Origin of the sequence: Amphiplicatus metriothermophilus, from assembly GCF_900199215.1 — a bacterium.
GTDB lineage: Bacteria > Pseudomonadota > Alphaproteobacteria > Caulobacterales > Parvularculaceae > Amphiplicatus > Amphiplicatus metriothermophilus.
The window spans coordinates 115,343-225,249 of record NZ_FZQA01000004.1 but is presented as its reverse complement, the minus strand read 5'-3'; the positions used below and the strand labels follow the sequence as shown (position 1 = coordinate 225,249).

At 68.0% G+C, this 109,907-nt stretch carries 106 protein-coding genes, 1 tRNA gene and 2 pseudogenes (2 of these 109 running past the window's edge); 78 read left to right on the top strand and 31 right to left on the bottom strand.

Going from position 1 to position 109,907, the window contains the following annotated elements:
• A protein-coding gene (locus tag CHB64_RS10700; RefSeq protein WP_200815325.1) for an NAD(P)/FAD-dependent oxidoreductase crosses the window boundary here: on the top strand, window positions 1–870 show its 3' portion. Its footprint begins 435 nt before the window's first position; the window shows 870 of its 1,305 coding nt (coding positions 436–1,305); its start codon lies off the left edge, out of view; it ends in the stop codon at window positions 868–870.
• Window positions 867–1,661: a DUF1365 domain-containing protein gene (locus CHB64_RS10695; RefSeq protein WP_089412662.1), complete on the top strand. Its 795-nt coding sequence runs from the start codon at window positions 867–869 to the stop codon at window positions 1,659–1,661. The genes CHB64_RS10700 and CHB64_RS10695 overlap by 4 nt, the downstream gene beginning before the upstream one ends.
• A 12-nt stretch (window positions 1,662–1,673) precedes the next feature.
• On the opposite strand, the gene CHB64_RS10690 is transcribed toward CHB64_RS10695, so the two are convergent.
• Entirely contained in the window at window positions 1,674–2,717 is a 1,044-nt protein-coding gene (locus tag CHB64_RS10690; RefSeq protein ID WP_089412614.1) for a hypothetical protein, read from the bottom strand.
• A 132-nt stretch (window positions 2,718–2,849) separates the two neighbouring features.
• Here CHB64_RS10690 and CHB64_RS10685 point away from each other — a divergent pair, with 132 nt between their 5' ends.
• From CHB64_RS10685 to CHB64_RS10670, 4 genes are all read left to right on the top strand, one after another.
• Window positions 2,850–3,554, top strand: coding sequence for a CoA transferase subunit A (locus CHB64_RS10685; RefSeq protein ID WP_089412613.1), 705 nt, complete (start codon window positions 2,850–2,852; stop codon window positions 3,552–3,554).
• Window positions 3,554–4,192, top strand: a complete 639-nt coding sequence (locus CHB64_RS10680; RefSeq protein WP_089412612.1) for a CoA transferase subunit B — start codon at window positions 3,554–3,556, stop codon at window positions 4,190–4,192. Before CHB64_RS10685 ends, CHB64_RS10680 begins: the two co-directional genes overlap by 1 nt.
• Entirely contained in the window at window positions 4,192–5,331 is a 1,140-nt protein-coding gene (locus tag CHB64_RS10675; protein ID WP_089412611.1) for an alanine racemase, read from the top strand. The genes CHB64_RS10680 and CHB64_RS10675 overlap by 1 nt, the downstream gene beginning before the upstream one ends.
• Before the next feature lie 142 nt (window positions 5,332–5,473).
• On the top strand, window positions 5,474–5,878 hold the full coding sequence (locus tag CHB64_RS10670; protein WP_089412610.1) for a hypothetical protein: 405 nt from the start codon (window positions 5,474–5,476) through the stop codon (window positions 5,876–5,878).
• 10 nt (window positions 5,879–5,888) lie between these two features.
• Here CHB64_RS10670 and CHB64_RS10665 read toward each other — a convergent pair whose 3' ends face one another.
• The 5 genes from CHB64_RS10665 to paaG form a co-directional block, all read right to left on the bottom strand.
• Entirely contained in the window at window positions 5,889–8,039 is a 2,151-nt protein-coding gene (locus CHB64_RS10665) for an anthranilate synthase component I (RefSeq protein WP_089412609.1), read from the bottom strand.
• A gap of 197 nt (window positions 8,040–8,236) precedes the next feature.
• The gene (locus tag CHB64_RS10660; RefSeq protein ID WP_089412608.1) at window positions 8,237–8,824 is read right to left on the bottom strand and encodes a TetR/AcrR family transcriptional regulator; all 588 of its coding nucleotides are present in this window, start codon (window positions 8,822–8,824) and stop codon (window positions 8,237–8,239) included.
• A gap of 22 nt (window positions 8,825–8,846) precedes the next feature.
• Entirely contained in the window at window positions 8,847–10,148 is a 1,302-nt protein-coding gene (gene paaK / locus CHB64_RS10655) for a phenylacetate--CoA ligase PaaK (protein ID WP_089412607.1), read from the bottom strand.
• Between the two features lie 4 nt (window positions 10,149–10,152).
• Window positions 10,153–12,183, bottom strand: coding sequence for a phenylacetic acid degradation bifunctional protein PaaZ (gene paaZ, locus CHB64_RS10650; protein ID WP_089412606.1), 2,031 nt, complete (start codon window positions 12,181–12,183; stop codon window positions 10,153–10,155).
• Between the two features lie 16 nt (window positions 12,184–12,199).
• On the bottom strand, window positions 12,200–13,000 hold the full coding sequence (paaG, locus tag CHB64_RS10645) for a 2-(1,2-epoxy-1,2-dihydrophenyl)acetyl-CoA isomerase PaaG (RefSeq protein ID WP_089412605.1): 801 nt from the start codon (window positions 12,998–13,000) through the stop codon (window positions 12,200–12,202).
• Between the two features lie 123 nt (window positions 13,001–13,123).
• Here paaG and paaI point away from each other — a divergent pair, with 123 nt between their 5' ends.
• Together paaI and pcaF are read left to right on the top strand one after the other, a co-directional pair.
• Window positions 13,124–13,600: a hydroxyphenylacetyl-CoA thioesterase PaaI gene (paaI, locus tag CHB64_RS10640; protein ID WP_089412604.1), complete on the top strand. Its 477-nt coding sequence runs from the start codon at window positions 13,124–13,126 to the stop codon at window positions 13,598–13,600.
• Window positions 13,593–14,795 carry a 3-oxoadipyl-CoA thiolase gene (pcaF, locus tag CHB64_RS10635; protein WP_089412603.1) on the top strand — a complete coding sequence of 401 codons (1,203 nt, stop codon included), beginning with the start codon at window positions 13,593–13,595 and terminating at the stop codon, window positions 14,793–14,795. The genes paaI and pcaF overlap by 8 nt, the downstream gene beginning before the upstream one ends.
• Window positions 14,796–14,879: 84 nt before the next feature.
• Here the strand turns inward: pcaF and CHB64_RS15785 are convergent.
• Window positions 14,880–15,461: pseudogene (locus CHB64_RS15785) on the bottom strand (DUF2459 domain-containing protein); the annotation flags it as partial.
• 38 nt (window positions 15,462–15,499) lie between these two features.
• Window positions 15,500–15,970: an aminoacyl-tRNA deacylase gene (locus tag CHB64_RS10625; RefSeq protein ID WP_089412602.1), complete on the bottom strand. Its 471-nt coding sequence runs from the start codon at window positions 15,968–15,970 to the stop codon at window positions 15,500–15,502.
• Between the two features lie 125 nt (window positions 15,971–16,095).
• On the opposite strand from CHB64_RS10625, the gene CHB64_RS10620 reads away from it, so the two are divergent.
• The 8 genes from CHB64_RS10620 (at window position 16,096) to CHB64_RS10585 (ending at window position 21,649) form a co-directional block, all read left to right on the top strand.
• A complete protein-coding gene (locus tag CHB64_RS10620; protein ID WP_159462480.1) occupies window positions 16,096–16,509 on the top strand; it encodes a VOC family protein in 414 nt (137 codons plus the stop codon).
• Window positions 16,510–16,596: 87 nt separating this feature from the next.
• Window positions 16,597–17,589: a 1,2-phenylacetyl-CoA epoxidase subunit PaaA gene (gene paaA, locus CHB64_RS10615; RefSeq protein ID WP_089412600.1), complete on the top strand. Its 993-nt coding sequence runs from the start codon at window positions 16,597–16,599 to the stop codon at window positions 17,587–17,589.
• A gap of 9 nt (window positions 17,590–17,598) precedes the next feature.
• Complete coding sequence (paaB, locus tag CHB64_RS10610) at window positions 17,599–17,883, top strand: 1,2-phenylacetyl-CoA epoxidase subunit PaaB (RefSeq protein WP_089412599.1); 285 nt, start codon at window positions 17,599–17,601, stop codon at window positions 17,881–17,883.
• Complete coding sequence (gene paaC / locus CHB64_RS10605; protein WP_089412598.1) at window positions 17,883–18,638, top strand: 1,2-phenylacetyl-CoA epoxidase subunit PaaC; 756 nt, start codon at window positions 17,883–17,885, stop codon at window positions 18,636–18,638. Before paaB ends, paaC begins: the two co-directional genes overlap by 1 nt.
• Before the next feature lie 6 nt (window positions 18,639–18,644).
• Window positions 18,645–19,145, top strand: coding sequence for a 1,2-phenylacetyl-CoA epoxidase subunit PaaD (gene paaD, locus CHB64_RS10600; RefSeq protein WP_089412597.1), 501 nt, complete (start codon window positions 18,645–18,647; stop codon window positions 19,143–19,145).
• A 45-nt stretch (window positions 19,146–19,190) separates the two neighbouring features.
• The gene (gene paaE, locus CHB64_RS10595) at window positions 19,191–20,264 is read left to right on the top strand and encodes a 1,2-phenylacetyl-CoA epoxidase subunit PaaE (RefSeq protein WP_089412596.1); all 1,074 of its coding nucleotides are present in this window, start codon (window positions 19,191–19,193) and stop codon (window positions 20,262–20,264) included.
• Window positions 20,265–20,277: 13 nt separating this feature from the next.
• Entirely contained in the window at window positions 20,278–21,039 is a 762-nt protein-coding gene (locus CHB64_RS10590) for a Phenylacetic acid catabolic protein (RefSeq protein WP_089412595.1), read from the top strand.
• Window positions 21,040–21,229: 190 nt separating this feature from the next.
• Window positions 21,230–21,649, top strand: a complete 420-nt coding sequence (locus tag CHB64_RS10585; RefSeq protein WP_143266002.1) for a DUF6491 family protein — start codon at window positions 21,230–21,232, stop codon at window positions 21,647–21,649.
• Between the two features lie 204 nt (window positions 21,650–21,853).
• Here the strand turns inward: CHB64_RS10585 and CHB64_RS10580 are convergent, their stop codons facing one another.
• On the bottom strand, window positions 21,854–23,419 hold the full coding sequence (locus tag CHB64_RS10580; RefSeq protein WP_089412593.1) for a sodium:solute symporter family transporter: 1,566 nt from the start codon (window positions 23,417–23,419) through the stop codon (window positions 21,854–21,856).
• A 616-nt stretch (window positions 23,420–24,035) separates the two neighbouring features.
• Here CHB64_RS10580 and CHB64_RS10565 point away from each other — a divergent pair.
• From CHB64_RS10565 to CHB64_RS10480, 18 genes are all read left to right on the top strand, one after another.
• The gene (locus CHB64_RS10565) at window positions 24,036–26,999 is read left to right on the top strand and encodes a TonB-dependent receptor (protein WP_089412590.1); all 2,964 of its coding nucleotides are present in this window, start codon (window positions 24,036–24,038) and stop codon (window positions 26,997–26,999) included.
• Between the two features lie 138 nt (window positions 27,000–27,137).
• Window positions 27,138–28,652, top strand: coding sequence for a tryptophan halogenase family protein (locus tag CHB64_RS10560; RefSeq protein ID WP_089412589.1), 1,515 nt, complete (start codon window positions 27,138–27,140; stop codon window positions 28,650–28,652).
• 10 nt (window positions 28,653–28,662) lie between these two features.
• The gene (locus tag CHB64_RS10555) at window positions 28,663–30,177 is read left to right on the top strand and encodes a tryptophan halogenase family protein (RefSeq protein WP_089412588.1); all 1,515 of its coding nucleotides are present in this window, start codon (window positions 28,663–28,665) and stop codon (window positions 30,175–30,177) included.
• Window positions 30,178–30,450: 273 nt separating this feature from the next.
• The gene (locus CHB64_RS10550) at window positions 30,451–32,115 is read left to right on the top strand and encodes a DUF5597 domain-containing protein (protein WP_089412587.1); all 1,665 of its coding nucleotides are present in this window, start codon (window positions 30,451–30,453) and stop codon (window positions 32,113–32,115) included.
• Between the two features lie 61 nt (window positions 32,116–32,176).
• Window positions 32,177–35,032: a TIM-barrel domain-containing protein gene (locus tag CHB64_RS10545; protein WP_183234056.1), complete on the top strand. Its 2,856-nt coding sequence runs from the start codon at window positions 32,177–32,179 to the stop codon at window positions 35,030–35,032.
• A gap of 48 nt (window positions 35,033–35,080) precedes the next feature.
• Window positions 35,081–36,355: an L-fucose:H+ symporter permease gene (gene fucP, locus CHB64_RS10540; RefSeq protein WP_089412586.1), complete on the top strand. Its 1,275-nt coding sequence runs from the start codon at window positions 35,081–35,083 to the stop codon at window positions 36,353–36,355.
• On the top strand, window positions 36,352–37,200 hold the full coding sequence (locus CHB64_RS10535; protein ID WP_089412585.1) for an amidohydrolase family protein: 849 nt from the start codon (window positions 36,352–36,354) through the stop codon (window positions 37,198–37,200). Before fucP ends, CHB64_RS10535 begins: the two co-directional genes overlap by 4 nt.
• Window positions 37,197–38,006: an IclR family transcriptional regulator gene (locus tag CHB64_RS10530; protein WP_089412584.1), complete on the top strand. Its 810-nt coding sequence runs from the start codon at window positions 37,197–37,199 to the stop codon at window positions 38,004–38,006. Before CHB64_RS10535 ends, CHB64_RS10530 begins: the two co-directional genes overlap by 4 nt.
• Window positions 38,003–39,082 carry an aldo/keto reductase gene (locus tag CHB64_RS10525; RefSeq protein WP_200815323.1) on the top strand — a complete coding sequence of 360 codons (1,080 nt, stop codon included), beginning with the start codon at window positions 38,003–38,005 and terminating at the stop codon, window positions 39,080–39,082. The genes CHB64_RS10530 and CHB64_RS10525 overlap by 4 nt, the downstream gene beginning before the upstream one ends.
• Complete coding sequence (locus CHB64_RS10520; protein WP_089412583.1) at window positions 39,082–39,420, top strand: UxaA family hydrolase; 339 nt, start codon at window positions 39,082–39,084, stop codon at window positions 39,418–39,420. The genes CHB64_RS10525 and CHB64_RS10520 overlap by 1 nt, the downstream gene beginning before the upstream one ends.
• Window positions 39,417–40,613, top strand: coding sequence for a UxaA family hydrolase (locus tag CHB64_RS10515; RefSeq protein WP_089412582.1), 1,197 nt, complete (start codon window positions 39,417–39,419; stop codon window positions 40,611–40,613). The genes CHB64_RS10520 and CHB64_RS10515 overlap by 4 nt, the downstream gene beginning before the upstream one ends.
• Before the next feature lie 12 nt (window positions 40,614–40,625).
• The gene (locus CHB64_RS10510) at window positions 40,626–41,351 is read left to right on the top strand and encodes an SDR family oxidoreductase (protein WP_089412581.1); all 726 of its coding nucleotides are present in this window, start codon (window positions 40,626–40,628) and stop codon (window positions 41,349–41,351) included.
• Window positions 41,352–41,364: 13 nt separating this feature from the next.
• Window positions 41,365–42,213: a fumarylacetoacetate hydrolase family protein gene (locus CHB64_RS10505; protein WP_089412580.1), complete on the top strand. Its 849-nt coding sequence runs from the start codon at window positions 41,365–41,367 to the stop codon at window positions 42,211–42,213.
• A gap of 9 nt (window positions 42,214–42,222) precedes the next feature.
• The gene (locus tag CHB64_RS10500; RefSeq protein WP_200815322.1) at window positions 42,223–44,607 is read left to right on the top strand and encodes a glycosyl hydrolase family 95 catalytic domain-containing protein; all 2,385 of its coding nucleotides are present in this window, start codon (window positions 42,223–42,225) and stop codon (window positions 44,605–44,607) included.
• Between the two features lie 103 nt (window positions 44,608–44,710).
• On the top strand, window positions 44,711–45,625 hold the full coding sequence (locus tag CHB64_RS10495; protein WP_089412579.1) for a 2-dehydro-3-deoxygalactonokinase: 915 nt from the start codon (window positions 44,711–44,713) through the stop codon (window positions 45,623–45,625).
• Between the two features lies 1 nt (window position 45,626).
• The gene (locus CHB64_RS10490) at window positions 45,627–46,262 is read left to right on the top strand and encodes a 2-dehydro-3-deoxy-6-phosphogalactonate aldolase (protein WP_089412578.1); all 636 of its coding nucleotides are present in this window, start codon (window positions 45,627–45,629) and stop codon (window positions 46,260–46,262) included.
• Window positions 46,263–46,272: 10 nt separating this feature from the next.
• Window positions 46,273–47,478, top strand: a complete 1,206-nt coding sequence (locus tag CHB64_RS10485) for an alpha-hydroxy acid oxidase (RefSeq protein ID WP_089412577.1) — start codon at window positions 46,273–46,275, stop codon at window positions 47,476–47,478.
• The gene (locus CHB64_RS10480) at window positions 47,465–48,475 is read left to right on the top strand and encodes an alpha/beta hydrolase (protein ID WP_089412576.1); all 1,011 of its coding nucleotides are present in this window, start codon (window positions 47,465–47,467) and stop codon (window positions 48,473–48,475) included. The genes CHB64_RS10485 and CHB64_RS10480 overlap by 14 nt, the downstream gene beginning before the upstream one ends.
• Before the next feature lie 21 nt (window positions 48,476–48,496).
• Here the strand turns inward: CHB64_RS10480 and bioD are convergent, their stop codons facing one another.
• Together bioD and CHB64_RS10470 are read right to left on the bottom strand one after the other, a co-directional pair.
• The gene (gene bioD, locus CHB64_RS10475; RefSeq protein ID WP_089412575.1) at window positions 48,497–49,174 is read right to left on the bottom strand and encodes a dethiobiotin synthase; all 678 of its coding nucleotides are present in this window, start codon (window positions 49,172–49,174) and stop codon (window positions 48,497–48,499) included.
• Window positions 49,171–50,316, bottom strand: a complete 1,146-nt coding sequence (locus CHB64_RS10470) for an aminotransferase class I/II-fold pyridoxal phosphate-dependent enzyme (protein ID WP_089412574.1) — start codon at window positions 50,314–50,316, stop codon at window positions 49,171–49,173. Before CHB64_RS10470 ends, bioD begins: the two co-directional genes overlap by 4 nt.
• A gap of 54 nt (window positions 50,317–50,370) precedes the next feature.
• Between CHB64_RS10470 and CHB64_RS10465 the strand changes: the two genes are divergently transcribed.
• The 15 genes and pseudogenes from CHB64_RS10465 to CHB64_RS10400 all read left to right on the top strand — a co-directional run bounded on the left by CHB64_RS10465 (window position 50,371) and on the right by CHB64_RS10400 (window position 60,090).
• Complete coding sequence (locus tag CHB64_RS10465) at window positions 50,371–51,648, top strand: adenosylmethionine--8-amino-7-oxononanoate transaminase (RefSeq protein ID WP_089412573.1); 1,278 nt, start codon at window positions 50,371–50,373, stop codon at window positions 51,646–51,648.
• Window positions 51,649–51,728: 80 nt separating this feature from the next.
• Window positions 51,729–52,295: a c-type cytochrome gene (locus tag CHB64_RS10460; RefSeq protein WP_143266001.1), complete on the top strand. Its 567-nt coding sequence runs from the start codon at window positions 51,729–51,731 to the stop codon at window positions 52,293–52,295.
• Window positions 52,296–52,458: 163 nt separating this feature from the next.
• Entirely contained in the window at window positions 52,459–52,854 is a 396-nt protein-coding gene (gene ndhC / locus CHB64_RS10455) for an NADH-quinone oxidoreductase subunit A (protein WP_089412571.1), read from the top strand.
• Window positions 52,824–53,396 carry a NuoB/complex I 20 kDa subunit family protein gene (locus CHB64_RS10450; protein WP_375790382.1) on the top strand — a complete coding sequence of 191 codons (573 nt, stop codon included), beginning with the start codon at window positions 52,824–52,826 and terminating at the stop codon, window positions 53,394–53,396. Before ndhC ends, CHB64_RS10450 begins: the two co-directional genes overlap by 31 nt.
• 168 nt (window positions 53,397–53,564) lie before the next feature.
• Window positions 53,565–54,170 carry an NADH-quinone oxidoreductase subunit C gene (locus CHB64_RS10445; protein WP_089412659.1) on the top strand — a complete coding sequence of 202 codons (606 nt, stop codon included), beginning with the start codon at window positions 53,565–53,567 and terminating at the stop codon, window positions 54,168–54,170.
• 33 nt (window positions 54,171–54,203) lie between these two features.
• Window positions 54,204–54,590: a four helix bundle protein gene (locus CHB64_RS10440; protein ID WP_089412569.1), complete on the top strand. Its 387-nt coding sequence runs from the start codon at window positions 54,204–54,206 to the stop codon at window positions 54,588–54,590.
• A 54-nt stretch (window positions 54,591–54,644) separates the two neighbouring features.
• A complete protein-coding gene (locus CHB64_RS10435; RefSeq protein ID WP_089412568.1) occupies window positions 54,645–55,868 on the top strand; it encodes an NADH-quinone oxidoreductase subunit D in 1,224 nt (407 codons plus the stop codon).
• A 78-nt stretch (window positions 55,869–55,946) separates the two neighbouring features.
• Window positions 55,947–56,264, top strand: a pseudogene (locus CHB64_RS15780) (four helix bundle protein); the annotation flags it as partial.
• A 49-nt stretch (window positions 56,265–56,313) separates the two neighbouring features.
• The gene (gene nuoE / locus CHB64_RS10425; RefSeq protein WP_089412566.1) at window positions 56,314–56,994 is read left to right on the top strand and encodes an NADH-quinone oxidoreductase subunit NuoE; all 681 of its coding nucleotides are present in this window, start codon (window positions 56,314–56,316) and stop codon (window positions 56,992–56,994) included.
• Between the two features lie 10 nt (window positions 56,995–57,004).
• The gene (locus tag CHB64_RS10420; RefSeq protein WP_089412565.1) at window positions 57,005–57,256 is read left to right on the top strand and encodes a hypothetical protein; all 252 of its coding nucleotides are present in this window, start codon (window positions 57,005–57,007) and stop codon (window positions 57,254–57,256) included.
• Window positions 57,257–57,297: 41 nt separating this feature from the next.
• On the top strand, window positions 57,298–58,620 hold the full coding sequence (gene nuoF, locus CHB64_RS10415) for an NADH-quinone oxidoreductase subunit NuoF (protein WP_200815321.1): 1,323 nt from the start codon (window positions 57,298–57,300) through the stop codon (window positions 58,618–58,620).
• Window positions 58,621–58,625: 5 nt separating this feature from the next.
• Complete coding sequence (locus tag CHB64_RS10410) at window positions 58,626–58,928, top strand: YciI-like protein (RefSeq protein WP_089412564.1); 303 nt, start codon at window positions 58,626–58,628, stop codon at window positions 58,926–58,928.
• Window positions 58,925–59,446, top strand: coding sequence for a GNAT family N-acetyltransferase (locus CHB64_RS10405; protein ID WP_089412563.1), 522 nt, complete (start codon window positions 58,925–58,927; stop codon window positions 59,444–59,446). The genes CHB64_RS10410 and CHB64_RS10405 overlap by 4 nt, the downstream gene beginning before the upstream one ends.
• Window positions 59,447–59,538: 92 nt before the next feature.
• The gene (locus CHB64_RS15270; protein ID WP_159462479.1) at window positions 59,539–59,688 is read left to right on the top strand and encodes a hypothetical protein; all 150 of its coding nucleotides are present in this window, start codon (window positions 59,539–59,541) and stop codon (window positions 59,686–59,688) included.
• Between the two features lie 171 nt (window positions 59,689–59,859).
• Complete coding sequence (locus CHB64_RS10400) at window positions 59,860–60,090, top strand: hypothetical protein (RefSeq protein ID WP_089412562.1); 231 nt, start codon at window positions 59,860–59,862, stop codon at window positions 60,088–60,090.
• 14 nt (window positions 60,091–60,104) lie between these two features.
• On the opposite strand, the gene CHB64_RS10395 is transcribed toward CHB64_RS10400, so the two are convergent.
• A complete protein-coding gene (locus tag CHB64_RS10395) occupies window positions 60,105–61,310 on the bottom strand; it encodes a cation:proton antiporter domain-containing protein (RefSeq protein WP_089412561.1) in 1,206 nt (401 codons plus the stop codon).
• Between the two features lie 370 nt (window positions 61,311–61,680).
• Here CHB64_RS10395 and CHB64_RS10385 point away from each other — a divergent pair, with 370 nt between their 5' ends.
• Genes CHB64_RS10385 through CHB64_RS10375 form a run of 3 tightly spaced genes read left to right on the top strand, consistent with a single transcriptional unit; the run spans window position 61,681 to window position 64,345 of the window.
• The gene (locus CHB64_RS10385) at window positions 61,681–62,232 is read left to right on the top strand and encodes a hypothetical protein (protein ID WP_089412559.1); all 552 of its coding nucleotides are present in this window, start codon (window positions 61,681–61,683) and stop codon (window positions 62,230–62,232) included.
• 48 nt (window positions 62,233–62,280) lie between these two features.
• Window positions 62,281–63,426 carry a glycine oxidase ThiO gene (gene thiO / locus CHB64_RS10380; protein WP_089412558.1) on the top strand — a complete coding sequence of 382 codons (1,146 nt, stop codon included), beginning with the start codon at window positions 62,281–62,283 and terminating at the stop codon, window positions 63,424–63,426.
• A gap of 52 nt (window positions 63,427–63,478) precedes the next feature.
• The gene (locus tag CHB64_RS10375) at window positions 63,479–64,345 is read left to right on the top strand and encodes a transglycosylase SLT domain-containing protein (protein ID WP_143266000.1); all 867 of its coding nucleotides are present in this window, start codon (window positions 63,479–63,481) and stop codon (window positions 64,343–64,345) included.
• Window positions 64,346–64,377: 32 nt separating this feature from the next.
• Here the strand turns inward: CHB64_RS10375 and CHB64_RS10370 are convergent, their stop codons facing one another.
• Both CHB64_RS10370 and CHB64_RS10365 read right to left on the bottom strand, forming a co-directional pair.
• Window positions 64,378–65,226 (bottom strand): pentapeptide repeat-containing protein, encoded by an 849-nt coding sequence (locus CHB64_RS10370; RefSeq protein WP_089412556.1) that lies wholly within the window; start codon window positions 65,224–65,226, stop codon window positions 64,378–64,380.
• A 159-nt stretch (window positions 65,227–65,385) separates the two neighbouring features.
• A complete protein-coding gene (locus tag CHB64_RS10365) occupies window positions 65,386–69,093 on the bottom strand; it encodes a vitamin B12-dependent ribonucleotide reductase (RefSeq protein ID WP_089412555.1) in 3,708 nt (1,235 codons plus the stop codon).
• 225 nt (window positions 69,094–69,318) lie between these two features.
• Here CHB64_RS10365 and CHB64_RS10360 point away from each other — a divergent pair, with 225 nt between their 5' ends.
• From CHB64_RS10360 to CHB64_RS10350, 3 genes are read left to right on the top strand one after another with little or no spacing between them, the layout of a single operon-like run.
• Window positions 69,319–69,714 carry an NADH:ubiquinone oxidoreductase subunit NDUFA12 gene (locus CHB64_RS10360; protein ID WP_183234055.1) on the top strand — a complete coding sequence of 132 codons (396 nt, stop codon included), beginning with the start codon at window positions 69,319–69,321 and terminating at the stop codon, window positions 69,712–69,714.
• Between the two features lie 12 nt (window positions 69,715–69,726).
• Entirely contained in the window at window positions 69,727–70,218 is a 492-nt protein-coding gene (locus tag CHB64_RS10355) for an MlaD family protein (protein WP_089412553.1), read from the top strand.
• A 26-nt stretch (window positions 70,219–70,244) separates the two neighbouring features.
• On the top strand, window positions 70,245–70,979 hold the full coding sequence (locus tag CHB64_RS10350) for a DUF2155 domain-containing protein (RefSeq protein WP_143265999.1): 735 nt from the start codon (window positions 70,245–70,247) through the stop codon (window positions 70,977–70,979).
• Here CHB64_RS10350 and aat read toward each other — a convergent pair.
• From aat to aroQ, 4 genes are read right to left on the bottom strand one after another with little or no spacing between them, the layout of a single operon-like run.
• The gene (aat, locus tag CHB64_RS10345) at window positions 70,913–71,581 is read right to left on the bottom strand and encodes a leucyl/phenylalanyl-tRNA--protein transferase (RefSeq protein WP_089412552.1); all 669 of its coding nucleotides are present in this window, start codon (window positions 71,579–71,581) and stop codon (window positions 70,913–70,915) included. The two genes, CHB64_RS10350 and aat, sit on opposite strands and share 67 nt — an antisense overlap.
• 57 nt (window positions 71,582–71,638) lie before the next feature.
• Window positions 71,639–72,988: an acetyl-CoA carboxylase biotin carboxylase subunit gene (gene accC / locus CHB64_RS10340; RefSeq protein WP_089412551.1), complete on the bottom strand. Its 1,350-nt coding sequence runs from the start codon at window positions 72,986–72,988 to the stop codon at window positions 71,639–71,641.
• Window positions 72,989–73,028: 40 nt separating this feature from the next.
• Window positions 73,029–73,508, bottom strand: coding sequence for an acetyl-CoA carboxylase biotin carboxyl carrier protein (gene accB, locus CHB64_RS10335; protein ID WP_089412550.1), 480 nt, complete (start codon window positions 73,506–73,508; stop codon window positions 73,029–73,031).
• Between the two features lie 39 nt (window positions 73,509–73,547).
• On the bottom strand, window positions 73,548–73,994 hold the full coding sequence (aroQ, locus tag CHB64_RS10330; protein WP_089412549.1) for a type II 3-dehydroquinate dehydratase: 447 nt from the start codon (window positions 73,992–73,994) through the stop codon (window positions 73,548–73,550).
• Window positions 73,995–74,099: 105 nt separating this feature from the next.
• Between aroQ and thiS the strand changes: the two genes are divergently transcribed.
• Together thiS and CHB64_RS10320 are read left to right on the top strand one after the other, a co-directional pair.
• Entirely contained in the window at window positions 74,100–74,300 is a 201-nt protein-coding gene (thiS, locus tag CHB64_RS10325) for a sulfur carrier protein ThiS (RefSeq protein WP_089412548.1), read from the top strand.
• Window positions 74,301–74,305: 5 nt separating this feature from the next.
• Window positions 74,306–75,076: a thiazole synthase gene (locus CHB64_RS10320; RefSeq protein WP_089412547.1), complete on the top strand. Its 771-nt coding sequence runs from the start codon at window positions 74,306–74,308 to the stop codon at window positions 75,074–75,076.
• 15 nt (window positions 75,077–75,091) lie between these two features.
• On the opposite strand, the gene CHB64_RS10315 is transcribed toward CHB64_RS10320, so the two are convergent.
• The 3 genes from CHB64_RS10315 to CHB64_RS10305 form a co-directional block, all read right to left on the bottom strand.
• Window positions 75,092–76,165 (bottom strand): NAD(P)/FAD-dependent oxidoreductase, encoded by a 1,074-nt coding sequence (locus CHB64_RS10315; RefSeq protein WP_089412546.1) that lies wholly within the window; start codon window positions 76,163–76,165, stop codon window positions 75,092–75,094.
• Window positions 76,166–76,252: 87 nt separating this feature from the next.
• The gene (locus CHB64_RS10310) at window positions 76,253–78,325 is read right to left on the bottom strand and encodes a S9 family peptidase (RefSeq protein ID WP_200815320.1); all 2,073 of its coding nucleotides are present in this window, start codon (window positions 78,323–78,325) and stop codon (window positions 76,253–76,255) included.
• A 23-nt stretch (window positions 78,326–78,348) separates the two neighbouring features.
• Window positions 78,349–79,347 (bottom strand): NADPH:quinone oxidoreductase family protein, encoded by a 999-nt coding sequence (locus tag CHB64_RS10305; protein WP_089412544.1) that lies wholly within the window; start codon window positions 79,345–79,347, stop codon window positions 78,349–78,351.
• A 200-nt stretch (window positions 79,348–79,547) separates the two neighbouring features.
• Here CHB64_RS10305 and CHB64_RS10300 point away from each other — a divergent pair, with 200 nt between their 5' ends.
• The 7 genes from CHB64_RS10300 (at window position 79,548) to CHB64_RS10270 (ending at window position 86,890) form a co-directional block, all read left to right on the top strand.
• Window positions 79,548–80,969 carry a spinster family MFS transporter gene (locus CHB64_RS10300; RefSeq protein ID WP_089412656.1) on the top strand — a complete coding sequence of 474 codons (1,422 nt, stop codon included), beginning with the start codon at window positions 79,548–79,550 and terminating at the stop codon, window positions 80,967–80,969.
• Window positions 80,969–81,457 carry a DUF1801 domain-containing protein gene (locus CHB64_RS10295; RefSeq protein ID WP_089412543.1) on the top strand — a complete coding sequence of 163 codons (489 nt, stop codon included), beginning with the start codon at window positions 80,969–80,971 and terminating at the stop codon, window positions 81,455–81,457. The genes CHB64_RS10300 and CHB64_RS10295 overlap by 1 nt, the downstream gene beginning before the upstream one ends.
• A 173-nt stretch (window positions 81,458–81,630) precedes the next feature.
• Window positions 81,631–82,128: a hypothetical protein gene (locus tag CHB64_RS10290; RefSeq protein WP_089412542.1), complete on the top strand. Its 498-nt coding sequence runs from the start codon at window positions 81,631–81,633 to the stop codon at window positions 82,126–82,128.
• A gap of 359 nt (window positions 82,129–82,487) precedes the next feature.
• Window positions 82,488–83,876, top strand: coding sequence for an MATE family efflux transporter (locus CHB64_RS10285; RefSeq protein ID WP_089412541.1), 1,389 nt, complete (start codon window positions 82,488–82,490; stop codon window positions 83,874–83,876).
• Window positions 83,877–83,953: 77 nt separating this feature from the next.
• A complete protein-coding gene (gene metG / locus CHB64_RS10280) occupies window positions 83,954–85,666 on the top strand; it encodes a methionine--tRNA ligase (RefSeq protein WP_089412540.1) in 1,713 nt (570 codons plus the stop codon).
• A 7-nt stretch (window positions 85,667–85,673) separates the two neighbouring features.
• Window positions 85,674–86,102 carry a gamma-glutamylcyclotransferase family protein gene (locus CHB64_RS10275; protein ID WP_089412539.1) on the top strand — a complete coding sequence of 143 codons (429 nt, stop codon included), beginning with the start codon at window positions 85,674–85,676 and terminating at the stop codon, window positions 86,100–86,102.
• Window positions 86,099–86,890 (top strand): SDR family oxidoreductase, encoded by a 792-nt coding sequence (locus CHB64_RS10270; protein WP_089412538.1) that lies wholly within the window; start codon window positions 86,099–86,101, stop codon window positions 86,888–86,890. Before CHB64_RS10275 ends, CHB64_RS10270 begins: the two co-directional genes overlap by 4 nt.
• Window positions 86,891–86,910: 20 nt before the next feature.
• Here CHB64_RS10270 and CHB64_RS10265 read toward each other — a convergent pair whose 3' ends face one another.
• Entirely contained in the window at window positions 86,911–87,228 is a 318-nt protein-coding gene (locus CHB64_RS10265; RefSeq protein WP_089412537.1) for a polyhydroxyalkanoic acid system family protein, read from the bottom strand.
• A gap of 139 nt (window positions 87,229–87,367) precedes the next feature.
• Here CHB64_RS10265 and CHB64_RS10260 point away from each other — a divergent pair, with 139 nt between their 5' ends.
• Window positions 87,368–88,129 carry a DUF1499 domain-containing protein gene (locus CHB64_RS10260; protein ID WP_143265997.1) on the top strand — a complete coding sequence of 254 codons (762 nt, stop codon included), beginning with the start codon at window positions 87,368–87,370 and terminating at the stop codon, window positions 88,127–88,129.
• A gap of 17 nt (window positions 88,130–88,146) precedes the next feature.
• On the opposite strand, the gene purN is transcribed toward CHB64_RS10260, so the two are convergent.
• Window positions 88,147–88,812: a phosphoribosylglycinamide formyltransferase gene (gene purN, locus CHB64_RS10255; protein ID WP_089412535.1), complete on the bottom strand. Its 666-nt coding sequence runs from the start codon at window positions 88,810–88,812 to the stop codon at window positions 88,147–88,149.
• Between the two features lie 5 nt (window positions 88,813–88,817).
• Complete coding sequence (gene purM, locus CHB64_RS10250; protein ID WP_089412534.1) at window positions 88,818–89,822, bottom strand: phosphoribosylformylglycinamidine cyclo-ligase; 1,005 nt, start codon at window positions 89,820–89,822, stop codon at window positions 88,818–88,820.
• 156 nt (window positions 89,823–89,978) lie between these two features.
• Between purM and CHB64_RS10245 the strand changes: the two genes are divergently transcribed.
• From CHB64_RS10245 to CHB64_RS10230, 4 genes are all read left to right on the top strand, one after another.
• Entirely contained in the window at window positions 89,979–91,382 is a 1,404-nt protein-coding gene (locus tag CHB64_RS10245) for a DUF2066 domain-containing protein (protein ID WP_089412533.1), read from the top strand.
• 48 nt (window positions 91,383–91,430) lie between these two features.
• Complete coding sequence (locus tag CHB64_RS10240) at window positions 91,431–92,087, top strand: P-loop NTPase family protein (RefSeq protein ID WP_089412532.1); 657 nt, start codon at window positions 91,431–91,433, stop codon at window positions 92,085–92,087.
• A gap of 108 nt (window positions 92,088–92,195) precedes the next feature.
• Entirely contained in the window at window positions 92,196–94,400 is a 2,205-nt protein-coding gene (locus CHB64_RS10235; protein WP_089412655.1) for an RNA degradosome polyphosphate kinase, read from the top strand.
• Window positions 94,401–94,499: 99 nt separating this feature from the next.
• The gene (locus CHB64_RS10230) at window positions 94,500–96,020 is read left to right on the top strand and encodes a Ppx/GppA family phosphatase (RefSeq protein ID WP_089412531.1); all 1,521 of its coding nucleotides are present in this window, start codon (window positions 94,500–94,502) and stop codon (window positions 96,018–96,020) included.
• Here CHB64_RS10230 and rnd read toward each other — a convergent pair.
• Window positions 96,014–97,162, bottom strand: a complete 1,149-nt coding sequence (gene rnd, locus CHB64_RS10225; protein WP_089412530.1) for a ribonuclease D — start codon at window positions 97,160–97,162, stop codon at window positions 96,014–96,016. The genes CHB64_RS10230 and rnd overlap by 7 nt on opposite strands.
• Window positions 97,163–97,325: 163 nt before the next feature.
• On the opposite strand from rnd, the gene aspS reads away from it, so the two are divergent.
• The 3 genes from aspS to CHB64_RS10210 all read left to right on the top strand — a co-directional run bounded on the left by aspS (window position 97,326) and on the right by CHB64_RS10210 (window position 100,829).
• Complete coding sequence (gene aspS / locus CHB64_RS10220) at window positions 97,326–99,125, top strand: aspartate--tRNA ligase (protein WP_089412529.1); 1,800 nt, start codon at window positions 97,326–97,328, stop codon at window positions 99,123–99,125.
• A gap of 710 nt (window positions 99,126–99,835) precedes the next feature.
• On the top strand, window positions 99,836–100,504 hold the full coding sequence (locus tag CHB64_RS10215) for a hypothetical protein (RefSeq protein WP_089412528.1): 669 nt from the start codon (window positions 99,836–99,838) through the stop codon (window positions 100,502–100,504).
• Window positions 100,505–100,508: 4 nt separating this feature from the next.
• Window positions 100,509–100,829 carry a winged helix-turn-helix domain-containing protein gene (locus CHB64_RS10210; RefSeq protein ID WP_089412527.1) on the top strand — a complete coding sequence of 107 codons (321 nt, stop codon included), beginning with the start codon at window positions 100,509–100,511 and terminating at the stop codon, window positions 100,827–100,829.
• Window positions 100,830–100,836: 7 nt separating this feature from the next.
• Here the strand turns inward: CHB64_RS10210 and CHB64_RS10205 are convergent, their stop codons facing one another.
• From CHB64_RS10205 to ubiA, 5 genes are all read right to left on the bottom strand, one after another.
• Window positions 100,837–101,247: a GNAT family N-acetyltransferase gene (locus CHB64_RS10205; RefSeq protein WP_200815319.1), complete on the bottom strand. Its 411-nt coding sequence runs from the start codon at window positions 101,245–101,247 to the stop codon at window positions 100,837–100,839.
• 47 nt (window positions 101,248–101,294) lie between these two features.
• Window positions 101,295–101,597 (bottom strand): DUF6460 domain-containing protein, encoded by a 303-nt coding sequence (locus CHB64_RS10200; RefSeq protein WP_089412525.1) that lies wholly within the window; start codon window positions 101,595–101,597, stop codon window positions 101,295–101,297.
• A 72-nt stretch (window positions 101,598–101,669) separates the two neighbouring features.
• Window positions 101,670–102,530, bottom strand: coding sequence for a mechanosensitive ion channel family protein (locus CHB64_RS10195; RefSeq protein ID WP_089412524.1), 861 nt, complete (start codon window positions 102,528–102,530; stop codon window positions 101,670–101,672).
• A gap of 90 nt (window positions 102,531–102,620) precedes the next feature.
• Window positions 102,621–103,049 carry a peptide-methionine (R)-S-oxide reductase MsrB gene (msrB, locus tag CHB64_RS10190; RefSeq protein WP_375790383.1) on the bottom strand — a complete coding sequence of 143 codons (429 nt, stop codon included), beginning with the start codon at window positions 103,047–103,049 and terminating at the stop codon, window positions 102,621–102,623.
• 121 nt (window positions 103,050–103,170) lie between these two features.
• Entirely contained in the window at window positions 103,171–104,121 is a 951-nt protein-coding gene (ubiA, locus tag CHB64_RS10185) for a 4-hydroxybenzoate octaprenyltransferase (RefSeq protein WP_089412522.1), read from the bottom strand.
• A gap of 84 nt (window positions 104,122–104,205) precedes the next feature.
• Between ubiA and CHB64_RS10180 the strand changes: the two genes are divergently transcribed.
• The 6 genes from CHB64_RS10180 to CHB64_RS10155 all read left to right on the top strand — a co-directional run bounded on the left by CHB64_RS10180 (window position 104,206) and on the right by CHB64_RS10155 (window position 109,035).
• Window positions 104,206–104,976 (top strand): 16S rRNA (uracil(1498)-N(3))-methyltransferase, encoded by a 771-nt coding sequence (locus tag CHB64_RS10180; protein ID WP_089412521.1) that lies wholly within the window; start codon window positions 104,206–104,208, stop codon window positions 104,974–104,976.
• A gap of 113 nt (window positions 104,977–105,089) precedes the next feature.
• On the top strand, window positions 105,090–106,463 hold the full coding sequence (locus CHB64_RS10175; protein ID WP_089412520.1) for a glutamate--cysteine ligase: 1,374 nt from the start codon (window positions 105,090–105,092) through the stop codon (window positions 106,461–106,463).
• On the top strand, window positions 106,463–107,110 hold the full coding sequence (locus CHB64_RS10170; RefSeq protein ID WP_089412519.1) for a DNA-3-methyladenine glycosylase family protein: 648 nt from the start codon (window positions 106,463–106,465) through the stop codon (window positions 107,108–107,110). Before CHB64_RS10175 ends, CHB64_RS10170 begins: the two co-directional genes overlap by 1 nt.
• Window positions 107,111–107,290: 180 nt before the next feature.
• Window positions 107,291–107,860, top strand: a complete 570-nt coding sequence (locus CHB64_RS10165; protein WP_089412518.1) for an HNH endonuclease — start codon at window positions 107,291–107,293, stop codon at window positions 107,858–107,860.
• Window positions 107,861–108,027: 167 nt separating this feature from the next.
• Window positions 108,028–108,828, top strand: a complete 801-nt coding sequence (locus CHB64_RS10160; RefSeq protein ID WP_089412517.1) for a M48 family metallopeptidase — start codon at window positions 108,028–108,030, stop codon at window positions 108,826–108,828.
• A 130-nt stretch (window positions 108,829–108,958) separates the two neighbouring features.
• A tRNA-His gene (locus tag CHB64_RS10155) sits at window positions 108,959–109,035 on the top strand.
• A gap of 723 nt (window positions 109,036–109,758) precedes the next feature.
• Here the strand turns inward: CHB64_RS10155 and CHB64_RS10150 are convergent.
• Window positions 109,759–109,907, bottom strand: the 3' end of a protein-coding gene (locus CHB64_RS10150) for a polyamine aminopropyltransferase (protein WP_089412516.1). 580 nt of this gene lie beyond the right edge of the window; 149 of the gene's 729 nt are visible here — the last part of the coding sequence; its start codon lies off the right edge, out of view — the gene reads right to left on this strand; the stop codon is at window positions 109,759–109,761.

Below are 109,907 nucleotides of genomic sequence, written 5' to 3'. Positions count from 1 at the left end.
GCGTTCGTGGCGCGGCGCGGCTATGGCCAACCGTTCACGGATTATTTTCTGAAGCCGATGGCGTCCGCGATCTGGTCGACGCCCAGCGCGAGGATTCTGGACTTTTCGGCGGCGGCCTTCATCAGGTTTTACGACAATCACGGCCTGTTGCGCGTGCTCAATCTGCCGGAATGGCGCACGGTGAGCGGCGGCGCGCGCGTCTATGTCGAAAGGCTCGCCGCCTCGCTCCTGCCCAAGGCGCGGCTCGGCGCGCGCGTGGTTTCCGTTCGCAGAACGCAGTCTGGCGTCGAGGTCGCAGACGCAAGCGGCGCGGTCGACCGCTTCGACGCGGCCGTCATCGCCTCTCACGCCGACGAGGCGCTCGCCATGCTGACCGACGCCGACGCTTCGGAGCGGCGCGTGCTTGGCGCCTTCAAGTATCAGAAGAACAAAGCCTTCGTGCATTTCGACGCAGCGCATATGCCGCGCCGTCGCCGCGCCTGGTCGAGCTGGAACTATATCGGCGACGGGGAAGGGTTCGCGGCGACCTACTGGATGAACCGGCTGCAGAATCTCGCCGCGCCGCGCGACATCTTCGTCACGCTCAATCCGCGCGCGCCCATACGCGACGAAGATATCGTCGCGGAATTCGACTATGCTCATCCCATGTTCGATCTCGACGCCGCAAACGCGCAGAAGGAAGTCTGGTCGCTTCAGGGGCGCGGCGGGGTTTGGTTCTGCGGCGCCCATTTCGGCCAGGGTTTCCACGAGGACGGATTGCAGGCAGGCCTCGCGACGGCCGAAGCGCTTGGCGGCGTGCGCCGGCCATGGCGCGTCCCGAACGAATCCGGACGCATCCGCCTTGCGCCGGCGAAGGCGGCGGCGTCATGAAGGACGCAGACGGCGCGCTTTATGTCGGCCGAGTCGCGCACCGCCGGCTCAAGCCCGTGCGCCACCGTTTTTCCTACCGCGTGTTCTCGATGCTGGCCGATCTCGACCGTCTCGACGGCCTGGCGGCGCGGCTGACATGCTTCTCGCGCAACGGTTTCAATCTCTTCTCTTTTCACGACGCCGATTTCGGCCCTCCCGGCACGGGACCGGTCGCCGCGCGCGTGCGCGCCGCGCTCGCCGCGCGCGGGATCGACGCGCAGGGCCGCCTGCTGCTGCTGTTTTATCCGCGCATATTGGGATACGCCTTCAATCCGCTTGCGGTCTATTACTGTCATGACCGCGCGGGCGCGCTTTCGGCGGTTCTCTACGAGGTGCGCAACACTTTCGGCGGGAAACACGGCTACCTTATTCCGGTCGATGGCGATGCGCCCGTGATCCGCCAGGCGGCGGACAAGGTCTTTCACGTCTCGCCCTTCATGGCGATGGACATGCGTTATGCGTTTCGCCTGACGCGTCCCGGCGAGGAGCTTGCGGTCGTGATCCGCCAGAGCGACGCCGAGGGCGCCGTGCTCCATGCCGCCTTTTCAGCGCGCCGGCGGGCCTTGACGGACCGGACGCTGCTGCAGGCGTTCTTCGCCTATCCATTGATGACCGTGAAGGTCATCGCGGGCATTCACTGGGAAGCCTTGAGGCTCCTCGCCAAGGGCCTCCGCCTGCGCAAGGGCGCGCCCGATCCGGCCGAGCCCGTCACGCTCGTTCGCGAACAGGCGCCGACGGACAAGGCCGCATGAGCCGGCGCCGTCTCAGGCCGCCAGCGCCCGCGGCAGGGGAAAGCGCGCGTCCGCGCCAAGATGAAGCTGGCCAGCCCAACGCCCGATGATGTCCAGCTCGGCCCGCCAGCGTTCGCGCAGGGCTTTTTCTTCCGCCTCCCGTTTCGCGGCGTCATAGGTCTGATCGGCGAATTTGGCGTTGCGCGCGAATATCTCGCCGGCCGCGGCGGCCTCCAGCGCTTCGTCGGAAATCGGAAGGTCGAGCGCGCGCGAGACGGCCTTGAGGGTTCGCGCCGGTCCGGCGAGCAGGCGGCGGAAGTCGAGCGAGGCGATGCGCGCGCCGGCTGGCGCGGCGGCGAGCAGCTGCGCGAACTGCTCGATCTGATGGCGCCAGACCACGGCGGCGACCTGCAGGTCGGTGAAGCCCATGGCCTGGCGCGGCGGAATCGCGGCGAGCCCGACGCCGTCGAGCGCGAAGATGTTGTAAAGCTGACGCGCGAAAACGCGGCCCTCTTCGCCCTTCTTCAGGATGGAGATAAGAAACTCCTCGAGGTCGCCATAGAGGAACAGGCAAGGCGACCCGGCGGCGAGAGCGGCTTGCGCCAGCGTGCTCGCGGTGTTGGTCGGCTTGATGAGCACGCGCTCGCCCTGCGCATGCGGACGGGCGAGCAGGCGCGCGACGAGCTGAAACAGCCGCGCGAAGGCGGCCGGGTCGCGCCGCAGGCGCTCGTCGACGCGCCCGGCGTTGGCCAGATCGAGCAGAATGTTGGGCTCCTTGAGCGACAGACAGGCGCCCGGCGCGTCGAGGGCGCGCGCAAGCAGCGTCGAGCAGCAAAAGGCCGTATGAAAAATGAAGGCCGGAACGGGCGCCGGCGCGGTTCGCCCGAGGGCGCGGGCGACGGCGTCGAGGCTCGCCTCGGCGCGCGCCGTCACCGAGCCCTCCATGCGCCTGTCGAGAAACGGCTCGCGAGCGAGCCCCGCCCGGTCGATGCGGGCGAAGCGAAGCACGCCGCGCGCCGCGTCATAGGCTTCGGGCAGCCAGCAGGGGTCCGCGGCGAGCGCCTGAACGTCGGTCATGGACCGTTTATGCCCGGCTCGGGCCCGCGCCGCCAGCCTTCAGACGCATTTGAGCCCGCCGCCTAAGACCTTGGTCTTGTTTACCCTCGCGCCCGTTTGCGCTAGGTCCGTCGCCGACAAGGGAGGTCGCGGATGGAGAAGATTTATAAGGACGCGCGCGCCGCGCTCGAAGGCGTCGTCTTCGACGGCATGACCATCATGGCCGGCGGCTTCGGCCTGTGCGGCATTCCGGAGAATCTCATCGCCGCCCTGCGCGAGATCGGGGTGAAGGACCTCACGGTCATCTCCAACAATTGCGGCGTCGACGATTTCGGCCTCGGCATCCTTCTCAAGAACCGGCAGATCAAAAAGATGGTCTCGTCCTATGTGGGCGAGAACAAGGAGTTCGAGCGGCAGTATCTGTCCGGCGAGCTGGAGCTTGAGTTCAATCCGCAAGGCACGCTCGCCGAGCGCATCCGCGCCGGCGGGGCGGGCATACCCGGCTTCTACACCAAGACCGGCGTCGGCACGATGATCGCCGAAGGCAAGGAGCACAAGGAGTTCAGCGGCGAGACCTATATTCTCGAGACCGGCCTCGTCGCCGACCTCTCCATCGTCAAGGCGTGGAAGGGCGACCCGCAGGGCAATCTGGTCTATCGCAAAACCGCGCGCAATTTTAACCCGATGATGGCCACGGCCGGCAAGGTGACCATCGCCGAGGTCGAAGAGATCGTCCCGCTCGGTTCGCTCAATCCCGACTGCATCCACACGCCCGGCATCTATGTGCATCGTCTGATCAAGGGCGAGTTCGAGAAGCGCATCGAGCAGCGCACGGTTCGGCAAAGGGAGACCGCCTGATGGCCTGGGACCGCAACCAGATGGCGCAGCGCGCCGCCAAGGAGCTGAAAGACGGCTATTACGTCAATCTCGGCATCGGCATTCCGACGCTGGTGGCCAATTACATCGGCGAGGACATCGACGTCACCTTGCAGTCGGAGAACGGCATGCTCGGTATGGGGCCGTTTCCGTATGAGGACGAAGTCGATCCCGACCTCATCAACGCCGGCAAACAGACCATTACGGAGCTGAAGCGCACTTCTTATTTTTCCTCCGCCGATTCCTTCGCGATGATCCGCGGCGGGCATATCGACATCGCCATTCTCGGCGCGATGGAGGTCTCGGAAAAAGGCGACCTCGCCAACTGGATGATCCCCGGCAAGCTGGTCAAGGGCATGGGCGGGGCGATGGATCTCGTCGCCGGGGTCAAGAAGGTCGTGGTCGTCATGGACCATACGTCCAAGAACGGCGCGCCGAAGATCCTGAAAGAATGCACCCTGCCGCTCACCGGCAAGGAATGCGTCGACATGATCGTCACCAATCTCGGCGTGTTCAATGTCGCGCGCGGCCAAGGGCTCACGCTCGTCGAGCTCGCGCCGGACGTCACGGTCGACGAGGTGAAGGAGAAGACCGAGGCGCGGTTCGACGTCGCCGTGTGATGGCCGACGAACCGAAAGCTCTCGACCGTTTCGAGACGCCGCAGCTCGTGCTGGACGCCGTCCGGCTTGAGCGCAATCTGGCGCGAATGAAGACGCGGCTCGCGCGCTTCGGCGTTCCCCTGCGCCCGCATATCAAGACCGCCAAGTCGATAGAGGTCTATCGTCCCGCTCTTGAGGGCGCGGTCGGGGTCGCGGTCTCGACCCTCGCCGAGGCCGAATACGCTTTCGAACACGGCGCGCGCAATATTCTGTATGCGGTGGGCATGGCGCCCGGCAAGATCGGTCGCGCCCTGAAGCTGAAGGATGAGGGCGCCGACATCATCGTGACGGTCGATTCCATCGACGGCGCGCAGGCTCTGGCCGCGCGCGCCGGCGAGAGCGGGATCGGCGTCGTCGTCGAAATCGACAGCGACGGCGTGCGCGCGGGCGTGAAGCCTGAAAGCGAGGAAGCTCTGGCGATCGCGCGACGCATCGACGCAGCGCCGGGACTCGTCTTCCGTGGGCTGATGACGCACGCCGGCGGCTCTTACGCCAGCCGCAGCGTCGAGGACATCCGCGCGATGGCCGAGCGCGAGCGCCGCGCCGTCGCCGGAACGGCGACGATGCTGCGCGAGGCCGGGCTCGGCTGCGAGATCGTCAGCGTCGGTTCGACGCCGACGGCCCTGTTCGCGGAACGTTTCGACGGCGTGACGGAGGTCCGCGCCGGGGTCTACATGTTCATGGATCTCGTCATGGCGGGGCTCGGCGTATGCGCGTTCGAGGACATCGCGCTCAGCGTGCTCGCCAGCGTGATCGGCCGTCAGGCGGATCGCGGCCGGCTCATTATCGACGCGGGCTGGATGGCGCTGTCGCGCGATCGCGGCGCGGCGAAGCAGCCGGTCGGCCAGGGCTACGGCGTCGTCTGCGACGCGGCCGGCCGGCCGCTCGACGATCTGATCGTCGTCTCCTGCAGCCAGGAGCACGGGATCGTCGCGCGGCGGGACGGAAAGCCGCTCGACGTGCAGGATTATCCGGTCGGGACCTTGCTCCGCATCCTGCCCAACCACGCCTGTGCGACGGCGGCCCAGCACGGCTCCTATCTCGTAACGGGCGAGGACGGCCGCGCCTTCGCCCGCTGGCCGCGAATCAACGGCTGGTGAGCGCGCCACCCTCTTGAAATTCCTAGGACAATTTCTACCTGACAATGGGCTGCGACGCCCGGCCGCCCCATGGCGTCCGGGCGGCGGGCGCGCCGGCCCGCCTCATCTGTTCGTACGCGGAAATCATTCAGCGGAGGAGAAGATGAAAAGCGCTCGCCGGGATCGCAAATCGTTCATCGGGATTTCCGCCGCCGCGGCGGCGTTGGCGCTCGCTTCCACGGCGGCGGCCGCGCCGGTTTCCGACCGATTCGACGGCGCTTATAGCGGCGCGGCGGAAGTCGAGACGGCCCTTTCCGGGCCGGGCTGCGCGCCCTTGCCGCTCAGCCGCATCGAGATCAGGGAAGGAAGCCTCAAAGGTCTGTCCGCAGAGGGACGGTATGTGGCCAGAGGCGTCGTCACGTCCAGCGGATTCTTCACGGGCGAGTACCGGTTCGCGGACGGGAAATGGACCCGTTTCGAAGGCCGCATCGGCGATGACGGCGTGCTCACGGGCGGCGTGATGAGCGGAAACTGCGCCTGGCTCGCGAAACTCTCCCGGACGGCGTGAGCCGCCCCATTCAGCGCGTTCCGCACAACGCCGTCAGCGCGTTGGCGATGAGCGGCTGGCCGATCTCCGCCGGCGCGGTGAGGATCGACTCGGGGTGAAACTGCACCGCCGCCCACGGCTTCATCTCGTGCTCGATCGCCATGACGACGCCGTCGTCGGCGAGGGACGTGACCGCGAAGCCGGCCGGGACGTCCTCTTCGCGGGCGTGCAGCGAGTGATAACGCGCCACCGTGAAGCGCGCCGGCAGGCCGTTAAGCAGCCGCCCGCCGAGATTTCGGATCTCCGACGGCTTGCCGTGCATCGGGTACGGCAGCACGCGAAGCGTTCCGCCGCCATATTCCACCATGCCCTGAAGCCCCAGACAGACGCCGAAGACGGGCAGTCCCCGCGCGTCGATGAGGCGCAGGGTCTCGCAAAGATCGAAATCGGCCGGCCGGCCGGGGCCCGGCGAGAGCAGCACGAGATCGACCTCGCGGCCTTCGGCGAGCGCGGCGCGCGCCGCCTCGGGGCGCAGGGTTTCGACCGCGCAGCCTAACCAGCGGAAATAGCTGTTGAGCGTGTGCACGAAGGAATCCTGATGATCCACCATCAGCACCCGCTTTCCGGCGCCGGGCTGGGGGCGCGGGGCGTTCTGCGCGGCGCGCGGCTCCTGCTTTTCGCGAATCGCGGAGAACAGGGCAGAGGCCTTGAGGCGGCATTCCTCATCCTCCGCCTGCGGATCGCTGTCGAACAGAAGGGTCGCGCCGGCGCGCACCTCCGCGGCGCCGTCCTTGAGGCGGATCGTGCGCAGGGTCAGGCCCGTGTTCATGCCGCCGTCGAAGGTCGCGCGCCCGATAGCGCCGCCATACCAGCGCCGGGCCGATTTCTCGTTGTCTTCGACGAACTGCATCGCCCACAGCTTCGGCGCGCCGGTCACCGTCACCGCCCACATGTGGGTGAGGAAGGCGTCGAGCGCGTCGTAGCCGGGCAGAAGCTGGCCCTCCACATGATCGACCGTGTGGATGAGGCGCGAATACATTTCGAGCTGGCGTCGGCCGATGACGCGCACGCTGCCGGGAACGCAGATGCGCGACTTGTCGTTGCGGTCGACGTCCGTGCACATGGTGAGCTCGGCCGCGTCTTTCTCCGAATTGAGAAGCGTTCTGATGCGCTCGGCGTCCTGCAGCGGATCGTCGCCGCGCGCGATGGTGCCGGAGATGGGGCAGGTCTCGACCCGGCTTTCCTCGACGCGCACATACATCTCCGGCGAGGCGGCGATCAGAAACTCGCCTTCGCCGAGATTCATGAGCGCGCCGTAAGGAGACGGATTGGCCTTGCGCAGCCGCTCGAACAGAACGCTCGGCGCCGCTTCGCAGGGCTCGACGAAAGTCTGACTGAGCACCGCTTCGAACAGATCCCCGCGCGCGAAGGCCGCGCGCGCCTTCTCCACCGCGGCGGCGTACTCGCCCGGCCCGTGATCGCCGGCGCGTTCGACCGGACGCGCGGCCGCGCGCGCCGGCGCGTCGGGCGTGTCGCGGGGCAGACTCCGCGTGCTCTTTCCGGCGAAGGCGAATTCATAGTCGTGCAGCACCGCCTCGCGCCGGGCGTGATCGACGCTGACGATCCGGTCGGGCAGAAACAGCACGAGGTCGCGCTGATCGTCCGGCCGCGTCAGGGCGAGCCGGATCGCCTCGAACTGGAAGGCGAGGTCATAGGCGAACGCGCCGTAAAGGCCGAGATGCTGGTCGTCGCGTGTCGAAAAGGCGGCGAGGATCGCGCGCAGCACGGAGAAGACGGAGGGCTGCCGGCTGCGCTGCTCTTCGGGCAGATAGCCCGCCGGCGCGCGCACGCGGCCGCGGATTTCGCGCGCGCCGGCGTCGAGGTTTTCGAGCGCGTCGAGGCCGTCGAGCGCGGCGACGAGCGCCGGCAGAATAATCTCGCCGCGCGCGTTCAGCGCCGTAATGCGGAACGCGCGCTCGCGGCTTGCGATCTCGATCGGCGGATCGCTGAAGCCGATGTCGAGGCGCGTATAACGGCCCGGATATTCGAAGCCCGAGGCGAGCACGACGCCGCGGCGCGCGTCGAGCCGGCGCACGATCCCGCCGACGCCCTCCTCATAGGAGGCGGGACGGCTCTCGCGCTCGATCAGGGCGCCGCCGGCTGTTTCGATGGTCGAATGCATATCCTGCTCCGCGTGGGCGTCGCCGTCGCGCGCTGCAGGGGAGGAGCTCGGAACATGCGACCGCCACGCCCGCGCGACGGCCGGAAGGGCCGCCTATCGAAGGGCGCCCCGCCAAGGGTTGATGGTGCGAGAAGTCGAGCTCATGAGCGAAGCACTAGCAGGTCCTCGCCCGCCGTCAATCCCGGCGTGCGGAAGGCTCACGCGACCGAGCGGAGAATCGCGTCGGCGGCCGTCTCCGCAAGCTCGTCGCGCGAAACCGGGCCGGCGGCGTTGAACCAGGTGTGGGTCCAGTTGAGCATTCCGAAGAACAGCATCGCCCTGACGCGCAGCCGCGCCCGGTCGCGGGCGAGGGCGGGCGCGGCGCGAACGAGAATCCGCTCGACGGCCGCGATGATCTCGCGCTGCTTGGCGACGATCTCATCGCGCTGGGCCTTCGGCAGGCTCGCGCGCTCATAGAGCAGCACCTTCTGCCGGTCGGCCGCGCCCACATAGCGGCGCAGCAGGGCGCGGGCGAGCGCGCGAAGCGAGTCCTGCGGCGTTCCTTCCTCGATGCGGTGCGCGCGCACGATGTCGAGCAGCGCGTCGACATGCTCGCTCATCACGTCGAAGAGGATCGCCTCCTTGGACGGATAATAATGATAGATGAGCGACTTCGAGACGTCGCACAGGGCGGCGAGTTCGGAAACCGAGGCGCCGGCGAAGCCGCGCGCGGCGAACAGCCGGGCGGCCTGTTCGGTGATCGCCTCGCGTTTCTTGTCGTAATCGGCGGCTTGGGTGCGGGCCATGGCGTTCCGTTGATAACGGCGTTCACGCGCCGCGCAAGTCGCGCACGCGCCGCGCCTTGCCGGCCGAGCGCTCGATCGCGCCGGGATCGACGATCCTGACGGCGACGCTCACGCCGATAAGGGATTTGACGCGATGGGCGAGGAGACGGGCGGCGGCCTCGCGCGCGGGCCCCTCGACGCCCGGCCGCGCTTCGACGATCGCGGCGAGTTCGTCAAGGCGGCCGGGACGCGCGATCTCCAGAAGATAATGCGGCGCAAGGTCGGGGACGGCGAGAATCTGCTCCTCGATCTGGGAGGGAAAGACGTTCACGCCGCGCACGATCAGCATATCGTCCGTACGCCCTGTAATGCGCTCCATGCGGCGCATGACTCGCGCCGTTCCGGGCAGCAGCCGCGTCAGGTCGCGCGTTCGGTAGCGGATGACCGGCGTCGCCTCTTTCGTGAGCGAGGTGAGCACGAGCTCGCCGCGCGCGCCCTCCGGCAAGGGCTCGCCTGTCTCCGGATCGACGATCTCCGGCCAGAAATGATCCTCCCAGACCGTCAGACCGTCCTTGGTCTCGACGCATTCATTGGCGACGCCGGGTCCGATGACTTCCGACAAGCCGTAGATGTCGACGGCGTCGAGGTCGAAAGCCGTCTCGATCTCGCCGCGCATCGCCTCGCTCCAGGGCTCGGCGCCGAAAATTCCGATCCTGAGGGAGGACTTTCGCGGGTCGAGGCCTTCGCGGCGGAAGGCGTCGAGAATGGCGAGCATGTAGCTCGGCGTGACCATGATGACGTCGGGCTCGAAATCGCAGATGAGCCGCACCTGTTTTTCGGTCTGTCCGCCCGACATCGGAATCACGGCGCAGCCCAGCGCCTCCGCGCCGTAATGGGCGCCGAGCCCGCCGGTGAAGAGCCCGTAGCCATAGGCGACATGGACCTTCATGCCGGGCCTGCCGCCCGCCGCGCGGATCGAACGGGCCATCAGCGCCGACCAGGTCTCGATGTCGCGCCGGGTGTAGCCGACGACGGTAGGCCGGCCGGTGGTGCCGGACGAGGCGTGCAGGCGGACGATCCGGTCCATCGGAACGGCGAAGAAGCCGAAAGGATAGGCCGCGCGCAGATCGTCCTTGGCGGTGAAAGGAAATTTCGAGAGGTCGGAAAGATCCTTAAGGTCGTCCGGCGTCGCGCCCGCCGCCTCCATCTTGGCGCGATAGGGACGGCAGTTTTCATAAGCGTGCCGCAGCGACCATTTCAGCCGCTCAAGCTGCAGCGCGCGAAGCGCATCCTCGGACAGCTTTTCGCCGTCGTCGAGAAGAGGGACGTAATCCGCCGGCGGCATGGCGCTAGACGGCGTTCATGGTCAGCAGCTCGTAGGTCGCGACGGTCTCGCCTTTCTGGTTCGCGACCTCCACGTCCCAGCGCACTTCGCCATAGTCGTCGTTGCGCTTCTTTTTCGACTTGGCGGTCAGGCGAACCTTTATGGAATCGCCGGGCGAGACGGGCGCGAGGAAGCGCAGATTGTCGAGCCCGTAATTGGCGAGCACCGGTCCCGGCGCGGGATCGACGAACAGTCCCGCCGCGAAGGAAAGAATAAGATAGCCGTGCGCGACGCGGCCGGGGAAGAACGGATTCGCCCGGGCCGCCTCTTCGTCCATATGGGCGTAGAACGTATCGCCCGTAAAATGCGCGAAATGCTCGATGTCATCGAGCGTGATCTCGCGCGGCTTCGTCTCGATGGTCTTGCCGATTTCGAGCGCGCCGAACTTGAGGCGGAAGGGATGGGGCGGAGCCGCGTCGACGGGCGCGCCCTTTATCCAGCTGTTGGCGACGCCGGTCAGAATCGCCGGCGAGCCCTGCAGGGCCGTGCGCTGCATGTAATGCTTCACGCCGCGCGCGCCGCCCATCTCCTCGCCGCCGCCGGCCCGGCCCGGCCCGCCGTGAACGAGCACGGGAAGGGGCGATCCGTGTCCGGTCGATTCTTTCGCGCTGTCGCGGTCGATGATCGCGAGACGGCCATGATAGGCGCCGGCGGCGAGCACGAACTCGCGCGCGATTTTCGGATCGTGGGTGAAAAGGGACGCGACGAGCGAGCCTTCGCCGCGATTGGCGAGCGCGGCCGCGTCTTCAAGGTCGCGGTAGGGCATGAGGGTGGAGACGGGGCCGAACGCCTCGACGACATGCACGGCTTTCGCCGTCCACGGATCGTCGCAGCGCAGAAGGATCGGCGAGATGAAGGCGCCTTTCTGCGCGCGCTCGCCGATTATCTCGACCTTTTCGAGATCGCCGAAGACGATGTCGGCCTCCCGCGCCAGCGCGCGCACCTTGTCGCGCACGTCCTCCCGCTGGGCGTGGCTGACGAGCGCGCCCATGCGCGCCTCCTCCAGCGCCGGATCGCCCACCTTGATTCTGGCGAGGCTTTCGGCGAGGGCTTTCTCGGCTTCCTTCAGATATTTTTCCGGAACGAAGGCGCGGCGGATGGCGGTGCATTTCTGGCCGGCCTTGACCGTCATTTCCCGGACGACCTCCTTGATGAAAAGGTCGAATTCCGGCGAGCCCGGTTCGGCGTCGGGGCCGAGCACGGAGGCGTTGAGCGAGTCCTGCTCGGCGATGAAGCGCGCGCTTTCGGCGATGACGCGAGGATGGGCGCGCAGCTTCTGCGCCGTCGAGGCCGAGCCGGTGAAGGAAACGACGTCCTGCCCGGTCAGCCGGTCGAAGAGATCGCCCGTCGGCCCGATGACGAGCTGCACGGCGCCTTTCGGCAGGAGGCCTGTTTCGATCAGGATACGGAACGCCGCTTCGGCGAGATAGGCGGTCGCCGTCGCCGGCTTGACGATGGCCGGAACGCCGGCGAGCAATGTCGGCCCCAGCTTTTCAAGCATTCCCCAGACAGGGAAGTTGAAGGCGTTGACGTGCAGCGCGAAGCCCTGAAGCGGCGTGAAGACGTGAAGGCCCATGAAGGTTCCTTCGCGCGAAATCCGCTCGGGCTCGCCGTCGATCAGCACGCGGTCGTCGGGAAGCTCCCGCTTGCCCTTGGACGCGTAGCTGAACAACGTGCCGGCGCCGCCTTCGATGTCGATCCAGCCGTCCTTGCGAGTCGCGCCGGTCTCGGGGTTGAGGGCGTAAAGCGCTTCCTTGCGGTCCATGATCGCCTTGGCGAGGCCTTTGAGCATCGCCGCGCGTTCGTGAAAGGTCATGGCGCGCAGGGCCGGTCCGCCGACCTCGCGCGCGTGACGGACCATCGCTGCGAAATCGAGCGCGCCGGTTCCCGCGCGCGCCGCCGTCTCGCCGGTGACGGCCGAGGCGATGGCGATTTCGTTCGGCCCGCCATCGACCCATTCGTCAGCGACATAGCTCTTCAGGGTAAGGACGGACATGGGTTCGCTCCGTAGTCTAGCGGCCTTTGAATTCCGGCTTGCGCTTGTTGAGAAAGGCGTCGACGCCTTCGCGGTAATCTTCCGTGCGTCCGAGCGCGCGCTGCAGGTCGCGCTCGACGTCGAGCTGGGCGTCGAGCGCGCGCGTCCAGCTTTCGCGGATGGCGCGCTTGATCGCCGCAAGCCCGCGCGTCGGCGCGGCGGCGAATTTCCGGACGAGCGCGTCGGCTTCCTCGGCGAGCGCGTCGTCCTCGACGCATTTCCAGATCAGGCCCCACGCCTCGGCCTGTTCGGCCGTTATCGGCTCGCCCGTCAGCGCCAGGCCCAGCGCGCGCGCCTGGCCGACGAGCCGCGGGAGAATCCATGTGCCGCCCGAGTCGGGGACGAGGCCGATATTGGCGAAGGACTGGATGAACTTCGCGCTCTTGGCCGCGATGACGATGTCGCAGGCGAGCGCGATATTGACGCCGGCGCCCGCCGCGACGCCGTTCACCGCGCACACGACCGGCGCCGGCAGGGACGTCAGCCTACGGATGAGCGGATTGTACCGCTTCTCCAGCGACTCGCCGAGATCGACGCCGTCCGCTCCCGGCGCCACCGCCCGGTCGGAGAGGTCCTGGCCGGCGCAGAAGCCGCGCCCGGCGCCTGTAATGAGCAGGGCGCGGACCGAATCGTCGCGCTCGATCCGGTCGAGGGCGACGGCGGCCTCTTCATGCATTTTGACCGTGAAGCTGTTGAGCCGGTCCGGCCTATTGAAGATAAGCCGCGCGACGCCGGCCTCGATCTGGAAGAGGATCGTTTCGAAAGCCGCGTCGGACATGCCTCGCTTCTCCGTGATGCGGGAGGAGGGGCGCGGCGCCGAACCCGCGCGGATCGGCGCTGGCCTTTCGGCGGCAAGGGGTATAATCAAACGGCCGGTCGGTCAATTATGGGAGCGCCTACGATGAGCGGCCCGCAGGCGAACAGAACCCGCGCCGACGCGCTGGCGCGCCGCATTGCGGCGCATCTTCATGCGCAGGAGGGCACGTCCCGCGCGTGGGATCTCGTCCTGGAGGACGCCGGCGAGGGCTGGGCCCGCGCGTCCTTGCGGCTTCGCGCGGACATGCTAAACGGCCACGGCCTCGCCCATGGCGGCGTCATCTTCGCGCTCGCCGACACCGCCTTCGCCTGGGCGTGCAATTCGCGCAATGTGAAGACGGTTGCGCAGGCCGCCTCGATTTCTTTTCTTAGTCCCGGCCGGGCCGGAGAGAAGCTGACGGCCGAAGCGCGCGAGGAAGCGGGCGAGGGGCGTGCGGGCGTCTATGTCGTGCGCGTGACCGGCGAGGACGGGCGACGCGTCGCCGTTTTTCAGGGACTGTCGCGCGCCGTCGGCGGCCCGGTCATCGACAACGCCGAGACGAACGAGGACGAACATGAGTGAAGCCTTCATCTGCGACGCGGTGCGAACCCCCATCGGACGTTACGGGGGAGCGCTCTCCTCGGTGCGCGCCGACGATCTCGCCGCCGCGCCCATCCGCGCGCTGAAGGAGCGCAACCCGTCGGTCGACTGGGAGGCGGTCGACGACGTCATCCTCGGCTGCGCCAATCAGGCCGGCGAGGACAACCGCAATGTCGCGCGCATGGCCGTCCTGCTCGCCGGGCTCGGCGAGTCCGTTCCGGGCGCGACCGTCAACCGGCTGTGCGGGTCGGGGCTCGACGCCGTCCTGATCGCCGCGCGCGCGATCCGGGCGGGCGAGGCCGACCTGATCGTCGCCGGCGGCGTCGAGTCCATGTCGCGCGCGCCTTTCGTGATGGGCAAGGCGGAAACCGCGTTTTCGCGCAACGCCGAGATTTTCGACACGACTATCGGCTGGCGCTTCGTCAATCCCGTCATCAAAGCTCAGTACGGGATCGATTCCATGCCGGAGACGGCGGAGAACGTCGCCGAAGAATTCAACGTCTCGCGCGCGGATCAGGACGCCTTCGCGCTCAGAAGCCAGCAGCGCGCCGCCGCCGCACAGAAAAACGGCCGGCTGGCGGCGGAGATCTCGCCCATCGTGATCCCCCGGCGCAAGGGCGATCCGGTCATCGTCGACCGCGACGAGCATCCGCGCGCGACCAGCATCGAGGCGCTCGCCGCGCTGAAGCCCTTCGTGAAAAAGGACGGCACGATCACCGCGGGCAACGCGAGCGGGGTCAATGACGGGGCGGCCGCGCTCGTCGTCGCCTCGGAAGCCGCGGCGAAGAAGTACGGCCTCTCGCCCCGCGCGCGGGTGGTCGCCGGCGCCGTCGCGGGCGTGGCCCCGCGCATCATGGGGATCGGTCCGGCGCCGGCCTCGAAGAAGGTTCTCGCCCGCGCCGGCCTGTCGCTGGACGAGATCGACATAATCGAGCTCAACGAGGCCTTCGCCTCGCAGGCGCTGGCGACCTTGCGCGAACTCGGCCTGCCCGACGACGCGGAGCATGTGAATCCGAACGGCGGCGCCATCGCGCTCGGCCACCCCTTGGGCATGTCCGGCGCGCGGCTCGTTCTGACGGCGACGGAGGAGCTGCGCCGGCGCGAGGCGCGATACGCGCTTTGCGCCATGTGCATCGGCGTCGGCCAGGGGATCGCGGGCGTCCTCGAACGGGTCTGAGCGGTCAGCGTCCGCAGGGCATGACGCCGGGGCTTTTCGTTTCGCTGCGCCCATGAGGCCGCCGGCGGTGAAAGAAATCCGTGCACGGACGGGGACGCCGGCCTCGCGCAGTCGGGCCGCCGTCCAGTGATTGCACATGTTGAAAAGGTGGAAGTTTCCCCGCGCGGCGAGGAAAACGCTTCTGTCCGCGACGCGCCCGCGCCCCAGTACGATCGGCGCCCCGGTCTCGTCGCGCGTTACATACGCGCCGATCGACTCCGCGAGCCGGCGCGCGCCGGTTTCGGAAAGGGCGAGCGTCGCGACCGCGCGGCCCGGCCAGATGGTCTCGTCCACGGGCGCATCGTTCGCGATGACCTGCATGACGGCGGGGCTCGGCGGAATGACGGCCTTCAGCCCCTTCCAGAAGCCCGCATTCTCGGCCATGTAGAAATCGCGCTCCCCCCAGCCGATGAGGAAATAGCGCGCCTCGGGGAACTGCGCGCGCACGGGATGATCCTCCGCGAACAGCTCGGCGCGCATCGCCAGATTGACGTGCCAGCCGTTCGACCACAGACGAACCGTCGTGCAGTCGCCCGGCGACGGCGGCGGGCCCGGCGGCGAGGCGCAGGCCGCGGCGAGACACAGCGCGGCGAGGCAGGCGAGGCGGAGGGTCGCGGTCTGGCGCATGGCTCGATGCTCCGCCCCGACGGCGCGCGGCCCGCCCGTCAGGCGTGATAGCTGAACGACTCCCGGCGCGCGTCCTTCATCAGCCGCTCGAAGTCCTCGCCCGAGACATGGACGAGCGTGCGGTGATCGCCGCCTTCGAACCAGACCTCGTCCTGGCCGGCGAGGCTCTCGTCCAGCAGGGTCGGCACTCCGTAGGCGGCGCCCACGGGCGGCACGGCGCCGGCGTCGCAATCGTCGAACAGGGCGTCGATGTCCTTTTCGCTGGCGAGGCCGAGTCGGCGGCGCAGCTTCTCCTGCAGCGCGGCGAGGTCGACGCGGCGGCTGGCGGGCACGACGGCCAGGGCGTAGCCCTCCTCATGATGCACGACGACGGTCTTCGCGACGCAGTCGCCGGGCACGTGGGCGGCCTCGGCGTTTTCGCTCGCCGTGGCGGTGCGCGGATGCGCGACGGCGTCGTAGCGCACGCCGGCGCGATCCAGATACTCCTGAAGTTTTCTGGCGATGGTCATGGCGTCCTCCCTGCCATGGAGCGGCGGAAGGGGCGCGCGAAGGCCTTGGCGGGGGCGCGGCGCGCCCGTTCATCGCCGCCGTGATAGAGACTATTGTGCTCCTGAAGATGCGCAGGGGCAAGAAAATGCGGCTCTATCGAATCATCCTGCCCGTTCCCGACATCGAGGCGGCGCAGTCCTTTTACGATGCGCTTCTCGGCCTGTCCGGCGAGCGGGTCTCGCCGGGGCGGCGTTATTACGATCTCGGCGGCGTCGTTCTCGCCCTTTACGATCCGGCCGCCGACGGCGATCCGCTCGGCGAGGGCTGGCGCCATCATGAAAACCAGTATGTCTATATCGCCGTCGACGATCTCGAGGCCGCCTTCGCGCGGGCGAAGAAGACCGGCGCGGCAATGCTCAGCGAGCGGATCGAATCCATGCCGTGGGGCGAGCGGCTTTTTTACGTTCGCGACCCCTTCGGCGCCCCCGTCTGCTTCGTGGACGCGGCGACCCTGTTCACGGGAAGCGGGGCGGGCGCGAGGCCGGCTCAAATTAGTTGACCGATCGGTCAGCTTTTCATATATCTGACGCGCGGGATAGGCCGCCGCGCGCGGCCTTTCGGCGCTCGTTTCGGCAGGAGGCCGGCCATGTACGCGCAGGAAGTGAAATCGACCGGCAAGCCGGTGAAATCCCTGGAGGAAATGGCGCCGGAGGAGCGCGCCTTCCAGCAAAAGATCGACGCCGACGTGAAGATCGAGCCCAAGGACTGGATGCCCGAGGGCTATCGCAAGACGCTGATCCGCCAGATCTCCCAGCACGCCCATTCGGAGATCGTCGGCCAGCTTCCCGAAGGCAACTGGATCACCCGCGCGCCCACCCTCGAGCGCAAGGCGATCCTGCTCGCCAAGGTGCAGGACGAGGCGGGCCACGGGCTTTATCTCTACTGCGCGGCCGAGACGCTCGGGATCAGCCGCGATCAGATGACGGAGCAGCTGCTGTCGGGCAAGGCGAAATATTCCTCGATCTTCAATTATCCGACTCTCACCTGGGCGGATATCGGCGCCATCGGCTGGCTGGTCGACGGCGCGGCGATCATGAACCAGGTGCCTTTGCAGCGCTGCTCCTACGGGCCTTACGCGCGCGCCATGATCCGCATCTGCAAGGAGGAAAGCTTCCACCAGCGCCAGGGTTACGACATCATGATGAAACTCTGCCGGGGAACGCCCGAGCAGAAGGAAATGGCGCAGGACGCGCTCGATCGCTGGTGGCGGCCCGCCCTGATGATGTTCGGCCCGCCGGACGATCAGTCCGTGCATTCCGCCCAGTCCATGGCGTGGAAGATCAAGCTCAATTCCAACGACGAGCTGCGCCAGAAATTCGTCGACCAGACCGTGCCGCAGGCGGAGTATCTCGGCCTCAAGATCCCCGACCCCGATCTCAAATGGAACGAGGCGCGCGGCCATTACGATTTCGGCGAGCTCGACTGGAGCGAGTTCTACGAGGTCATCAAGGGAAACGGCCCCTGCAACCGCGAGCGCATGGAGGCCCGCCGCAAGGCCTGGGAAGACGGCGCCTGGTTCCGCGAGGGCCTGATGGCGCACGCGCGCAAGAAAGAAGCGCGTCGCATGGCGGCGGAATAGGAGCGCCTCATGTCGAAAGAATGGCCTCTGTGGGAAGTCTTCATCCGCGGCCAGCACGGGCTCGCCCACCGGCATGTGGGCTCGTTGCACGCGCCCGACGCGGAAATGGCGATCAAGAACGCCCGCGACGTCTATACTAGGCGCAACGAAGGCGTCTCGATCTGGGTGGCGAAGGCCGTCGACATCACAGCCAGCGCGCCGGAGGAGAAAGGCCCGCTGTTCGATCCGGCCAACGACAAGGTTTATCGGCATCCGACCTTTTACGACATTCCCGATGAAGTCGGGCACATGTGATGAGCGACGCCGCGCTTGAAGAATTCGCCCTGCGCATGGGCGACAACTGCCTCATCCTCGGCCAGCGCGTGTCGGCCTGGTGCGGCTATGCGCCTGCGCTTGAAGAAGACATCGCGATGGCGAACGTCGCGCTCGACCTCATCGGCCAGGCGAAGCTGTGGCTCGCCCTTGCAGGCGCGCTCGAAGGAAAGGGCCGCGACGCCGACGCGCTCGCCTTCCTGCGCGACGCGCGCGCCTTCCGCAACTGCCTGCTCGTCGAGCAGCCGAACGGTGATTACGGCCAGACCCTGATGCGGCAGTTCCTGTTCGACGCCTGGCACGTTCCCATGCTCGAAGGGCTCGCGGCCTCGCGCGAAGAACGCGTCGCCGCGATCGCGGCCAAGACGGCAAAGGAAGCCGCGTATCATCGCGACCGGTCGGCGGATCTGGTGATCCGTCTGGGCGACGGCGGGGAGGAAAGCCGCCGGCGGATGCAGACCGCGCTCGATCTCTTATGGCCCTTCGCCGGCGAGCTCCTGGCGGCCGACGAGACGGAAGCGCGGCTCGCGGGGGAAGGCGTCATTCCCGATCTCGCCGACATCGCGAAGAAATGGACGGCTTTCGTCGAGCCCGCGCTCGAGGAGGCGACGCTGGTCCCGCCGAAGGACGCGCCCGTGCGCAAGGGCGGCAAACAGGGCCTGCATACCGAAGCGCTAGGCTATGTTCTCGCCGAGATGCAATGGCTCCAGCGGGCCTATCCCGGCGCGACATGGTGAGGGCTTATGGCTGAAGCGCCAACAAAACCATCCGTAGGCGACATATGGCGGTGGCTGGAGGACGCGCCGGACCCGGAAATTCCCGTCCTGTCCGTCGTCGATCTTGGAATCGTGCGCGCCGTCGAATGGCGCGGCGAGACGCTGATCGTGACCGTTACGCCGACCTATTCGGCCTGTCCGGCGACGTCTGTGATCGCGCTCGACGTCGAGGCCATGCTGCGCCGGCGCGGGATCGCGGACGTGAAGATCGAAACCCGGCTGGTCCCGCCCTGGACGACGGACTGGATCAGCGAGAAAGGTCGCGAGAAGCTGCGCGCCTATGGAATCGCCCCGCCCGAAGGCGCGGTCTGCGCCGGCGCCGCGAAAGCCGCTGGGGCGCGCATCGCCTGTCCGCGCTGCGGCTCGACGAATACGGAGGAAATCAGCCGCTTCGGCTCGACGCCCTGCAAGGCGAGCTGGCGCTGCAAGGATTGTCTTGAACCGTTCGATTATTTCAAGAGCTTCTGATTCCAAGATAGGGGCGCCGATCGGGCGCCGCGGTTCGGAGCGCCAATGGCCAGGTTCTTTCCCCTTCGCGTGACCGACATCCGCCGCGAGACGCGCGACTCCGTCGTCGTCACGCTCGCGCCGCCGCCGGAGCACGCCGAAGAGTTCCGGTTCATTCAGGGCCAGTACCTGACTTTCCGCCGCGCCTTCGACGGCGAGGAGCTGCGCCGCTCCTATTCAATCTGCGCCGCGCGCAACGAGGGCGTGCTGCGCGTCGGGATTAAAAAAGTCGAGGGCGGATGGTTCTCGACCTGGGCGAACGAAGAGCTGAAGGTCGGCGATACGCTCGAAGCGATGAAGCCGGCCGGCAACTTTCACGTTCCGCTCGCGCCGGAGGAGGCGCGCCATTATCTCGGCTTCGCCGGCGGCAGCGGGATCACGCCGGTCATCTCCATCATCAAGACCGCGCTCGCCGAGGAGCCGAAATCGAGCTTCACGCTCGTCTACGGCAACCGCTCGGCCAACGCGATCATGTTCCGCGAGGAGCTGGAGGAGCTCAAGAACCGCCATATGGGCCGGCTCAGCGTCATCCACATTCTCGAAAGCGAGGCGCCCGACATCGACCTGTTTTCCGGCCGGCTCGACCGGGAAAAGTGCGAGGCCCTGTTCGCCCGCTGGGTGCGGGTCGAGGACGCCGACTACGCCTTCATCTGCGGACCGGAGCCGATGATGCTCGCGGTCGCGGACGCGCTCAAGGCGCGCGGCATGGCCGAGTCGCGCATCAAGTTCGAGCTGTTCGCCTCCGCCCAGCCTGGCAAGGCGCGCCGGCCCGCCGCGTCCGCGCAGGAGAAGCGCGGCGCGCTCTGCCAGGCCACCATCATCCTCGACGGCGCGGCGCGCGCGGTGGAAATGCCCAAGGAAGGCCAGTCGGTTCTGGAGGCCGCGCTCGCCGCGAAGCTCGACGCGCCCTACGCCTGCAAGGCCGGCGTGTGCTCGACCTGCCGGGCGAAGGTGATCGAGGGCGAGGCGCAGATGGAGGCCAATTACGCGCTTGAAGACTACGAGGTGAAGCGGGGCTATATTCTGACCTGCCAGAGCTATCCGGTGAGCGACAGGCTGGTCGTGGACTACGATCAGTAAACGGAGGGCCAGCATGAGCGACGAGACCGGCCTTCTCGATTATCTCGAACGCGGCGGAAAGATCACCGCGCCTGACAACGCGCCGCCGCGCTACCGGGCCGAGCTGATGCGGCAGATGGCGAGCTTCGTCGATTCGGCGCTCGCGGGCGCGGCCGGCTTCGCCGACCTCGTCAATGACGGCCCCGGCGTCAAGGAGCGCATCGCCGCCGCGCGCATCGTGCTCGAAAAGCTCGATCACGCCGCGCGCGTGCTGGCGATCATGGGAGATTTCGGCGCCAATATCGAACGCTACGAGAACGTGCATCCTTGGGCGGCGCGCATCGCCCGCGAGGAAGACATCGGCGCGCGCCGCCGCGGCGGCGACATGCGGCTCAACGTCTTTCATTATCCGCTCGAAGGCTGGACGGACGCGGTCGTCATGAACGTGCTGATGGGCCGCGCGACCGTCATTCAGCTCGGCGAGCTCGCGCGCGGCTCCTATCAGCCGCTGGCGGAGGTTTTCGCGGCGATCCTGCCGCGCGAGCGCCGCCACGCCGAACTGGGCGAAGAGGGCCTGGAGAAGATCGCCCGCGGCGGACCGGCGGCGCGCCGCGAAATCCGGCGTTCGGTCGAATACTGGCGCCCGCGCGTGGATGCGACTTTCGGCGCGCCGGACTCGCCGCGCTTCGCGCTGCTCAAACGCTTCGGCCTGCGCCATACGCCGAACGAGGCTTTGCGCGAGGAATGGCGGTCGGCGGTCCGCCCGATCATCGAGCGCGCCCTGACGGACGGGTGAAGCCGCTTCGCGCTCGGGGGCTCCCTATATCTTGGCGGCTCCCTATATAAACATCGTCGCCTGCAATCCCGTCCGGCGAAGCGGCGGGGCGACCGCCACAATGACGCCGCGATTTGCCGCATATATTCAACGGGCGCGGGCGCGCCGGGGAGGCTTCGCTGCAATGCAGCATACGGATGAGGAGGCTATCATGCGACTCCGGCTCGTTTTGATTTCGACCATGCTTTTCGGCGCGGCCTCGGCTGCGTTCGGCGGCGAGAAGGCGGCGAAGGAAACCGCGCTCGCCAAATACAAGGAAACGGGCGAGCGCGTCGACTGCATCAGCGGCTTCGGCTCGGCCGATCAGATGACGCCGATCGACGAGACGCAGATCCTGTTTCGCGCGGGCAAGCGGCATTATCTCAATCGCCTAAGCGGGCGCTGCAACAATCTCGACAGCCCCTTTTATTACGTAAAGCGCGAGGCCTGGGGCTCGCAGATCTGCAAGAACGACCGCCTGACCGTGGTCGACAGCTCCAGCGGCATCACGGCCGGCTTCTGCCGCCTCGGAGAATTCGAGCGGCTGGAGCGTCTGCCCGACGAGGCGCAAGAAACCGAAGAAGCCGCCTGAGACGTTGCGCCCGCCGGCCTATCGCTCGATTTTGAAGACGCGATAGGAAGGCGGCTCAATGGTAAGCGAAAACGCGGCGCGGCCGGCGGCCTCCCCTCGGCGCGCCGGCGCGCCCCGCGGGGCAGAGCGATGCGGCTATGGCGGCCATGATCGCCAGGAAAGCGTTTCGCATGGTCATCGCAGGAGCTCCTCGTTCCCTTTTCCTCACCAGAAGCGCCAGTATAGCACGATCAGGATCGCCGCGATCGCCGCGGCGCAGATGTTGAAGCCCGCCCCGGTTTCGAAGCGGACGGCGTCGAGGCGGATCGCTTTGTCGTGGACGGGCTTGTGCGCGAACAGAAATGAAACCGCGATCGCCAGCGCCGTACACAGAAGAAATACGTAGCCCACGCGGTTCATGAACGGAATCTCCGGCGCCCAGATCTTGAAGGCGAGGGAGAAAGCCGCCGAGCCGATGGCGGCGGCGAGGGCGGCGAAGGCGGTCGCGCGCTTCCAGAACATGCCGAGGACGAACAGCACGACGATTCCCGGCGTGAAGAAGCCGGTGAACTCCTGAATGAATTGGAACGCCTGTTCGGCCTTGCCGAGCAGGGGCCGGGCCGCGGCGACGGCGACGGCGAGCGCGGAAAAAGCGGCGATGCGGCCGACGGCCACGAGGGCGCGCTCGCCGGCGGCGGGGCGAAGCGCCTTGAACAGGTCCATGGTCACGATCGTGGCGATCGAGTTCATCATCGAGCCGAGAGAAGAGACGATGGCGGCGACGAGCGCGGCGAAAATGAGTCCTTTGACGCCGGCGGGCGCGAGCCCCATCATGGTCGGATAGGCGAGATCGGCCTTGCCGAGATCAGGCTCGAGGACGAAGGCGGCGATGCCCGGCAGCACGACCAGCACGGGAACGAGCAGCTTGAGGAAAGCGGCGAACGCCACCCCGCGCTGGGCTTCGGCGAGCGACCTGGCCGCGAGCGCGCGTTGGATGATGTACTGATTGAAGCCCCAATAGCTCAGATTCATGATCCACATGCCGCCGAGCAGGACGGATAGGCCCGGCAGGAATCGCCAGTTCGGATCGTCGCGCGAGAGAATCATGTCGAACTTCTCCGGCGCGCGGCGGAGGAGCTCCGCGAATCCGGCGACGGGGCTCGCCCCGCCGGCGACCGCGTCGAGCGACAGCCAGGCGATGAGCAGCCCGCCGGCGACCAGCATCGCCACCTGAATGACGTCGGTGAGCGCGACGGCCTTGAGCCCGCCATACAGGGAATAGGCGAGCGCGAAGGCGGCCAGCGCCAGGAGGCCCAGCGTAAGATCGAGCCCCGTCAAAGTATTGATCGTCAGCGCGCCGAGCCAGAGCACGGACGTCAGGTTGACGAAGGTGTACACGCCCAGCCAGAACACGGCCATCACGGTCCGCACCGCGCCGTCATACCGTTCGGCGAGGAACTGCGGCATCGTGTAGATGCGCTTTTCCAGAAAGATCGGCAGAAAATATTTGCCGACGATGAGCAGCGTCGCCGCGGCCATCCATTCATAGGAGGCGATGGCGAGGCCGATGGCGTAGCCCGAGCCCGACATGCCGATGACCTGCTCGGCGGAGATGTTCGCTGCGATGAGCGAGGCCCCGATCGCCCACCAGGGCAGCGCGCGCCCGGCGAGGAAGTAGTCGGACGAATCGCGCCGCCGGCCTTTTTGCAGGCGCGAGACGATCGTGGCGATCGCGATCAGCAGCCCGGCGTAAGCGCCGACGATCGCATAATCGAGCGAAACAAGGCCCATCCTGCCGCCCCCCTCCTGTCCGTTCGGTTTGGTTTTCCGGTTGATGGTCCGCCCGCGCCGATCGCTGAGAAGCGTACGGATGATCCGGCGAAAGCCCGCGCCCCGCAAGCCGGCCGGGTCGGCGAAAGCGCGCGCCTGCCGCGTCGAAGCGCCGTCGGGAATAAGGGCGGCGGGCGGTTTCGTTTCGCATGACGGCTCCGGCGTTTCCTCCGCCCGCCGAACGACGTCGCGGCCCGGCGGTTCGACGATTGTTGTTTTTGCGCAACATCAGACAGGCGTCTGATGGTTTCAATCATAAAAACACTTTCAAAATATGCAAATTTCTTTTCTTATTCGCGCGGGACCGCCGGCGCGCTCGCGCGCCGGGAGCCCATCAAAAGGAGAGGGCGCGGTCGGGCGAAGTCCGGCGCTTTCGAAAAAACGACCAGGCGGGAGGAACTGATGACTGAGAAGCGTTCGCCCGGATCAGTCCAGCCCCGTTTCAAACGACGACGGTAAGCGCGAGGCCAAGCGCCTCGGCGAAAAACAGGCGTGAGAGGCCCCGAACCGCAGCGCGCGCTCGGATCGGCGGGAGAGATGCGCGCCCCGAGCGGGGCCGGCAGGGAGAGAGAAACCAATGAGACTGCGCACCCGGAAATCATCCGTAAACAGAGCCTTGAAGAACGGCGCGTCGGTTCTGGCGCTCGGCGCCTTCGCCATCGGCGCGCAGATCTGCCCGCCCGGCGCGGCCTGGGCGCAGGACGGCGCGAGCGAAGGGGAAGAGGAGACAGGCGACACTATCGTCGTCACCGGCATCCGCCGCTCCATCGAAAGCGCCACGGAGCGCAAACGGACGGCCGAGGAAGTCATCGACGCGCTCACGGCGGTGGACATCGGCGCGCTGCCGGACCGCTCGGTGGCCGAGGCCCTGCAGCGGATCCCGGGCATCCAGCTTCAGCGCACCAACGAAAACCGCGACCCGGCGCGCCTGTCGTCCGAGGGCGGGGGCGTCTTCGTGCGCGGCCTTCGCTGGGTGCGCACCGAAACCAACGGCCGGGACATCTTTTCCGCCTCCAACGGGCGGAGCCTGAGCTTCGAGGACGTCTCGGCGGACCTTCTGGCCGGCGTCGACGTTTACAAGAACCCCTCCGCCGAGCAGATCGAAGGCGGGATCGGCGGCATCGTCAATCTGCGCACGCGCAAGCCCTTCGATCAGGACGGCCGGCTCGTCGCGGGCACGATCGACTACAACTACGCCGACCTTCTGAGCAAAGGCTTCGTCTCCGGCAGCGCGATCGTGTCCGACCGCTGGGAGACGGGCGCCGGCGAGTTGGGCTTTCTGTTCTCGGCCAGCATCGCCGACATCGGCAACCGCACCGACGCCATCCAGCTCGGCCGGTTCGAGCTGCGCGACGACGGCAATCTCTATCCCACCGGTCTCGGTTTCCGGCGGATCGACTGGGAGCAGGACCGCAAGGCGTTCAGCGGCGCCGTCCAGTGGGCGCCGAATGAGGATCTTCTGTTCACCTTTGAAGCGCTTTATGCGACCGCGAGCCCGTTCGACGTGGAGCGCGCCGTGCTCGTCAACGGCGCTTCGACGGGCGATCTGCTCCCGTCCGATGTCGTCAACGGTCAGTTCGACGACGACGGCGTGCTTATCGCCGGCGAAATCCCGGGCGCGTCGCTGACCTACGACACGCGCATCGGCGACCGCAAATCGAAGACCGGCGATTACTCGTTCAACTTCCGCTACGCGCCGGGCAGCCGATGGACGATCTCCGGCGATTTCCAGTATGTCGATTCGAGCGCCGAGGTGCTGAGCATGACGGCGTTCACGCAACTCGGCGTCGCGCCCTTCGCGACGGGCGCGCGCCCGACCGTGACGTTCGACACGGACGGCGACGATCCGTTCATCTCCATCTCGGACCTCGCCCTTCAGGCGGATAAAAGCGCCTATTGGTGGGCGGCTGCGATGGATCACATTCAGGATAACGACGCGCGCTCCTACGCCGGTCGTCTCGACCTCGAATATGATCTTGATACGGACGGTTTCCTGCGCTCGTTCCGCTTCGGCGGACGCATCACCGATAAACGCGCGATCACCCGCCAGAGCGGCTTCAACTGGAGCCTGTTGAGCCAGCAGTTCTGGGGCTCCGGCGGCGGCGGGCCGGTTTTTCTGGACGAGCCGGGCGGGACGGATCTCGCGCCGGCCGGCCCTAACCCGGGCCTGCCCGATCAGGTCGAGCTGTTCTTCTTCGAGAACTTCTTCCGCGGCGACCTCGCTACGCCCGGCGTCGGCTGGTTCCCGAAAGCGGAATTGCTGACCGACACCCAGCACGCCTTTTCCTTCCTGGAGAGCACGCTCACTTCCGGCTGGGGCTGGGTTCCGCTCACCGAGGAGGCGTACGAGACGCTCGATCCGCGCGGCGACAATGTCAGCGCCGGCATCAACGATCAACGAGAAGACACTTACGCCGGCTATGTCGTCGCCCGTTTCGCCGACGAAGGCGACTTGTTTGGCCTGCCTTTCGACGGCGGCGTAGGCGTGCGCGTCGTTCACACCAAGACGACCGGCACCGGGCGCGGCTCGGCGGGCGGACTGGGCGAAGCCTGCGCGACGAACCCGTCGGACGACTGCGCGCGCGCGGCGGCGTTCATCGACGCCTTCAACGCCGAGTTCGGAGAATACCAGGAGTTCACGAACAGCTACACGAAGGCGCTGCCGAGCCTCAACATACGCTTCGAGCTAAGCGACGAGCTGCAGCTGCGCCTGGCGGCCTCGCGCGGCATGGTGCGGCCGAGCTTCAGCCAGATTCGCGCTTATGAGAATTTGTCTTTCGCCTTCGAAGACAACATGTTCGACCCCGACGCCGAGTTCACCGGCCAGGCGGGCGCGCCGCAGCTCAAGCCGACCATGTCAACGAATCTCGACGCCAGCCTCGAATGGTATTTCGCGAACGGAAGTCTCGCCTTCGCCGCCTTCTACAAGGACATTTCCGACTATGTCGTGATCCAGCGCGCGCCGGAGACGTTCACGTTCGGCGGCGAGACCTTCACCTTCGAGGTGCTGCGCCAGACCAACGCCGAAGAGGGCACGCTCAAGGGCTTCGAGGTCCAGTATCAGCAGTTCTACGACTTCCTGCCCGGCCCGCTTTCCGGTCTCGGGGTGCAGGCGAACTTCACCTTCATCGACAATGACGGCGGCGCGAACGAAGCGCTCAATCCGTTCGAACCGGCGCAGGAAGCCGGCGCGTCCGACGCTTCGCTGCCGATCGAAGGGATCTCGCGCACCAGCTACAACATCACCGGCCTTTATCAGAAGTACGGCATCGAAGGACGGCTCGCCTATAACTGGCGCGAGCGTTATCTGCTCACGACCTCGGCCGCGAACATCAACCGGCCGGTGTTCTGGGAGGATTACGGCCAGCTCGACGGGTCGATTTTCTACTCGATCAACGAGCACGCCAAGATCGGCGTTCAGGCTACGAACATTCTGAACGCGCGCACGTTCCTCCAGGTCGGCGACGAGACTCTCTCGCCGCGTTACAGCTGGACCGATACCGATCGCCGGATCGCGGTGATCGCCCGCTTCAAGCTGTGAACGCGCGCCGGGCGCCGCCGTCGCCCGGCGCGGCGCGGGACGATGCGGACGAAAGCGCGGCCGGACCGGCCGCGGCTCGGTCCGGCCGCGCCGGCGCGTTGACGGGCCGCGGGCGACATGGTGCGATCAGGGCCGCCTATGCACGGGAAAAGGATCGAGCGAATCGCCATAATCGGCGGCGGGACCGCCGGATGGATGGCGGCCGCCCTTTTCGCGCGATTGCTGGGCCCGCTCGGGACGCGCATCCGCCTCGTCGAGTCGGAGGAGATCGGAACCGTCGGCGTCGGCGAGGCGACCGTGCCGACGATCCGGCTCTTCAATCAACTGCTCGGCTTCGACGAGCGCGACTTCCTCGCCAGGACGCATGGCAGCTTCAAGCTCGGCATCGAGTTCCGCGATTGGGGCGGACCGGGCTGCGCCTATTTTCACGGCTTCGGCGATTTCGGCGCAGACATCGAGGGAATCGCGCCCCATCATCACTGGCTCAAATTGCGCATGGAGGGAGACGGAACATCGCATGAGGCGTATTCGTTTCCCGCCGTCGCGGCGCGCAAGGGCCGCTTCGCGCCGCCGCCGAAAGACCCTGTCTCCAGCGCGCCTTATTATCAGCACGCCTATCATTTCGACGCGGCGCTTTATGCGCGGTATTTGCGCGAGTACGCCGAAGCGCGCGGGGCGACGCGCGTCGAGGGGCGCGTGGTCGACGTCGCGCGGCGCGCCGCGGACGGGTTCGTCGAGGCCGTCGTCCTCGCTGACGGACGGCGCGTCGAGGCGGATTTCTTCGTCGATTGCACGGGCTTTCGCGCGCTGCTGATCGGCGAGGCGCTCGGCGTCGGATTCGAGGACTGGCGCGGCTGGCTGCCCTGCGACCGCGCCGTCGCGATCCCCTGCGCGCGGCGCGGGCCGCTGACGCCCTACACCATCGCGGCCGCGAAAGAGGCGGGATGGCGCTGGCGCATTCCGCTCCGGCATCGCATCGGCAACGGCTATGTCTATTGCTCCGCGCACGTCTCGGACGACGAGGCCGCGGCCGCGCTTCTCGCGGATCTCGAAGGGCCGGCGCTCGCCGAGCCGCGCCTGCTGCGGTTCGCCGCGGGGCGGCGCAAGGCGTTCTGGGCGAAGAACTGCGTCGCGATCGGCCTGGCCGCCGGTTTTCTGGAGCCGCTCGAATCGACCAGCATCCAGCTCATCCAGAACGGCCTGACGCGCCTCATCGAATATTTTCCCGATGCTGATTATGACCCGGCGATGATCGCGGAGTACAACCGCGTCACGGCGAACGAATATGCGCGCGTGCGAGACTTCCTGATTCTTCATTACTGCGCCGCCGGCCGGCGCGACGCGCCGTTGTGGCGGGATTGCGCGGCGACGCCGCTTCCCGATACGCTCAGACACAAGGTTGACGTCTTCGTCAGTACGGGGCGCGTTCCCATGCTGACGGAGGAAAGCTACGCCGAGGCGAGCTGGGTCGCGATCTTTCTCGGCAGCGGCGTTGCGCCCCGACGTTACGATCCGCTGGTCGACCGGATCGACTCCGCGGTTCTCGCGCAAGGGATGCGTCGGCGCCGCGAAGAGATCCGGCGCGTCGCAGAGGCGATGCCGACCCACGAAGCGTTTCTCGAGCGGGCCTGTCCCGCGCCGGCCATGGCGTGAGGGTACGGCCATGAACGACGCGCACATCCGCAGCATCGTCATCCTCGGCGGCGGGACCGCAGGATGGATGTCGGCCGCGCTGCTCGCCAAGGTCATGGGGCGAAAGCGCCGCATTACGCTCGTCGAGTCCGAGGAGATCGGGACGATCGGCGTCGGCGAGGCGACGGTGCCGCCGCTCCAGCTCTTCAACGGGTTGCTCGGCGTGGATGAAAACGAATTTCTCCGCGCGACGAACGGAACCTTCAAGCTGGGCATCGAGTTCGTCGACTGGGGGCGGCTTGGCGCGCGATACTTTCATCCGTTCGGCCGGCACGGCGACCATTTCGACGTCGCGCCGTTTCATCAGTACTGGCTGAAATGCCGGCTGGCCGGAAAGGCCGCGCCGATCGACGAATTTTCGCTGTGCGCGGCGGCGGCCCGCTGCAGCCGCTTCCAGCGTCCGCCGACGAAAGACCCGCGCTCGATCTGGTCGACCTTTTCTTACGCCTTTCATTTCGACGCGTCCGCCTACGCCGCTTTTCTGCGCCGCTACGCGGAAGCGCGCGGCGCGACGCGCGTGGAAGGGAAGGTCGCGGACGTCCGGCTGCGCGCCGAGGACGGGTTCGTCGACCGGCTCGTCCTCGCCGACGGGCGCGAGATCGCCGGCGATCTTTTCATCGACTGCTCCGGCTTTCGCGCGCTTCTGATCGGTCAGGCGCTCGGCGTCGGCGATGAAGACTGGTCGCATTGGCTGCCGGCCGACCGGGCGGTCGCGGTCCAGTGCGAGAACGCGGGCCCGCTTCTTCCCTATACCCGCTCGACGGCGCGGCGGGCCGGCTGGCGATGGCGCATTCCGCTTCAGCATCGCGTCGGCGCAGGATATGTGTTCGTCAGCGATTATCTGAGCGAGGACGAAGCGGCCGCGGACCTGCTCGCCGGCCTCGACGGACCGGCGCTCGCCGAGCCGCGCCTGCTGAAGTTCAGGACCGGCCGGCGCAAGGCGTTCTGGGCGAAGAACGTCGTCGCCGTCGGACTCGCCGGCGGGTTTCTCGAGCCGCTCGAATCGACAAGCATCCATCTCATTCAGACGGCGCTCACCAAGCTGGCGAGCTGGTTTCCGGACAGGCGCTTCGATCCGATGATCGTCGCGGAATACAACCGGCTGCATCATCTTGAGACGGAGCGAATCCGGGACTTCATCATTCTCCACTACAAGGCGACCGAGCGCGAGGACTCGCCTCTGTGGCGCTACTGCCGCAATATGCCGATCCCGGACAGTCTCGCGGAAAAGATGGAGCTCTTTCGCCGTTATGGAAAGCTGAAGCAGCTCGAAGGCGACTTCTTTCAGGACGCGAGCTGGCTCGCGGTGATGCTCGGCCAGTTCGTCACGCCCGAGCGCAACGATCCGATCGCCGATCTTCACGAAACGGAGCCGCTGGCGAAAACGCTGGAGACGATGCGCGCGATCATCGCGCGAACGGCGAAAGACATGCCCGAGCACGCGGCGTTCGTCGAACGAAGCTGCGCGGCGGCGGCCGCGCATTGAAGAGGAAGTTTTCGCCTGGCGCGAAAGAATTTTATTGCTCTTATGAAAGCGATATCATATATGAAATATCCGTTGTTAGCGCAAACGATGAGGCGGATGGAAAGGTTCAGGAGCGGGCGCGCGCCGGCTGCGCCTTCGGCCGCCAGCGCCCGGCGCATCGTTAACGGTTTACGCAGGGCCCTCCTCCTCCCTTGGTCCTGCGCGGCGTCTGCATGTCGGCGGCATGCAGACGCCGCATTCTCTTCGCGCGGGATCAAAGACGGGGCAAAGCGCATGAGGAAAAGCGACGCGGGGCGGCTGTCGACGAAGGCGAAGGCGGCGCTGCTGGCGCTCGGCGGTCTTGCGGTCCTGTTCGTCGCCGCGCCGGCGCGCGCGCAGGAGGGGCGGGATCTGCCGCATTTCGTGACGAAGAACGGCAAGCACGCCTTCATCGTCGACGGCGAGCCGTTTCTCATGCTCGCGGCGCAGACGAACAATTCGAGCAACTATCCGGCGATGCTGCCGGAGGTCTGGCCGGCGGTGAAGGCGATCGGCGCCAATACGCTGCAGATTCCCGTCGCCTGGGAGCAGATCGAACCTGAAGAGGGCGTCTTCGACTTCTCCTATGTCGACGTTCTTCTCGAAGAGGCGCGCAGGAACGGCGTGCGCCTCGTGCTTTTGTGGTACGGAACATGGAAGAACACCGCGCCCCATTACGCGCCGAAATGGGTGAAGCTCGACAACGACCGCTTCCCGCGCATGATCGCCAGGGACGGCGAGACGCACTATGCGCTCTCGCCGCATGGCGCGGAGACGCTCGCCGCCGACAGGCGCGCCTTCGTGAAGCTGATGGAGCATCTGAAAAAGAAAGACCGTCAGCGCACGGTCGTCATGGTGCAGGTTGAAAACGAGACCGGAACCTACGGCGCCGTTCGGGACTACTCGCCCATGGCCGAGGCGCTGTTCCAGGGGCCGATTCCGGCCCGGCTCGTCGAGGCGCTGGGCGTGCGGCCTGGAACGTGGACGGAGGTTTTCGGCGAGAACGCGGACGAATATTTCCACGCCTGGTCGATCGCGTCCTATGTCGGGGAGATCGCCGCGGCGGGCCGCGCCGTCTACGATCTGCCGATGTACGCCAATGCGGCGCTGCGCGATCCGATCAACCCGCAGGAGCCGGGCGCCTATGCGAGCGGCGGGCCGACGCACAACGTCCTTCATATCTGGAAGGCGGCCGCGCCGGCGCTCGATCTTCTCGCGCCCGACATCTATATTCGCAAGCATCGGCCCTACATGGCCGCGCTCGATCATTACGCGCGCCCGGACAATCCGCTGTTCGTGGCCGAGACCGGCAACGACGCCGACTATGCGCGCTTCTTCTTCGCGGCGCTGGGACGCGGCGCGGTCGGCTTTTCGCCCTTCGGAATCGATTTCACGGGCTATTCGAACTATCCCCTCGGCGCGAAGGAAGTGACGGCGGAGACGCTCGCGCCGTTCGCCGCAAATTACGCGCTCGTCGCGCCCTTCGCGCGGGAATGGGCGCGCTTCGCCTTCGAGAGCGAGGTCTGGGGCGTCGCCAAGCCTGACGACGCGGCGAGCCAGACCATCGATCTCGGCCGCTGGCGCGCGACGGTCGATTACAAGGAATGGCAGTTCGGCTTCTCGCACTGGACCTGGCTTGAAAGCGAGCGCAAGGACGGAACTGAAGAACCGAACGCCGGCGTTCTCATCGCGCGGCTTGGCGAGGATCAGTTCCTCGTCATGGGCTATCGCGCGCGGGTCTCGTTCCAGCCGGGCGCGGGCCGCGAGGGCGAGCACATGATCTACGCCAGCGTCGAGGAGGTCGTTTTCGAGGACGGCGAATGGAAGTTCAGGCGCATGTGGAACGGCGATCAGACCGACTACGGACTGAATTTCACCGATCGCCCGCAGGTTCTAAGGGTCACGCTCGCGACATATTAGGCGACGGCTCGCCCGACAAGAGGCGGCCGGCGCGGGAAAAGGGAAAAGGGGAAGGGCAGCGATGAGGATATTCAGCGCGATCGGGGCGCTCGCCGCGGCGATGATGCTGGCGGCGCCGGCTGCGGCCCAGAAGGGCGCGTTCGAGACGACGGACCGCGGGGTCGTGGCGCGCCCGACGGGGCAGGGCGCCTATCCGGTGCGCGTCGAGGCGATCGCGCCGGACATCCTGCGCGTCACCGCCGGCCCGGACGATTCCTTCGCGCGCGCGCGGAGCCTGATGATCGTCGATCAGGGCGCGCCCCCGGCCTTCAAGGCGCGCCGCCGGGGCGACGTCGTGCGGCTCGAGACGGAGGCGCTGAAGGCGGACATCTCGCTCACGACCGGCGCGGTGACGTTTCGCGACGCCAAGGGAAAGAAGCTCCTCGCCGAAAGGCCGGCCCGCGTCTTTTCTCCGAAGACGGCGCAGGGCGAAGCGTTTTATGCGGTCCGCCAGCTGTTCGACTCCGATCCGCAGGAAGGGTTCTACGGGCTCGGCCAGCACCAGAACGGCCAGATGAACTACAATGGCGAGGACGTCGAGCTCGCCCAGCATAATATTTCGATCGCCATGCCGTTCGTTCTCTCGACGGGCGGCTACGGCGTTCTGTGGGACAACAACTCGATCACCCGCTTCGGCGATCCGCGTCCCTATCAGCCTATCGGCTGCGCCCTGATCGTGCGCGACGCGTCCGGCGAGCCGGGCGGCCTGACGGGGGAGTATTATAAAGACGGCGTCGTCGCCGCGACGCTGAAAGAGAGCGATCCGGACTATCAGTTCCTGCCGCCCGACCAGTTCGCGAGCGGCGAGTCCGTGCGCGGCGCCTGGCCCGAGCCCTTCGGCGAGACCTCGCCGGAGAAAATCGTCTGGACCGGCAGCATCGAGGCGAAAAGCGCGGGCGTTCACAAGTTTCGCGTCTACGCCAGCGAATATCTCAAGGTCTATGTCGACGGCGCGCTCGTGGTCGATCGCTGGCGGCAGAACTGGAATCCCTATTACTACAATTTCGAGCTGGAGATGACGCCGGGCGAGCCGAAAGACGTCCGCATCGAGTGGCTGCCCAATGACGGCTATTTCCGTCTTCTCCATCTCGATCCGATGCCAGCGGACGAGCGCCGCGCGCTGTCGCTGTCCTCAGAGGTCGCCGACGTCATCGACTATTATTTCATTCACGGCGAGGACATGGACGAGATCATCGCGGGTTACCGCCGGCTCACCGGCAAGGCCGTGATGCTGCCGCGCTGGGCCTACGGCTTCTGGCAGAGCCGACAACGCTATGCGACGCAGGAAGAGCTGCTCGACGTTCTCAAGGAGTATCGCGCGCGCGCGATCCCCATCGACAATATCGTGCTCGACTGGTTCTACTGGCCGGAGGACAAATGGGGCTCGCACGATTTCGACGCCGCGCGCTTTCCCGATCCCAAGGCCATGGTCGAGGCCGTTCACGACATGAATGCGCGGATCATGATCTCCGTGTGGCCGAAATTCTATCCTGGCACGAAGAATTTCGACGAGCTGAACGAAAAGGGATATATCTATCAGCGCAATCTGGAGATGAATACGCGCGACTGGGTGGGACCGGGCTATAAAAGCTCGTTCTACGACCCCTATTCCGCGGAGGCGCGCGCGATCTTCTGGCGGCAGATCGAGGAAAAGCTCGACGCGTTCGGCTTCGACGCCTGGTGGCTCGACGCGACCGAGCCGGATATCCATTCCAATCTCAGCCATGAGGAGCGCGCGCTGCGCATGGGGCCGACGGCGATGGGGCCGGGCGCGGAATATTTCAATTCCTACGCCCTGCCGAATGCGCAGGGCGTCTATGAGGGCGAGCGCGCGGGCGCCGAGCCCGACAAGCGCGCCTTCATTCTGACGCGATCGGGCTTTCCGGGCCTCCAGCGCTACGGCGCGGCCGCCTGGAGCGGGGACGTCGTCGCGCGCTGGGACGATCTGCGCGAGCAGATCGCGGCGGGCGTCAATTTCTCCATGTCCGGCGTTCCCAACTGGACCTTCGACATCGGCGGCTTCTCCGTCGAGTCCCGCTATTCGAGCGAGGATCCGGCCCATGTCGAGGAATGGCGCGAGCTCAATCTGCGCTGGTTCCAGTTCGGCGCGTTCGCGCCCATCTTCCGCTCGCACGGCGAGTATCCGTACAGGGAGATTTTCAATCTCGCGCCCGAAGGCTCTGAGGTTTACGACAGCCTCGTCTGGCACGACAGGCTGAGATACCGGCTCCTGCCCTATATCTACACGCTTGCAGCCGATACGTTCCACAGGGACGGGACGATCATGCGCGGCCTAGTCATGGACTTCGCCGACGACCGGAATGTCTGGGACATCGACGACCAGTATATGTTCGGGCCGGCCTTTCTCGTGAGTCCGGTTCATGAGTTTCGGGCGCGCGCGCGCCGGGTCTATCTGCCCGCCGGCGGGGCCTGGTACGACTTCCACACCGGCGCGCGCCATGAAGGCGGGGCGTGGATCGACGCCGACGCGCCGCTTTCGCGCATGCCGCTGTTCGTGCGCGCCGGCGCCGTCGTGCCCATGGGACCGGACGTCCAGTACTCGAACGAAAAGCCGGACGGGGACGTCACGCTCTATGTCTATACGGGCGCCGACGGCGCGTTCTCGCTCTATGAAGACGACGGGACGAGCTACGCCTATGAACGCGGCGAATGGAGCCGCATTCCCATCGCCTATGACGACGCGCGCGGCGCGCTGACGATCGGCGCGCGCGAGGGCGCGTATGCGGGAATGCCGCAGTCGCGCACGTTCCATGTCAAATGGATCGCGCCCGAAGGCGGCGACGGCTTTTCCTTCGATGCGGCGCCCGACGTCTCGGTTCGGTATGCGGGCGAGGCGATGGTCATTCGTCGCAACTAGATCAAGCGCGCGGGCGCGAGCCGCCCGGCGCGAACGCGGGAGAGCGGATTGAGCGTCACGGTCGTCGGACAGAGAGCGCAGCGCTATCTGGCGGCGAGCGCGCTCGTCGTCGGCCTCTTCTTCCTGTGGGGCGTGGCGAACAATCTCAACGACGTTCTCGTCGCCCAGTTCAAGAAGCTGTTCGTCCTGTCCGATTTCCGCTCGGGCCTCGTCCAGTCGGTTTTTTATTTCGGCTATTTCGTCTGGGCGATCCCCGCCGCGATCTTCATGCGCCGGTTCGGCTACAAGGCCGGAGTCGTCTTCGGCCTGGCGCTGTACGCCGCGGGGGCGCTTCTGTTTCTGCCGGCCGCGGGGGCGCGGGAGTATGCGTTCTTTCTGTCCGCGCTGTTCGTCATAGCGAGCGGGCTTGCGTTTCTGGAGACCTGCGCCAATCCGCTGATGACGGCGCTCGGCCCGCGCGAGACGGCCGCGCAGCGGCTCAACTTCGCGCAGTCGTTCAATTCGCTCGGCGCGATTTCGGGCGTGCTCATCGGCCGCGAGTTCATCCTCTCAGGCGTCGAGCCGGGCGAGGCCGAGCTCGCCGCCATGTCGGCCTCGGCGCGCGAGGCGTTCTTCGCCGCCGAGGCCGCGGCGGTGAAGGGGCCCTACCTCGTCCTCGGGCTCGGCCTTCTCGCGCTCGTCGTCGTCGCCTGCGCGATCCCTTTTCCGCCGCAGGCGCGCGCGCAGGACGGGCAGGACGGAAGCCGCGGCCAGTTCGCCCGGCTTTTGCGCGAGCGCCGCCTGCTCGCCGGCGTCGCGGCGCAGTTTCTGTATGTCGGCGCGCAAGTGGGCGTGTGGAGCTACATGATCCGCTATGCGACCTACACGGCCGAAGGGATGGGCGAGAAGACGGCCGCCGCCTGGCTGACCGGCTCGCTCGCGGCCTTCATGGCGGGACGGTTCATTTCGACCGGACTGATGAGCTTCATCGCTCCGCAGCGTCTGCTCGCCGCCTATGCGGCCGGCAACGTGCTGCTGTGTTTCGTCGCCGTCGCCGCGCCGGGCCAGGTCGGCCTCGCCGCGCTGGCCGCGACCAGCTTCTTCATGTCGCTGATGTTTCCGACGATCTTCGCCCTCTCCATCGACGGCCTCGACGAGCTGACGAAGGCCGGCTCGTCGTTGCTCGTCATGGCGATCATCGGCGGGGCGATCGTCACGGCCATGATGGGCGCGGTCTCGGACATGACGGCGATCAACCTCGCCATGCTGCTGCCCATGGCGTGTTTCGCAGGCGTGTTCCTGTTCGCGATGGGCGCGGGCGGGACGGGGAGCGCGCGGCCATGATCGACGCGCATTTCCATCTGTGGCGGATCGGCGAGAACGGCTGCCGCTGGCCGCCGCCCGATCTCAAGGCCATATACAGGACGTTCGGGCTGGAAGAGTTCGAGGCGCTCGCCCGGCCGCTGGGCGTGACGGGCGCCGTCCTCGTCCAGTCGCAGCCGAACGACGCCGACACGCGCTATCTGATTCGCACGGCGCGGGAGTCCGACTTCATTCTCGGCGTATGCGGATGGTGCGCGCTCGACGCGCCGCACGCTCCGGCGCAGGTGAGGGCGCTCGCGCGGGAGCCCAAGCTGCGCGCCCTGCGCCCGATGCTTCAGGATCTCGACGACGAGCGCTGGATCGCCGAAGCGGACATCGGGAACGCCATAACGGCGATGATCGAGGCGGGGCTGGCGTTCGACGCGCTGGCGCGCCCGCGCCACCTGCCGGCGCTCATCGCGTTCAAGCGGCGCCATGACGGACTCGCGCTCATCGTCGATCACGGCGCCAAGCCCGACATCGGCGCAGGCGACCTCGAATCCTGGGCCGCGCTCATGAGCGAGATCGCGCGCCTTCCCAACACCTATTGCAAGCTCTCCGGTCTCCTTGCAGAGGCGCCGCCGGGCGCCGGCGCGGATGCGCTCAGGCCGTATGTCGAGGTCATGCTCGCGCGTTTCGGCCCCAAGCGGGTGATGTGGGGCGGCGACTGGCCGGTCCTGAATCTTGCGAGCGCCTATGAGCCGTGGCTGCGGCTGGCGCAGACCCTGTGCGCAGGGCTCGCGCCGGCGGAGCGCGAATGGGTCTTCGGCGAAACGGCGCGTTCGGCGTATGGTCTGGCCGCGAAACCGCAAGGGAACGGGCCATGAGCGAGACGACGAAACGCGCGGCGGCTCTGCGCAGCCAGCAGGCGGCGGCGGAGCGACGCTACCGCGCGCCGGCGCTCGAGAAGGGGCTCGACATACTCGAACTCTTGGCGGGCGCCGCGGCGCCGATGACGCCGACGCAGATCGCCGCGCAGCTCGGCAAGTCCGTAAGCGAACTTTTCAGAATGATGCAGGTGCTGGAATATCGCGGCTATATCGCGCCGGAAGGGACGAACGGCGGCTACATGCTCACCGACAGGCTGTTTGCGCTGGGCCTGGCGCGCGCCCCGACCAAGTCGCTGCTCGCCGCCGCGTTGCCGGTCATGGAGGCGCTCGCCGCGCGCATCGGCCAGTCCTGCCATGTGACGATCGCGTCGGACGATCAGATCGTCGCGGTCGCGCGCGTGGAAAGCCCGGGCGATCTCGGCTTTTCCGTGCGCGTCGGCTATCGCCGCAAGCTCGTCGAGACGACGTCCGGCCTCGTTCTCTTCGGCTGCCAGCCCGAAGACGCGCGCAAGGCGATGCTGGAGCGGCTGCGCGCATCCGGCGTCGGCGCGGCGCGTCTGAAAGCGTTCGCGGACAAGGCGCGCGCCGTCGCCGAACGCGGCTTCGTCATCGCCCAGAGCGATTTCGTGCAGGGCGTGAAGGACGTCTCGGCGCCGATCATGGGGGCGCGCGGCGCGCTCGCCGCGCTCACCGTGCCGTTCCTCTTGCGCGCGGGCATGCCGTGCACGCTTGAGGAAGCAGCCGAGCACGTCCGCGATTCCGCGAACCGCATTTCGCGCGTGCTGGCGGGCGAGGGGCCATGACGCAAGCGCCGATGCAGATGCAGAGCGCAAGGGCGCGGATCGAAGACGGCGCGCATGAGGCCGCGCGCGAACGCGCGGGCGCGCGCCTCGCCCGGCTCGGCTTCGGCGCCGCGCCGATCGGGAATCTTTATCGGGAGGTCTCCGACGCGCAGGCCAGGGACGCGCTGGAGGCCGCCTGGCGCGCGGGGATTCGCCTCTTCGACACCGCGCCCCATTACGGATTCGGCCTCAGCGAGCTGCGGCTGGGCGCCTTTCTGAAAGGCCGCCGCCGCGAAGAGTTCTCGGTCTCGACCAAGGTCGGCCGGACGCTCGAGCCTATCGTGTCCTCGAAAGCGGCGGGCGTGCGGCACGGCTTCGTCAATGCGCGGCCTTTCGAGCCGGTTTTCGACTACTCCTATGACGGCGTGATGCGGTCCTTCGAGGACAGCCTTAAGCGGCTCGGACTCGACAGGGTCGATATTCTTTATGCGCATGATCTTGGCCGGCGCGCGCATGGAAGCGCCCATGAAGCGCATTGGCGCGCCTTTCGCAAAGGCGGCTGGCGCGCGATGCGGCGCCTGCGCGAGGAAGGCGCCGCCGGCGCGCTAGGCCTCGGCGCCAATGAGTGGCGGGCCTGCCTCGACGCGCTCGAAGAATTCGACATGGAGGTCTTCCTGCTGGCGGGCCGCTACACGCTGCTGGAGCAGGAGCCGGTCGAGCGGTTTCTGCCGGCCTGTCTCGACAGGGGCGCGGCGGTCTTCGTCGGCGGCGTCTTCAATTCGGGCGTGCTGGCGACCGGCCCTTCGGCCGTGAGCCGCTACGATTATCAGCGCGCCTCTGAGCCCGTGCGCCGGCGCGTCGCGGCGATAGCGGAGATCGCCCAGGCGTTCGGCGTGGCCGCGCCGGCCGCCGCGCTCGCCTTTCCGCTTTATCATTCCGCGGTCGCGCGCGCTCTCGTCGGCTTTGCGAGCGCCGCTGAGGTGAAAGACGCCGTCGTCTGGGCCGGCGCCGACATTCCGCGGGCGCTCTGGGCGCGCCTGCGCGAGGCCGGTCTTCTCGATTCGCGCGCGCCCGCCCCTGATCTGGAGACGGCGTAATGACCGAGGCGAAAACCAGGCGCGCGCCCGAAGCGCGCGCGGACGAACCGGCCCGCCTCATCCTGCTCGATGCGGCCGACAACGTGCTGATCGCCGTCAGGGCCGTCGCGCCCGGCGACCTGCTGGTCATCGACGGCGCGGCGCTGGCTGCGCCCGAGAACGTTCCGGCCGGGCACAAGCTCGCGCGGACCGACCTGCGCGCCGGCGAGAAAGTGCTCAAATACGGCGCGCCCATCGGCGCGGCGACGCGCGCCGTCGCGCGCGGGGCGCATGTTCACACCCATAATCTGCGCAGCGATTACATCGCGACCCATTCGCGAGAGGAAGACGCGACATGAAAGGCTATCTCCGGCAGGACGGGCGCAAGGGAATCCGCAACGTCATCGTCGTCGCCTATCTGGTGGAGTGCGCCCACCATGTGGCGCGCGCCATTGTAACGCGTTCAGACGATCTCGATGTTCACTTGATCGGCTTTCCCGGCTGTTTTCCGAACAAATACGCCGCGCGCATGATGGAGGCCCTGTGCGCGCATCCCAATGTCGGCGGCGCGCTTCTCGTCTCGCTCGGCTGCGAGAGCTTCAACCGGAGCGCGCTCGCGCGCGCGGTCGAGGCGAGCGGGCGGCCCGTGGAGACGCTGGTAATCCAGGAAAGCGGCGGCACCGTCGCATCCGTCGCCGCCGGCGTCGAGGCGGTGCGACGCCTCAAGAGGGCCGCGGCGGCCGAACCGGCGGAGATGAGCCTCGACGAACTCGTCGTGGGCACCATCTGCGGCGGCTCGGATGCGACGAGCGGGATCACCGCCAATCCGGCCGTCGGACGGTGCTTCGACATGCTGATCGCGAACGGCGCGGCGTGCATTTTCGAGGAGACGGGCGAGCTTCTCGGTTGCGAGCGGATCATGGCTGAGCGGGCGGCGACGCCCGAGCTCGGCGAGGAGATCCGGCGCGCCGTCGAGAAGGCGGAGCGCTATTACCGCGCGCTCGGCTTCAGCAGCTTCGCGCCTGGCAACGCCGAAGGCGGGCTCACGACGATCGAGGAGAAGTCGATGGGCGCCTATGCGAAGTCGGGCGCTTCGCCGATCAGCGGCCTGATCAAACCGGGCGACCGGCCGCCCGGCGGCGGGCTGTATCTTCTCGACGTGGTGCCGGACGGCGAGCCGCGCTTCGGCTTTCCCAACATCGCTGACAACGCCGAGATCGTGGAGCTCATCGCCTGCGGCGCGCATCTCACGCTCTTCACCACGGGGCGCGGCTCGGTGGTCGGCTCGGCGATCTCGCCGGTGGTCAAGATCTGCGCGAACCCGGACACCTATCGCAAGCTCGCCGGCGACATGGACGTCAACGCCGGCAGAATTCTCGAAGGCGGGGCGAGCCTCGACGCGGTGGGCGAGGAGATCTTCGAACTCGTGAAGGCGACGGCCTCGGGCCGGCGCACCGTCTCCGAAGCGCTCGGCCATCAGGAGTTCATCCTCACCTACAAGCGGTTCGAGCCGATCGGACCTGCCTGTCTGCCGCGCGCGGCGGCGGGCTGAAGGAGCGCTTCCATGCGGCTCAGGGGCAAGACGGCGTTCGTGACGGCGGCGGGCCAGGGCATCGGCCGGGCGACGGCGCAGGCTTTCGCGGCGGAAGGCGCGCGCGTCGTCGCCACCGACATCGACGAAGCCGCGCTCGCCGCCCTTGACGGCTGCGAGAGCTTCGTTCTCGACGTGACGGACCGCACGGCGATCGAGCGGGCCGCGCAAAGGCTCGGCGCCGTCGACATTCTCTTCAACTGCGCCGGCCATGTGCTTGGCGGGACGATTCTCGAATGCGCGGAGGAGGACTGGGCGCGATCCTTCGACGTCAACGTCACGTCGATGTATCGCGTCACCCGGGCGTTCCTGCCGGCGATGCTGGCCGCGGGCGGCGGCTCCATCGTCAACATGTCCTCCGTGGCGAGCTCCATAAAGGGCGCGCCGAACCGCTTCGCCTACGGCGCGACGAAGGCCGCGGTCATCGGCGTGACCAAGGCGATCGCGGCCGATTTCGCCGGGCGCGGGATACGCTGCAACGCCATCTGTCCGGGTACGGTCGATACGCCCTCGCTGCATGAACGCCTGCGCGCGACGGGCGACTACGAGGCGGCGAAGAAGGCTTTCGTCGCGCGCCAGCCCATGGGCCGGCTCGGCGCGGCGCGCGAGATCGCCGCGCTCGCGGTCTATCTGGCGAGCGACGAGTCCGCATTCGTCACGGGACAATGCTGCGTCATCGACGGCGGCTGGTCGATCTGAAGGGAAACGCGCGATGAAGCTTGTACGGTTCGGCCCGAAGGGGCGCGAGAAGCCCGGAATGCTCGACGCGGCCGGCGTCGTGCGCGATCTGTCGGGCGTCGTCGACGACATCGCCGGCGAGACGCTGACGCCCGCGGGGCTCGCCGCGCTGCGCGCGCTCGATCCGGCGGCGCTGCCGGCCGCGCCGGCGGGCGAAAGGCTCGGCCCCTGCGTGGGGCGCGTCGGCAAGTTCGTATGCGTCGGGCTCAACTACGCCGACCACGCGGCCGAAACGGGCGCGGAGCCGCCGGCGGAGCCGGTTCTGTTCATGAAGGCGACGAGCGCGATCAGCGGCCCCTGTGACGACGTCGTGCGACCGCGCGGTTCGACCAAGCTCGACTGGGAGATCGAACTCGGCGTCGTCATCGGGAAGGAGGCGCGGCATGTCAGCGAAGAAGAGGCGCGCGGCCATATCGCCGGCTATTGCGTCGTCAACGACATCTCCGAGCGCGCCTTCCAGCTCGAAAGCACGGGACAGTGGACCAAGGGCAAGAGCTGCGACACTTTCGGACCGATCGGGCCGCATCTCGCGACGGCCGAGGAGATTCCCGATCCGCTGGCGCTGTCGATGCGCCTTTCCGTTAACGGACGAACCTGCCAGAACGGCTCTACGCGGACGATGATCTTCGGGCCTTACAGCCTCGTCTCCTATATCAGCCGCTTCATGAGCCTGCAGCCCGGCGACGTCATCTCCACGGGCACGCCGCCCGGCGTCGGCCTCGGCCGTAATCCGCCGACATTCCTGAAGCCCGGCGACGTGATGGAGCTGGAGATCGAAGGGCTGGGCGTTCAGCGCCAGCGCGTCGTCGATTATGACGGGTAAGGAACGCCGATGACTTGCGCGCGCATGACGACGATTCTCGCCGCGGTTCTGGCGGCGCTGCGCGTCGCCGCGACGGGATCAGCCGCGGAAACGGCGCCGGCGTCTTTGCGCCTCGTCTACGACGCGCCGGCGGCGGACTGGGAGCGCGAAGGCCTGCCCATCGGCAACGGCGCCATGGGCGCGATGATCGCGGGCGGCGTCGAAACGGATCGCATCCAGTTCAACGAAAAGACCCTGTGGACCGGCGGGCCAGGCGCCGAGGGCTATGACTACGGCCTGCCGAATAAGTCCATGGCCGGAGAGGTCCGGGCCGTCGCCCGCGACATTCTTGAGAACGGGCCGATGGCCCCCGAAGAGGCCGCGCGCCGCCTCGGCCGGCCGATGCGGGGCTACGGCGCCTATCAGAGCCTCGGCGAGTTGGCGATCGAGACGGCCGGCGGGGAAGTCTCGGCCTATGAGCGCGATCTCGACATCGAGCGGGCCGTCGCGCGGGCGCGCTTCAGGAAAGGCGGCGCGCGCCATGAGCGCGTCTATTTCGCAAGCTATCCCGACAAGACGATCGTTATCCGCTACGCCGCCGACAAGCCGGGAAGCGTGTCCTTCAGGGCCTCGCTGGCGATCCCGGAAAACCGCTCGGCGAAGGTCGAGGCCGCCGGAAACCGCGTGCTCGCCAAAGGCGCGCTTCACGACAACGGACTCAAATGGGCCGCGTCTTTCGTCGTGCTGGCCGAAGGAGGAAGCGCGACCGCATCCGACGACGCGATCGTCGTCGAGGGCGCCGACGCGGCGACGATCATTCTCGCGGCGGGTACGAATTACGCGCTCGACCATCCCCGCTATCGCGGCGCCGATCCGGCGGCGGACGTTCTCGCGCGCGTCGAAGCGGCGGCGCGCCGCGGCTGGAAGGCGCTTCTGGACCGCCATGCGGACGATCACCGGTCGCTGTTCAGGCGGTTCTCTCTCGACATCGGCCAGAAGCCGCCCGCCGCGACGACGGACGCGCTTCTCGCCGCCTATCCGGCGCTCGACGAGGCGGCGCGGCGCTGGCTCGAAGCCCTTTATATTCAGTATGGGCGCTATCTGCTTATTGCATCCTCGCGCGCGGGCTCCCTGCCGGCCAATCTTCAGGGCGTGTGGAACAATAGCGCGGCGCCGCCCTGGAACGCCGACTATCACGTCAACATCAATCTTCAGATGAACTACTGGCCGGCCGGACCGCTCAATCTCATCGAAACGGCGCTTCCGCTGTTCGACTTCATCGACAATCTCGCCGTCGCGGGACGGGCTTCGGCGCGCAAGATCGCCGGCGCGTCGGGCTGGGCGGTCTTTCTCAACACCAACATCTGGGGTTTTACGGGGCTGATCGACTGGCCGACCGCCTTCTGGCAGCCGGAAGGGGCGGCCTGGCTCTGCCGGCGCTATTACGATTATTATCTCTATACGCACGATATCGAGTTTTTGAGAGAGCGCGCCTTTCCCGCAATGAAGGAAGCGGCGCGGTTCTGGCTCGACCGACTCGTCGAAGACCCCCGCGACGGGCGGCTCGTCGTCGTCCCCGGGTTCTCTCCGGAGCACGGCCCTTTTACGGCGGGCCCGGCGATGTCGCAGCAGATCGTCCATGATCTTTTCCGCAACGCGGCCGATGCGGCCCGGCTTCTCGGCGAGGACGCTTTCGCGCGCGAGATTGAAGCGGCGCTCGCGCGGCTCGATCCGGGCCTGCGCATCGGCGCATGGGGCCAGCTTCAGGAATGGAAGGAGGATCTCGACGATCCGAACGACGATCACCGGCACATATCGCACCTTTACGCGCTCTATCCGGGCGAGCAGATCGACGCGCTGGAAGACGCGGCGTTCGCCGAGGCGGCGCGCGTGTCCCTCGATGCGCGCGGCGACGGCGGCACGGGCTGGAGCAAGGCGTGGAAGATCGGTCTCTGGGCGCGCCTGCTCGACGGCGATCGCGCCCATAAGCTGCTTGAGGAGCAGCTGAAAGACAGCACGCTGCCCAATCTTCTCGACACCCATCCGCCTTTCCAGATCGACGGCAATTTCGGCGCGTCGGCGGGCGTTGCGGAAATGCTCGTGCAGAGCCATCGCGGGCTGATCCGCATTCTGCCGGCGCTTCCCGCCGCCTGGTCCGACGGCGAGGCGCGGGGCCTGCGCGCGCGGGGGAACGTCGAGCTCGACATCGTATGGCGGGACGGGAAGGCCGCGCGGATCGAGCTGCGCCCGGGCCGCGCCGGCGACTATCATCTTTATACGGATATATTCGAGGGCGCGTTCGCCGTCGAGGACCTGAGCGCGGGCGCGCCCGTCGCCGTCGCCGGCGAAGGGCGCCGGCGGACGCTTTCGTTGGCCGCCGGGCGGCGCTACGCCATTACGGTTCGCGAGGAGTGACGATGCGCGCGAATAGACGCCAGCAATCATACCGTGACGCCGGCCGCGCGCCGAGAGGCTTTCGCGCGCGCCGGCCCGGCGCCGTCTTGACGGGCGGGACGACATGAGCGCGGCCATCCTGGGCGATTGGGGAACAAGCCGGATGCGGCTGTATCTCCATGACGGGCGGCGCGTCCTCGACCGGGTCGAAGGGCCTGGCGTCGCCATGCTGGCCGGGCCGCCGCTCGAAGCCCTGAAAGCCGCCGTCCGGCCGCTGACGGAAAAATCCGGCGCGCGCGCGCTCTATCTGTGCGGCGTCGCCGGCTCGCGCAACGGCGTCCTTGAGGTCGCCTATGCGCCCTGTCCGGCGCGCCCGGCGCAATGGGCGGAGAATTTCGGCCGGCTCGCGGCGGGCGGGCTCGACATTCGCGTCGCGCCGGGCCTTCGCTGCGAGAATTTTCTGGGCGCGCCCGACGTGATGCGCGGCGAGGAGACGCAGATTTTCGGCGCCCTTCAGGCCGAGCCGGCTCTCGCGCGCGGCCGTCGCGTCTTCGTTCTTCCGGGCACGCACAGCAAATGGGTTCTGGTCGAGGACGCAGCGGTTGCGCGCTTTCACACGTTCCCGACCGGCGAGATCTACGCGCTGTTGCGCGAGCGCTCGTTTCTCCTGCGCGCCGGGCGCCCGGGCGGCGCCGGCGACGCCGACGCCGGCTTCGAGGCGGGCCTCGCCCGCGCCGCGAGCGGGCGCGACGTTCTGGCGTTGCTTTTCGAGACCCGAAGCGCGCAGCTTCTCGCCGATCGCAGCCGCGACTGGGCGGCGGGTTTTCTGTCCGGCCTGCTGATCGGACGGGAGACGGCGGAGGCGGCGGCGCTGCTCGGCGAGGCGGCGGTCGCGGCGGTGATCGGCGATCGGGCGCTGAGCGCGTATTATCAGCGGGCGCTCGCCGCACGCGGGCTGGACGCCGAAGTCATGGACGGGGAGGCGTGCGCGATCGACGGCCTCATTCTGTTCGGCGAACTTGCCGGGAAAGGCGCATGACATGCATCTCGACGCCCTTCTGAACGCCGGCGCGCCGCCGATCGTCGCGATCCTCCGGGGGCTCGCGCCGCAGGAGGCCGAGGCCGTCGGCGGCGCGCTCGTCGGCGCGGGGATCCGGATCATCGAGGTTCCCCTGAACTCGCCCGAGCCTTTTCAGAGCATCTCGATTCTGGCCAAGGCGTATGGCGAGGCCTGCGCGATCGGCGCCGGCACGGTCCTCGCGCCGCAGGCGGTCGACGCCGTCGCGGCGGCTGGCGGCCGGCTGGTCGTCGCGCCGAACGCCGACCCGGCGGTGATCGCGCGCGCGCTGGAGCGGGGCCTCGACGTCATGCCCGGCGTCATGACCCCGAGCGAGGCGTTTCTCGCCCTTTCGGCCGGGGCGCGACGGTTGAAGCTGTTCCCGGCGGCGAGCCTCGGCGTCGCGCATCTCAAGGCGCTCGGCGACGTCGTTCCGGAAGACGCCGGCCTGTGGGCCGTAGGCGGAACGAACGCCGGGAATCTCGGCGAGTGGCTGGCGGCGGGGGCGGCCGGCGTCGGGGTCGGCGGCGCGCTGTTCCGCCCGGGCGACGCGCCGAGCCTCGTCGCCGAGCGCGCGCGCGCCCTCGTCGCCGCCTGGAAGATCGCCGCGGGGCCTTGAGGATTCCGGCATGTCGCTTTCGCAATGCTTCAACGTGGAGGATTTTCGCCGCCTCGCCCGGCGCAAGCTGCCCCGACCGATCTTCGATTATCTCGACGGCGGCGCCGACGACGAATGGTCGCTCGAAAACAACGCCGCCGCGTTCCGCCGATGGCGGCTGATGCCGCAATATCTGCGCGACATATCGACGGTCGACACGCAGACGACGATCCTCGGCGCCCGCGCGGGGGCGCCGGCGATCCTGTCGCCGACGGGGATGTCGCGGCTTTTCCATCATGAAAAGGAGATCGCCGTCGCGCGCGCCGCGGGCGACTTGGGCCTCTTCTATTGCCTGTCGACCATGGCGACCACGACGATCGAGGATGCGGCCGCGGCGAGCGCCGGTCCGAAGATGTTCCAGATCTACATTCATAAGGACCGGGGTCTGACGAAAGAACTCGTCGCGCGCTGCCGGGCCGCCGGCTATGACGCGCTGTGCCTCACCGTGGATGCCGCCGTCGCCGGCAACCGCGAGCGGGACAGGCGCAGCGGCTTCGTCATGCCGCCGCGGCTGACGGCGGCGGGCTTCGCCAGCTTCGCGACCCATTTCGAATGGACGTTCAACCTCCTGCGCGATCCCGGCTTCGATCTCGTGAACGTGCGCGCATCAGGCGGGGCGCTCGGCAAGGGCGCGACGGGCGTCATCGAGTATATCGACACGCAGTTCGACAGAACCGTGACGTGGGACGACGCGGCGCGCCTTATCGAAGAGTGGGGCGGGCCTTTCGCGATCAAGGGCATTCAGTCTGCGGACGACGCGCGCCGCGCCGTCGATATAGGCGCGAGCGCCATCATGATCTCCAATCACGGCGGCCGACAGCTCGACTCGACGCCGGCGCCCGTCGAATGCGTGCGCCCCATGCGCGACGCGATCGGCGACAGGGCCGAGCTTATCGTCGACGGCGGCGTCCGGCGCGGGACGCACGTGCTCAAAGCGCTCGCCCTCGGGGCGGACGCCGTCTCCTTCGGCCGGCCTTATCTCTATGCGCTGGCGGCGGGCGGCGAGCGCGGCGTGCGCCGTTTTCTGTCGCTGTTTCTTGAGGATCTGGAGCGCTCGCTCGCGCTTCTTGGCTGCGCGCGCGTTGCGGACGTCGACGCGCGCCATCTACGCGATCTCGCGGCCGACGAAACGTTTTCACCCGCCGGAAAGAAGGAGACCACGCATGACGCGTTTTGATCGCCGGACTGTTCTCGCGGGCGGGCTCGCCCTTTCCGCCGGCGGCGCGGGGACGGCCCAGGCGCGCGGCGCGGGCGGGGCGGGCCCGCTGCTCGTGGATCTCGACCGCGAACCCGATCTCGAAATCGCGCTCTGGCCGAAGGGCCCGCCCGGCGGCGCGGGCGTCGCCCTCAGCGAGCATTACGTCAGCCGCGAAAATCCGTGGGGACTTCCCGATCGCGCCGCGCATGAGGTGACGCGGCCGACGCTGACGCTGTTCCGCGCCGCCCGGCCCGACGGCTCGGCGCTGCTCATCATTCCCGGCGGCGGCTATAGCTGGGTCGTCGTCGAGAAGGAAGGCTTCGAAGGGGCGCGCTATTTCAGCCGGCTCGGCGCGACAGTCTATGTGCTCAAATATCGTCTGCCGCATCAGGGCTGGGCGGCCGGGCCCGATACGCCGCTTCAGGACGCCCAGCGGGCCATGCGGGTCATTCGCGCGCGCAGCGCCGAAGACGGCGTCAACCCGGCGCGCGTCGGCGTGATGGGATTCTCCGCAGGCGGACATCTCGCCGGCTCGCTGGCGACGCGTTTTGCGGCGCGCGTGTATGATCCTGTCGACGACGCGGACCGGCTGTCCGCCCGCCCCGACCTCTCGGCGCTCGTCTATCCGGCTGCGACGATGAAGCCGTCTTACGCCCATGCGGGCTCGCGGGAGAACCTGATCGGCGCGCGTCCCGCCGCCGCGCTGGTCGAGAAATACTCTATCGAGTCCGCCCCGCCGCCCGACGCGCCGCCGACCTGGATTCTCCACGCCTCGGACGACGCCGCCGTACCCGTCGAGAACGCGCTCTTGGTCTACCGCTCTTTCAAGGATGCGGGGATTCCCGTCTCGCTCCATGTGTTCGAGCGCGGCGGGCACGGCTTCGGCCTGCGCGTCGAGGACGGCGATCCGCTGCAGGCCTGGCCGTCGCTTTACTGGCGGTGGGCGGCCTCGCGCGCCGCGCGCGGCGGGCGTTGAGCGCTTTCGCGGGCGCGTCTGTCACGCCGCCATGACGAGACGCAGCAGCGCCGCCGCGCCCGCCCGTCCGTCATCCCCGAAGGGAAAGAGCGCAGCCGGAACGCCTGTCCAGCGGGAAAACTCTTCGGCGAGCGCGGCGGGCGCGCCGAAATCCTCTGAAGGCTGAGAGACGGCGAGCGCGGCGATCCTGATCCCGCGCCTTTCGCAGGACTCGATCGCGCTCAAGGTGTGGCTCACCGCGCCGAGATAGGACGCCGTCGCGAGAATCCCCGGCAGCGGGAGGTCGGCGGCGAGATCGGCGTTGAGCCGCTCATCGGTGAGCGGGGAGAGAACGCCGCCTGCGCCTTCGATCAGCGTGAAATCCGCTCCTTCGGCGAGCGCGGCGCGCGCGAAGCGGACGAGCGCGTCATAATCGAGCGGCGCGCCCGCCGCCCGCGCGGCGACGTTCGGCGCGAGCGCCGGCTCGAAGGCGGCCAGGCAGTAGCGCGACAGGTTCGTATCGTCGAGAGTCTCGCCGCAGGCGGCGGCCAGGTGCCCGGCGTCGCTCGCCGCGAGACCGGCGCGCGAAAAGCCGCTCATGACGGGCTTTACAGCGCGTACGGACAGTCCCCGCCGGCGCGCCTCGGCGAGCAGCGCGCAGGCGACATGCGTCTTGCCGATCTCGGTGCCGGCGCCGAGCATCATCGCGCCCGCGCTCATCGCCCGGCCTCGCGAAGGATGGCGCGCACATGCGCGGCGAGCCGTTCGATGTCCGCCGCCTGGTGAACGGCGGAAAAGGCGACGCGCAGCCGCGCGGTTCCTTCCGGCACGCTGGGCGGGCGGATCGCCGCGACCAGAAAGCCCGCTTCGGACAGGCGCTGCGAGGCGGCGAGGGCGGCCTCCGGATCGCCGAGAATGACCGGAACGATCGCGCTTTCCGGCGCCGGCGCGTCGATCAGCCTGCAGAACAGGGCGGCGTTGGCGCGCGCCTTCGCGCCGCGCTCGGGCTCGCGCGCCATGATGTCGAGCGCGGCGATCGAGGCGCCGAGCGCGGCCGGCGGCAGGCCGGTGGTGAAGACGAGCCCGCGCGCGCGGTTGACGAGCAGCTCGATCAGCGCGCGCGGCCCGCACACATAGCCGCCGTAAGCGCCCGCCGCTTTCGACAGCGTGCCCATCTGAACGGGCGCCGGGTTGTCGCCGGGAACGACGCCGAGCCCATGGGCGTCGTCTGTCATCAGCCACGCGCCGGCCTCCTCGCAGGCCGCGGCGATCGCGTCGAGCGGGGCGCGATCGCCGTCCATGGAGAAAACCGTCTCGGTAAGGACGAGCGCGCGCGGGCTGCGCGCCGCGGCGAGCCGGCGGGCGAGGTCGCCCGCGTCGTTGTGACGGAAGGTCTCGACATGCGCGCCGGAAAGGCGCGCGCCGGCGAACATGCAGGCGTGGGAGCGCTCGTCCAGAAGCGCCCGGTCTCCCGGCCGGACGAGAACCGGGATCGCGCTGACATTGGCGAGATAGCCCGAGCCGAAGACGAGCGCGGCCTCGGTTCCCTTCATCCGCGCAAGCCGCTCTTCGAGCGCGCCGTAGAGCGGACAGTCGCCCGTGACGAGCCGCGAGGCGCCGGCCCCCGCGCCGTATTCGAGCGCGGCTTCGGCGGCGGCCTTTTTCACGCGCGGGTCCTGGGAGAGGCCGAGATAATCGTTGTCGCAGAAGGAAATGAGCGCGGCCCCGTCGCGCGCGGCGCGGGCGGCTTCTCCCCGCCGCGTCGGAACGAGCCGGCGCGTCAGGCGCTTGTCGGCGAGCGCGGCGAGCTTTTCCTCCGCATAGGCGACGAGGCTTTGCGCGCCGTTCCTTGATGTCGTCATGGTTCTCGCTTCTCTTCGCGCAGCGGCCTACACCGGCGCGGCGGAGGAAGGCAAATGACCCATTGCGACCCCGATTGGCTCGATGAAGGCCTCGTCCATCTCTGGCGGCCCTATACGCAGATGAAGACCGCCCCGCGGCCCCTGCCGACGCGCGCGACGCGCGGAAGCCGCATCGTTCTCGCCGACGGGCGGGAGCTCGTCGACGGGATCGCGAGCTGGTGGACGGCCGTGCACGGCTACAATCATCCGGCGCTGCTCGACGCCGCTGCGCGCCAGCTTTCCCAGATGCCCCATGTGATGCTGGGCGGGCTCGTCCATGAACAGGCCTGCCGGCTCGCCGCGCGCCTCGCCGCGATCGCGCCGGGCGATCTCGATTACGTCTTCTTTTCGGAATCGGGTTCGGTCGCCGTCGAAGTCGCCATGAAGATGGCGGTCCAGTACTGGCGCAATCTGACCGGCGAGACGCGCGCGCGCTTCGCGTGCTTCCGCGGCGGCTATCACGGCGACACCTTCGCGACCATGTCGGTCTGCGACCCGGAGGAGGGGATGCACGCGCTGTTCGCCGACGCGCTGCCGGTCCAGCATGTCGCCGACCTGCCGACGGACGAAGCCGCCGCGGCGCGGCTCGAAACGCTTTTGGCCGCCCATGACGACATCGCCGCGGTGATCGTCGAGCCGCTCGTCCAGGGCGCGGGCGGGATGCGGATGCACGACGCGGCGACGCTGCGGCGTCTGCGCGCGCTGTGCGACGCGGCCGGGGTTCTTCTCATCTTCGACGAGATCTTCACTGGCTTCGGGCGCACGGGCGCGATGTTCGCGGCGGAAAAAGCCGGCGTCGCGCCCGACGTCATGACGCTCGGCAAGGCGCTGACGGGCGGGGTCGCGCCGCTCGCGGCGACCGTGGCGAGCCGGCGCGTCTTCGAGGCTTTTTACGACGACGACCCCGGCAAGGCGCTGATGCACGGGCCCACCTATACGGGCCACGCGCTCGGCTGCGCGGTCGCGAACGCCTCGCTCGATCTTTTCGAGCGCGAGCCGCGCCTTGCGCAGGTCGAAGCCCTTGAGAAGGCGCTGCGCGCCGCGCTCGGCCCGCTCGCGGCTTCGCCGGCCGTGGCGGACGTGCGCGTGCTCGGCGCGGTCGGCGCGGTCGAGACGGCGCGGCCTTTCGACGTCGAGGCGCTGCGCGCCTGGTTTATCGAGCGCGGGGTCTTCATCCGTCCGCTCGGACAGGCGATCTATCTCGCGCCGGCCTACACGATCGGCGCCGAGGATCTCGCCGCCCTCGCGCGCGCCGTCGCCGACGCGGTCGAACGGCTCGAAGCTGCGGCGTGACGGCGCAGGCGCGACCGCGCGCCGCTATTGCCCGGCGCGGCGAATGGCGGGACCATGCGCGCGAAGATGGGAGCGGCCACATGCGGATCATCGCCGGGTTAATGCTGACGGGGGCCGCGCTGGCGGCGGCGGGCTGCGCGCAGGAGCGGGCGCAGACCGCCGACGCGACGGCGCAGAAGGAGAACAAGACGCACGGCCTGTCGGCGGTCGAATACGATCTCGACGCCGAAAAGGGTCGGGCGTTGTTCGTCACGAAGGGTTGCGTCATCTGCCACGCCGTGAACGGCGTCGGCGGCAAGGCCGCGCCAGTCCTCGACGCCCAGATCGGCGAGCAGGCCGTCGACCCCCTCGATTTTGCGGCGCGCATTTGGTGGGGCGCGCCGGCCATGATCGAGCTTCAGTCGGTCGAGCTCGGCTATACGATCAACCTGACCGGAGAAGAGATCGCGCATCTGGCCGCCTTCGCGGCGGACGCCGTGGAGCAGAAAAAACTCTCGGCGGACCAGATCCCTGAGCCCATGCGCGATCTTCTGCTCGACGAGCGCTTCTGGGAGGTCGAGGACTGGGACGAGTTCCTGCGCGAGGGCCGGGAAGGCTACGAGCCCGAACCGCCGGAGGACGCCCCGCAAGAGCGCGGGGGCGAGTAAGGCGGGCCCCCCGGCGCGGCTCTTCGCGCGTCCGCCCGCTGCGACGACGTTAGGCGTTGCGTTGCGGCGCCGGCCCGCCTAGTTTCGCGCCCGATTCAAAGGCTTTCGCCGCCGGGGCCTGCCCCCCCCCGCGGCCCGTCAACCGGATGTCCAAGGAGCGCCCGTGGCGACCCCCGACTTTCTGCTCGACTATCTGCCGATCCTGGTCTTTCTCGGCCTGGCGCTGGCGCTCGGGATAGGCTTTCTGGCCGTTCCGGCGCTCATCGCCCCGTCCGAGCCCGATCCGGAAAAGCTCTCCACCTATGAATGCGGATTCAACGCCTTCGACGACGCGCGGATGAAATTCGACGTGCAGTTCTACATCGTCGCCATTCTCTTCATCATCGTCGATCTCGACGTGGCGTTCCTGTTCCCCTGGGCGGTGGCGCTGTTCAACCCGGAGCTCGGGACGGACCGCGACTTCCAGCTCTTCGCCTTCTGGTCGATGTTCGTCTTCCTCGCGGTCTTCGCGATCGGCTTCCTATATGAGTGGAAGAAAGGAGCCCTCGAATGGCGCTGAGCGAAGACAAAACCGTCCTCGCCGGGCCCGCTTACCAGCCGACGGCGAAGGACCCCTTTTTCAACGAGCTGTCCGACCAGCTCGCCGACCGCGGCTTTTTCACCGCGCCGGCCGACGCGCTCATCAACTGGGCGCGCACCGGCTCGCTGATGTGGATGACCTTCGGCCTCGCCTGCTGCGCGGTGGAGATGATGCAGGCCTCGATGCCGCGCTACGATCTTGAACGCTTCGGCTTCGCCCCGCGCGCGAGCCCGCGCCAGTCCGACGTGATGATCGTCGCCGGCACGCTGACCAACAAGATGGCCCCGGCGCTGCGCAAGGTCTACGACCAGATGCCAAACCCGCGCTATGTGATCTCGATGGGCTCATGCGCGAACGGCGGGGGCTATTATCATTATTCCTACGCCGTGGTGCGCGGCTGCGACCGCATCGTGCCGGTCGACATCTACGTGCCCGGCTGTCCGCCCACCGCCGAGGCGCTGGTCTACGGCATCCTGCAATTGCAGAAGAAAATCCGGCGCGAAGGGTCGATCGTGCGGTAGCGGTTGGCGACTTAGCGGCTAGCCGTTGATCGCGAGGGACGAAGGAAAAGACGGCGACCGGCGACGGCCGCCAGGAGCGAGTCGAGGAATGCGAGCGACGTTGCGGATCATCGGTCGCCGGAAGCTGATCGTAGAATGCTGGTCGCAGGCTGCCAGCCGCTGGAAACTATGAACGAAGAACTCAAGGAACTCGGCGAGCACATCGCCTCGGCGCTCGAAAACGACGTGCGCGGCTGGAAGGTCGAGTACGGCGAGCTGACCGTCGAGGTTCACGCCTCGCGCATCGTCCATGTGCTGAAATTCCTGCGCGAGGACATTCTCTGCCGCTTCATTCAGCTCATCGACCTGTGCGGCGTGGACTATCCGGGCCGCGCCAAGCGCTTCGACGTCGTCTATCACCTTCTGTCGCTGCACAACAATGCGCGCATCCGCGTCAAGGCGGCGGTGGGCGAAGACGAGACCATTCCTTCGGTCATCGACGTGTTTCCCTGCGCCGACTGGTTCGAGCGCGAGGCGTTCGACCTCTATGGAATCGTTTTCAACGGCCATCCGGATCTGCGCCGCATCCTCACCGATTACGGCTTCGAGGGTTATCCGCTGCGCAAGGATTTCCCGCTCACCGGCTATGTGGAAGTGCGCTACGACGACGAGCAGAAGCGCGTCGTCTACGAGCCGGTGAATCTCGTGCAGGAATACCGCAATTTCGACTACCTCAGCCCCTGGGAAGGCGCGCAATACGCGCTGCCGGGCGATGAGAAGGCGAAGAGCGAGTAGTGAGTAGCGAGTAGCGAATAGTCGCAGGCGTTAATGGCGAACGACGGCGCATTTCAGTCCTATCGCGACCTGCTGGTGTGGCAGGCGGCGATGTCGCTCGCCGAAGCGTGTTATCATCGGACGAAAGATTTTCCACGCGAGGAAACTTTCGGCCTGACGGCGCAGATTCGAAGAGCCGCCGCTTCGATACCGGCAAACATTGCGGAAGGTCATGGACGCGAGAATTCAGGATCTTTCGTTCAGTTTCTTCGCGTCGCGCAGGGCTCGGTGAAGGAGCTCGAAACCCATCTTCTGCTTTCCGGCCGTATCGGGCTGGCCGAAGGCTCCACGATGGAGCCATTGCTGCAGCAATGCGAGGAGATTGGAAAAATGCTTCGCAGCCTGATTCGGTCGATACAAAAGAAAGCGCAGGCGCAATGATGGCATCCTATTCCCTATTCGCTATTCGCTATTGGCTTCCGCCGGAGGGGGCCCATGCCTGAAGGACAGCACATCGTCGGCGACTCCCCTTCGGACGCTTCCTCGCCCCGTCCGTTCACGATCAATTTCGGCCCGCAGCATCCGGCCGCGCACGGCGTTCTGCGCCTGGTGCTCGAACTCGACGGCGAGGTCGTCGAGCGCGTCGACCCGCATATCGGGCTTCTCCATCGCGGCACCGAAAAGCTGATCGAATACAAGACCTATCTTCAGGCGATCCCCTATTTCGACCGGCTCGACTATGTCGCGCCGATGAACCAGGAGCACGCCTTCTGCCTGGCGGCGGAAAGGCTGCTCGGGATCGAGGTTCCCCGCCGCGCCCAGCACATCCGCGTGCTGTGGTGCGAGATCGGACGCATTCTCTCGCATCTTCTCAACGTCACCACGCAGGCGATGGACGTCGGCGCGCTCACCCCGCCGCTGTGGGGCTTCGAGGAGCGCGAAAAGCTCATGGTCTTCTACGAGCGCGTCTCGGGAAGCCGGATGCACGCGGCCTATTTCCGCGTCGGCGGCGTCCATCAGGACATGCCGCCCGCGCTGATCGACGACATCGACAGCTGGTGCGATCAGTTCCCGCGCGTGCTCGACGATATCGAAACGCTCATCACCGAGAACCGCATCTTCAAGCAGCGCAATGTCGACATCGGCGTCGTCGACAAGGAGCAGGCTTTCGCCTGGGGCTTCACCGGCGTGATGCTGCGCGGCTCGGGCGTTCCCTGGGATCTCAGAAAGGCCCAGCCCTACGAGACCTATGCGGAATACGACTTCGACATTCCGGTCGGCAAGAACGGCGACTGCTGGGACCGGTATCTGTGCCGCATGGAGGAGATGCGCCAGTCCGTCTCCATCATGAAGCAGGCGATCAGGAAAATCCGCGAGGAAGGACCGGGCCGCGTGATGACGGCCGACGGCAAGGTCGCCCCGCCGCGCCGGGCCGAGATGAAGGGCTCGATGGAGGCGCTCATCCATCACTTCAAGCTCTACACGGAAGGCTTCCACGTGCCGGCGGGCGAAGCCTACGCCGCCGTCGAGGCGCCGAAGGGCGAGTTCGGCGTCTATCTCGTCTCCGACGGCAGGAACCGGCCCTATCGCTGCAAGATCCGCGCGCCGGGCTACGCCCATCTTCAGGCGATGGACTGGATGTGCCGCGGGCACATGCTCGCCGACGTATCGGCGATTTTGGGCTCGCTGGACATCGTGTTCGGGGAGATTGATCGGTAGCCGTTAGCGGCTAGCAGCTAGCGGCCGCCGGAGGGGGAATGAAAAGCTTTGAAGACCTCGATATGAAAAAAGGCGCTCGATCTGACCGAAGCGGCGCGCCGCGCGTCGGCGAAATGGCCTGGAGAGGAGCGATTCTGCCTGACGCAGCAGACAAGGCGCGCGGCGGCGTCGATCCCGGCCAACATCGCAGAAGGCGCAGAGCGGCAAGGCCCCAGAAAGGTTCTGCGCTTTTTAAGCATCGCCCGAGGCTCGCTAGCAGAGACGAAAACTTTTGTGATCCTGGCGGAAAGGTTGGCCTACATGGATTTGGGGCAGGGAATGGCGCTAAAAAGCCAGCTGGACGAGGTCGGCCGGATGCTTTCGGGGCTTTCCAGATCCCTGCAGTCGAAACTCTAGCCGCCAGCCACTAGCCACTCGCCACCAGTCACTCGCCACTCGCAACGCCATGTCCGCACGCAAACCCGCCAAAAACCAGCCCGCCTCGTTCGAATGGACGCCTGAAAACAAGGCGTGGTGCGACGAGCAGCTCAAGAAATATCCGCCGGGGCGGCAGGCCTCCTGCGTGATCCCGTTCCTGTGGCGCGGGCAGAAGCAGGAAGGCTGGGTGTCGATCCCGATGATGGAGGCGGTCGCGCGCCAGCTCGACATGCCCTATATCCGCGTCTTCGAGGTCGCGACCTTCTACACGATGTTCAATCTCTCCCCCATGGGCGAGCATCACGTTCAGGTCTGCGGCACCACGCCCTGCGCGCTGCGCGGGGCGGGCGATCTCATTGAAGTGTGCCGGCGCGTCATCGGCGAGCCGCACCATCCGACGGCGGACGGCAAGCTCTCCTGGGCGGAGGTCGAATGCCTCGGCGCCTGCGTCAACGCCCCCATGGCGCAGGTCTCCACGAAGGACGCCGATCATTACTACGAGGATCTGACGCCGGCGCTTCTCGAGGAGATGCTTGAAAAGTGGCGCCGCGGCGAGAAGATCGCGCCCGGAACCGCCAACCCGAAGCGCCATACGTCCGACCCCGAGGGCGGGCCGACGACGCTGAAGGACCCCGCGCTTTACGACGGCTCGCCCGCCGCGCCGATCGGCGAGCTGCCCAACGCCAGGCCGTCCGCGCCGGCCGAGTAAGGGAAGCGACATGAACGCCGGCGACCAGAAACGGAAGGAGGCCGTCAGGGCGCTGATGAACATCGCCCTGATCGAGGGAATGGCGCTGTTTCTCGTCGTCGCGCTTTATCTCGCGACCGGCGGGCTCGCCTATCTCGTCGGGGGGGTCGTCGCGGCGAGCCTCGTCTTCGCGCCGCTGTTCGCGCGGTGGCTGAAGGCGCACGGCGCCGCGTTCAGGAACCCGGACGGCGCGCGCGAAACCGATTACACAAAGGCGCCGTGATCCGGCGCGCCGGCCAGGATGATCTTCGCAGGATAGGCGACATGCTTCAGGACAAGGACCGCATCTTCACCAATCTCTACGGGCTTCAGGACTGGCGTCTCGAAGCGGCGAAGAAGCGCGGCGCGTGGAACGGCACGCGCGACATTCTCGCCATGGGGCCGGACTGGATCATCCAGCAGATCAAGGAATCGGGCCTGCGCGGGCGCGGCGGGGCGGGCTTCCCGACCGGCCTCAAATGGTCCTTCATGCCCAAACAGGTCGGCGAGCGCCCGCATTACCTCGTCGTCAACGCCGACGAGTCCGAGCCCGGCACCTGCAAGGACCGCGACATCATGCGCCACGATCCGCACCTGCTGATCGAGGGCTGTCTGGTCGCCTCCTTCGCGATGAAGGCGCATGTCTGCTACATCTATATCCGCGGGGAGTATGTCGACGAGCGCGAGCGCCTTCAGGCCGCGATCGACGAAGCCTATGCGGCGGGCCTTATCGGAAAAAACGCCTGCGTTTCGGGCTGGGATTTCGACGTCTACGTCCATCACGGCGCCGGCGCGTATATCTGCGGGGAGGAGACGGCGCTTCTCGAAAGCCTCGAAGGCAAGAAGGGCCAGCCGCGCCTCAAGCCGCCTTTCCCGGCGGGCGCCGGGCTCTACGGCTGTCCGACCACGGTCAACAATGTCGAGTCGATCGCCGTGGCGCCGACGATCATCCGGCGCGGGGCCGACTGGTTCCGCCGCTTCGGGCGCGAGAACAATCACGGCACGAAGATCTTCTGCATCTCCGGCCATGTGGAGCGGCCCTGCAATGTCGAGGAGGAGATGTCCATTCCCCTCCGTAAACTGATCGAAACCCATTGCGGCGGCGTGCGCGGCGGCTGGGACAATCTTAAGGCCGTCATTCCGGGCGGCTCGTCCGTGCCCCTCATTCCGAAGGAGATCTGCGACGACGTGCTGATGGATTTCGACGCGCTGCGCGACGTGAAATCCGGCCTCGGCACGGCGGCGGTTATCGTCATGGACAAGTCGACCGACATCGTCCGCGCCATCTCGCGCATTTCCTACTTCTACAAGCATGAGAGCTGCGGCCAGTGCACGCCCTGCCGGGAAGGCACGGGCTGGATGTGGCGCGTGCTCGAGCGCATGGCCGAAGGAAACGCCCGCACCGAGGAGATCGACCATCTGCTCGACGTGGCGGGCCAGGTCGAGGGCCACACCATCTGCGCCCTCGGCGACGCGGCCGCCTGGCCGGTGCAGGGCCTGATCCGCCATTTCCGCCACGAGATCGAGGAGCGGATCAACCGCTACCGCGCCGACCGCCCGCATGTGGCCGTGCCGGAGAACCTGCCTGAAAGCGTCGCCGCGGAGTAGGGCCGATGGCCGAAAGGCATTTCATCCTCTTCTACGAGACCGCGCCGGATTATCTCGACCGCCGGCCGGCCTTTCGCGCCGAGCATCTGAAGCTCGCCAGGCAAGCCCATGCGCGCGGGGCGCTCGTGCTCGCCGGCGCCTTCGCCGATCCGCCGGACGGGGCGGCGCTGGTCTTCAAGGGCGCCGACAGGTCCGTCGCCGAGGATTTCGCCCGCGCCGATCCTTACGTGAAAAACGGCCTTGTCGTGCGCTGGCGCGTGCGCGAATGGACCACGGTCGTCGGCGACGGCGCGCTTAACCCCGCATGACGGACGACGTCTCCATCCGCCGCGCCGGGCCGGGGGACGCCGAGACGCTCGCGGCGCTCGGCGCCGAGACCTTCACGGAGACCTTCGGCCATCAGTATAAAGAGGAAGACCTTTCGACCTTCCTGAAGAAGAACCATTCCCCGGAGGTCTACCGGCGGATTCTGGCCGATGAAGCGTGGGCGGCGTGGCTCGCCGAAGACGCCGGCGGCCGGGCCGGCGGCTATGTCGTCGCCGGGCCCTGCGGGCTGCCCGTTCCCGACATGCCCGAGAACGCCGGCGAGATCGTCCGGCTCTATCTGCGCGAAAGCTTTCAGGGCGCGGGGCTGGGCGCGCGCCTGCTGGAGACGGCGCTCGACTGGCTGCGGCCCCGTTACGCGCCGGTCTATCTCAGCGTCTATGAAGAAAACCCGCGCGCGCAGAAGCTCTATGAGCGTTTCGGCTTCGTGAAAATCCGCCGCTATTTCTACATGGTCGGAAACCACGCCGATCCGGAATGGATCATGGAGCTGCGGCGTTAACCTTTTCGCCTTTGGGCGCAGCGAAAGTTGCGCGCGACGCGGCGGGAAAAATCCGCTATGCTGGGTTCCGCCACCAGCGTCGGAGGCGCGCCATGCGCTATCTCATCGATCTGGCGGTATTCGTGGCGGTGTTCTTCTTGGGGCTGATGGTGTTCAGAAGCGCCTTTTACGGCGTGCTGGCCGCGTTCGTGATGGCCGGCGCCGCGGACGCGCTGATGACGGTCCGGCCTGCGGGAAAATAGCCGGGCCCGGGAATGATGGCGCCTTTATCGCGCGGCGCCCGTCGCGCCGCAAGAGGGCGGCTGCGCCGCCGGCCCCCTGGCGCATGGCCGATTTTTCAGATCGCCGCCGTTGGGCGCGGCGCCCTTTCCGGCGCATAATGGCCATGCGTTGCGTAACATTGGCGCATTCCGATGCCGGACTGGAACGACAGGAACGAAAGCCTTGAAAAGCTCGCCGCCGGGCAGGCGCGCATCGCCGAACGCATCGACGGCCTCGAACGCCGGCTCGACGACATGGCCGCGCGCCTGCAGCGGATCGGCGAGGCGGTCGCCCGCCTGAAGCTGACGGCGGATAACATCCGCGCGGCGCAGAAGGCGGAGGGAAAGCCATCCGACGACGGAAAGACCGGCGGCGCGCGCTGAGCGCGGCCCGACGGTCAGCTCGCGAACAGCCGGCGCTTCTTCGCCGCCGCAGTCTCGCGCAGGAAGGCGTTGGCGAGCGGGCGCGAGCTCGCGCGCGCGGCGATCACGCCGGCGACGACGGCGAGCGCGACCACCGTCAGCGCGGCCTCGTGATCGAGAATGAGCGCGTCATCGAGAAGCGACATCGCGAACAGCGCCGAAGCCGCGCCCGGCGCGCCGCCGAACCAGGCGAGAAAAACCTGGCTCTCCTTCGGCAGCGGCGCGGACTGCAGCATCGCAAGACGCGGGCCGACCCGCAGCGCCGTCACCGCCGCGACGGCGAACAGCAGCGACAGAAGGTCGGCCTCGAAAACCCGCGGCGCGAGCGTGAAGCCGAAAAGGAGATAGGCTGCAGGCGGAACGAACCGCTCCACGCGCCGGCGCAGGCGCAGCCGCGCAGGGCCCGAGGCGGCGGTCTCCTCGCTCCACACGAGGCCGGCCGCGCCAGCCGCGATGACCGCGTTCGCGCCGAAGAGGGCCGCGGCGAAGAAAGCGGCGAAGCCCGCGACCACCGCCGACCGCTCGCCCCCCGCCCCGTTCACCCGTTCGAGCAGGCGCGCGGCGAGAAGACCCGCCGCGCCGCCGAGCGCGAAGCCGCCTAGCGCGCCGAGGCTCGCCTCGAGCAGCGGCTCGAGCGGGATCTGCCCGGCGCCCGGCGCGGTCGCATAGCCGGCGATCAGCACGGCGACCGGGGCGCCGAAGGCGATGCTCGCCGCGCTTTCATTGCGCACCGCCGCCTTCACCGCGGCGGGCGCGGGCGCGCCGGTGACCGCGCGCCGGTCGAAGGCCGCGCCGTTGAGCGCCAGGATCGCGCCCACGAGCAGCGCCGAGGGCAGGGACAGCTCGGGCAGCAGCACGAAGGCGCTCAGCGCGCAAAGCACCAGAAACAGCGGCGCGCCGCCGACCGTCAACCGAAACGAGGCCGGGCAGCGCCGCGCGAAGCGACTGGCGCGCACCTGCGCGGCGCAGGCGAAGACGAGCGCGGCGAGGCCGGCCTCGCTGGCGGCCGCGACCCATTCGGCGGGCGCGCCCGGCAGGCCGGATGCTCGGTACAGAAACGAAACGCCCGCCCCGACCACGAGCAGCAGCACGGGCGCTTCGGCGGCCGCCGCCGGCGCGCGCGTCTTCGAAAGCGCGAGAAAAACGCCCAGAACGATCAAACCGGTCAACGCAAGCGTCATAAAGCCAAAAGCGTTTCAGACATGACGATGTCGCGGCCGATCCGTTCAGCGTTCATTGATTCCGGCGCGCGCGATGCGGGAATTGGCGCGCCGAATCACCAAACGCAACTCTGAATTGATCCGTGCGCAAAGGCAAATTGAATTTTGGACGGGTTTTCCCCGATAGGCCGGGTCCAGACTTTTCCACGAAAAGGCGAACGCGCGCCCGCGCGAAAGCAAGACGGCGTGCGGCCCGCGCGGCTTTTCATCCACGTTTTCGCGAACGGTTATCCCCGTTTCGCGGATAGTTATCCCCGCCTTTCGCGCCGGCCGTAGACTGTTCGCGTCGGCGGGCGCTTCGTCCCGCCAGGCCAGTGTCGGAGTCGAAGCCATGTCTGAAGAGAAGAAAAAAGCGCGCGGGCGCCTAAAACGCGCCGTCGCCGGCGCCGCGCCGGAGCTTGCGCGCGCGCTCGGCGGCCCGCTCGCCGGCGCGGCGGTCGAGACCATCGCCAAAGCCCTGTTCGGCGAGAAGGACGCGGGCGAAGCGGACATCGAAAAGGCGCTGCAGCGCGCCTCGCCCGAGCAGCGCGCGGCGCTGCGCCGCGCCGAGCTTGAGTTTCGCGCCGCGCTGCGGACGGCCGCCGTCGAGGAAGCGCGCATCGCCGCAGACGACCGCGCCGATGCGCGCGCCCGCGAACGCGCCATGCGCGACCGCGCGCCGGCGGCGCTGGGCGGGCTCATCATCGGCGGATTTTTCATCGTGCTCGCCGCGATGATCGCGCAGCGCCTGCCGCCGGGCGCGGAGACCGAGTTTTCGATCATGCTCGGCGCGCTCGCCACCATGACCGCGGCGGTGGTGAACTATTATTTCGGCTCCTCGGCGGGCTCGAAGGAGAAGACGCGGCTGCTCTCCCGGGAGCGCTCGCCGGACGGTGCGGCGTGAGCGCGCCTTTGCGCGCGCGCGCCGGCCTGCGACAAGGGCGGGAAACGCATGAAAGACGGAACGGAAAGGAAAGGCGGGCCGGTGAGCGGGCGTGACGTCGCAATCGTCGGGGGCGGGGTGATCGGCCTCGCGATCGCCTGGCGCCTGGCGCGCGAAGGCGCCGCGCCGCTCGTCGTCGACGCCGGAAAGCCTTCGGCGAGCGCCGCCTCGGCGGGCATGCTCGCGCCGTCCTTCGAGCGCGGCGCCGGCGCGCTCGGCGAGGCGCTTTACGCCTTCAGCGCGCAGAGTCTGGCGGCCTGGCGGGACTTCGCGCCGGCCCTCGAGGAAGAAAGCGGCGCGCGCATCGACTATCGCCCGTTCGGCATTCTGGGCGTCGCCTTCGACGAGACCGAGGCCCGCGCGCTCGCCGGCGCCGCCGAGGCGCTGCGCGCGCGCGGCGCCTCGGTCGAGCTTCTCTCCGGCGCTGAGGCGCGCGCCCTCGAGCCGGCCCTTTCCGAATACGTCCTCGCCGCGCTGCACGCCCCGGCGGACGGCCAGGTGGACGCCCGGCGGCTGCTGGCCGCGCTGCGCGAGGCCGTCGTCCGCCGCGGCGGGACCTTCCTCGCCGGCGAGGCGGCCGCGATCGAGCCGGCGGGCGCGAACCTCGTCGTGCGGCTCAGGGACGGCGGGGCGGTCGAGGCCGGCGCCGTCGTGCTCGCCGCCGGGGCCGCCGCGTCGGCGATCGACGCCGGCCCGGCGCGCCCGCCGGTCTTTCCCGTGAAAGGCGAGGCGCTCGCCCTGGCCGAGCCTGAAGGGCGCGTCCGGCGGGTGATCCGCGCGCCGGGCGCCTATCTCTGCCCCAAGTCGGACGGGCGGCTCGTCGTCGGCGCGACGGAGATCCCCCATGACGCGAGCCTCGAGCCGACGGCGGCCGGAATCGATCGATTGCGCGCCGCCGCCGGCCGGGTCGCGCCCATGACGGCGGCCCTGTCCGAAACCGAGCGCTGGGCGGGCGCCCGTCCCGGCACGCCGGACGGCGCGCCGGTTCTGGGCCCGGCGCCCGCCGGCCCGCCGGGCCTCGTTTACGCGCTCGGCCACTATCGCAACGGGGTGCTGCTGGCGCCGGCGACGGCCGGGATTCTGGCTGACTGGCTGCTGCGCCGGCGCGCCGCGCCCGAGCTTGCGGCCTTCGGCGCGGCGCGCTTCGGCGTTTAGCGAATTGTTGACCTTAACGGACGATTATCAGGACGAAGGAATTTTATCGATCATGACCGCCGATCCCATCTCCGCTTTCGCCGCGGGCGGCTCGTCCGCCGTCGCCGCCGCGCTCAGGAGCGCGAGCGAGGCGACCGGGGCGGGCTTCGAGCTTCTCTACAACATGGCCCGCCGGGAAAGCGCGCTCGACCCGCGAGCGACGGCGCGCGCCTCTTCCGCGGCCGGCCTCTTTCAGTTCATCGAGCAGACCTGGCTTGCGGCCGTGAAGAAATACGGCCCCCGGCACGGGCTTGAGGCTGCGGCCGGCGAGATCGTCGAAGCGCCGAACGGCCGGCTGACGGTGGCGGATCCCGCCCGGCGCAAGGCGATTCTCGACCTGCGCTTCGATCCGGCGAAGGCCGCCGCGCTCGCCGGCGAGCTCGCCGAGGAAAACCGACTCGCGCTCGAGCGCCGTCTCGGCCGCCCGGCCGGCGCGACGGAAGTCTATGCGGCGCATTTTCTGGGCCTCGGGGGGGCGGCGAAGTTGCTCGCGGCCCGGCCCGAAGACAAAGCGGCCGAGCTGCTGCCCAAGGCGGCGGCGGCCAACCGGCCGGTGTTCTTCGACGAGGCGGGCCGGGCGCGGACCGTGCGCGAGGTGCTGGCCTCTATCGAGCGCTCGATGAACGCGTCCCGAACGGCCGCGAAGCCGCCGCCCGCCGCCCTGCGCGACGGGCCTTCGGTGCGCGAGCTCGCAGTGACGGCCGCCGCCGAGCCCGAGCCGTCGCGCGCCCGTACGGCGCACGCCGCTCTCGCCGCGAAGCGTCCGGCGCCGGGCGCGTTCGGCGCCGATCTCGCCCCGCTCGCGCTCGCCGCGATGCAGGCGCTCGATCCGACGCGCCTCGACTTCATGCGCAAAGACGACGGCCGCCGGATCCCGTAAATCCCATGCGGCCGGCTTCGTCCGGGGGGCTTTCAGCAGCGAGGGGCTTCGACGCCGTCGGGCAGGCGGGTGCGCTCGTCCGCGCAGGCGCCGGCCAGCTGCGCCGTCGTCAGGCCCAGCGCGGCGGAAAGGTCCGCGCCGCGGATCGACGCGCCGGAAAAATCGGCGCCGTCGAGCTTGGCGCCGGCGAACGTCGCGCCGGCGAGGTCGGCGCGCGCGAAACGGGCGCCTTTCAGTTCGGCGCCGGTGAAGGTCGCCTGTTTCAGCCGCGCGCCGGTCATTTTCGCGCCGGTCGCATAGACGCCCGAGAAGTCGGCGCCCTCGGCGCGCGCGCCCGAAAGGCTCGCTTTGGTGAGATCCGCGCGGGCGAAGATCGCGCCGGCGAGCCCGGCGGCGCGAAGCGTAGCCCCTTCGAGGTCGGCGTCGGAAAAGTCCGCCCCCGCGAGGGCCGACGCGTCGAGCCGGGCGCCGGCGAGCCGGGCCTTGCGCAGGATCGCGCGCTCCGCCTCGGCTCCTTCGAAGCTCGCCCGGTCGAGCAGCGCGTTGGTGAAAATCGTCTCCCGCAGCAGCGCGCCCGCGAAGGACGCGCCCGCATGACTCTGGCCGCCGAGATCCTGGCCGGCGAAGTCCTGCGCGCGCCAGGCCTGGCCCGCCGGATCGACCCTGGCGCCGACGATCTTCGGCAGGGGCAATTCGACCTTTTCGAACGCGCCCGACAGGTCGGGCGCCATGCGGTCGGCCTTGTCGAGGCTGCGCGTCAGGCCGTGCAGGAACTCGTTGACGGGGTTCTTCCCGCCGGAGCTCTTCGTTCCGGCGACGCTCGCGATCACGGCGAAAATCATCGCCATGAACAGGATGATGAGCGCGACGATGCGAATCATGTCGGCCCCTCCTTCCGGGAAGGAGGCTCGTTAACCACTCGCTCATCATGCGCGCGAGAGGTCAAGGATGCCTTAAGGAGGGCGCGCGATTTGCGCGCGCAAACGCTCGCCGGCCCGGAATCTTTCGAAATTCCGGGGAGTTGGAGGATTAAAAATCGGTCAGGAGCAGCCCGTCGAGGCGCCGCAGGAATCGCAGCGCAGACAGGCGCCGTTGCGCACCAGGGTGAACTGGCCGCATTCCGGGCAGGCGTCGCCTTCATAGCCTTTGATGCGGGCCTGCTCGCGCGGGCGCGGGCCGGGCGAGGCGAGGCTGCCGGGCGGAGCCTTCTGGTTCACCGCCTCGGCGAGCTTGGCGATCTGCGCTTCGATCTCCGGCGGGGCTTCGGCGCGGGCCTCTTCGGGCCGCGCTTCGGCCGCGCTTTCGGCCTCCGCGTCTGCGTCCTGGCGCATCCGGTCGAACTCGCCGCCGCGCAGCACGACGAGATTGTCGCTCACGGTCGAGCGCGAGAAGCCCTTGGAAATGAGCCGCGCCGCTTCGGCCTGCGCCTTTTCGCTGCTCACGCCCTTGCCGATGGCGTCGACAGCGGATTCATGCGGGTCGACATGGGCCAGGTCCGTGCGCCCGAGATAGGAGATCGCGAGCTCGCGGAAGATGTAGTCGAGAATCGAGGTCGCGTGTTTGATCTGGTCGTTGCCCTTGACCGGTCCCGACGGCTCGAAGCGGGTGAACACATAGGCGTCGACGAACTCCTCGAGCGGCACGCCGTATTGCAGGCCGAGCGAGACCGCGATCGCGAAGTTGTTCATCAGGCTGCGGAAGGCGGCGCCTTCCTTGTGCATGTCGATGAAGATCTCGCCCAGCTCGCCGTCGTCGAATTCGCCGGTGTGGAGATACACCTTGTGGCCGCCGACGATGGCTTTCTGGATGTAGCCCTTGCGCCGGTCGGGCAGGCGACGGCGGCCCGGCTGGCGCTCGATGATGCGCTCGACGATGCGTTCGGCGACGATCTTGGAGCGCTTGGCGAGCGGGGCGGCGGCGAGCGTCTCGGCGAGGGCTTCTTCCTCCTCCTCGTCGGCGTTCTCGGGCAGCAGCGCGCTCGCCAGCGGCTGCGACAGCTTCGAGCCGTCGCGATAGAGCGCGATCGCCTTGAGCCCCAGCCGCCAGGCGAACATATAGGCGCGCGCGCAGTCTTCGATGGTCGCGCGCGCAGGCAGATTCACCGTCTTCGAGATCGCGCCAGAAATGAAGGGCTGGCAGGCGGCCATCATCTTGAGATGCGCGTCGACGCTCAGCGCGCGCTCGCCGATCCGCCCGCAGGGGCTCGCGCAGTCGAAGACAGGCAGGTGCTCGGGCTTCAGATGCGGCGCGCCTTCGACCGTCATCGCGCCGCAGCACCAGAGATTCGCCATGTGAATCTCTTCGTCGGAGAAGCCGAGATCGCGCAGGACCATGTAGCCGGACTGGCTCATCTGCGCGTCGGAAAAGCCCAGAGCGTTGCGGCAGAAATCCTCCCCCAGCGCGGCCGGCGCGAAGGCGAAGGAGATGTCGAACGCGGTCTTGAGGCGGTCTTTCAGCGCCTCGATGCGCCTGTCGTCGAATCCTTCCCGGCGCAGGTCTTCGTAGCCGATCGGCCCGCCATCGAGCGCGCCGCGGCCGACCGCGTAGTTGACGATCGCGTCGATCTCCTCGGGCGCGTAGCCGAGACTCTCGAGCGCGGCCGGCACGGCGCGGTTGATGATCTTGAGATCGCCGCCGCCGGCGAGCTTCTTGAACTTAACGAGCGCGTAGTCGGGCTCGATCCCGGTGGTGTCGCAGTCCATGACGAGGCCGATCGTGCCGGTCGGGGCTACGACGGAAACCTGGGCGTTGCGCAAGCCCGAGATCGCGCCGAGCTCATAGGCTTCGTCCCAGACCGTCTGCGCGCGCGCGGCGAGCGCCGGCCACGGGCACTTCGCCGCGTCGAAGCGCACGGGCTCGACGTTGAGCGCCTCGAACGGGCCGCCCTTCGCCGCCGCGCGGTGATTGCGCAGCACGCGGAGCATCGCGTCGCGATTCTCCTTGAACTTGGGGAAGGGGCCGAGGGCGGCGGCCATCTCGGCCGAGGCGCGATAAGCCGCGCCGGTCATCAGCGACGCGATTCCGGCGGCGGCGGCGCGCCCCTCGTCGCTGTCATAGGCCACGCCCGAGGCCATCAGAAGCCCGCCGAGATTGGCGAAGCCGAGGCCGAGCGTGCGGTAGTCGTAGGATCGCTGGGCGATGGTCGCGGACGGGTACTGCGCCATCATCACCGAGATTTCGAGCACGATGGTCCACAGCCGGCAGGCGTGCTCGAAGGCTTCGACGTCGAAACCGTCCCCGGTCCTGAACTTCATCAGGTTGAGCGAGGCGAGGTTGCACGCCGTGTCGTCGAGGAACATGTATTCCGAGCACGGATTGGACGCGCGGATCTCCCCGCCCGCCGGACAGGTGTGCCAGGCGTTGATGGTGTCGTGGAACTGCACGCCGGGATCGGCGCAGGCCCACGCCGTCTCGCAGATCGCGTCCCACAGCGCGCGCGCGGGCAATGTCTTGTGCGGCGCGCCGTCATAGCGGCGCGTCAGGGTCCATTCCCCGTCTTCGGCGACCGCCCGCAGGAACGCGTCGGTCACCCGCACGGAGTTGTTGGCGTTCTGTCCGGCGACGGTGCGATAGGCCTCCGAATCCCAGTCGAGATCGTAGGCGTCGACCGAGATCGACCGGCAGCCCTGGCGGGCGAAGTCGATGGTCCGCTTGATGACGGCGTCCGGAATGAACGCCGCGCGCGCGGCCTTCGCCGCGGCCTTGAGCGCCGGGTTCTTCTTCGGATCGAACCGGGCGGCGTCGGCCAGCCCCTCCGGCGCTTCGGGCGGCCAGCAGGCGGCGAGCACCCGCGGCAGATGCTTCGCCATCGCCCGCGAGCCGGCGACGAGGGCGGCGACCTTCTGCTCCTCGCGCGCCTTCCAGCGCACGAAGGCCTCGATGTCGGGATGGTCAACGTCGACGATCACCATCTTCGCCGCGCGCCGCGTCGTGCCGCCGGACTTGACCGCGCCGGCCGCCGCGTCGCCGACCTTGAGGAAGCTCAGCAGGCCCGAGCTCTTGCCCCCGCCCGACAGGGGCTCGTTCTCGCCGCGCAGGGCCGAGAAATTGGTCCCCGAGCCGGAGCCGTATTTGAACAGCAGCGCCTCGCGCTTCCACAGATCCATGATCCCGTTCTCGCCGACGAGGCTGTCCTCGACCGACTGGATGAAGCAGGCGTGCGGCTGCGGGCGCTCATAGGCGCTGTCGGAGGGCGAAAGCGCGCCGGTGGCGTGATCGACGTAGTAATGGCCCTGTCCGTCGCCCTCGATGCCGTAGGCCCAGTGCAGGCCCGTATTGAACCATTGCGGGCTATTGGGCGCGCCGATCTGCGCGGCGAGCATGTAGCGCATCTCGTCGACGAAGGCCTGGGCTTCCTCCGCGTCGCGGAAATAGCCGCCCTTCCAGCCCCAATAGCCCCACGCGCCGGCGAGCCGGTCGAAGACCTGCCGGGCGCTGGTCTCGCCGCCGTAGCGCGCCTCCGGCGGCAGCTTGGCCAGCCCCGCCACGTCCGGCATGGAGCGCTGCAGGAAGTCCGGCACGCCTTTTTCGCGCACCTTCCGCGTGGCCGCCGGCACGCCCGACTTGCGCAGATATTTGTGAACGAGGATGTCGACCGCCGTCTGGCTCCAGGCGGCCGGGACCTCGACGTCGCGCGCCTCGGAGACGACGCGCCCGTCGATCGCGCGAATCACGCTGTCGGCGCGGCGGAAGGGGACCGCGCCGTAAGGCGCGCCGGGCGTTTGCACGTAGCGGCGTTCGATTCGCATGGGCGTTCCGATATGGGCGGCGGCCGATATTGTAGGAGGGCGCGCCGGCGATCTCAACGTGTTGGGACGAAGGGTCGGGCGAGTCGGAACGCCCGGCCATCGGCCATTTCCGCGCAGGCCGGCGGGGCGTCTATGGACCTCGCCCGCGGCGGGCGCCATATTCGCGCCGCGCCGGGCGGGCGCCTTGTTTCCGCCCATTGTTGCAGCGATTCCGGTGACCATGCGATGCTGTCCAAGATTTTCACCTGGTGGAACGATTCCACCATCGGCACGTCCTTCACGCTGTGGCGGCGCGGCGCGCGCCTAGTCGGGACCGACGAGCAGGGCAACCGCTATTTCGAGGAGCGCGCGCCGAGCGGCCCGGACGGGCGCAAGCGGCGCTGGGTCGTCTATCACGGCGTGGCGGAAGCCTCGCGCGTGCCGCCGGACTGGCACGGCTGGCTGCATCACACCTATGAGGAGCCGCCGACCGTCGCGCCGTTGCCGCGCAAGCGCTTCGAGAAAGACCATGTGCCGAACATGACCGGCACGCCGCTCGCCTATCATCCGCCGGGAAGCCTGGCGCGCGGCGGCAAGGAAGTGAAAAAGGACTACGAGGCCTGGACGCCGGATGCGGCGTAGGGAGAACGAGGAATGAGCCGCGCAGGAATCTTCGAGACCGTCGTCGGCGTGATCGTCATCGCGGTGGCGGCGATCTTTCTTTTCTACGCCTATCAGGCGAGCGGCGAGGAAATGTCCCGCGGGGCCTACAGGATCGAGGCGGTGTTCGGCCGGGTCGACGGCATCGCCATCGGCTCGGAAGTGCGCATAGCCGGCGTGAAGGTGGGTTCTGTCGCCGGCCATTCGCTCGATCTCGACACCTATGAGGCGAAGCTCGACCTGGCGGTGGCGGCCGGCGTTCCGATCCCGGAGGATTCGGTCGCCAAGATCGTCTCCGACGGGCTTCTGGGCGGCGCCTATGTGTCGATCGAGCCGGGCGCTTCGGACGTGATGCTCGCTCCGGGCGAGCGCATCGCGCTCACGCAGGGTTCGGTCGACCTGCTCGGGCTCGCCGTGCAGGCTTTCACGGCCAATGCGGGTTCCGGCGAGGCGGAGAAATCGGAACCGTCTGCGGACGGGCTTTGAGGTCGCAGCGCGACAGGGAGGCGCGTATGAACCGCCGACTGGGAATTGAGCGCGTAAGGCGCGCAGGACGCATGGTGTCTGCGATCCCTCGGGCGGCGTCATGCGTCGGCCTGCTGATCGCGGCCGCGGCGCTCTCGCCGGCTGCGGCGCAACAGGCGCCGGCGGACGAGGCCGAGCCCGTCGACGAGCTCGAGGCGCTCTCGCGCGCGCCGGGCGATTCCTTCGCCGCCGGCGAGGCCGAACAGGCGCGCGCGCCCGTCTCGGTCACCGTGCGCGCGCTCGACAAGATCACGGCGCGCTTCACCGACATCGAGATTCCGATCGAGACGGTCGCGAAATTCGGCTCGCTCGAAATCCTGCCGCGCTATTGCGACAAGCGCCCGCCGGAGGAGTTTCCCGAGACGACGGCTTTTCTGGAGGTCTTCGATCGCGGCCGGTCGCGCGCGCGCGCGTCGCAGGCGGAGAGCGACGGCGCCGAAACGGAGACGGCGCGCGCCCCGTCCGCGGCCGCGCCTGCGAAAGAAGAAAACGTCGCCATAAATGATCCGCGTACTGATGAAACAGGCGCGCCCGCCCTGCGCGACGGCGAGGCCGGCCCGCTCTCGCCCGAGGCGACCGCGGCCGATCCGGACCGCATCTTTTCGGGCTGGATGTTCGCCTCGAGCCCCGGCCTCAACGCGCTTGAGCACCCCGTCTACGACGTCTGGGTGATCGACTGCGAAACGGTTGCGGCCGAGAGCAGGGACGAACCCGCGCGATAGAAATCGCCGCGCGCGGCGAGACATTCGGCGAGCAGGCGCTGATAGGCCGCGTTCGGCGTTTCCTCGAATCCGAACTGGGCGAGATGTTCGGTGTGGAACTGCGCGTCGATCATGCGGAAGCCGCCGATCTTCAGGCGCGCGATGAGATGGGCCATGGCGACCTTGCTCGCGTTGTCGCGGCGCGAGAACATGCTCTCGCCGAAAAAGACCGCGCCCAGAACGACGCCGTAAAGTCCGCCGACGAGCGCGCCGTCGGCGTAGCATTCGACCGAATGGGCGAAGCCGCGCCGGGCGAGCGCGCAATAGACCTCCTCGATCGGCTCGTTGATCCAGGTCTCTTCCCGGCCGGGCGCCGGCGCGGCGCAGGCGCGGATGACGTCGTGGAACGCCGTATCGACGCGCACCTCGAATGGCGCGCGGGCGATCAGTCTGCGGAGCTTGCGCGGGATGCGCGCGTTTTCAAGCCGCAGCACGCCCCGGTTCTGCGGCAGGACCCACACCGTCTTCGGATCGTCGCGCCGCCGGCCCATGGGGAAATAGCCGAGCGTGTAGGCTTTCAGAAGCTGGTCCGGGTCGATGTCATGGGCGGAATCGCGCGGCATGGGCGGACTATGCCGCGAAGCGGGCGCGCCGCGCAATCGCGCCGAAAGGGGGCTGGATCAGCCGGCCGCCTGCGCCGCCAGCCACTCCTCCAGCCAGTGGATGTGATACTCCCCGCGCTGGAAGTCCGGCTCGTTGAGCAGGTCGACGAAAAGCGGCACGGTCGTCTCGACGCCGGTCAGCGCGATCTCGTTGAGCGCCCGGCGCAGCCGCGCAAGACAGTGCGGGCGGTCGTCGCCGAAGACGATCAGCTTGCCGATCATCGAGTCGTAATAGGGCGGGATGCGGTAGCCCGTATAGACCGCGCTGTCGAAGCGGACGCCCGGTCCGCCCGGCGCGTGGAAGTAGGAAATCTCGCCGGGAGAGGGGCGGAAGGTCTTCGGGTTCTCGGCGTTGATGCGGCATTCGATGGCGTGGCCGCGGAAGGCGACGTCCTTCTGCTGGAAGGAAAGCTTTTCCCCGGCGGCGATCGCGATCTGCTCGCGCACGAGGTCGATGCGGGTCACCTGCTCGGTGATCGGATGTTCGACCTGGAGCCGGGTGTTCATTTCGATGAAGTAGAACTCGCCGTTCTCGTAAAGGAACTCGATGGTGCCGACGCCGAGATAGCCGAGCTTGGCGACGGCCTTGCGGGCGATCTCCCCGATGCGCTCGCGCTCGCTCTGGGACAGCGCCGGCGAGAGCGCTTCCTCGAGCACCTTCTGATGGCGGCGCTGCAAGGAGCAGTCGCGCTCGCCGAGCTGCGCGACGGCGCCGTGGCTATCGGCGATGATCTGGATTTCGATGTGGCGCGGGCGTTCGAGATATTTCTCCAGATAGACCGCGTCGTCGCCGAAGGCGGCTTTCGCCTCCGCTTTCGCGGTGGACAGCGCATGTTCGAGCTCGCGTGCGTCGCGGGCGACCTTCATGCCGCGCCCGCCGCCGCCCGCCGCGGCCTTGACCAGCACCGGATAGCCGATGCGCTCGGCCGCCGCGCGCGCTTCGTCGAGCGAGGCGAGCGCGCCTTCGGAGCCGGGCACCAGGGGCACGCCGGCCTCGCGCATGGCGACCTTGGCGGCGATCTTGTCGCCCATGACGCGGATATGCTCCGCCTCCGGACCGATGAAGACGATGTTGTGCGCGGTGACGATCTCGGCGAAGCGGGCGTTCTCCGACAGGAAGCCGTAGCCGGGATGAATCGCGTCGGCGCCGGTGATCTCCGCCGCGGAGATGATCGCCGGAATGTTGAGATAGCTGTCCTTGGGCGGGGGCGGGCCGATGCATACGCTCTCGTCGGCGAGGCGCACATGCATGGCGTTGGCGTCGGCCGTGGAGTGCACCGCCACGGTGGCGACGCCGAGTTCCTTGCAGGCCCGGTGGATTCTCAGGGCGATCTCGCCGCGATTGGCGATGAGGACTTTTTCGAACATCAACGCTCGCTCGATTGGCGCGGGGCCGCGCTCAGGCCCGCTACTCAACGATCATCAGCGGCTCGCCGAACTCGACCGGCTGGGCGTCCTTGACGAGAATCTCCTTGACCACGCCGTCGCGCGGCGAGGCGATGGGGTTCATGGTCTTCATCGCCTCCACGATCATCAGGGTCTGGCCGGCCGCCACCCGGTCGCCGACCTTGACGAAGGGCTGGGCGTCCGGCGCGGGCTTGAGATAGGCCGTGCCGACCATAGGCGAGACGACGGCGCCGGGATGCTCGGCCGCGGGTCTGGCCGGGGCGGCTTCGGCGGACGCCATCGCCGCCGGCGCGGGCCCGGCGGAAGCGGCGGCGGCCGGCGCGACTTGGGCGGCGATGGCCTGGGCTCCGCGCGAGACGCGCAGGCGCACGTTCGCCTTCTCCAGTTCGATTTCCGTCAGGCCCTCTTCCTGCATCAAGGCGGCGAGCTGGCGGATCCAGGCCGCCTCGATTTCGATGGTCTCGTTTTTCTTTTCAGACATTCAGGGAGTCCGCAGGCAAGCGTCGGAAGGGAGAGTGGATTACGCCCGCTTGTCAATGAGCCGGCGCATCGCGTCAAGCGCCAGCACATAGCCCATCGCGCCGAAACCGCAAAGAATCCCGTCCACGGCGGGACTCGCGAAGGAGGTCCGCCGGAAGGGCTCGCGGGCGTGGATGTTGGACAGGTGCAGCTCGATTTTCGGGATCGCGAGGGCCTTCAGCGCGTCATGGAGCGCGATCGAAGTATGGGTGTAGGCCCCCGGATTGAGGATGAGACCTGCGGCCTTCGCCCCGGATTCCTGCGTCCAGTCGATGAGGACGCCCTCATGGTTGGTCTGGCGGAACTCAATCGCAAGGTTCAGCTTCTCCGCGCGGTCTTTCGCCGCGGCCTCGATCTCGGCGAGCGTCGTCGCGCCGTAGATTTCCGGCTCGCGCGTCCCGAGCAGATTGAGATTGGGGCCGTTGAGGATGTAAACCGTCGCCGTCATGGCCGTCCGCGCTTCCTGGCGACGCCCGCGCGGTTGCGAACCCGCGATGCGCCGCTCATATAGGTCGCGAGGGAAAAACCCCGCCTGAAGAAGGCGATAGAGCGAATGCAGGTTCTGATCAACGGCGAAACAAGGCGATTCGACGCTCCGATGAGCGTGTCGGCCCTTCTCGCGGCCCTGGAGCTGCCCGCGACGAAGGTCGCGGTCGAGCGCAATCTCGAGATCGTGCCGCGCTCGGCCTTCGCCGAGACGACGCTGGCCGACGGCGACCGCATCGAGATCGTCCATTTCGTCGGCGGAGGGTGACGCGCATGACCGACCGCCTCGTCATCGCCGGCCGGGAGTTCTCCTCGCGCCTCATCATCGGCACGGGCAAGTATGAGAGCTACGCGCTCAACGCCGAGGCCGCCGAAGCCGCCGGGGCCGAGATGGTCACGGTCGCGGTGCGCCGGGTGAATCTCACCGACCGCTCGAAGCCGCTGCTGGTCGATTATCTCGACCCGAAAAAATATACCTATCTGCCGAACACCGCCGGCTGCTTCACCGCCGAAGAGGCGATCCGCACCCTGCGGCTCGCGCGCGAAGCGGGCGGGTGGCGCCTCGTCAAGCTCGAAGTGCTCGCTGACCAGAAGACCCTCTATCCCGACATGGAGGAGACGCTGCGCGCCGCCAAGCTCCTCATCAAGGAGGGCTTCGAGGTGATGGTCTACTGCTCGGACGACCCGGTTTACGCGCGCAAGCTTGAGGATGTCGGCTGCTGCGCGATCATGCCTTTGGGCTCGCTCATCGGCTCCGGCCTCGGGATTCTCAATCCGGTCAACATCCGCCTCATCGTCGAGCAGTCGAAGGTTCCGGTGATCGTCGACGCCGGCGTCGGCACGGCGTCTGACGCGGCGATCGCCATGGAGCTCGGCTGCGACGGCGTTCTGATGAACACCGCCATCGCGGAGGCGAAGGATCCCGTGCGCATGGCCCGCGCCATGAAGCATGCGGTGATCGCCGGCCGCGAGGCCTATCTCGCAGGGCGCATGGCGAAGAAGCGCTACGCCGATCCGTCCTCGCCGCTCGCCGGGCTGATCTGACGAAGGGCGCGCGGCTTAATCCTCCGGAGCCGATCCGACGACCTTGCGCTGCAGGTCCTTCGCCGACGTCGTGTGCTGAAATTTGAGCTTGCGCCCCGGAAAGACGTAATGGAACGCCCCGTGCGCCATCAGCGCGGCTTCATGGAAGCCCGAGAGGATGAGCTTGAGCTTGCCCGGATAGTGCGCCATGTCGCCGATGCAGAAGATGCCCGGCGTGGAGGTTTCGAATTTCTCCGTGTCCACTGCGATGCGGTTTTCCGCAAGGTCGATGCCGAATTCCGCGATCGGGCCGAGCTTCATGGTGAGGCCGTAAAAGGCGAGCAGGTTCTCGCAAGATATGGCGTATTCGCCGCGCCCGGCGGACTGGACGCGCACGGCCGATAGAACGCCGTCCTTGCCTTCGAGCCCCGTTATCTGCGCCACGTGGAAATCGATCGCGCCGGCCTCGGCGAGCGCCTTCATCTTCTCGACGCTGTCGGGCGCGGCGCGGAACTCTTCGCGGCGATGAACGAGCGTGAGCTTCCTGGCGATGGGCTGAAGGTTGAGGGTCCAGTCGAGGGCGGAATCCCCGCCGCCGGCGATCACGATCGTCCTCTCCCGGAACATCTCGCGCTGGCGCACGGCGTAGAAGACCGACTTTCCCTCGAACGCCTCGATGCCGGGAATGGGCGGCTTTTTCGGCGTGAAGGAGCCGCCGCCCGCCGCGATCACGACGACCGGCGCGACAATGGTCGTGCCGAGATCGGTGCTGATCCGCCATTTCCCGTCGTCGGTCCGCTCCAGCGAATCGGCCATCTCGTTGAGATGGAAGACCGGTTCGAAGGGGTCGATCTGCTGCAGCAGCCTTTCCGTCAGCTCCGCGCCGGTGACGACAGGGATCGCCGGAATGTCGAGGATGGGCTTTTCGGGATAGAGCTCCACGCATTGCCCGCCCGGCTTGTCGAGAATGTCGATGAGATGCGCCCTGACGCCGAGCAGACCGAGTTCGAAGACGGCGAAAAGGCCGACCGGCCCCGCGCCGATAATGACCGCGTCGGTCTCATGCGTCTCGCCGGGCGGAGCGGAGCGGACCTCTTTCAGACGTGTCATGCGGCCGCTTTCCCGTGAGACGATTCCGCAAGGCTCAGGCGCGCGAAGCTTAACTGGAATCGCGCCGCGGGGAAAAGGCCCGCCGGTTCACTCGCCCGCTGCGGCCGTTTCCGCGTCCGTGCTTGCGGCCTGCTTCGCGGGATCGTATTTCGCGAACCAGCCCATGATGTTGTCCGTCTTGGCGATGAGCCGGCTCGGCCGCCCGGCGATGTAGTGCGGCGCGCCGGGCACGCGCACCAGCGCGGTGTCGATCTCGCGCAGCTTGAGGGCGGAGTAAAACTGCTCGGCCTCCCAGGTCGGGGTGCGCCAGTCCTCTTCGCCCACCATCACCATGGTCGGCGTCGCGACGTTTCCGACGAGCGAGATGGGCGACAGGCGCCAGTAGGCGTCAGGGTCCGCCCACGGATCGGCGCGAATCCAGTGGCGCACGACGAAGGCGCCGATGTCGCCGGCGAGCGCCATGGTGAACCAGTTGATGACCGGCTTGACGGTCGCGGCTGCGGCGAAGCGGTCGGTCTTGCCGACGATCCACGCCGTCAGCACGCCGCCGCCCGAGCCGCCGGTGACGAACAGCCTGTCAGGGTCGACATAGTTCTTCGCGATCACTGCGTCGACGACGCTCATGAGGTCTTCATAATCCTCGCCCGGATAATTGAGGTCGATGAGCTGCGCGAACTCTTCGCCGTAGCTCGTCGAGCCGCGCGGGTTGGCGTAGACGACGACATATCCCTCCGCCGCGTAACGCTGGATCTCGGCGGCGAAGAAAGGCCCGTACATGGCGAACGGCCCGCCGTGGATTTCGAGAATCATCGGGTGCGAGCCGTCGGCCTTGAAGCCGGGAGGCAGGGCGATCCACGCCTCGATTTCGCGTCCGTCATGGGAGGATTGGACCTTGATCTCCTCGATCTTCGCGAGGTCGAGATAGGGCAAAACGTCCTCGTTGAGGGCGGTGAGCTTCTTCGCGCTCGTCCCGCGCAGCGCCGCGACCTCGGCCGGCCGGTCGGGACTTCCCGCCGTATAGGCCGCGACGCCCGTGCGCGGCGAGACGGAGAAGGACGCCCCGCTGTAAGGCCTGCCGATCGAGGTTCCGCCGAGATCGCGCGCGAGCGTCGAGACGGCCCCGCCGATCGCGACGTTCAGCAGGTGCGTCTGGCCGTCCACGTCGGCCTGGGCGACGATCGCGCCGTTGCGCCACGCGATGGCGTCGATGCTGCGGTCGTAATCGGCGGTAAGGTTGCGCGCGCCGGACCCGTCTCGGTTCATGACGTAAAGGTCCGTCTGCTGATAGGATTTCAGCTTGTCGTCATAGCCGAGATAGGCGATCAGTCGGCCGTCCGGCGAGACGGTCGGGGAGTGGTCCGGCCCGTCGCGCGTCGTCAAGGCGCGCATGGAAAGGTCGGAGAGCTCGACGGCGTAAATCTCGCTTTCGATGATGTCGCGTTCAGCGTCCGGCGCGTCGTTGCCGACGACGAGCAGGGTGTCGTCATCGAGCCATGCCGGACTGTTGAAATCGTTCTCGCCCTTGGTGATCTGGCGCGGCGCGCCGCCTTCCGCGGGGACGACATAGACATGCGTCGCCCCTTCCTTGAGATAACCTGCGCCGTCGAAGCGGATCTGGAGATCGTCGAATACGCGCACCGGCTCGGCCCATTTCGCCCCTTCCGGCGCCTTTGGCGGCTTGGCGAAGTTCGGACCCTCGGCCGGCGTGAACATCGAAAAGGCGATGCGCGTCCCGTCCGGCGACCAGACCGGCGCGCTTGGGGCTTCGGGCAACTGGGCGAGGGAGAAGCTGCGCCCGTCGTCCATGTAGAGCACGCGAAGCTGCAGCGCGTCGCCTTCGCGTCCGAGATAGACGAGCCGGTCGCTCGTGGGCGACCAGCGCGCCGATGCGACGGAGCCTTTCCCGGCGAGCAGCGGCCGGTGCTCGCCGCTCGCGACATCGATGATCCACAAATCCGCGACGATGCGATCGGCGAGCCGGTCCATCGACTTGCGCGCATAGACGATCCTGCGCCCGTCCGGCGAGATCTGCGGGTCGTCGGCGTATTCGAGGTCGAAGACCCGCTCCGCCGTAAACTTGCGCGGCGAGGGATCGTCTTCGGCGGCGGCGGGCGCGGCGCAAAGCAGGGCGGCCGCGAAGGCGAGGCGCATGGGGTTCATGTTTTCCTCCCGGGGTTTGTCGCTCAGCCTACGGTCAGGACGACCTTGCCGAAAGCCGTTCTGTCCTCGATCGTTTTCAGCGCGTCGGCGGCTTTTTCGAGCGGGAAGCGGGCCGTGACGCGCGGACGGATCTTCCCTTCCGTATACCACCGGAACAGCTCGGCGACATGGGCTTCGTTGCGTTTCGGATCGCGCATCGTGAAGGCGCCCCAGAACACGCCGACGATCTGGCAGCTCTTGAGCAAAACGAGATTGAGCGGAATCTTCGGGATCCCCGCCGGGAAGCCGACGACCAGAAACCGCCCTTCCCAGGCCAACGCCCGAATCGCCGGCTCGGCGTAATCGCCGCCGACCGCGTCATAAACGACGTTCGCCCCTTCGCCGCCGCACAGCTTTTTGATGTCATTCGAGAGCGCCTTCTGCGCGTCCCGGTCGAGCGCGCCTTTCGGGTAAATCAGCGTCTCGTCGGCGCCAAGCTCCCTGCAAAAGGCGGCCTTGTCTTCCGACGAGACGCCCGCGATCGTCCGCGCGCCCATCGCCTTGGCGAGCTCGATCGCGGCCGCGCCGACGCCGCCCGCCGCGCCAAGAATGAACAGCGACTCGCCGGGCTGAAGGCGCGCGCGATCCTTCAGCGCGTAATGGGACGTGCCGTAGGTCAGCATGAACGCCGCCGCTTCATCGAAAGGCATCGCGTCGGGGATCTTATGCGCGCGCGCTGCGTCGGCGATGAAATGCGTGGCGAAGCCGCCATTGACTCCGCCTGCAAGGACGCGCTGGCCGGCCGCGAGATTCTTCACGCCCTCGCCGACCGCTTCGACGACGCCGGCGACCTCGCCGCCCGGCGCGAAAGGCCGCGGCGGCTTGAACTGATAAAGGTCGCGGATGATGAGGGTATCCGGAAAATTCACGCCGGCCGCTTTCACAGCGATGCGGACCTGTCCGGGGCCAGGCTCGGGCGTCGGCGTTTCGACAAGCTCAAGCGTCTCGGGGCCGCCGGGGGCCTTGCTCATCATGGATTTCATGGCGTTCCTGCGTGTTCTGCTTGCGGATGCGCGCCATCTTACGCATGGTCTTCGGGCCCATAAACGTCGAATGGCAGAAACGGGGCGGGAGGAGGCCTGATGCGGCTCGCAGGACTGGCGGCGCGCGCCGGCGCGATGGCGGAAAAGGGCTTTTGCGCGCGCGGCGCATTCGCCGGGCGGTCCGGATCGGAGGCGCGCTCATGAGCATGGTTCAGGAAACCGCCGCGCCTGTTCCCGCCGCCGCGCCGACGCGCGCCTATCGTCTTTACGTGCTGGTTCTGCTGACCGCGGTCTACACCTTCAATTTCATCGATCGTCAGATCATCGGCATCCTGTCGCCCTACATCAAGGCCGATCTTAGCCTCGCCGACTGGCAGCTCGGGCTGCTCAAGGGCTTCGCTTTCGCGGTTCTCTACACGACGCTGGGAATTCCGATCGCGCGGCTCGCCGACCGTTACAACAGGGTCACCATCATCTCGATCGCGCTCGCCCTGTGGTCCGGCTTCACGGCGATCTCCGGTGCGGCGATGAACTTCATGCACCTGCTGATCGCGCGGATCGGCGTCGGCGTCGGCGAAGCGGGCGGCTCGCCGCCGTCGCATTCTCTGATCTCGGACTATTATCCGAAAGAGAACCGCGCCGGCGCGCTCGCCTTCTTCGCGATGGGCATCCCGGTCGGCATCACGCTCGCTTATCTCGGCGGCGGGTGGATCACGGAGACGCTTTCCTGGCGCTGGGCCTTCCTCGCCGTCGGCGCGCCGGGTCTTCTCCTGGCGCTGCTGTTGAAGCTCACCGTACGCGAGCCCAAGCGCGGCGCGACCGAAGCGCCGGGCCGGGCCGACGCTTTCAGCGCGATGGAAGCGGGCGAGCCGCGCGGCGCCGTCGAAAAGGGCTTTCTCGCCTTCAGCAAGATCATGCCGGCGCGCGCCCGCGCGGCGACGTTCCGCGAACTCGCGACGTTGTGGCGCGCGGCGCGGCATCTGCTGTCGATCCCGACCTATCGTCTCGCCGTCGTCGCGGTGACGGCGATTTCGTTCGGCGCCTATGCGGTCGGCACCTGGATCGTCGACTTTTTCGCGCGCTCGCATCCGGGCTATTCGATGATGTCGGTTCTGTTCTGGCTGGGCGTCATCAACGGCACCGCCTACGCGGCCGGAACGTTTCTCGGCGGCGCGATGGTCGACAGGCTGGCGCGCAGGAACAAGGCCGCCTACGGCCTCGTGCCCTGCGTCGCGCTCTTGCTGCACGGGCCGTTTTTCATCGGCGCGATGTGGGTTCCCGATCCGGTCTGGTCGCTCATTCTCTGGGCGCCGGCGCATCTGCTGATCGGGTTCTATCTCGGTCCGAGCTTCGCGCTCGCGCAGACGCTCGCCCCGGTCTCCATCCGCGCGCTGTCGACGGCGATTTTCTTCTTCATCCTGAACATGATCGCGCTCGGCCTCGGCCCCACCTTCGTCGGCGTGTTCTCGAGCATTCTCATTCCGGCGCTGGGAGAGGAGCTGGCGCTCAGGGTCGCGCTCACCTCGGTGATCGTGTCGGGGCTGATCGGCGCGGGCGCGTTCTACCTGATGTCGAGAAAGGTTCACGCCGACTGGGCGAAAGCGACGGGGGAGGCGCCGTGATGCGGCGCGCGAAGCCGGCCGGGGAAAAACCGCCTGCGAAAAAAACGGCGACGAAAAAAGCCGTCTCGAAGAACGAGAACAAGACGCAGCCGACCGCAGCGAGCGTCGAGGCGTTCATCGACGGCGTCGAGAACGAAACCCGCCGGCGCGACTCGCGCACGCTCCTGACGCTGATGAAAAAAATCACAGGCGAGCCGCCGAAAATGTGGGGAGCGTCGATGATAGGCTTCGGAAAATATCGCTACAAATATGAGAGCGGACGCGAAGGCGAGTTCTTTCTCACCGGCTTCTCGCCCCGCGCCGCGTCGCTGTCGGTCTACATTCTGCCCGGCTATGAGGACAATTCGGACCTTCTGGCGAAACTCGGCAAACACAAGACCGGCAAATCCTGCCTGTACATCAACAAGCTTGAAGACGTGGATCTCGGCGTTCTCGAAAAGCTGATCGCCCGGTCCGTGGCCCATATGCGCAAGACCTACCGCGTCTGAGAGTCTGCCGTGAGCTCGAAACAGCGCGACGGGCGGCGAAATGCGCGTGATCGGCCCGCCAAATGTGGCGCGCGCGCCCCATTTCTCCCTGAAAAGGCCCCAGGTCGTCCCATTTCGGGCCACGCTTCGGACCTTAGCTTCCAAGGCCGGCGGGGGAACCGGGGAGGTTGGCGATGGCTCTTTACGTTGCGAACGCGATTCCGGGCCGCGGCCCTCTTTACGACATCAGGCCGGTCGAACGCGCGCCCGTCCGCGGAGGCGGCGTTTTCGCGCCCGTGTTGTTCCTGAAAAATCTGGTCCAGGGCGCCTGCGCCGGGCTTTTGACGCTGCTCGGCGCGATGCATTTTTCCGAAGGGCTCGCCGCGACGAACGGTGCGGCTGCGCTCGCGGCCGACGCGGGTTTTTCCGCAAAGATGGATGCGATCATCGAACGGCTGCTGCAGGGCGGCGGGCCGGGCGTCATCGAGATTCTCGGCGCGATGGCGCTGTTTTTGAGCGCCGGGCGCGGGCCGGCTCGAATGCTTGGCCTTCTCGGTTTCGTGGCGATCACGCTCGCCTATGCAAACGGCGTGAGCGAGGCGGACTTCGTCGGCCTGATCGAGGAGCTCTACGACCGGCTCAAAGCGTTGCTGGCCCAGCTGCAGGCGGGCGCGGGCGCCCAGGCCATCTGACTCGCCATTCCCTCCGGGACCGGCCGGCGGCGCGTTCCTGCGTAGAAGGCGCGCCGTCGGCCGGCTTCTTTGAGATTGACAGGGCGCGGATGAAGGCGTAGCCAGCTTCCTTCCGGCGCATCGGCGCCGACCTTTGCGAGAGGCCGTCATGAAGCTCAATTCGATCGTCGAATGCTTCGAAGCCATGCGCCTGCGCGCGACGCGCGCCCGCATGGCCTGCGCCGCTCGCGAGGGAAAAGGCATCTAGCTTTTCGTTTCGGCCGTCCGGCCTTTCCCTCCGAGCCGCTCTGCGCGCCGGAGGGTTTTTCGTCCGCTCTCCCGCGCGCGCTGAGTTTCAAAAAGATCCTCTTTGCGAGCACATGATGTTGGAGAGCGCACAGAACCTTCCGCAGACCGAGCGCGCCGCGCCCTGGCGCGGCGAGCTGAAGGCGCTTTTGTCCGTCGGCGCGCCGATGGCGCTCACGCAGCTCATTCAGTTTTCGGTCAACACCATTGACGTGCTGATGATCGGCCGGCTCGGCGCGGCCCCGCTGGCCGCCGCCTCGCTCGGCCTCGTCCTCTATTATGTCGCGTTCCTCGCCGGTTTCGGGCCGGCGATGGCGGTCTCCCCGCTCGTATCCCAGGCGCTCGGGGCGGACCGCGACAATGTCGGGGACGTGCGCCGCTCCGTGCGCATGGGCCTGTGGGCGATCGCGCTCATCTTCGCGCCGGCGCTCATCCTTTTTCTGTGCACGGAGGCGATCGTGCGCGCGCTCGGCCAGCCGCCGGCGCTCGCCGCGCTCGCAGCGCCCTATGTGCTCGCGCTCGCGCCCGGCTTGCCTTTCATGCTGGCCGTGCTGATGCTGCGCAACGTGCTCGCCGCGGTCGACCGCACGCGCGCGCCGCTCGTGGTCATCATCCTTACGACCGCCCTCAACGGCTTTCTCAATTATCTGTTGATCTACGGGAACTGGGGCTTTCCGCGGCTCGAGCTCGTGGGCGCCGGGATCGCTTCGTCCGTGTCGCACGCCGTCGGCTTCCTGCTGCTCGTCGGCTACATGCGCGTCGAGCGGGAAAGCCGGCGGCTGTCGGTGTTCGCGGATGCGCTGCGTCCCGATTGGGAGCGGCTGAAGGAGATATTCCGACTCGGCTGGCCCATCGGCGTGACGACGGCGTTCGAGGCGATGCTGTTCAACGCCTGCGTCTTTCTGATGGGCCGCATCGGGGTGGCGGAGGTCGCGGCCTATCAGGTTGCGATCAACGTCGCCGCGCTCGGCTTCATGCTGCCTTTCGGCCTGTCGATGGCGGGAGCGGTGCGGGTGGGGCTCGCCGCCGGCGCGCGCGACGCCGCGCGGGCGCGGCGCGCGGCCGTTCTCACGATCGGGCTGTGCGCGGGCGCGATCATGATCGTGGCGATACCCTGTCTGCTCGCGCCGCATTTCGTGGCGGGGCTTTATCTCGAGCCGGACGAGCCGGACAACGCCCGCGTGCTGGCGCTGGCGGCGAGCTTTCTGCCCGTCGCGGCGGCCTTCGCCCTTTTCGACGCGGTGCAGGTCGCCGCCAATCAGTGCCTGCGCGGGCTGAAGGACGTGCGCATGCCGATGCTGCTGACGGGGATCAGCTACTGGGCGATCGGCTTCCCAGTGGCGGCGTATTTCGGGCTCGCCACGCCCCTCGGCGCCGTCGGCGTGTGGTGGGGGCTTCTGGCGGGGCTGGCCTCGGCGGCGGCGCTGCTGGGCGCGCGGCTTTATTTGCTGCTGCGGACGTAAAGAGCTGAAAGGCCGGTTTTTCCCGGCGGGCGAACCCGCTATAGGACAGCCGGCCCGGCCGGCGCAGGAAAGGCGACATGACCCGCATCCTCATCACCTCCGCATTGCCTTACATCAACGGCGTCAAGCATCTCGGCAATCTCGTGGGCTCGATGCTGCCGGCTGACGTCTATGCGCGGTTCGAGCGCGCGCGGGGCGCGGAGGCGCTGTTCATCTGCGCCACCGACGAGCACGGCACGCCGGCCGAGCTCGCTGCGCGCGCGGCCGGCCAGACGGCGGAGGAGTACTGCGCCGAGCAGCATGAAATCCAGAAGCGCGCCGGAGAGGCCTTCGGGCTTTCCTTCGATCATTTCGGCCGCTCGTCCAACCCGCCGAACCATCGACTCACGCAGCATTTCGCCGCCGTGCTGGAGGAGCGCGGCCTCATCGAGGAGCGGGTCGACGAACAGATCTATTCGCTCGACGACCAGCGCTTTCTGCCCGACCGCTATGTGGAGGGAACCTGCCCCGAATGCGGCTACGAAAAGGCGCGCGGCGATCAGTGCGACAATTGCGGGCGGCTTCTCGATCCCGTCGATCTCATCAATCCGTATTCGGCGATTTCCGGCTCGCGCAACCTCGAAGCGCGCAAAACCCGGCACCTCTATCTTCTGCAATCGAAGATGCAGGACCGGATCGCCGCCTGGGTGGACTCGAAGAAGGACTGGCCGGCGCTCACGCGCTCCATCGCGCACAAGTGGCTGAAGGAGGGACTGAAAGACCGCTCCATCACCCGCGATCTCTACTGGGGCGTGAAGGTGGTGAAGGACGGCAAACCGCGCCCCGGCTTCGAGCACAAGGTTTTTTACGTCTGGTTCGACGCGCCCATCGAATATATCGGCGCGACGGTCGAATGGGCGGAAGCGACGGGCGGGGACTGGCGGCGCTGGTGGCGGCTCGACGAAGGCGCCGGGGACGTGCGCTACGTGCAGTTCATGGGCAAGGACAACGTCGCCTTCCACACGGTGAGCTTTCCCTGCACCATTCTGGGCTCGGAAGAGCCGTGGAAGACGGTCGACACGCTCAAGTCGCTCAACTGGCTCACCTGGTACGGCGGCAAGTTCTCGACCAGCCAGAACCGCGGGATTTTCATGGATCAGGCGCTGGAGCTATTGCCCGCCGATTACTGGCGCTGGCATCTGATGGCGAACGCGCCCGAATCCGACGACGCTTCCTTCACGCTCGAGCATTTCGCCTCGGTTGTGAACAAGGACCTCGCCGACGTGCTCGGCAATTTCGTCAACCGCATCACGCGCTTTTGCGCGGCGCGCTTCGGCGAGGCGGTCCCGGGCGACGACGCCTATGGCGAGGCGGAGGCCGCGCTCGTCGCCGAGCTCGACCGGCGACTCAAAGCCTATACGGCGCATCTCGAAGAGATGGAGTTCCGCAAGGCCTTCGTCGAGCTGCGCGCGATCTGGGCGGCGGGGAACGAATATCTCCAGATCGCCGCCCCCTGGACCAAGATCAAGGAAGACAGGGCCGCCGCCGCCGCGTCGACGCGCGCCGCGCTCAACCTCATCGTCTTCTTCGCGGCTCTTTCTCAGCCCGTCATTCCGTTCACGGCCGAAAAGATGTTCGCGATTTTCGGCCTCGATGCGAAAGAAGCGGGCCGATGGCCGACGGACGCGAAGGCCGCGCTGGATTATCTCGAACCTGGCCGGCCTTTCACGCCGCCGGAGGTGTTGTTCAGGAAAATCGAGGACGAACAGATCGCCGAATGGCGGGAAAAATTCGGCGCGCCCGTCGAATAGCGCGCGAATGGGCGGGACGGACTATCTCTTCGTCTACGGAACCTTGCGGCGCAAAGGCGGCGCGCCGCTCGCAGGCCGGCTCGCGCGGGAAGCGGTTCTTGTCGGGCCTGGCCGGTTTCACGGACGGCTTTATCTGGCGAAGGGCTACCCGGCGGCGGTCGACTCCGGCGATCCGGGCGAGGCCGTTCATGGCGATCTCCATCGCCTCGGGGACGATCCCGCTCTCCTCGCCGCGCTCGACGTTTATGAGGGTTTCGGTCCCGCCGCGCCGACGCGGGGCGGCTGGCGGCGCGTCCTGCGTCCGATCGGGGCCGGGCGGCGCTGCATTTGCGCATGGATTTATCTCTATGACGGCTTCATAGATGAGGCGGCGCGCATCGAGGGCGGGGATTATCTCGCCGCGCGGCAAGCTGGAAGAAGGACTCGCCGTTCATGATGAAAGATCTTTTTTCGCTTGAAGGCCGCGTCGCGCTCGTCACGGGCGGTTCGCGCGGCATCGGCAGGATGATCGCGCAGGGCTTCGTGGAGCAGGGCGCGAAGGTCTACATCTCCTCGCGCAAGGCCGACCAGTGCGACGCGACGGCGGCGGAGCTGTCGCAGGGCGGCGGCCAGTGCATCTCTCTGCCGCAGGACGTCTCGACGGTTGAAGGGTGCAAGGCGCTCGCCGAGAAGCTTGCCGCGAAAGAGAAATCCCTCGACATTCTGGTCAACAACGCCGGCGCGGCCTGGGGCGCCCCCTTCGACGAGTTTCCCGAGCACGGCTGGGACAAGGTGATGAACCTCAACGTCAAGTCGCTCTTCTTCCTCACCCAGGCCCTGCACGGCCTGCTCAAGGCGGCGGCCTCGCCGGAGCGGCCGGCGAAGGTCATCAACATCGCCTCGATCGACGGCATACGGATCAACCCGTGGGAGACCTATTCCTATCAGGCGTCGAAAGCGGCGGTGATCCACCTGACGCGCCGCATGGCCGCGCGCCTCATCGAGGACGACATCGCCGTCAGCGGCGTCGCGCCGGGGGCCTTCGCGTCGGAGATGAACCGCGTCGCGCGCGACGCCGGCGACGAAGTGGCCAAGCGCGTGCCGGCAAGGCGCATCGGGCGGCCCGAAGACATGGCGGGCGCGGCGGTGTTCCTCGCTTCGAAGGCGGGCGATTACGTCGTCGGCGACACGCTCGCCGTCGACGGCGGCGTCGCCTATTGCACGACGACCTCGATCGACCGCTGACGCATCCGTCCGCAGACGGCCTATTTCTTCTCCAGAAGAAGCCGGCCTTTCTTCTCGACCCGGCCGGCGATCTTCTCCGCGATCGCGGCGAGAAGGTCGGGCAGCACGACCTCGATGCGCACATGCTGCGGGAAGACGTCGATCGTTCCCGTGACATGCTGGCCGAATCCGCGCGCGGCGAAGACGAGACGGTCTTCGCCCGCCCAGTTCTCCTCGAACCTGAACAGCATTCCGCCGGCGATATGGCGCTTGAGATCGCCGAATCCGTCGGCGACGCGCCGGCGCGCCTCCTCCTTGCCGAGATCGTGGGAAATCGTCACCGTCACCGGCCGGGCCATGGCGTCCTCCTGCGCATGCCGCGCAGATGGGGGCGCGCCGGGCCGGATGCAAGCGCGCCGGCGATCGCGCAAGCCGCCGGTGCAATCGCGCGCCGGCCGGGCTATGCTCGGCGCCGTGCGGGCGGAAATGGAGGGGTTTATGCGGACGATCATTCTTGTCGTAAGCGTCGCGGCGATCGCCCTGGCGCTGACGGTGGCGGCGCTCGGGCCGGGCGTGCGCTTCGGCCTGTGGGATTACGGCGCGGCGCTCGGCTGGCTCAGAACGCTCGCGCTGCCGACTCTGGTCGCCGCAGGCCTTGCGGGGCTCGCCTTCCTGCTGGCGCTGTGGAAAGCGCGCGGGCTCGCGCTGGTCGCGCTGGTCGCGGCGGCGGGCGCGGGCGCGGCGGCCTATGCGCCGATCAAGATGCGCGAGCTCGTGCGCGCCAATCCGTTCATTCACGACGTCACCACCGATTTCGAGAATCCGCCGGCGATCATCGCGGGGGCCGACTGGCCGCGCAAAAATCCGCCGGACTATGTCGGCGCGGAAAAAGTGCGCGATTCCGGCATGACGGTCGCCGAAGCCCAGCGCGCGGCCTTTCCCGACATCGCGCCGCTCATGCTCGAGACCGACCTTTCGGCGGCGCGCGAGCAGGCGCGCGCGGCGATCCTCGCGATGGGCATGGAGATTCTCGCCGAAGGGCCGGCGGGCGATTCTTCCGGAGACGGATGGCGCATCGAGGCGGCGGCGACCTCCTTCTGGTACGGCTTCAAGGACGATTTCGTCGTGCGCCTCGCTCCTCGGGAAGAAGGAGGCGTGCGGATCGACGTGCGCTCGAAATCGCGCGTCGGCGGCTCCGATCTCGGCGCCAATGCGCGCCGGACGCGCGAGTTTCTCAAGCGGATGCAGGCCGCAGCCTGAGAAGCCGGGCGCGCCCGTCACGCCGGCGGATTGAGCAGCGCCGCGCCGGCGGGCGGCGCGACGTCGAGCGCTGCGATGCTCCCTGCGCCGAGCCGCGCGCGCCCTTCGGCGACCAGACGCAGACATGCCGGGTACAGACGATGCTCCTGTTCGAGGATGCGCGCGGCGAGCCGCGCCGCGTCGTCGCCGGGCAGGACCGGCACGGCGGCCTGGCCAAGGATCGGGCCGGCGTCCATCTCGGCGGTCACGAAATGCACGGTGCAGCCGGCGATCTTCACCCCCGCCGCGATCATTCGTTCGTGCACGTCAAGTCCTTTGAAGGCGGGCAGGAGGGAAGGGTGGATGTTGAGCAGCCGGCCTTCCCATTTCGCGACGAAGCCGGGAGTCAAGAGGCGCATGAATCCGGCGAGGCAGACCAGCTCGATCTTCGCCGCCTTGAGCGCCGCGTCGAGCGCCGCGTCGAAGGCCGCGCGGCCGGCCTCGCCCCGGCCGAATTCGCGGTGATCGATCGTCAATGTCGGCGCGCCGGCCCGCCGCGCGCGGGAAAGGCCTTCCGCATCAGGACGATTCGAGATCACGAGCGCGATCTCGGCCGGATAATCCGGCGCCGATGCGGCGTCGAGCAGAGACTGCAGATTCGTTCCGCGTCCTGAAATAAGAACGGCCGTCCGCGCGCGCGCCATGCCGCTTACGCCTTCTCGACGGCGCCGACGACGCGCGCCCGCTCGCCCGCGGCGGCGAGCGCGGCGAGCGCGGCGTCCGCGCCGTCGGGCGCAATGACGAGAACCGCGCCGATCCCGCAATTGAAAGTGCGGCGCATTTCCTCCGTAGACAGACGGCCTGCCTCGCGCAGCCATTCGAACACAGGCGGCAGGGCGAGGCTCGCCTCGTCGAAGCGCGCCCTGAGCGTTTCGTCGAGAACGCGCGGCACGTTCTCGACAAGGCCGCCGCCGGTGATATGGGCGAAGCCGCGCGCGTCGTGGCGGCGCAGGATCGGCAGCGCAGACTTCACATAGATGCGCGTCGGCGCGAGCAGCGCCGCGCCGAGGGTGCGGTCCGGCTCGAAAGGCGCGGGCGCGTCCCAGGAAAGGCCCGCCTCGGCGACGATCTTGCGAATGAGCGAATAGCCGTTCGAATGCGGGCCGGAGGAGGCGACGCCGATGAGAACGTCGCCGGGCGCGGCCGGACGCGGCAGAAGCGCCTCGCGCTCGACGGCGCCGACGCAAAAGCCCGCAAGGTCGTACTCGCCCTCGGCGTACATGCCGGGCATCTCGGCGGTCTCGCCGCCGATCAGCGCGCAGCCGGCTTCCGCGCAGCCGGCGGCGATTCCTTCGATCACCTTCGCCGCAACCCCTTCGTCGAGCCGGCCGGTCGCGAAATAATCCAGGAAAAACAGGGGCTCGGCGCCCTGCGCCAGCACGTCGTTGACGCACATGGCGACGAGATCGACGCCGACCGTGTGATGAATCCCCGTCGCGAAGGCGATCTTGAGCTTGGTGCCGACGCCGTCCGTCCCGGAAACGAGCAGCGGGTCGCGATAGCCCGCGGCCTTGAGGTCGAACACCCCGCCGAAGCCGCCCAGCGCCGCGTCCGCGCCGGCGCGCGCCGTAGCCCGGGCGAGGGGCGCGATGGCGGAGACCAGTCTCTCGCCGGCGTCGATGTCGACGCCGGCCTTCTTGTATGCGTCGCTCATGGCGCCCGTGTAGACCAATCGCGGCGCGACGCAAGCCGCATTCAGGGGGAAACGCCGGCCGGGCCGGCCGGCGGGAAATCGGCCCGCCGGGGATGCGCGCCGCGCCGCGCGCCGGTATAACGGCTCGACTCGCCGGAAGGCTTGCGGAGAAACGGGATGAATCGGTTTTGGCGTCGTGTGAAGGGCGGTCTGGCGGCCGCCGGGCTCGCGTTTTTCGGCCAGTCGGGCGGCGCGCTCGCGGTGGGCGACGACGTCTTCGTGGTGCCGCGCGTGCCGGTCCAGGCCGAAGCCGAGAGCGCCGCGGCGGCGAAGGCCGCCGCCCAGACCCAGGGCCGCCGGCGGGCGATGGACATTCTCCTGCGCCGGATCACGGCGGAGGAGGACTGGATCTATCTGCCGCGCCTCGCGGCCGGCGAGCCGGCTCCGGCCGCCGAGCCCGCCCCCTACGGGGCGGAAGGCGCCGACCCTTACGCTCCCTTCGACCCCTATGCGGCGCGGATCCCGGGCGAATCCTACCCTGAAACGCCCGGCGTCGCCGAAAAGCAGGCGATCGTCCTGACCGACCGCGATCTCGAAAATCTCGAGTCGAGCTTCGAGGTCTATGGCGAGAAAAGCTCGGCGCGCACCTATCGCGCTTTCATCACCTATCGCTTCAAGCCGGACGCCGTGCGCCGGCTCCTGCGCGAGGCGCATCTGCCCTACAGCGAAACGCAGATGCGAACCGCGCTGGTGCTGCCGGTCCTTCAGACCCAGAACGGGCTTTATCTGTGGGAGGAGAACAATCCCTGGATGGCGGCGTGGAAATCGCGGCCCTTCAACAACGAGCTGACGCCGATGATCGCGCCTCTGGGCGATCTCGAAGACGCCGCGCGCGTCACGCCCCGCAAGGCTCTCGACCTTGACGCCGAGGCGCTGGAGGCCATGGCCGATCACTATGCGGTCAGCCAGGTCATCGTCGCCCATGCGCTGCTGCGTCAGCAGAACGGCGAAGACCGGCTTACGGTCCGTCTCATCAACGGCTATCGCGAAGCGGCGGCCGAGGCGCCCTTGAGCGCGCTCGAGGAAGACATCACGGGGCTTCTCGAGCCGGGCGAGTACGAAACCGTCCAGCCCGGCGTGGAGGAGCTCGCCGCGAAGACCGGCGACGTTCTGGCGCAGGTCGCCCTCGCGGAGCCTTCGGGCAACTTCCCGACGCTGGCGGAACGCGCGATCGAGTCGGCGATCGCGAAATACGCCGCCGGCTGGAAGGCGCGCACGCTGATCGACCATTCTTCCGAAGCCGTTCTCGAGACCAGCGCCTTCTTCCGCTCGCTCGACGACTGGAAACGCATTCGTGCGGGCCTCGACGCGACGCCGCTCGTCGGCTCGGCGCAGGTTTTCGCGCTGTCCCCGCGCGGGGCGGAGCTGCGCCTCAAGGTGTTCGGCGATCCGAACCGCCTCGCGGTGGCGCTCGAGAATTACGGCGTCGTCTTCTGGACCGAGGACGGCGAGCGCTGGCTGCTCGCCGCCGCGTCCCAGGCGAGCCAGCTTCGCGGCAGCCGCCTGCTGCGCCGCCGGTAAGGGCGCCCCCGGCGCAGGGCCCGCCCGCCGGAGGGACGAACGCGATCGATGACGACCCAACTCGCCCTCGACTTTCCGTCCGCGCCGCCCCGTTACCGGCGCGCGGACTTCATCGCCGCCGGGGCCGCCGCGTCGGCGCTCGCGGCGGCGGACGGCTTCGCCGCTTCGTCCGAGCCGGCGCTGGCGATCTGCGGGCCCGCCGGCGCGGGCAAGACGCATCTGGCCCACATTCTCGCCGAAGCGCTGGGACGCCCCGTGGTCGCGCTCGCCGACGCCGTCGGGCGGCCGTTCGCGCCGGGGGCGCGGCTGATCGCCGACGACGCCGACAGGGGCGCCGACCCCGGGGAGTTTCTCGCCCTCGTCGAAGCCGTGCGGGAAAGGGGCGGACGGCTGGTCCTGGCCGGGCGCGGCGACCCGCGGGACTGGGCCGGGGGCCTGCGCGATCTCGAGACCCGGCTGGCCGCCATGGCGCGCATCGTCATGCCCGAGCCCGACGAAGCGCTGCTGCGCGCGGTGATGCTCAAGGCCTTCGAGGATCGCCAGCTCAGGGTCTCCCCGGGCGTCGTCGACTACGCCGCGCCGCGCCTTCCGCGCACCTACGCGGCCGCGCGCGCCTTCGTGGAGGCGGCCGAAGAGGAGCTCAAAGCCGCCGGCCGGCCGATCAATCTCGGGCTTGCGCGGCGGGCGATCGCGCGGCTCTTCTGACGGGCGCCTTCTAAATCGCCGCCGCGGGCGTATGTTTATGTAACGCTTTTGGATTAGGTTTCCGCCGGCGACGGCGGCAGGGACGTTATGGCCAACGCGGACGACGCAATGCGCAGCGAAGAACGGATCGCGGCCGATCTCGTCGAGCGCGCGCGCCCGCCCGCGCCCGAACCGCCGCGCTACGCCCCGGACTCGCCGGACCGCTTCATCAACCGCGAGCTGTCCTGGCTCGCGTTCAATTCCCGCGTGCTGGAAGAGGCGTTCAACGAGCGCCATCCCATCCTCGAACGCCTGCGGTTCCTGTCGATCTCGGCGAGCAATCTCGACGAGTTCTACATGGTGCGCGTGGCGGGCTTGCGCGGACAGGTGCGCGAAGGCGTCAGCGTGCTGAGCCAGGAAGGGCTCACCCCGCAGGAGCAGCTCACCCTCATCAACCAGCAGACTTTCGAGCTGATGGAGCGCCAGCAGCGCTGCTGGCGGATGCTGCAGCCGGCGATGCGCGAGGCCGGCGTCGAAGCGCTCGACGCCGAGGAGCTGACGGCGGAGGAGGAGGCCTGGCTGGAGGAGGAGTTCCTTCGCAACATCTTCCCTATTCTCACGCCGATCGCGCTCGACCCGGCCCATCCGTTTCCGTTCATCCCCAATCTCGGCTTCGTCCTGTGCTTCAACATGAAGCGCAAGGACGGCTCGGTGCTGACGACCCTGCTGCCCCTGCCGATCAAGATTTCGCGCTTCATCCGGCTGCCGGCCTTCAACCGCGCCGACGACCGCAGGAACGTCGTGCGCTTCATCGCGCTCGAAAAGGTCATCGTCCGGTTCATCCGGCACCTCTTTCCCGGCTATGTCATGGCCGATCACGGCGCGTTCCGGATCATCCGCGACTCCGACGTGGAGATCGAGGAGGAGGCCGAGGACCTCGTGCGCGTGTTCGAGACGATGCTGAAGCGGCGCCGGCGCGGCGACGTGATCCGCGTCAAGATCGACGCGCGCACCCCGCCACAGCTCCAGAATCTGATCTTCGACCGGCTGCGCGTGACCGCGCAGGACATCGTGCGCATCGACGGCATTCTCGGCCTCGCCCAGACGAGCGAGATCATCCCCGCCGACCGGCCGGATCTGCAGTTTCCCGCCTATGAGCCGCGCTTTCCCGAGCGCATCCGCGAGCATGGCGGCGACTGCTTCTCGGCCATCCGCTCGAAGGACATCGTGGTGCATCACCCTTACGAGTCCTTCGACGTCGTGGTGCAGTTCCTCAAGCAGGCCGCCGCCGATCCGCAGGTCGTCGCCATCAAGCAGACGCTGTACCGCACCTCCAAGCAGTCGCCAATCGTCAGTGCCCTGATCGAGGCCGCCGAGGCGGGCAAGAACGTGACCGCCCTCGTCGAGCTGAAGGCCCGCTTCGACGAAGAGGCGAACATCAATTGGGCGCGCGCGCTGGAACGGGCCGGCGTCAACGTGGTCTACGGCTTCGTCGAATACAAGACGCACGCGAAGCTCTCCATGGTGGCGCGCGAGGAGGCGGACGGCACGCGCACTTACACCCATGTCGGCACCGGCAATTATCACCCGATCACGGCGCGCATCTATACGGACCTGTCTCTGTTCACCTGCGATCCGGCGATCGGGCGCGACGCGGCGAAGGTGTTCAACTACGTCACCTCCACCGCGCCGCCACAGAGCTTCGAGCGGTTCTTCGTCGCGCCGGTGAACGCCCGCGAGAAGATCATGGGGCTGATCGACGACGAGATCAGACACGCCAGGGCCGGCCGGCCGGCGGCGATCTGGGCGAAGATGAACGCCCTCGTCGACGGCGAGATGATCGACAAGTTCTACGAGGCGAGCGGGGCCGGCGTGCAGATCGATCTCGTCGTGCGCGGCGTGTGCTGCCTGCGCCCGGGCGCGCCGGGTCTGTCGGAAAACATCCGTGTCAAGAGCATCGTCGGGCGGTTTCTGGAGCATGCGCGCATCTACTGCTTCGGCGCCGGCAAGCCGCTGCCGCACCCGGGCGCGAAGGTGTTCATCGCCTCGGCGGACCTGATGCCGCGCAATCTCGATCACCGCGTCGAGATCTTCTGTCCGGTCCTCAATCCGACCGTGCACAGCCAGATTCTCGACCAGATCATGGTCGCCAACCTGAAGGACGAGGCGCAGAGCTGGCGGCTCGGCCCGGACGGCGTCTATACGCGGGTCGAGATCCCCGAAGGCGCCGCGCCGTTCAATGTTCATACTTACATGATGACGAATCCGAGCCTGTCCGGGCGCGGCGCGGCGATCGAGTATCATGCCCCCAAGCCCCTGACGGGCGGGCGATGAGCGCGCGGCGGGGCGGGACTCGACAGCGCGGGAATCGGGACAAGCTCGCGGCGCGGCGCGGGCGGTCCCGCCCGCCGATGGGGAAGGGCGCGCAAACGCATGTTTGAAGGCTTCGCGCAGAACGTCCGGCCGGCCGGCGCCGCGGCGCGCGAGGCCGTCGTCGACATCGGCTCGAACTCGATCCGTCTCGTCATTTTCGACGGGCCGCGCCGGGCGCCCGCGCCGATCTGCAACGAAAAGGCGCTGTGCGGGCTCGGGCGCGACATGACGCCGGAGGGCGCGCTCAACCCGACCGCGGTCGACTATGCGCTGGCGACCCTGCGCCGCTTCCGCCGGCTTCTGGCCGCTCATGGCGAGCCGCCGACGACGACCATCGCCACCGCCGCGGTGCGCGAGGCGAAGGACGGCAAGGCCTTCGTCAAGGCCGCGCGCGCGCTGGGTTTCGACGTGCGCGTCATCGACGGGGCGGAGGAGGCGCGCCTCGCCGCCCTCGGCGTCGTGTCCTACGAGCCGGGCGCGACCGGTCTCGTCGGCGACATGGGCGGGGGCAGTCTGGAGCTGATCGGCGTCGATCAGGGCGAGATCCGCGACAGCGCGAGCCTGTCGATCGGGCCCCTGCGGCTGATGCAGCAGACCGGCGGCAAGGTCGCCGACGCCGAGGCGATCATCGCGCAAGCCCTCGACGGCGTCGGCTGGCTGAAGGCCGACGGCTTGGGCGACGGCGGCCGCTTCGGCACGCTTTTCTCCGTCGGCGGGGCGTGGCGGGCGGTCGCGCGCATCCATATGCGCTTGCGCGGCTATCCGCTCTCGGTGCTGCACCACTACGAGCTGTCGGATGATGAGGCGGTCGAAATCTGCGATCTCCTCTCGAAGCAGAGCCGGCGCTCGCTCGAGGAGATTCCCGGCATCCCGCGCCGGCGGATCGACACGCTGCCCTATGCGGCGCTGGTGCTGAAGGCGGTGCTGAAGCGATCCGGCGCGCGCCGGGTGATGGTCTCCGCCGGCGGCGTGCGCGAGGGCGTGCTCTACGACCGGCTGGGCGCGGAGGAGCGCAGAGAGGATCCGCTGCTCGCCGGCTGCCGGTTCTTCGCCGGGCGCCTCGCGCCGGAGCCGGCCATGGGCGAGGCCGTCTTTCAGTTCACGGACGGGCTGTTCGCCGAGGAGAGACCGCAGCAGCGTCGCCTGCGCATGGCGACCTGCCTTCTGTGCGATATCGGCGCCTATTTCCACCCCGACCTGCGCGCCGCGCAGGCTTTCGACATCGCCGCGCGGGCGCCCTTCTACGGCGTGACCCATCAGGAGCGCGCCGCGATGGCGCTGGCGCTCTATTGCCGTCATGGCGGCCGCATGCCGACGCGGCCGGACGAGCAGGCGCTCGATCTTCTGTCCGAGGACGAACAGACGCGCGCCCTGCGGCTCGGGCTCGCCCTGCGGCTCGCCGGCTCCTTCGCGCCCAAGGCGCCGGACGCGCTCGCCGGCTGCGGCGTTCGGCTGGAAAAGGACGCGCTCGTCTTCCGCGCGCCGGCGACCGTCCGTGAGCTGATGTTCGAGCTGCCCAGGCGCCGCCTCGCCGCGCTCGCGGCCGCCTGCGGCGCCGAGCCGATCGAAGAGTATTACTGATCGCCTGCCGGGACGACGTCGACGCCCGCGCGCCCGAGCTTCAGCGCGATCTCGCCGCGCCTGAGCCGCAGGGCGAGCGCGCCGAACACCTCGCGCCGCCAGCCGTGCAGCGCCGGCGCGTCCTCGCCGAGCGCGATCGCTTCGAGATCGGCGGCCGAGGCGACAAGCTTCGGCGCGACGTGAAACCGCTCGCACTGGCGCTTGAGCAGCACCTTGAGAAGATCGAGGACGTCCGGCGGCGGGGCGCGCCGTTCGGCGCGGTCGATCTTGGGCAGCGCCTTTTTGTCCATCGCCGCGCCGGCGGCGATCGCGTCGAGGATGGCCTGGCCGGCGCGCGAGCGCTCGAAGCCGGTCGGGATCGAGCGCGCGCGGGCGAGTTCGGCCGGCGTCTTCGGTTTGAGGCGGGCGAGCTCGAAGATCGCTTCGTCCTTCAGGATTCGCCCGCGCGGCGCGTCGCGGGTCTGCGCCTCGCGCTCGCGCCATTCGGCGAGCTTGATGACGGGGCCGAGATCGGCCGGGCGCACGCCCTTGAGCTTCAGCCGCTTCCACGCCTCCTCCGGCGCGATGCGATAGAGCGCCGGGTCGGCGAGGGCGGCCATCTCCTCGGCCACCCAATGGGCCCGGTCGTCCGCCGCCAGCTTCTTCTCGAGAATGGGATAGGCGTCGCGCAGATAAGTCACGTCCGAGAGCGCATAGGCGAGCTGGGCCTGCGACAAGGGCCGGCGCGACCAGTCGGTGAAGCGCGAGCCCTTGTCGATGCGCGCGCCCAGCAGCGCGCGCATCAGCGGCTCGTAGCCGATCTGGTCGCCGAAGCCGCAGGCCATCGCCGCGATCTGCGTATCGAACAGCGGCGTCGGCGCGGCGTCCGTCAGATGATGGAAGATCTCGACGTCCTGCCGGGCGGCGTGAAAGACCTTCACGACGCGCTCGTCCTGCAGCGTCTCGAGCAGCGGGTCGAGCTCGATGCCTGACGCCAGCGGGTCGATGACCGCCTCGACCCCCTCCGCCGCGACCTGAACGAGGCACAGGATCGGCCAGTAGGTCTTCTCGCGCATGAATTCGGTGTCGATCGCCGCATAGGGCCGGCGCGCGACCGCGCGCATGGTCTCGGCGAGCGTTTTCGTATCGGTGATGAGCTGCATATGGGGGCGGGCTTCTATCAGCGCCGGCCCGGCCCGTCACCCCCGCCCGCGCCGGGCCGACGTCGCGCCTTCCGGCCGGCCTGCGGAGCGGCGCGCCGGGGCGAGTCTTGACATCGCGGGCGCGAATCGCCACTCCGGCGCGACCGTCGAACAGGGGACCGGAATGCACGCCTATCGCACGCATACCTGCGGAGCGCTTCGCAAGAACCATGTGGGCGAGACCGTCCGGCTGTCGGGCTGGGTCCACCGCAAGCGCGACCATGGCGGGCTTCTGTTCATCGATCTGCGAGACCATTACGGGCTGACGCAGCTCGTCGTGGAGCCCGAAGCGCCCTTTTTCGGCGCGGTCGAGCGGGTCCGGCAGGAAAGCGTCATCCGCATCGAGGGCCGGGTCGTCGCCCGCACGCCCGACACCGTGAACCCCAATCTCGCCACCGGCGAGATCGAGGTGCGCCTCGACTCCTTCGAGGTGCTCTCGGCCGCCGACGAGCTGCCGCTGCCGGTGTTCGGCGAGCCGGACTATCCGGAGGAGATCCGCTTCCGGCACCGCTATCTCGACCTGCGGCGCGAGACGCTGCACCGGAACATCATGCTGCGCTCGGCGATCATCCGGGCGATCCGGCAGGGAATGGAGGCCAAGGGCTTCACCGACTTCCAGACGCCGATCCTGACCGCCTCCTCGCCGGAAGGCGCGCGCGACTTTCTCGTGCCCTCGCGGCTTCATCCGGGCCGGTTCTACGCGCTGCCCCAGGCGCCCCAGATTTTCAAGCAGCTCATCATGGTGGCGGGCTTCGACCGCTACTATCAGATCGCGCCCTGCTTCCGCGACGAGGACGCGCGCGCCGACCGGGCGGCGGGCGAGTTCTACCAGCTCGACCTCGAAATGAGCTTCGTCGAGCGCCAGGACGTGTTCGACGCCGTCGGGCCGGTCGCGCGCGACGTCTTCGCCCAGTTCTCGGGCGGCCGTCCGGTTACGGACTATCCGTTCCCGATGATCGCCTATGACGAGGCGATGCTGAAATACGGAACCGACAAGCCGGATCTGCGCAACCCGCTCGAGATGCAGGTCGTGTCGGACCATTTCCGCGGCTCGGGCTTCAAGGTCTTCGCCTCGATCCTCGAGGCGAGCCCGAAGAACGAGGTGCGCGCGATCCCGGCGCCGAAGGGGGGAAGCCGCGCCTTCTGCGACCGGATGAACGCCTGGGCGCAGCGCGAGGGCCTGCCCGGCATGGGCTACATGATCTTCGAGGAAGGCGAGGCGAAAGGCCCGCTCGCGAAGAACATCGGGCCCGAGCGGTCCGAGGCGGTCCGCGCGCAGCTCGGCCTCAAGGCGGGCGATGCGGCGTTCTTCCTCGCGGGGAACCCGAAGGACTTCGTCGCGATCGCCGGCAAGGCGCGCAACGTCGTCGCCGAAGAGCTCGGCCTGCTCGACCGGGACCGCTTCGAGTTCTGCTGGATCGTCGATTTCCCGATGTATGAGTGGAACGAGGAGAAGAAAGTCATCGAGTTCGGGCACAATCCCTTCTCGATGCCGCAGGGCGGGCTCGAGGCGCTCGAAGCGGCGAAGACGGACGAAGAGATCCTCGCCGTCAAGGCCTTCCAGTACGACCTCGTGTGCAACGGCTACGAGCTCGGCTCCGGCGCGATCCGCAACCATCGCCCGGACGTCATGATCAAGGCCTTTGAGATCGCAGGCTACGGCCGGGAGGTCGTCGAAGAGAAATTCGGCGGCATGCTGAACGCCTTCCGCTACGGCGCGCCGCCCCATGGCGGCTGCGCGCTGGGCATCGACCGCATCGTGATGCTGCTGGCCGACCGCCAGAACATCCGCGAAGTGACGATGTTCCCCATGAACCAGCAGGCGCAGGACCTTCTGCTCGGCGCGCCGGGCGAGGCGAGCCCCGAGCAGCTCAAGGAGCTGCACATCCGCGTCGTCCCGCCCATCGCGGAGAAGAAGGACTGAGGCGTTTCGCGCGAAACGCAACAGCGGCGAGTCCGGCTCGTTCATGCGCCATGCGGGCTCCGGCCCGGTTTCGAACGATTCGCCTTCCGGCGTTTCGCGCGAAACCGCCCGCCGCGGCGGCGCGCCGGCGCGGCCGTCGCGGCCGGGCGAAGCGGGGATGGGAAACGACGCGGGTCCGTTCATGCGCCCATTATCGAGCCGGTCCGAAGGGCGGGGATAACTATCCCCGCTTTTTAGCTAACTCGTTGTTTTTTCTGGGCGCGAGTTCCGCGTAAAGGTGGAAGAATTCAGGAATCGGAAAGGCGGCGGGCGATTGGCTGAAAGCAGGTTCCCGTCGTCCCGGGCGCGGCGCGGCATGAAATGACGCGCCGCAGACCCGGGACCGTTCTCGGCCCGCTCCATCGTCGTCCCGGGCGCATTGCGGCATCCTTGATGATGCAATGCAGACCCGGGACCGTTCTCGGCCCGCTCCGCCTTCGTCCCGGATGCAGCGCAGCGCGAAGCGGCGCGCCGCTGATCCGGGGTCGGGCGCGGCAGGGCGCGGGCGCTTGCCGATGGCGATCCCGGGTCGGCGCCGCATCGCCTGCGCGCTGCGGCGCGCCCGGGACGACGGTTGCTGTTCTGCGCTGAAGCGCGGCGCATGCGCAGTGGCCACGGGCGGGGCGGGATGCTAGCTTTATGTTTCAAAGTCATTTGCAGGAGCCGGCCCCATGACCGAACCGCGCCCCGAAGAGGCCGCCCGCGGCTCGCTCGATCAGGACATCGCCGCCGAGCTTTCCTATGTGCGCGCGCTGGCCGAAGAGGGGCGCGCCGCCCCGCTCGTCGGCGGGGCGCTTTACGTGCTGTGGGGCGCGCTCACTGCGCTCGCCGCCTTTGCGAGCTGGCTGGCGGCGACGGGGGTTCCGCCTTTCGACGCGCTCGGCGCCTGGCGGATCTGGGTCGGCGCGGGCGTCGCCGGCTGGGCGCTGTCCTTCGTGCTGGGCGGGCGGGCCGGGCGCAAGCCGGGCGCGGCGACGGTCGGCAACCGCACGGCGAACGCGGCGTGGCTCGCGGTCGGCATATTCATCACCCTGTTCTTCATTGTCCTGAGCGTCGTTCACGACGATTACGTCGAAGCGGGCGTGCCGCGGTATTTCCTCTTTTCGCTGATGTTTCCGGTCGCTTTCGGACTATACGGCGTGGCGTTCTTCGCGACCGCCGCGGCGGCGCGCACGGTCTGGTTTCGTTACGCCGCCTTCGCGGCGTGGGGATTCTCCGCGCTCTGCCTTTTTCTGCTCGGCAGCATCCATCAGATGCTGGCGGCGGGCGCGGGCGCGTTCGTCTGCGCGGTCCTTCCGGGAATCGCGCTGATGCGGCGTGAGCCGAAGGAGATCGTCTAGCCCCATGTCGGCGCCGGGTCCGTTCGACTATCGCGAAATCGACGACGTCGTGCACGGTCGCGTGCGGCTGGCGCTGATGGCGTATCTGTCGGGCGCGGGCGCGGCCGAGTTCAGCGAGATCAAGGCGAAGATCGGCGGCGCGAGCGACGGCAATCTCTCCGTACACATCAGAAAGCTCGAAGAGGCCGGCTATGTGCGCGTCGAAAAGCGCTTTCGCGGGCGCCGCCCGCAGACCCTGTGCCATCTGACGGAGAAGGGCCGCGAGGCCTGGATCGCCTATATCCGCCGCATGGAGACCCTGTTGCGCCCCCGGGCTGGGAAATGAGGCCGCATCAAAGCGCCAGGCGCATATAGACGACGTCCGGCTCGGGATTGTCGTAATAGGCTTGCGCGCGGGCGAAGCCCATCGATTCGTACATGGCGACGGCGGGTTTCAGCCGTTCGAGCGTATCGAGGACCATCTCGGCGAAGCCTTTCGCGCGCGCCTCGGCGATGATCGCCTCGGCGAGGCGCCGGCCGAGGCCGGTTCCGCGAAAGGCGGGGCGCACATAGAGCCGCTTCATCTCGCAGCGGCGCGCGTCGAGGCGTTTCAGGGCGACGCAGCCTGCGGGCGCGTCGTCCGCGCCGGCCAGAAGCGCGGCCTCATAAACGCCCGCCGGATCGGCGAGTTCGGCGGCGAAGTTCTGAAAGCACAGATCGACGCCCAGCTCCTCGGCGTATTCGCGGAGCATTTCCGTCAGCATACGGAAATCCGCCGGGCTTTCGGCGCGGCGGACGGCGGGCGGCGCGCTCATTCGCGCGGGGCGGGCCGGCGCCCGCCGCCGAGAAGGCGCAGGACGATCCAGACCGGCGCGACCACCGCCGCGCCGATGACGAGCCAGGTCGCGAGCCGGCCGGCGATCTCCCCGATGGAATCGCCGAGCGCCGAGACGAGATCGCGCGCGAGGTGGAAGATCCCGCCCCAGAACTCGCGGGGGCCGAGCCCGATCACCGACAGAAGCGCGCCGACGAGAATGCTCGCGACGACGAGCTGGATGATCGTCTTGCCCGCGCTGCGTCCGACGAGCCGGGTCTTGAGGTCGTTCTCGGCCATGCGCCGCTCCTGTCCGGTCCGCCGCGAAAATAGCCGAGGGGCCGCGCGCGGGCCAGCCCCTGCGCCGGCGGCTCAGGCCGCCTGCTGCACGATCTGTCGCACGGGGAAGGGGATGGTGATCCCGTCGGCGTCGAAGCGCTCCTTGACCGCCTTGGTCAGCGCCCATTTCACGGGGAAGAGATCGGCCGACTGGGTCCACACGCGGCAAAGAATATCGACCGAGCTGTCGCCGAGATTATCGACGACGACGATCGGTTCGGGCTCGCGCAGGATGCGTCCATCGGCGTCGACCTCGGCGCGCACCGCCGCGATCGCCTTGTCGAGATCGTCGCCATAGGACACGCCGAAGACGAGATCGAGCCGGCGCGTGGGGTGTGCGGAGTAATTCACGATGGCGTTCGCCCATACCGCGCCGTTGGGAATCACCACCTTGCGGTTGTCGAGGGTGGCGAGCTCGGTCGCCATCAGCGAGATCGCCTTGACCGTTCCCCCGTGGCCGGCGACCTCGATGAAGTCGCCGACATTGAAGGGCCGGAAGCCGAGCAGCATTACGCCCGAGGCGACATGGCCGAGCGTGCCCTGAAGCGCCAGGCCGATGGCGAGGCCCGCCGCGCCGATCACCGCCGCGAAGCTGGTCGTCGGCACGCCGAAGACGCCGAGGGTGGTGATGACGACGAGCGCGATGAGGCCGTAATAGACCAGACTCGACAGGAAGCTCGCCAGCGTCTCGTCGATGCGCGGCGATTTCCTCAGCCCGCCGCCGACGACTTTTCTGATCCTGCCGGCCGCCCACAGGCCGAGAACGAGCACGATGAGCGCGCCGGCCGCGTCGAACAGAAAGGGCGTCGCCTGCGCGACCGATTCGCGCACGAACGTCGCGGCCGCTTCGGCGTCGACGGCGGGAATGACGGTCTGGGCTTCTTCGTCTTGCATGTCGGTCCGCCTCCTTTGCGAATGGTTCGGAGGCAGAATAGGCCGTGATGCGCCGCTGGCAACCGCAAGAGGCGCGAAACGACCGGCGAATCAGCTTTCGGCGGGCCTGAACGCGAGCGCGACGCCGTTGTTGCAGTAACGAAGGCCGGTCGGCGCCGGGCCGTCGTTGAACACGTGGCCCTGATGGCCGCCGCAGCGCGCGCAATGATATTCCGTACGCGGCACGATAAGACGGAAATCGCTCTTCGTGCCGATCGCGTTCGGCAACACGTCGAAGAAGGAAGGCCAGCCGGTGCCGGAATCGAATTTGTGCTCGGATGAGAACAGATCGTACCCGCAGCCGGCGCAGGCGTAGACGCCTTTGCGCTTCTCCTCGTTGAGCGGGCTCGTCCATGGCCGCTCGGTGCCTTCGCGGCGCAGCACCGCATAGGCTTCGGGCGACAGGCGCTCCTTCCATTCGCGCTCGGAAAGGCGCCACTTGTCGTAGTCGGGAATAAGCGCCGGATCGGGATCGGTCATGGCGTCGGTCCTTTCTCGCCCGCGCGCGCCGCCCGCGAAGAGGGCGAAGGCGGCGGCGCCCAGAAACAGGCGTCGGTTCATCGTTCGGCGCTCCTGCGCGGCGGCGTTCTCATGCGTCCGCTTACGCCATCGGCGCGATCGCCTCCAATAAAATGGGCGCGAGCAGCAACAGCCCGGCGTTCCGGTTGCTCCGGAACAAGGCCAGGCAGCGCGCGCGGTCGTCGATGTCGAGGCGGTGAATCTGCCAGGCGAAATGCGCCGCGGCCGGCGCGAGCGCCGCGTAATAGAGAAGCGAGAAACCCGACAGCGCGCCGGCGAGCGCGAAGAGGGCGAGCGTCGCGCTGTAGAACAGGACGAGCGCCGGGCGCGTCGCGGGGCCGAGCCTCAGCGCGGCCGATTTCACGCCGATCAGCGCGTCGTCCTCCTTGTCCTGATGGGCGTAGATCGTGTCGTAGCCGAGGGTCCAGAAGATCCCCGCCGCGTACAGGCAGAACGCCGGCGCGCCAAGCCCGCCGGCCGCGGCGGCGTATCCCATCAGCGCCCCCCAGTTGAAGGTGAAGCCGAGCCAGAGCTGCGGCCAGTAGGTCACGCGCTTCGTGAACGGATAAATCGCGACGAAAGCGAGCGAGCCGAGGCCCAGATAGATCGTGAAGCGGTTGAACTGCACGAGCGCGAGCAGGCCGATCAGGCACAGCCCGACGAGAAACGCCCAGGCGCGCCGCACGGAAATCTGCCCGCTCGGGATCGGCCGCAGCGCCGTGCGCGCGACGCGCGCGTCGATGTCGCGGTCGACGATGTCGTTATAGGCGCAGCCCGCCCCGCGCATGACGAAAGCGCCGAGCGCGAACAGGGCGGCGTAATAGAGCAGCATGAGCGCGCCAGGGCCCGCGCCTTGCGCGCCGGCGAGCGCGAGGCCCCAAAGGCAGGGGATCAGCAGCAGCCAGGTTCCGATCGGCCGGTCGGCGCGCGCCAGCCGCAGATAGGGCTTGGCCGGGTCGGGCGCGAAACGATCGACCCAGTTGCGGGCCTCGGCGTCGGCGGGGGCGGGCGCGGCTTGCGGAGCAGTCGTCATGATCCCATTTCTAGCCGTCCGGCCGGCGGCTTCAAACCCGCCGCCGGACTTGCCGCCGGAAAGTCGTCCGCCTATGGCCTCGACATGTCGTCGCTGATTCGTCTGCATATCGACGCGCCGCTCGCCGAAGGCGGGAAAGCGTCGATTTCGCGCGCGCAGGTTCATTACCTGAAGACCGTCATGCGGCGGGGCGAGGGCGACCCTCTCGTCGTGTTCAACGCGCGCGACGGCGAGTTTGCCGCGACGATCGAATCGCTGGGCGGCAAAGGCGGCGTCGTCGCGGCGGGCGCGCGCCGCCGCGCCCCCGAGCCCGAGCCGGACCTCTGGCTCGCCTTCGCGCCGGTCAAGCGCGGCGCGGTCGATTTCATCGTGCAGAAGGGAACGGAGCTGGGCGCGGCGCGCTTTCTGCCGACGACGACGGCGCGCACCAACGCCGCGCGGGTCAGGGAGGACCGCCTGGCGGCCATCGCCTGCGAGGCGGCCGAGCAGTGCGGGCGGCTGTCGGTTCCGGCGGTCGCGCCCCTGCGTCCGCTTGCGGCGATGCTCGACGAATGGCCGGCCGGCCGGCGCCTGATGTATTGCGACGAGGCGGGCGACGCGCCGGACGAGGAATGGGGCGGGCGCGCGGGCCGCGCCGCCCCGGCGCTCGAGGCGCTGAAGGACGCGCCGGCGGGGCCCTGGGCGATTCTGATCGGGCCGGAGGGCGGCTTCGCGCCGGAGGAGCGCGCGCGCCTGCGCCGGCTCGATTTCGTGACGCCGGTCACGCTGGGCCCGCGCATCCTGCGCGCCGACACGGCGGCGATCGCCGCGTTAACCCTGTGGCAGGCCGCGCTCGGGGACTTGAGGCGGGTCTGATGAGCGAGAATAACTCACAATCGCGCGAGCAGAACTTTCTTGGCGCGACGCGCCGACGCCGATAGAGGATCAAGCCTTTCGCAGCGCGCCGCGCTTGTCTGGAGATTGTCGTTTTGAGCACCGCAAGCCCGCAGGAGCCCGGCGCGCCGCCGATCGAGTCGATCGATCAGCTTACGGCCTATCTGGAAGCCGGTTCGAAGCCGAAGTCCGAATGGCGCATCGGCACGGAGCACGAAAAGTTCGTCTACTGCCGGACGAGCCTGAAGCCTGTCGGCTATGAAGGCGAGACCGGCATCCGCGCCATTCTCGAGGAAATGTCCCGGCGCAGCGGCTGGAGCCTGATCGTCGAGAACGGCCTGCCCATCGGGCTCAGGGGCGACGGCGCGACCGTCTCGCTGGAGCCCGGCGGGCAGTTCGAGCTGTCGGGCGCGCCGCTCGAAAACATTCATCAGACCTGCGAAGAGGTCCACGCCCATCTTGCGCTGGTGAAGGACGTGGCGGGCCCCACGGGCGTGTCGTTCTTCGGCATGGGCTTCGCGCCGACCTGGACGCTCGCGGAAATGCCGCGCATGCCCAAGCCCCGCTACGACATCATGCGCCGCTACATGCCCAAGGTCGGCCGGCTCGGCCTCGACATGATGCATCGGACCTGCACGGTGCAGGTCAATCTCGACTTCTCGGACGAGGCCGACATGGCGGCGAAGTTCCGCGTCGGCCTCGCGCTGCAGCCGATCGCGACGGCGCTGTTCGCCAATTCGAGCCTCGTGGAGGGAAAACCGGTCGGCTGGGCGTCCTGGCGGGCGAAAGTCTGGACCGACACGGACCCCGACCGAACGGGCCTTCTGGATTTCGTTTTCGAGCCCGGTTTCGGCTTCGAGCGGTATGCGGAATATATTCTCGACGTGCCGATGTATTTCGTCCGCCGCAACGGGAGATATATCGACGCCGCCGGCCAGTCTTTCCGCGATTTTCTCGCAGGCCGGCTGCCGGCGCTGCCCGGCGAGCGGCCGACCATCGGCGACTGGGAAGACCATCTGTCCACGGCCTTTCCGGAAGTGCGCATGAAGCGCTTTCTGGAAATGCGCGGCGCGGACGGCGGGCCGTGGGCGCGCATCTGCGCGCTGCCGGCGTTCTGGGTCGGCCTGCTTTACGACGAGACGGCGCTCGCGGCGGCCTGGGACATCGCCAAAGGCTGGAGCAGGGAAGAGCGCGAGCGGTTGCGCGTCGACGCCGCCCATTACGGCCTCAGGGCGAAAATCGGCTCGCGGACTGTTCAGGACGTCGCGAAGGAGGCGCTCGCCATCGCGCGCGAAGGGCTGAAGCGCCGGGCGCGCGCGAACTGGCAGGGCGCGGACGAGTCGATCTTTCTCGACACCTTTTGCGAGATCGCCGAAAGCGGCGTCACGCTCGGCGAGGCGACGGCGCGCCGCTTCGTCGAGGAGCTCAAGGGCGATGCGCGCGCGCTGCTCGCGGAGGCGTCCTACTGATGGCCGCGCGCGCGGCCGGGCTCGATCCTTTCGGGGACGTCGCGCGCCCCTGCCGCGCGCTCGCCCGGCGCGACGCGGCGCTCAGGACCGCGCTCGAAGCGATCGGCCGGCCGCATATCCGCCGCCGGCCGGGCGGATTCGAGGGCCTGTTCCGGATCATCGTCGAGCAGCAGGTTTCCGTCCCCAGCGCGCAGGCGATCTGGGGGCGCTGCCGGGCCGCCTTCGATCCGCCGACGCCTGAGGCCGTCGCCGCCGCCGGCGTCGCGGGGCTCAGGGCGCTCGGCCTGTCCGGCCCCAAGGCGCGCTATGTGGCGCTGCTCGCCGAGGAGATCGCCGCCGGCGCCTTCGACCCCGATGCGCTCGCCCGGGCCGACGACGCGGGCGCGGCGGCGGCGCTGCAGGCCCGCAAGGGGATCGGGCCCTGGACGGCGGCGATCTATCTTCTGTTCTGCGAGGGCCGGGTGGACGTCTGGCCGCCGGGCGACGTCGCCCTGCAATACGCCTATGGGGCGGCGGCGGGGCTCGAGGGCAAGATCGACGGGGCGACGCTCGACGCGCGCGCCGCCGGCTGGGCGCCCTGGCGGGGCCTGGCGGCCCACATCCTGTGGACCTATTACGCCCATCTGCGCGGCCGGCAGCCTATCTGAGGCCGCGCGGGGCGGCCGGGCGGATTTTTCCGCGCCGGTTCACGACTTTGTCACAGGGAATCGGCTATGGGTTTCCCGCAGATCCTGAGCTATAAATCGCCTGATCGAAGGAGGTTTTGCGTTCAGTAAAGCGATCGTCCTTCTGGCGGCCGCACCGGCTGCGGCGATGGAGCGGCGCCGATGACCGTCACAGGCCGCGTCGCCCCCGAGAGCTGTCCTGCGCTGGTGCTGAATGCGGATTTCCGCCCGCTCAGCTATTTCCCGCTGTCCCTGTGGTCCTGGCAGGACGCGCTCAAGGCCGTCTTCCTCGACCGGGTCGACGTGGTGGCGCAGTACGAGACCAAGGTGCGCAGCCCCAGCTTCGAGATGCGCCTGCCCTCGGTGATTTCGCTCAAGACCTATGTGAATCACGCGCGCACGCCGGCTTTCACCCGCTTCAACGTGTTTCTGCGCGACCGGTTCACTTGTCAGTATTGCGGCTCGGGCGAGCGCGACGCGCTCACCTTCGATCATGTGATCCCGCGCTCGCGCGGCGGGCGCACGACGTGGGAGAACATCGTCGCGGCGTGCAGCGGCTGCAATCTGAAGAAGGGCGGGCGCCTGCCGCAGGAGGCGAAGATGTATCCCGCAATCCCGCCGGCGCGCCCGACCATGTTCGAGCTCAACGAGCGCGGCCGGGCCTTCCCGCCGCACTATCTGCACGAAAGCTGGCAGGACTTCCTGTACTGGGACGCCGAGCTGGAGCCGTAAGAGGGCGCGGTTGCAGGTTGCAGGGAGCAGGTTGCGGACAGCGGCCGCGCCGGCATGTTCTGCAACCTGCGGTCAGTTTCCGGCGACCGCGCCGCCGCGGCGTTGTTCGCCCGCGCGCCGCAGGTTAAGCTCCGGCCGGACTGGGGATCGTCGCGGAGGGAGACGCCATGAAGCTGAAGCTCATCGACCGGACCGTCACGATGTCGCGGCGCGAGGTGGTGCGCGGGCTCGCCATGGGCAGCGTCGTCGTTCTGGCGCCGGGCTGCACGTATAATGAAGAGCTCGGCCGCAGCCAGCTTCTCTTCGTCTCCTCCGGCCAGATGGCCCAGCTCGCCGCCTCGGCCTGGAGCGACCTCAAGAAGCAGGAGAAGATCACCAACGATCCGAAATACACGCGCCGCATGGCCCGCGTCGCGCCGCGCGTCATCGCCGCTTCCGGCAACGACCCGTCGAAGTGGGAGGTGCAGGTGTTCGACTCGAAGGCGCTCAACGCCTTCGCGCTGCCCGGCGGCAAGATCGGCTTCTACACCGGCATTCTCGACATCATGGACAATGACGACCAGATCGCCGTCGTCATGGGCCACGAGGTCGCCCATGTGAACTACAACCACTCGGGCGAGCGCTACAGCCAGTCGACCCTCGCCCAGACCGGCCTCACCGTCGCCCAGGTCGCGGTCTCCGGCAGCCGTTATCAGAACCAGATCATGGGCGTGCTCGGCATGGGCGCGACATTGGGGGTCATTCTGCCTTATTCGCGCCGGCACGAACTGGAGGCCGACAAGTTCGGCCTGCGCTACATGCACCGGGCGGGTTACGACGTCGATCAGGCGATCGTCTTCTGGAACAAGATGGCCTCGATGAAGTCTGGCGCGCCGCCGGAAATCCTCTCGACGCATCCGTCGGACGCCACGCGCATCGCCCAGCTCCAGCGCGAGATCGCGCTCATCCGCCAGGGGCAGGTTTCCTGAAGGCGGCGACGCGCCGTCCCGGCGCGGCCGACGCGTCGCAGGCCGGCCCGGCTTGCCATCGCGGCGCGGCGGCGATAGGTTCCGCCCCCTCGCCGGAGGGCCTCGCCAAGGCCCCTTCCGGGCGCGCGGCGCCGCCTTAGCTCAGCTGGTTAGAGCGCTTGATTGTGGATCAAGAGGTCCCCCGTTCGAGCCGGGGAGGCGGTACCATCAATAGCGGGGAACTCGGACGGCTTATGTTCTCACCGGCGCGGGACGCTTCAGCCGCCTCCCGGCTTCGTCCTGAGGCCCCAGAGGATCGCGGCTCAGAGACCGTTGACAGAACCAGACCGAACCCAGCCGGCGGCCGGTCGCCCAGCGCCCGCTTTGCGACGACCGCGAGCCTTCCTCTGATCTCGATTTCGGCGTCCCCGCGGCCTGGCTGGATCGGCCGCGCGATAATGACATCGACCAGATCGCCCAGGTCGCCGAGAAACGAGAAAGCGATCCGGCGAACACGATGTCCGCCTTGCCCGGGGCGGCGAGCAGCCTCGCAGGTCGGGGCGCGCGAACATGGCGCCGGAAACGCCTTCATCCTTCCACTCGCCGGTTATCGTCCAATGGCGCTCGAAGGCGCGCCTGCGGCGCTAGGCAAGCTGATCGTCGGCGGATCGCTCATTCTGCTCGTCTGACGAGTTCGGACGAATAACGGGCATAAAGCAAAACGCGGGCGATTGCGAAGTCCAATCCTGATGGCTAATTATCCTCGCTTTTACTATGGGCCTTCAGGGACTCAGCATCAAACTCCTTTGCCGTTCGCCGCGCCAGCCAGCGTGCGAGAGCTAAAATCGTCGGGTCGACGGTCGGCGCCGATCGCCTTCCAACCTTCGGATTTCGAACGCCAATATCCAGTTTCATGGCGTCCATGATGAGGGCGCGCGGCGTCGCTTGATCTCATGCGCCGCTCTTGCGCGCGAGATAGACGGTGCAGGCCGCTTCGCCGTCGCCGCCGGCGTTCTCGAAGCGGACCGTATGCGCGCGCGGGTCGACGAACGCCTGCGCCAGCCGCTCGATGAAAGCGTCGTCGGCCGGATCGTTCGACC

Bases quoted from the DNA above. Each gene is read 5' to 3' on its own strand.
- CHB64_RS10695 (WP_089412662.1), top strand. From the start codon at position 867: ATGAAGGACGCAGACGGCGCGCTTTATGTCGGCCGAGTCGCGCACCGC.
- CHB64_RS10690 (WP_089412614.1), bottom strand. From the start codon at position 2,717: ATGACCGACGTTCAGGCGCTCGCCGCGGACCCCTGCTGGCTGCCCGAA.
- CHB64_RS10685 (WP_089412613.1), top strand. From the start codon at position 2,850: ATGGAGAAGATTTATAAGGACGCGCGCGCCGCGCTCGAAGGCGTCGTC.
- CHB64_RS10680 (WP_089412612.1), top strand. From the start codon at position 3,554: ATGGCCTGGGACCGCAACCAGATGGCGCAGCGCGCCGCCAAGGAGCTG.
- CHB64_RS10675 (WP_089412611.1), top strand. From the start codon at position 4,192: ATGGCCGACGAACCGAAAGCTCTCGACCGTTTCGAGACGCCGCAGCTC.
- CHB64_RS10670 (WP_089412610.1), top strand. From the start codon at position 5,474: ATGAAAAGCGCTCGCCGGGATCGCAAATCGTTCATCGGGATTTCCGCC.
- CHB64_RS10665 (WP_089412609.1), bottom strand. From the start codon at position 8,039: ATGCATTCGACCATCGAAACAGCCGGCGGCGCCCTGATCGAGCGCGAG.
- CHB64_RS10660 (WP_089412608.1), bottom strand. From the start codon at position 8,824: ATGGCCCGCACCCAAGCCGCCGATTACGACAAGAAACGCGAGGCGATC.
- paaK (WP_089412607.1), bottom strand. From the start codon at position 10,148: ATGCCGCCGGCGGATTACGTCCCTCTTCTCGACGACGGCGAAAAGCTG.
- paaZ (WP_089412606.1), bottom strand. From the start codon at position 12,183: ATGTCCGTCCTTACCCTGAAGAGCTATGTCGCTGACGAATGGGTCGAT.
- paaG (WP_089412605.1), bottom strand. From the start codon at position 13,000: ATGTCCGACGCGGCTTTCGAAACGATCCTCTTCCAGATCGAGGCCGGC.
- paaI (WP_089412604.1), top strand. From the start codon at position 13,124: ATGAGCGGCCCGCAGGCGAACAGAACCCGCGCCGACGCGCTGGCGCGC.
- pcaF (WP_089412603.1), top strand. From the start codon at position 13,593: ATGAGTGAAGCCTTCATCTGCGACGCGGTGCGAACCCCCATCGGACGT.
- CHB64_RS10625 (WP_089412602.1), bottom strand. From the start codon at position 15,970: ATGACCATCGCCAGAAAACTTCAGGAGTATCTGGATCGCGCCGGCGTG.
- CHB64_RS10620 (WP_159462480.1), top strand. From the start codon at position 16,096: ATGCGGCTCTATCGAATCATCCTGCCCGTTCCCGACATCGAGGCGGCG.
- paaA (WP_089412600.1), top strand. From the start codon at position 16,597: ATGTACGCGCAGGAAGTGAAATCGACCGGCAAGCCGGTGAAATCCCTG.
- paaB (WP_089412599.1), top strand. From the start codon at position 17,599: ATGTCGAAAGAATGGCCTCTGTGGGAAGTCTTCATCCGCGGCCAGCAC.
- paaC (WP_089412598.1), top strand. From the start codon at position 17,883: ATGAGCGACGCCGCGCTTGAAGAATTCGCCCTGCGCATGGGCGACAAC.
- paaD (WP_089412597.1), top strand. From the start codon at position 18,645: ATGGCTGAAGCGCCAACAAAACCATCCGTAGGCGACATATGGCGGTGG.
- paaE (WP_089412596.1), top strand. From the start codon at position 19,191: ATGGCCAGGTTCTTTCCCCTTCGCGTGACCGACATCCGCCGCGAGACG.
- CHB64_RS10590 (WP_089412595.1), top strand. From the start codon at position 20,278: ATGAGCGACGAGACCGGCCTTCTCGATTATCTCGAACGCGGCGGAAAG.
- CHB64_RS10585 (WP_143266002.1), top strand. From the start codon at position 21,230: ATGCGACTCCGGCTCGTTTTGATTTCGACCATGCTTTTCGGCGCGGCC.
- CHB64_RS10580 (WP_089412593.1), bottom strand. From the start codon at position 23,419: ATGGGCCTTGTTTCGCTCGATTATGCGATCGTCGGCGCTTACGCCGGG.
- CHB64_RS10565 (WP_089412590.1), top strand. From the start codon at position 24,036: ATGAGACTGCGCACCCGGAAATCATCCGTAAACAGAGCCTTGAAGAAC.
- CHB64_RS10560 (WP_089412589.1), top strand. From the start codon at position 27,138: ATGCACGGGAAAAGGATCGAGCGAATCGCCATAATCGGCGGCGGGACC.
- CHB64_RS10555 (WP_089412588.1), top strand. From the start codon at position 28,663: ATGAACGACGCGCACATCCGCAGCATCGTCATCCTCGGCGGCGGGACC.
- CHB64_RS10550 (WP_089412587.1), top strand. From the start codon at position 30,451: ATGAGGAAAAGCGACGCGGGGCGGCTGTCGACGAAGGCGAAGGCGGCG.
- CHB64_RS10545 (WP_183234056.1), top strand. From the start codon at position 32,177: ATGAGGATATTCAGCGCGATCGGGGCGCTCGCCGCGGCGATGATGCTG.
- CHB64_RS10535 (WP_089412585.1), top strand. From the start codon at position 36,352: ATGATCGACGCGCATTTCCATCTGTGGCGGATCGGCGAGAACGGCTGC.
- CHB64_RS10530 (WP_089412584.1), top strand. From the start codon at position 37,197: ATGAGCGAGACGACGAAACGCGCGGCGGCTCTGCGCAGCCAGCAGGCG.
- CHB64_RS10525 (WP_200815323.1), top strand. From the start codon at position 38,003: ATGACGCAAGCGCCGATGCAGATGCAGAGCGCAAGGGCGCGGATCGAA.
- CHB64_RS10520 (WP_089412583.1), top strand. From the start codon at position 39,082: ATGACCGAGGCGAAAACCAGGCGCGCGCCCGAAGCGCGCGCGGACGAA.
- CHB64_RS10515 (WP_089412582.1), top strand. From the start codon at position 39,417: ATGAAAGGCTATCTCCGGCAGGACGGGCGCAAGGGAATCCGCAACGTC.
- CHB64_RS10510 (WP_089412581.1), top strand. From the start codon at position 40,626: ATGCGGCTCAGGGGCAAGACGGCGTTCGTGACGGCGGCGGGCCAGGGC.
- CHB64_RS10505 (WP_089412580.1), top strand. From the start codon at position 41,365: ATGAAGCTTGTACGGTTCGGCCCGAAGGGGCGCGAGAAGCCCGGAATG.
- CHB64_RS10500 (WP_200815322.1), top strand. From the start codon at position 42,223: ATGACTTGCGCGCGCATGACGACGATTCTCGCCGCGGTTCTGGCGGCG.
- CHB64_RS10495 (WP_089412579.1), top strand. From the start codon at position 44,711: ATGAGCGCGGCCATCCTGGGCGATTGGGGAACAAGCCGGATGCGGCTG.
- CHB64_RS10490 (WP_089412578.1), top strand. From the start codon at position 45,627: ATGCATCTCGACGCCCTTCTGAACGCCGGCGCGCCGCCGATCGTCGCG.
- CHB64_RS10485 (WP_089412577.1), top strand. From the start codon at position 46,273: ATGTCGCTTTCGCAATGCTTCAACGTGGAGGATTTTCGCCGCCTCGCC.
- CHB64_RS10480 (WP_089412576.1), top strand. From the start codon at position 47,465: ATGACGCGTTTTGATCGCCGGACTGTTCTCGCGGGCGGGCTCGCCCTT.
- bioD (WP_089412575.1), bottom strand. From the start codon at position 49,174: ATGAGCGCGGGCGCGATGATGCTCGGCGCCGGCACCGAGATCGGCAAG.
- CHB64_RS10470 (WP_089412574.1), bottom strand. From the start codon at position 50,316: ATGACGACATCAAGGAACGGCGCGCAAAGCCTCGTCGCCTATGCGGAG.
- CHB64_RS10465 (WP_089412573.1), top strand. From the start codon at position 50,371: ATGACCCATTGCGACCCCGATTGGCTCGATGAAGGCCTCGTCCATCTC.
- CHB64_RS10460 (WP_143266001.1), top strand. From the start codon at position 51,729: ATGCGGATCATCGCCGGGTTAATGCTGACGGGGGCCGCGCTGGCGGCG.
- CHB64_RS10445 (WP_089412659.1), top strand. From the start codon at position 53,565: ATGAACGAAGAACTCAAGGAACTCGGCGAGCACATCGCCTCGGCGCTC.
- CHB64_RS10440 (WP_089412569.1), top strand. From the start codon at position 54,204: ATGGCGAACGACGGCGCATTTCAGTCCTATCGCGACCTGCTGGTGTGG.
- CHB64_RS10435 (WP_089412568.1), top strand. From the start codon at position 54,645: ATGCCTGAAGGACAGCACATCGTCGGCGACTCCCCTTCGGACGCTTCC.
- nuoE (WP_089412566.1), top strand. From the start codon at position 56,314: ATGTCCGCACGCAAACCCGCCAAAAACCAGCCCGCCTCGTTCGAATGG.
- CHB64_RS10420 (WP_089412565.1), top strand. From the start codon at position 57,005: ATGAACGCCGGCGACCAGAAACGGAAGGAGGCCGTCAGGGCGCTGATG.
- nuoF (WP_200815321.1), top strand. From the start codon at position 57,298: ATGCTTCAGGACAAGGACCGCATCTTCACCAATCTCTACGGGCTTCAG.
- CHB64_RS10410 (WP_089412564.1), top strand. From the start codon at position 58,626: ATGGCCGAAAGGCATTTCATCCTCTTCTACGAGACCGCGCCGGATTAT.
- CHB64_RS10405 (WP_089412563.1), top strand. From the start codon at position 58,925: ATGACGGACGACGTCTCCATCCGCCGCGCCGGGCCGGGGGACGCCGAG.
- CHB64_RS15270 (WP_159462479.1), top strand. From the start codon at position 59,539: ATGCGCTATCTCATCGATCTGGCGGTATTCGTGGCGGTGTTCTTCTTG.
- CHB64_RS10400 (WP_089412562.1), top strand. From the start codon at position 59,860: ATGCCGGACTGGAACGACAGGAACGAAAGCCTTGAAAAGCTCGCCGCC.
- CHB64_RS10395 (WP_089412561.1), bottom strand. From the start codon at position 61,310: ATGACGCTTGCGTTGACCGGTTTGATCGTTCTGGGCGTTTTTCTCGCG.
- CHB64_RS10385 (WP_089412559.1), top strand. From the start codon at position 61,681: ATGTCTGAAGAGAAGAAAAAAGCGCGCGGGCGCCTAAAACGCGCCGTC.
- thiO (WP_089412558.1), top strand. From the start codon at position 62,281: ATGAAAGACGGAACGGAAAGGAAAGGCGGGCCGGTGAGCGGGCGTGAC.
- CHB64_RS10375 (WP_143266000.1), top strand. From the start codon at position 63,479: ATGACCGCCGATCCCATCTCCGCTTTCGCCGCGGGCGGCTCGTCCGCC.
- CHB64_RS10370 (WP_089412556.1), bottom strand. From the start codon at position 65,226: ATGATTCGCATCGTCGCGCTCATCATCCTGTTCATGGCGATGATTTTC.
- CHB64_RS10365 (WP_089412555.1), bottom strand. From the start codon at position 69,093: ATGCGAATCGAACGCCGCTACGTGCAAACGCCCGGCGCGCCTTACGGC.
- CHB64_RS10360 (WP_183234055.1), top strand. From the start codon at position 69,319: ATGCTGTCCAAGATTTTCACCTGGTGGAACGATTCCACCATCGGCACG.
- CHB64_RS10355 (WP_089412553.1), top strand. From the start codon at position 69,727: ATGAGCCGCGCAGGAATCTTCGAGACCGTCGTCGGCGTGATCGTCATC.
- CHB64_RS10350 (WP_143265999.1), top strand. From the start codon at position 70,245: ATGAACCGCCGACTGGGAATTGAGCGCGTAAGGCGCGCAGGACGCATG.
- aat (WP_089412552.1), bottom strand. From the start codon at position 71,581: ATGCCGCGCGATTCCGCCCATGACATCGACCCGGACCAGCTTCTGAAA.
- accC (WP_089412551.1), bottom strand. From the start codon at position 72,988: ATGTTCGAAAAAGTCCTCATCGCCAATCGCGGCGAGATCGCCCTGAGA.
- accB (WP_089412550.1), bottom strand. From the start codon at position 73,508: ATGTCTGAAAAGAAAAACGAGACCATCGAAATCGAGGCGGCCTGGATC.
- aroQ (WP_089412549.1), bottom strand. From the start codon at position 73,994: ATGACGGCGACGGTTTACATCCTCAACGGCCCCAATCTCAATCTGCTC.
- thiS (WP_089412548.1), top strand. From the start codon at position 74,100: ATGCAGGTTCTGATCAACGGCGAAACAAGGCGATTCGACGCTCCGATG.
- CHB64_RS10320 (WP_089412547.1), top strand. From the start codon at position 74,306: ATGACCGACCGCCTCGTCATCGCCGGCCGGGAGTTCTCCTCGCGCCTC.
- CHB64_RS10315 (WP_089412546.1), bottom strand. From the start codon at position 76,165: ATGACACGTCTGAAAGAGGTCCGCTCCGCTCCGCCCGGCGAGACGCAT.
- CHB64_RS10310 (WP_200815320.1), bottom strand. From the start codon at position 78,325: ATGAACCCCATGCGCCTCGCCTTCGCGGCCGCCCTGCTTTGCGCCGCG.
- CHB64_RS10305 (WP_089412544.1), bottom strand. From the start codon at position 79,347: ATGAAATCCATGATGAGCAAGGCCCCCGGCGGCCCCGAGACGCTTGAG.
- CHB64_RS10300 (WP_089412656.1), top strand. From the start codon at position 79,548: ATGAGCATGGTTCAGGAAACCGCCGCGCCTGTTCCCGCCGCCGCGCCG.
- CHB64_RS10295 (WP_089412543.1), top strand. From the start codon at position 80,969: ATGCGGCGCGCGAAGCCGGCCGGGGAAAAACCGCCTGCGAAAAAAACG.
- CHB64_RS10290 (WP_089412542.1), top strand. From the start codon at position 81,631: ATGGCTCTTTACGTTGCGAACGCGATTCCGGGCCGCGGCCCTCTTTAC.
- CHB64_RS10285 (WP_089412541.1), top strand. From the start codon at position 82,488: ATGATGTTGGAGAGCGCACAGAACCTTCCGCAGACCGAGCGCGCCGCG.
- metG (WP_089412540.1), top strand. From the start codon at position 83,954: ATGACCCGCATCCTCATCACCTCCGCATTGCCTTACATCAACGGCGTC.
- CHB64_RS10275 (WP_089412539.1), top strand. From the start codon at position 85,674: ATGGGCGGGACGGACTATCTCTTCGTCTACGGAACCTTGCGGCGCAAA.
- CHB64_RS10270 (WP_089412538.1), top strand. From the start codon at position 86,099: ATGATGAAAGATCTTTTTTCGCTTGAAGGCCGCGTCGCGCTCGTCACG.
- CHB64_RS10265 (WP_089412537.1), bottom strand. From the start codon at position 87,228: ATGGCCCGGCCGGTGACGGTGACGATTTCCCACGATCTCGGCAAGGAG.
- CHB64_RS10260 (WP_143265997.1), top strand. From the start codon at position 87,368: ATGCGGACGATCATTCTTGTCGTAAGCGTCGCGGCGATCGCCCTGGCG.
- purN (WP_089412535.1), bottom strand. From the start codon at position 88,812: ATGGCGCGCGCGCGGACGGCCGTTCTTATTTCAGGACGCGGAACGAAT.
- purM (WP_089412534.1), bottom strand. From the start codon at position 89,822: ATGAGCGACGCATACAAGAAGGCCGGCGTCGACATCGACGCCGGCGAG.
- CHB64_RS10245 (WP_089412533.1), top strand. From the start codon at position 89,979: ATGAATCGGTTTTGGCGTCGTGTGAAGGGCGGTCTGGCGGCCGCCGGG.
- CHB64_RS10240 (WP_089412532.1), top strand. From the start codon at position 91,431: ATGACGACCCAACTCGCCCTCGACTTTCCGTCCGCGCCGCCCCGTTAC.
- CHB64_RS10235 (WP_089412655.1), top strand. From the start codon at position 92,196: ATGCGCAGCGAAGAACGGATCGCGGCCGATCTCGTCGAGCGCGCGCGC.
- CHB64_RS10230 (WP_089412531.1), top strand. From the start codon at position 94,500: ATGTTTGAAGGCTTCGCGCAGAACGTCCGGCCGGCCGGCGCCGCGGCG.
- rnd (WP_089412530.1), bottom strand. From the start codon at position 97,162: ATGCAGCTCATCACCGATACGAAAACGCTCGCCGAGACCATGCGCGCG.
- aspS (WP_089412529.1), top strand. From the start codon at position 97,326: ATGCACGCCTATCGCACGCATACCTGCGGAGCGCTTCGCAAGAACCAT.
- CHB64_RS10215 (WP_089412528.1), top strand. From the start codon at position 99,836: ATGACCGAACCGCGCCCCGAAGAGGCCGCCCGCGGCTCGCTCGATCAG.
- CHB64_RS10210 (WP_089412527.1), top strand. From the start codon at position 100,509: ATGTCGGCGCCGGGTCCGTTCGACTATCGCGAAATCGACGACGTCGTG.
- CHB64_RS10205 (WP_200815319.1), bottom strand. From the start codon at position 101,247: ATGCTGACGGAAATGCTCCGCGAATACGCCGAGGAGCTGGGCGTCGAT.
- CHB64_RS10200 (WP_089412525.1), bottom strand. From the start codon at position 101,597: ATGGCCGAGAACGACCTCAAGACCCGGCTCGTCGGACGCAGCGCGGGC.
- CHB64_RS10195 (WP_089412524.1), bottom strand. From the start codon at position 102,530: ATGCAAGACGAAGAAGCCCAGACCGTCATTCCCGCCGTCGACGCCGAA.
- msrB (WP_375790383.1), bottom strand. From the start codon at position 103,049: ATGACCGATCCCGATCCGGCGCTTATTCCCGACTACGACAAGTGGCGC.
- ubiA (WP_089412522.1), bottom strand. From the start codon at position 104,121: ATGACGACTGCTCCGCAAGCCGCGCCCGCCCCCGCCGACGCCGAGGCC.
- CHB64_RS10180 (WP_089412521.1), top strand. From the start codon at position 104,206: ATGTCGTCGCTGATTCGTCTGCATATCGACGCGCCGCTCGCCGAAGGC.
- CHB64_RS10170 (WP_089412519.1), top strand. From the start codon at position 106,463: ATGGCCGCGCGCGCGGCCGGGCTCGATCCTTTCGGGGACGTCGCGCGC.
- CHB64_RS10165 (WP_089412518.1), top strand. From the start codon at position 107,291: ATGACCGTCACAGGCCGCGTCGCCCCCGAGAGCTGTCCTGCGCTGGTG.
- CHB64_RS10160 (WP_089412517.1), top strand. From the start codon at position 108,028: ATGAAGCTGAAGCTCATCGACCGGACCGTCACGATGTCGCGGCGCGAG.